At 32.0% G+C, this 115,343-nt stretch carries 111 protein-coding genes and 2 pseudogenes (1 of these 113 only partly in view); 71 read left to right on the top strand and 42 right to left on the bottom strand.

Annotated features, from left to right (window positions below):
• The 15 genes from HMPREF3134_RS09920 to HMPREF3134_RS09850 form a co-directional block, all read left to right on the top strand.
• On the top strand, positions 1–289 hold the 3' portion of the coding sequence (locus HMPREF3134_RS09920; RefSeq protein ID WP_070442581.1) for an SRPBCC family protein. The gene continues 191 nt to the left of window position 1, outside the view; only the last 289 of its 480 coding nucleotides appear in the window; its start codon lies beyond the left edge, outside the window; it ends in the stop codon at positions 287–289.
• 59 nt (positions 290–348) lie between these two features.
• The gene (locus HMPREF3134_RS09915; RefSeq protein WP_011274973.1) at positions 349–531 is read left to right on the top strand and encodes a hypothetical protein; all 183 of its coding nucleotides are present in this window, start codon (positions 349–351) and stop codon (positions 529–531) included.
• Between the two features lie 141 nt (positions 532–672).
• Positions 673–1,494: a formate/nitrite transporter family protein gene (locus tag HMPREF3134_RS09910; RefSeq protein ID WP_070442578.1), complete on the top strand. Its 822-nt coding sequence runs from the start codon at positions 673–675 to the stop codon at positions 1,492–1,494.
• A gap of 192 nt (positions 1,495–1,686) precedes the next feature.
• Complete coding sequence (locus tag HMPREF3134_RS09905; protein ID WP_053025044.1) at positions 1,687–2,403, top strand: sirohydrochlorin chelatase; 717 nt, start codon at positions 1,687–1,689, stop codon at positions 2,401–2,403.
• A 235-nt stretch (positions 2,404–2,638) separates the two neighbouring features.
• Positions 2,639–5,050, top strand: a complete 2,412-nt coding sequence (gene nirB, locus HMPREF3134_RS09900; protein WP_053020462.1) for a nitrite reductase large subunit NirB — start codon at positions 2,639–2,641, stop codon at positions 5,048–5,050.
• A 3-nt stretch (positions 5,051–5,053) separates the two neighbouring features.
• On the top strand, positions 5,054–5,368 hold the full coding sequence (nirD, locus tag HMPREF3134_RS09895; RefSeq protein ID WP_070442574.1) for a nitrite reductase small subunit NirD: 315 nt from the start codon (positions 5,054–5,056) through the stop codon (positions 5,366–5,368).
• Complete coding sequence (cobA, locus tag HMPREF3134_RS09890; RefSeq protein ID WP_070442571.1) at positions 5,359–6,303, top strand: uroporphyrinogen-III C-methyltransferase; 945 nt, start codon at positions 5,359–5,361, stop codon at positions 6,301–6,303. The genes nirD and cobA overlap by 10 nt, the downstream gene beginning before the upstream one ends.
• 206 nt (positions 6,304–6,509) lie before the next feature.
• On the top strand, positions 6,510–10,193 hold the full coding sequence (locus HMPREF3134_RS09885; protein WP_070442568.1) for a nitrate reductase subunit alpha: 3,684 nt from the start codon (positions 6,510–6,512) through the stop codon (positions 10,191–10,193).
• Positions 10,183–11,736: a nitrate reductase subunit beta gene (narH, locus tag HMPREF3134_RS09880; protein WP_070442565.1), complete on the top strand. Its 1,554-nt coding sequence runs from the start codon at positions 10,183–10,185 to the stop codon at positions 11,734–11,736. Before HMPREF3134_RS09885 ends, narH begins: the two co-directional genes overlap by 11 nt.
• Complete coding sequence (narJ, locus tag HMPREF3134_RS09875; protein ID WP_070442562.1) at positions 11,729–12,304, top strand: nitrate reductase molybdenum cofactor assembly chaperone; 576 nt, start codon at positions 11,729–11,731, stop codon at positions 12,302–12,304. The genes narH and narJ overlap by 8 nt, the downstream gene beginning before the upstream one ends.
• Positions 12,297–12,980, top strand: a complete 684-nt coding sequence (gene narI / locus HMPREF3134_RS09870) for a respiratory nitrate reductase subunit gamma (RefSeq protein WP_011274982.1) — start codon at positions 12,297–12,299, stop codon at positions 12,978–12,980. Before narJ ends, narI begins: the two co-directional genes overlap by 8 nt.
• Positions 12,981–13,000: 20 nt before the next feature.
• On the top strand, positions 13,001–13,450 hold the full coding sequence (nreA, locus tag HMPREF3134_RS09865) for a nitrate respiration regulation accessory nitrate sensor NreA (protein WP_053025039.1): 450 nt from the start codon (positions 13,001–13,003) through the stop codon (positions 13,448–13,450).
• Between the two features lie 9 nt (positions 13,451–13,459).
• Positions 13,460–14,494 (top strand): nitrate respiration regulation sensor histidine kinase NreB, encoded by a 1,035-nt coding sequence (nreB, locus tag HMPREF3134_RS09860; protein WP_037535780.1) that lies wholly within the window; start codon positions 13,460–13,462, stop codon positions 14,492–14,494.
• Between the two features lie 21 nt (positions 14,495–14,515).
• Positions 14,516–15,169 (top strand): nitrate respiration regulation response regulator NreC, encoded by a 654-nt coding sequence (gene nreC, locus HMPREF3134_RS09855; RefSeq protein ID WP_011274985.1) that lies wholly within the window; start codon positions 14,516–14,518, stop codon positions 15,167–15,169.
• Positions 15,170–15,398: 229 nt separating this feature from the next.
• Positions 15,399–16,556 (top strand): nitrate/nitrite transporter, encoded by a 1,158-nt coding sequence (locus tag HMPREF3134_RS09850; RefSeq protein ID WP_070442559.1) that lies wholly within the window; start codon positions 15,399–15,401, stop codon positions 16,554–16,556.
• A gap of 79 nt (positions 16,557–16,635) precedes the next feature.
• Here HMPREF3134_RS09850 and HMPREF3134_RS09845 read toward each other — a convergent pair whose 3' ends face one another.
• A complete protein-coding gene (locus HMPREF3134_RS09845; RefSeq protein WP_011274987.1) occupies positions 16,636–17,052 on the bottom strand; it encodes an Hsp20/alpha crystallin family protein in 417 nt (138 codons plus the stop codon).
• A gap of 220 nt (positions 17,053–17,272) precedes the next feature.
• Positions 17,273–17,716: a MarR family winged helix-turn-helix transcriptional regulator gene (locus HMPREF3134_RS09840; RefSeq protein WP_037550047.1), complete on the bottom strand. Its 444-nt coding sequence runs from the start codon at positions 17,714–17,716 to the stop codon at positions 17,273–17,275.
• A gap of 280 nt (positions 17,717–17,996) precedes the next feature.
• Between HMPREF3134_RS09840 and HMPREF3134_RS09835 the strand changes: the two genes are divergently transcribed.
• Both HMPREF3134_RS09835 and HMPREF3134_RS09830 read left to right on the top strand, forming a co-directional pair.
• Positions 17,997–18,356, top strand: coding sequence for a DUF3139 domain-containing protein (locus tag HMPREF3134_RS09835; RefSeq protein ID WP_070442556.1), 360 nt, complete (start codon positions 17,997–17,999; stop codon positions 18,354–18,356).
• 207 nt (positions 18,357–18,563) lie between these two features.
• On the top strand, positions 18,564–19,841 hold the full coding sequence (locus HMPREF3134_RS09830; protein WP_053022232.1) for a cation:dicarboxylate symporter family transporter: 1,278 nt from the start codon (positions 18,564–18,566) through the stop codon (positions 19,839–19,841).
• A gap of 148 nt (positions 19,842–19,989) precedes the next feature.
• On the opposite strand, the gene HMPREF3134_RS09825 is transcribed toward HMPREF3134_RS09830, so the two are convergent.
• The 4 genes from HMPREF3134_RS09825 to HMPREF3134_RS09810 all read right to left on the bottom strand — a co-directional run bounded on the left by HMPREF3134_RS09825 (position 19,990) and on the right by HMPREF3134_RS09810 (position 24,512).
• A complete protein-coding gene (locus HMPREF3134_RS09825) occupies positions 19,990–20,340 on the bottom strand; it encodes a DUF4889 domain-containing protein (RefSeq protein ID WP_053025034.1) in 351 nt (116 codons plus the stop codon).
• Between the two features lie 203 nt (positions 20,341–20,543).
• Complete coding sequence (locus tag HMPREF3134_RS09820; RefSeq protein WP_370591707.1) at positions 20,544–20,975, bottom strand: pyridoxamine 5'-phosphate oxidase family protein; 432 nt, start codon at positions 20,973–20,975, stop codon at positions 20,544–20,546.
• A gap of 56 nt (positions 20,976–21,031) precedes the next feature.
• Positions 21,032–23,137 carry an AraC family transcriptional regulator Rsp gene (gene rsp, locus HMPREF3134_RS09815; RefSeq protein WP_070442553.1) on the bottom strand — a complete coding sequence of 702 codons (2,106 nt, stop codon included), beginning with the start codon at positions 23,135–23,137 and terminating at the stop codon, positions 21,032–21,034.
• Between the two features lie 1,000 nt (positions 23,138–24,137).
• On the bottom strand, positions 24,138–24,512 hold the full coding sequence (locus tag HMPREF3134_RS09810) for a YbgA family protein (RefSeq protein WP_037550035.1): 375 nt from the start codon (positions 24,510–24,512) through the stop codon (positions 24,138–24,140).
• Between the two features lie 180 nt (positions 24,513–24,692).
• Here HMPREF3134_RS09810 and HMPREF3134_RS09805 point away from each other — a divergent pair, with 180 nt between their 5' ends.
• Entirely contained in the window at positions 24,693–26,135 is a 1,443-nt protein-coding gene (locus tag HMPREF3134_RS09805; RefSeq protein ID WP_053021456.1) for a sucrose-specific PTS transporter subunit IIBC, read from the top strand.
• A gap of 302 nt (positions 26,136–26,437) precedes the next feature.
• On the opposite strand, the gene HMPREF3134_RS09800 is transcribed toward HMPREF3134_RS09805, so the two are convergent.
• Positions 26,438–27,379, bottom strand: coding sequence for a magnesium transporter CorA family protein (locus HMPREF3134_RS09800; RefSeq protein ID WP_070442550.1), 942 nt, complete (start codon positions 27,377–27,379; stop codon positions 26,438–26,440).
• A 31-nt stretch (positions 27,380–27,410) separates the two neighbouring features.
• Positions 27,411–28,025, bottom strand: a complete 615-nt coding sequence (locus tag HMPREF3134_RS09795; RefSeq protein WP_070442547.1) for a TetR/AcrR family transcriptional regulator — start codon at positions 28,023–28,025, stop codon at positions 27,411–27,413.
• Between the two features lie 556 nt (positions 28,026–28,581).
• Between HMPREF3134_RS09795 and HMPREF3134_RS12095 the strand changes: the two are divergent.
• The 6 genes and pseudogenes from HMPREF3134_RS12095 to HMPREF3134_RS09760 form a co-directional block, all read left to right on the top strand.
• Positions 28,582–29,211: pseudogene (locus HMPREF3134_RS12095) on the top strand (MATE family efflux transporter); the annotation flags it as partial.
• Between the two features lie 244 nt (positions 29,212–29,455).
• A complete protein-coding gene (locus tag HMPREF3134_RS09780; protein WP_070442544.1) occupies positions 29,456–30,703 on the top strand; it encodes a copper resistance CopC/CopD family protein in 1,248 nt (415 codons plus the stop codon).
• Positions 30,704–30,716: 13 nt separating this feature from the next.
• On the top strand, positions 30,717–31,328 hold the full coding sequence (locus HMPREF3134_RS09775) for a YcnI family protein (RefSeq protein WP_070442541.1): 612 nt from the start codon (positions 30,717–30,719) through the stop codon (positions 31,326–31,328).
• 204 nt (positions 31,329–31,532) lie between these two features.
• Positions 31,533–31,949 (top strand): DUF2871 domain-containing protein, encoded by a 417-nt coding sequence (locus HMPREF3134_RS09770; protein ID WP_011275005.1) that lies wholly within the window; start codon positions 31,533–31,535, stop codon positions 31,947–31,949.
• Between the two features lie 196 nt (positions 31,950–32,145).
• A complete protein-coding gene (locus tag HMPREF3134_RS09765; protein ID WP_070442538.1) occupies positions 32,146–33,177 on the top strand; it encodes an NAD(P)/FAD-dependent oxidoreductase in 1,032 nt (343 codons plus the stop codon).
• Between the two features lie 25 nt (positions 33,178–33,202).
• The gene (locus HMPREF3134_RS09760) at positions 33,203–33,604 is read left to right on the top strand and encodes a GNAT family N-acetyltransferase (protein ID WP_037549998.1); all 402 of its coding nucleotides are present in this window, start codon (positions 33,203–33,205) and stop codon (positions 33,602–33,604) included.
• A gap of 106 nt (positions 33,605–33,710) precedes the next feature.
• On the opposite strand, the gene HMPREF3134_RS09755 is transcribed toward HMPREF3134_RS09760, so the two are convergent.
• On the bottom strand, positions 33,711–34,706 hold the full coding sequence (locus HMPREF3134_RS09755; protein WP_053021444.1) for an acrylyl-CoA reductase family protein: 996 nt from the start codon (positions 34,704–34,706) through the stop codon (positions 33,711–33,713).
• A gap of 346 nt (positions 34,707–35,052) precedes the next feature.
• Between HMPREF3134_RS09755 and efeO the strand changes: the two genes are divergently transcribed.
• Genes efeO through HMPREF3134_RS09740 form a run of 3 tightly spaced genes read left to right on the top strand, consistent with a single transcriptional unit; the run spans position 35,053 to position 38,865 of the window.
• Positions 35,053–35,916, top strand: a complete 864-nt coding sequence (gene efeO / locus HMPREF3134_RS09750) for an iron uptake system protein EfeO (RefSeq protein ID WP_070442535.1) — start codon at positions 35,053–35,055, stop codon at positions 35,914–35,916.
• Positions 35,913–37,139 carry an iron uptake transporter deferrochelatase/peroxidase subunit gene (efeB, locus tag HMPREF3134_RS09745; RefSeq protein ID WP_070442532.1) on the top strand — a complete coding sequence of 409 codons (1,227 nt, stop codon included), beginning with the start codon at positions 35,913–35,915 and terminating at the stop codon, positions 37,137–37,139. Before efeO ends, efeB begins: the two co-directional genes overlap by 4 nt.
• Positions 37,120–38,865 (top strand): FTR1 family protein, encoded by a 1,746-nt coding sequence (locus HMPREF3134_RS09740; RefSeq protein ID WP_070442529.1) that lies wholly within the window; start codon positions 37,120–37,122, stop codon positions 38,863–38,865. Before efeB ends, HMPREF3134_RS09740 begins: the two co-directional genes overlap by 20 nt.
• Positions 38,866–38,933: 68 nt before the next feature.
• On the opposite strand, the gene tatC is transcribed toward HMPREF3134_RS09740, so the two are convergent.
• Positions 38,934–39,680 carry a twin-arginine translocase subunit TatC gene (gene tatC / locus HMPREF3134_RS09735; protein WP_053022222.1) on the bottom strand — a complete coding sequence of 249 codons (747 nt, stop codon included), beginning with the start codon at positions 39,678–39,680 and terminating at the stop codon, positions 38,934–38,936.
• On the bottom strand, positions 39,631–39,861 hold the full coding sequence (locus HMPREF3134_RS09730; protein WP_370444502.1) for a twin-arginine translocase TatA/TatE family subunit: 231 nt from the start codon (positions 39,859–39,861) through the stop codon (positions 39,631–39,633). Before HMPREF3134_RS09730 ends, tatC begins: the two co-directional genes overlap by 50 nt.
• A 163-nt stretch (positions 39,862–40,024) precedes the next feature.
• On the opposite strand from HMPREF3134_RS09730, the gene HMPREF3134_RS09725 reads away from it, so the two are divergent.
• Positions 40,025–40,540: a GNAT family N-acetyltransferase gene (locus HMPREF3134_RS09725; RefSeq protein WP_070442526.1), complete on the top strand. Its 516-nt coding sequence runs from the start codon at positions 40,025–40,027 to the stop codon at positions 40,538–40,540.
• Between the two features lie 179 nt (positions 40,541–40,719).
• Here the strand turns inward: HMPREF3134_RS09725 and HMPREF3134_RS09720 are convergent, their stop codons facing one another.
• On the bottom strand, positions 40,720–42,408 hold the full coding sequence (locus HMPREF3134_RS09720; RefSeq protein ID WP_070442643.1) for a CDP-glycerol glycerophosphotransferase family protein: 1,689 nt from the start codon (positions 42,406–42,408) through the stop codon (positions 40,720–40,722).
• A 377-nt stretch (positions 42,409–42,785) separates the two neighbouring features.
• Between HMPREF3134_RS09720 and HMPREF3134_RS09715 the strand changes: the two genes are divergently transcribed.
• Positions 42,786–44,387: an L-lactate permease gene (locus HMPREF3134_RS09715; RefSeq protein WP_053021429.1), complete on the top strand. Its 1,602-nt coding sequence runs from the start codon at positions 42,786–42,788 to the stop codon at positions 44,385–44,387.
• Between the two features lie 129 nt (positions 44,388–44,516).
• On the opposite strand, the gene HMPREF3134_RS09710 is transcribed toward HMPREF3134_RS09715, so the two are convergent.
• Positions 44,517–45,668 carry a glycosyltransferase family 4 protein gene (locus tag HMPREF3134_RS09710; protein ID WP_053021425.1) on the bottom strand — a complete coding sequence of 384 codons (1,152 nt, stop codon included), beginning with the start codon at positions 45,666–45,668 and terminating at the stop codon, positions 44,517–44,519.
• Between the two features lie 312 nt (positions 45,669–45,980).
• Between HMPREF3134_RS09710 and mqo the strand changes: the two genes are divergently transcribed.
• Positions 45,981–47,459, top strand: a complete 1,479-nt coding sequence (gene mqo / locus HMPREF3134_RS09705; RefSeq protein ID WP_037535826.1) for a malate dehydrogenase (quinone) — start codon at positions 45,981–45,983, stop codon at positions 47,457–47,459.
• Between the two features lie 87 nt (positions 47,460–47,546).
• Here the strand turns inward: mqo and HMPREF3134_RS09700 are convergent, their stop codons facing one another.
• The 4 genes from HMPREF3134_RS09700 to HMPREF3134_RS09685 all read right to left on the bottom strand — a co-directional run bounded on the left by HMPREF3134_RS09700 (position 47,547) and on the right by HMPREF3134_RS09685 (position 50,597).
• Positions 47,547–47,999, bottom strand: a complete 453-nt coding sequence (locus HMPREF3134_RS09700) for a DUF3021 domain-containing protein (RefSeq protein ID WP_053021421.1) — start codon at positions 47,997–47,999, stop codon at positions 47,547–47,549.
• On the bottom strand, positions 47,996–48,436 hold the full coding sequence (locus HMPREF3134_RS09695) for a LytTR family DNA-binding domain-containing protein (protein WP_053022218.1): 441 nt from the start codon (positions 48,434–48,436) through the stop codon (positions 47,996–47,998). The genes HMPREF3134_RS09700 and HMPREF3134_RS09695 overlap by 4 nt, the downstream gene beginning before the upstream one ends.
• 123 nt (positions 48,437–48,559) lie before the next feature.
• Positions 48,560–49,930 (bottom strand): sensor histidine kinase, encoded by a 1,371-nt coding sequence (locus HMPREF3134_RS09690; protein ID WP_070442523.1) that lies wholly within the window; start codon positions 49,928–49,930, stop codon positions 48,560–48,562.
• Positions 49,923–50,597 carry a response regulator transcription factor gene (locus HMPREF3134_RS09685; RefSeq protein WP_070442520.1) on the bottom strand — a complete coding sequence of 225 codons (675 nt, stop codon included), beginning with the start codon at positions 50,595–50,597 and terminating at the stop codon, positions 49,923–49,925. The genes HMPREF3134_RS09690 and HMPREF3134_RS09685 overlap by 8 nt, the downstream gene beginning before the upstream one ends.
• A gap of 135 nt (positions 50,598–50,732) precedes the next feature.
• On the opposite strand from HMPREF3134_RS09685, the gene HMPREF3134_RS09680 reads away from it, so the two are divergent.
• Both HMPREF3134_RS09680 and HMPREF3134_RS09675 read left to right on the top strand, forming a co-directional pair.
• Positions 50,733–51,788 carry an ABC transporter permease gene (locus HMPREF3134_RS09680; RefSeq protein WP_070442517.1) on the top strand — a complete coding sequence of 352 codons (1,056 nt, stop codon included), beginning with the start codon at positions 50,733–50,735 and terminating at the stop codon, positions 51,786–51,788.
• Positions 51,788–52,453, top strand: coding sequence for an ABC transporter ATP-binding protein (locus HMPREF3134_RS09675; RefSeq protein ID WP_053023281.1), 666 nt, complete (start codon positions 51,788–51,790; stop codon positions 52,451–52,453). Before HMPREF3134_RS09680 ends, HMPREF3134_RS09675 begins: the two co-directional genes overlap by 1 nt.
• Positions 52,454–52,572: 119 nt before the next feature.
• Here the strand turns inward: HMPREF3134_RS09675 and HMPREF3134_RS09670 are convergent, their stop codons facing one another.
• Positions 52,573–53,529: a YdcF family protein gene (locus tag HMPREF3134_RS09670; protein ID WP_053023282.1), complete on the bottom strand. Its 957-nt coding sequence runs from the start codon at positions 53,527–53,529 to the stop codon at positions 52,573–52,575.
• A gap of 162 nt (positions 53,530–53,691) precedes the next feature.
• Between HMPREF3134_RS09670 and HMPREF3134_RS09665 the strand changes: the two genes are divergently transcribed.
• From HMPREF3134_RS09665 to HMPREF3134_RS09655, 3 genes are all read left to right on the top strand, one after another.
• Entirely contained in the window at positions 53,692–54,150 is a 459-nt protein-coding gene (locus tag HMPREF3134_RS09665; protein ID WP_053023283.1) for a MarR family transcriptional regulator TcaR, read from the top strand.
• A gap of 111 nt (positions 54,151–54,261) precedes the next feature.
• Positions 54,262–55,626 carry a membrane-associated protein TcaA gene (locus HMPREF3134_RS09660; protein WP_070442514.1) on the top strand — a complete coding sequence of 455 codons (1,365 nt, stop codon included), beginning with the start codon at positions 54,262–54,264 and terminating at the stop codon, positions 55,624–55,626.
• A gap of 259 nt (positions 55,627–55,885) precedes the next feature.
• The gene (locus tag HMPREF3134_RS09655; RefSeq protein WP_053025208.1) at positions 55,886–57,094 is read left to right on the top strand and encodes a putative multidrug effflux MFS transporter TcaB; all 1,209 of its coding nucleotides are present in this window, start codon (positions 55,886–55,888) and stop codon (positions 57,092–57,094) included.
• Between the two features lie 113 nt (positions 57,095–57,207).
• Here HMPREF3134_RS09655 and HMPREF3134_RS09650 read toward each other — a convergent pair whose 3' ends face one another.
• A complete protein-coding gene (locus HMPREF3134_RS09650; RefSeq protein WP_070442511.1) occupies positions 57,208–57,759 on the bottom strand; it encodes a TetR/AcrR family transcriptional regulator in 552 nt (183 codons plus the stop codon).
• 128 nt (positions 57,760–57,887) lie between these two features.
• Between HMPREF3134_RS09650 and HMPREF3134_RS09645 the strand changes: the two genes are divergently transcribed.
• Together HMPREF3134_RS09645 and HMPREF3134_RS09640 are read left to right on the top strand one after the other, a co-directional pair.
• Positions 57,888–58,535, top strand: coding sequence for an HlyD family secretion protein (locus HMPREF3134_RS09645; protein WP_011275030.1), 648 nt, complete (start codon positions 57,888–57,890; stop codon positions 58,533–58,535).
• Positions 58,536–58,547: 12 nt separating this feature from the next.
• Positions 58,548–60,602: a DHA2 family efflux MFS transporter permease subunit gene (locus HMPREF3134_RS09640; protein ID WP_070442507.1), complete on the top strand. Its 2,055-nt coding sequence runs from the start codon at positions 58,548–58,550 to the stop codon at positions 60,600–60,602.
• A 123-nt stretch (positions 60,603–60,725) separates the two neighbouring features.
• Here HMPREF3134_RS09640 and HMPREF3134_RS09635 read toward each other — a convergent pair whose 3' ends face one another.
• Positions 60,726–61,373, bottom strand: a complete 648-nt coding sequence (locus HMPREF3134_RS09635) for a hypothetical protein (RefSeq protein ID WP_070442505.1) — start codon at positions 61,371–61,373, stop codon at positions 60,726–60,728.
• A 195-nt stretch (positions 61,374–61,568) separates the two neighbouring features.
• Here HMPREF3134_RS09635 and HMPREF3134_RS09630 point away from each other — a divergent pair, with 195 nt between their 5' ends.
• Positions 61,569–62,468: an alpha/beta hydrolase fold domain-containing protein gene (locus HMPREF3134_RS09630; RefSeq protein WP_070442502.1), complete on the top strand. Its 900-nt coding sequence runs from the start codon at positions 61,569–61,571 to the stop codon at positions 62,466–62,468.
• A gap of 184 nt (positions 62,469–62,652) precedes the next feature.
• Here the strand turns inward: HMPREF3134_RS09630 and HMPREF3134_RS09625 are convergent, their stop codons facing one another.
• Complete coding sequence (locus HMPREF3134_RS09625; protein WP_070442499.1) at positions 62,653–63,048, bottom strand: hypothetical protein; 396 nt, start codon at positions 63,046–63,048, stop codon at positions 62,653–62,655.
• A gap of 2 nt (positions 63,049–63,050) precedes the next feature.
• Positions 63,051–63,527, bottom strand: coding sequence for a thioesterase family protein (locus tag HMPREF3134_RS09620; protein ID WP_070442495.1), 477 nt, complete (start codon positions 63,525–63,527; stop codon positions 63,051–63,053).
• A 120-nt stretch (positions 63,528–63,647) separates the two neighbouring features.
• Here HMPREF3134_RS09620 and corA point away from each other — a divergent pair, with 120 nt between their 5' ends.
• Positions 63,648–64,595 (top strand): magnesium/cobalt transporter CorA, encoded by a 948-nt coding sequence (gene corA / locus HMPREF3134_RS09615; protein ID WP_070442493.1) that lies wholly within the window; start codon positions 63,648–63,650, stop codon positions 64,593–64,595.
• A gap of 44 nt (positions 64,596–64,639) precedes the next feature.
• A complete protein-coding gene (gene fni, locus HMPREF3134_RS09610) occupies positions 64,640–65,689 on the top strand; it encodes a type 2 isopentenyl-diphosphate Delta-isomerase (protein ID WP_037549931.1) in 1,050 nt (349 codons plus the stop codon).
• A gap of 108 nt (positions 65,690–65,797) precedes the next feature.
• On the opposite strand, the gene gltS is transcribed toward fni, so the two are convergent.
• On the bottom strand, positions 65,798–67,009 hold the full coding sequence (gene gltS, locus HMPREF3134_RS09605; protein WP_070442490.1) for a sodium/glutamate symporter: 1,212 nt from the start codon (positions 67,007–67,009) through the stop codon (positions 65,798–65,800).
• A 287-nt stretch (positions 67,010–67,296) separates the two neighbouring features.
• A complete protein-coding gene (locus tag HMPREF3134_RS09600) occupies positions 67,297–67,905 on the bottom strand; it encodes a DNA-3-methyladenine glycosylase (RefSeq protein WP_053021407.1) in 609 nt (202 codons plus the stop codon).
• 213 nt (positions 67,906–68,118) lie between these two features.
• Between HMPREF3134_RS09600 and HMPREF3134_RS09595 the strand changes: the two genes are divergently transcribed.
• The 4 genes from HMPREF3134_RS09595 (at position 68,119) to HMPREF3134_RS09580 (ending at position 70,628) form a co-directional block, all read left to right on the top strand.
• The gene (locus tag HMPREF3134_RS09595; protein WP_037535858.1) at positions 68,119–68,316 is read left to right on the top strand and encodes a helix-turn-helix transcriptional regulator; all 198 of its coding nucleotides are present in this window, start codon (positions 68,119–68,121) and stop codon (positions 68,314–68,316) included.
• Positions 68,309–69,058, top strand: coding sequence for a hypothetical protein (locus HMPREF3134_RS09590; protein WP_053021406.1), 750 nt, complete (start codon positions 68,309–68,311; stop codon positions 69,056–69,058). Before HMPREF3134_RS09595 ends, HMPREF3134_RS09590 begins: the two co-directional genes overlap by 8 nt.
• 202 nt (positions 69,059–69,260) lie before the next feature.
• A complete protein-coding gene (locus HMPREF3134_RS09585; RefSeq protein ID WP_011275042.1) occupies positions 69,261–69,587 on the top strand; it encodes a YnfA family protein in 327 nt (108 codons plus the stop codon).
• 30 nt (positions 69,588–69,617) lie between these two features.
• A complete protein-coding gene (locus HMPREF3134_RS09580) occupies positions 69,618–70,628 on the top strand; it encodes an aldose epimerase family protein (RefSeq protein ID WP_070442487.1) in 1,011 nt (336 codons plus the stop codon).
• A 70-nt stretch (positions 70,629–70,698) separates the two neighbouring features.
• Here HMPREF3134_RS09580 and HMPREF3134_RS09575 read toward each other — a convergent pair whose 3' ends face one another.
• Positions 70,699–71,352, bottom strand: coding sequence for an MOSC domain-containing protein (locus HMPREF3134_RS09575; RefSeq protein WP_053021404.1), 654 nt, complete (start codon positions 71,350–71,352; stop codon positions 70,699–70,701).
• Between the two features lie 159 nt (positions 71,353–71,511).
• On the opposite strand from HMPREF3134_RS09575, the gene HMPREF3134_RS09570 reads away from it, so the two are divergent.
• On the top strand, positions 71,512–72,213 hold the full coding sequence (locus HMPREF3134_RS09570; protein WP_053021403.1) for a ribose 5-phosphate isomerase A: 702 nt from the start codon (positions 71,512–71,514) through the stop codon (positions 72,211–72,213).
• An 88-nt stretch (positions 72,214–72,301) separates the two neighbouring features.
• Here the strand turns inward: HMPREF3134_RS09570 and HMPREF3134_RS09565 are convergent, their stop codons facing one another.
• Positions 72,302–73,393, bottom strand: a complete 1,092-nt coding sequence (locus HMPREF3134_RS09565) for a peptidoglycan release complex CPBP-like subunit SdpC (protein WP_070442484.1) — start codon at positions 73,391–73,393, stop codon at positions 72,302–72,304.
• A 255-nt stretch (positions 73,394–73,648) separates the two neighbouring features.
• Between HMPREF3134_RS09565 and hutG the strand changes: the two genes are divergently transcribed.
• The 8 genes and pseudogenes from hutG (at position 73,649) to HMPREF3134_RS09530 (ending at position 80,830) form a co-directional block, all read left to right on the top strand.
• A complete protein-coding gene (hutG, locus tag HMPREF3134_RS09560; RefSeq protein ID WP_037535874.1) occupies positions 73,649–74,584 on the top strand; it encodes a formimidoylglutamase in 936 nt (311 codons plus the stop codon).
• Between the two features lie 189 nt (positions 74,585–74,773).
• Positions 74,774–75,019: a SulP family inorganic anion transporter gene (locus tag HMPREF3134_RS12685; RefSeq protein ID WP_306341814.1), complete on the top strand. Its 246-nt coding sequence runs from the start codon at positions 74,774–74,776 to the stop codon at positions 75,017–75,019.
• Positions 75,020–75,060: 41 nt separating this feature from the next.
• Complete coding sequence (locus HMPREF3134_RS09555) at positions 75,061–75,930, top strand: SulP family inorganic anion transporter (protein ID WP_306341815.1); 870 nt, start codon at positions 75,061–75,063, stop codon at positions 75,928–75,930.
• Positions 75,927–77,063: an amidohydrolase gene (locus HMPREF3134_RS09550; RefSeq protein WP_053025224.1), complete on the top strand. Its 1,137-nt coding sequence runs from the start codon at positions 75,927–75,929 to the stop codon at positions 77,061–77,063. The genes HMPREF3134_RS09555 and HMPREF3134_RS09550 overlap by 4 nt, the downstream gene beginning before the upstream one ends.
• Positions 77,064–77,182: 119 nt before the next feature.
• A pseudogene (locus tag HMPREF3134_RS09545) lies at positions 77,183–78,063 on the top strand (SDR family oxidoreductase).
• 77 nt (positions 78,064–78,140) lie between these two features.
• Entirely contained in the window at positions 78,141–78,752 is a 612-nt protein-coding gene (locus HMPREF3134_RS09540; RefSeq protein WP_070442481.1) for a flavin reductase family protein, read from the top strand.
• 119 nt (positions 78,753–78,871) lie between these two features.
• Positions 78,872–80,167 carry a Na+/H+ antiporter NhaC family protein gene (locus HMPREF3134_RS09535; protein ID WP_053021397.1) on the top strand — a complete coding sequence of 432 codons (1,296 nt, stop codon included), beginning with the start codon at positions 78,872–78,874 and terminating at the stop codon, positions 80,165–80,167.
• Between the two features lie 144 nt (positions 80,168–80,311).
• Entirely contained in the window at positions 80,312–80,830 is a 519-nt protein-coding gene (locus HMPREF3134_RS09530) for an SRPBCC family protein (protein ID WP_053021518.1), read from the top strand.
• Positions 80,831–81,019: 189 nt separating this feature from the next.
• On the opposite strand, the gene HMPREF3134_RS09525 is transcribed toward HMPREF3134_RS09530, so the two are convergent.
• Positions 81,020–81,781, bottom strand: coding sequence for a MurR/RpiR family transcriptional regulator (locus tag HMPREF3134_RS09525; protein WP_070442478.1), 762 nt, complete (start codon positions 81,779–81,781; stop codon positions 81,020–81,022).
• 189 nt (positions 81,782–81,970) lie between these two features.
• On the opposite strand from HMPREF3134_RS09525, the gene HMPREF3134_RS09520 reads away from it, so the two are divergent.
• Positions 81,971–83,572 carry an alpha-glucoside-specific PTS transporter subunit IIBC gene (locus tag HMPREF3134_RS09520; protein ID WP_053025227.1) on the top strand — a complete coding sequence of 534 codons (1,602 nt, stop codon included), beginning with the start codon at positions 81,971–81,973 and terminating at the stop codon, positions 83,570–83,572.
• A gap of 458 nt (positions 83,573–84,030) precedes the next feature.
• Here the strand turns inward: HMPREF3134_RS09520 and HMPREF3134_RS09515 are convergent, their stop codons facing one another.
• A complete protein-coding gene (locus HMPREF3134_RS09515; protein ID WP_037549894.1) occupies positions 84,031–84,561 on the bottom strand; it encodes a hypothetical protein in 531 nt (176 codons plus the stop codon).
• Positions 84,562–84,873: 312 nt separating this feature from the next.
• Here HMPREF3134_RS09515 and HMPREF3134_RS09510 point away from each other — a divergent pair, with 312 nt between their 5' ends.
• Both HMPREF3134_RS09510 and HMPREF3134_RS09505 read left to right on the top strand, forming a co-directional pair.
• The gene (locus HMPREF3134_RS09510; protein ID WP_053025228.1) at positions 84,874–85,518 is read left to right on the top strand and encodes an HAD family hydrolase; all 645 of its coding nucleotides are present in this window, start codon (positions 84,874–84,876) and stop codon (positions 85,516–85,518) included.
• Between the two features lie 4 nt (positions 85,519–85,522).
• Entirely contained in the window at positions 85,523–85,714 is a 192-nt protein-coding gene (locus tag HMPREF3134_RS09505) for a membrane protein (protein WP_037549892.1), read from the top strand.
• Positions 85,715–85,818: 104 nt separating this feature from the next.
• On the opposite strand, the gene HMPREF3134_RS09500 is transcribed toward HMPREF3134_RS09505, so the two are convergent.
• Together HMPREF3134_RS09500 and HMPREF3134_RS09495 are read right to left on the bottom strand one after the other, a co-directional pair.
• Positions 85,819–86,010: a hypothetical protein gene (locus HMPREF3134_RS09500; RefSeq protein ID WP_011275061.1), complete on the bottom strand. Its 192-nt coding sequence runs from the start codon at positions 86,008–86,010 to the stop codon at positions 85,819–85,821.
• Positions 86,010–86,360, bottom strand: a complete 351-nt coding sequence (locus HMPREF3134_RS09495) for a hypothetical protein (protein WP_053022200.1) — start codon at positions 86,358–86,360, stop codon at positions 86,010–86,012. The genes HMPREF3134_RS09500 and HMPREF3134_RS09495 overlap by 1 nt, the downstream gene beginning before the upstream one ends.
• A gap of 422 nt (positions 86,361–86,782) precedes the next feature.
• On the opposite strand from HMPREF3134_RS09495, the gene HMPREF3134_RS09490 reads away from it, so the two are divergent.
• Entirely contained in the window at positions 86,783–88,171 is a 1,389-nt protein-coding gene (locus HMPREF3134_RS09490; protein ID WP_037549890.1) for an amino acid permease, read from the top strand.
• Positions 88,172–88,405: 234 nt separating this feature from the next.
• On the opposite strand, the gene HMPREF3134_RS09485 is transcribed toward HMPREF3134_RS09490, so the two are convergent.
• The 6 genes from HMPREF3134_RS09485 to HMPREF3134_RS09460 all read right to left on the bottom strand — a co-directional run bounded on the left by HMPREF3134_RS09485 (position 88,406) and on the right by HMPREF3134_RS09460 (position 93,995).
• On the bottom strand, positions 88,406–89,278 hold the full coding sequence (locus HMPREF3134_RS09485) for a MurR/RpiR family transcriptional regulator (RefSeq protein WP_037535899.1): 873 nt from the start codon (positions 89,276–89,278) through the stop codon (positions 88,406–88,408).
• Positions 89,279–90,712 carry a PTS transporter subunit EIIC gene (locus HMPREF3134_RS09480; protein WP_070442475.1) on the bottom strand — a complete coding sequence of 478 codons (1,434 nt, stop codon included), beginning with the start codon at positions 90,710–90,712 and terminating at the stop codon, positions 89,279–89,281.
• A gap of 12 nt (positions 90,713–90,724) precedes the next feature.
• Positions 90,725–91,612 carry an N-acetylmuramic acid 6-phosphate etherase gene (gene murQ, locus HMPREF3134_RS09475; RefSeq protein ID WP_070442472.1) on the bottom strand — a complete coding sequence of 296 codons (888 nt, stop codon included), beginning with the start codon at positions 91,610–91,612 and terminating at the stop codon, positions 90,725–90,727.
• On the bottom strand, positions 91,612–92,664 hold the full coding sequence (locus tag HMPREF3134_RS09470) for a MupG family TIM beta-alpha barrel fold protein (RefSeq protein WP_070442469.1): 1,053 nt from the start codon (positions 92,662–92,664) through the stop codon (positions 91,612–91,614). The genes murQ and HMPREF3134_RS09470 overlap by 1 nt, the downstream gene beginning before the upstream one ends.
• Positions 92,665–92,876: 212 nt before the next feature.
• Positions 92,877–93,227 (bottom strand): hypothetical protein, encoded by a 351-nt coding sequence (locus tag HMPREF3134_RS09465; RefSeq protein WP_037558633.1) that lies wholly within the window; start codon positions 93,225–93,227, stop codon positions 92,877–92,879.
• Between the two features lie 69 nt (positions 93,228–93,296).
• Positions 93,297–93,995 (bottom strand): helix-turn-helix transcriptional regulator, encoded by a 699-nt coding sequence (locus HMPREF3134_RS09460; protein ID WP_174165711.1) that lies wholly within the window; start codon positions 93,993–93,995, stop codon positions 93,297–93,299.
• 387 nt (positions 93,996–94,382) lie between these two features.
• Between HMPREF3134_RS09460 and HMPREF3134_RS09455 the strand changes: the two genes are divergently transcribed.
• The 7 genes from HMPREF3134_RS09455 (at position 94,383) to HMPREF3134_RS09425 (ending at position 102,513) form a co-directional block, all read left to right on the top strand.
• The gene (locus HMPREF3134_RS09455; RefSeq protein ID WP_370591711.1) at positions 94,383–95,174 is read left to right on the top strand and encodes an inositol monophosphatase family protein; all 792 of its coding nucleotides are present in this window, start codon (positions 94,383–94,385) and stop codon (positions 95,172–95,174) included.
• A 110-nt stretch (positions 95,175–95,284) separates the two neighbouring features.
• Positions 95,285–96,232 (top strand): LCP family glycopolymer transferase, encoded by a 948-nt coding sequence (locus HMPREF3134_RS09450; protein WP_053025502.1) that lies wholly within the window; start codon positions 95,285–95,287, stop codon positions 96,230–96,232.
• 328 nt (positions 96,233–96,560) lie between these two features.
• Positions 96,561–99,515 (top strand): formate dehydrogenase subunit alpha, encoded by a 2,955-nt coding sequence (gene fdhF / locus HMPREF3134_RS09445; RefSeq protein ID WP_070442466.1) that lies wholly within the window; start codon positions 96,561–96,563, stop codon positions 99,513–99,515.
• Entirely contained in the window at positions 99,515–99,988 is a 474-nt protein-coding gene (locus HMPREF3134_RS09440; protein ID WP_037535920.1) for a helical membrane plugin domain-containing protein, read from the top strand. Before fdhF ends, HMPREF3134_RS09440 begins: the two co-directional genes overlap by 1 nt.
• Before the next feature lie 280 nt (positions 99,989–100,268).
• The gene (locus HMPREF3134_RS09435; RefSeq protein WP_037549895.1) at positions 100,269–100,487 is read left to right on the top strand and encodes a hypothetical protein; all 219 of its coding nucleotides are present in this window, start codon (positions 100,269–100,271) and stop codon (positions 100,485–100,487) included.
• A gap of 25 nt (positions 100,488–100,512) precedes the next feature.
• Positions 100,513–101,292, top strand: coding sequence for an N-acetylglucosaminidase (locus tag HMPREF3134_RS09430; protein ID WP_070442464.1), 780 nt, complete (start codon positions 100,513–100,515; stop codon positions 101,290–101,292).
• Positions 101,293–101,388: 96 nt separating this feature from the next.
• Positions 101,389–102,513: an FAD-dependent monooxygenase gene (locus HMPREF3134_RS09425; protein ID WP_070442461.1), complete on the top strand. Its 1,125-nt coding sequence runs from the start codon at positions 101,389–101,391 to the stop codon at positions 102,511–102,513.
• A gap of 94 nt (positions 102,514–102,607) precedes the next feature.
• On the opposite strand, the gene HMPREF3134_RS09420 is transcribed toward HMPREF3134_RS09425, so the two are convergent.
• From HMPREF3134_RS09420 to HMPREF3134_RS09400, 5 genes are all read right to left on the bottom strand, one after another.
• Complete coding sequence (locus tag HMPREF3134_RS09420) at positions 102,608–103,564, bottom strand: 2-hydroxyacid dehydrogenase family protein (RefSeq protein WP_070442458.1); 957 nt, start codon at positions 103,562–103,564, stop codon at positions 102,608–102,610.
• A gap of 81 nt (positions 103,565–103,645) precedes the next feature.
• Positions 103,646–103,957, bottom strand: a complete 312-nt coding sequence (locus HMPREF3134_RS09415; RefSeq protein ID WP_037549867.1) for a DMT family transporter — start codon at positions 103,955–103,957, stop codon at positions 103,646–103,648.
• Between the two features lies 1 nt (position 103,958).
• Positions 103,959–104,288 (bottom strand): DMT family transporter, encoded by a 330-nt coding sequence (locus HMPREF3134_RS09410; protein ID WP_037549865.1) that lies wholly within the window; start codon positions 104,286–104,288, stop codon positions 103,959–103,961.
• A gap of 455 nt (positions 104,289–104,743) precedes the next feature.
• Positions 104,744–105,391: a CHAP domain-containing protein gene (locus HMPREF3134_RS09405; protein ID WP_070442455.1), complete on the bottom strand. Its 648-nt coding sequence runs from the start codon at positions 105,389–105,391 to the stop codon at positions 104,744–104,746.
• A 318-nt stretch (positions 105,392–105,709) separates the two neighbouring features.
• Complete coding sequence (locus HMPREF3134_RS09400; protein ID WP_053025492.1) at positions 105,710–106,138, bottom strand: DUF4870 domain-containing protein; 429 nt, start codon at positions 106,136–106,138, stop codon at positions 105,710–105,712.
• Between the two features lie 410 nt (positions 106,139–106,548).
• Between HMPREF3134_RS09400 and HMPREF3134_RS09395 the strand changes: the two genes are divergently transcribed.
• Both HMPREF3134_RS09395 and nhaC read left to right on the top strand, forming a co-directional pair.
• Positions 106,549–107,619, top strand: a complete 1,071-nt coding sequence (locus HMPREF3134_RS09395) for an NAD/NADP-dependent octopine/nopaline dehydrogenase family protein (RefSeq protein WP_053025490.1) — start codon at positions 106,549–106,551, stop codon at positions 107,617–107,619.
• A 112-nt stretch (positions 107,620–107,731) separates the two neighbouring features.
• A complete protein-coding gene (gene nhaC / locus HMPREF3134_RS09390; RefSeq protein ID WP_070442452.1) occupies positions 107,732–109,138 on the top strand; it encodes a Na+/H+ antiporter NhaC in 1,407 nt (468 codons plus the stop codon).
• A 368-nt stretch (positions 109,139–109,506) separates the two neighbouring features.
• Here the strand turns inward: nhaC and HMPREF3134_RS09385 are convergent, their stop codons facing one another.
• Positions 109,507–110,265: a CHAP domain-containing protein gene (locus HMPREF3134_RS09385; RefSeq protein ID WP_070442449.1), complete on the bottom strand. Its 759-nt coding sequence runs from the start codon at positions 110,263–110,265 to the stop codon at positions 109,507–109,509.
• An 802-nt stretch (positions 110,266–111,067) separates the two neighbouring features.
• Between HMPREF3134_RS09385 and HMPREF3134_RS09380 the strand changes: the two genes are divergently transcribed.
• From HMPREF3134_RS09380 to HMPREF3134_RS09360, 5 genes are all read left to right on the top strand, one after another.
• The gene (locus HMPREF3134_RS09380; protein WP_240556358.1) at positions 111,068–111,799 is read left to right on the top strand and encodes a helix-turn-helix transcriptional regulator; all 732 of its coding nucleotides are present in this window, start codon (positions 111,068–111,070) and stop codon (positions 111,797–111,799) included.
• A 258-nt stretch (positions 111,800–112,057) separates the two neighbouring features.
• Entirely contained in the window at positions 112,058–112,804 is a 747-nt protein-coding gene (locus HMPREF3134_RS09375) for a transcriptional regulator, SarA/Rot family (protein WP_240556360.1), read from the top strand.
• Between the two features lie 20 nt (positions 112,805–112,824).
• Positions 112,825–113,148, top strand: a complete 324-nt coding sequence (locus HMPREF3134_RS09370; RefSeq protein WP_037549846.1) for a PH domain-containing protein — start codon at positions 112,825–112,827, stop codon at positions 113,146–113,148.
• Positions 113,149–113,634: 486 nt separating this feature from the next.
• Positions 113,635–113,979 (top strand): transcriptional regulator, SarA/Rot family, encoded by a 345-nt coding sequence (locus tag HMPREF3134_RS09365; protein WP_037549844.1) that lies wholly within the window; start codon positions 113,635–113,637, stop codon positions 113,977–113,979.
• A gap of 160 nt (positions 113,980–114,139) precedes the next feature.
• Positions 114,140–115,282 (top strand): acyl-CoA dehydrogenase family protein, encoded by a 1,143-nt coding sequence (locus HMPREF3134_RS09360; RefSeq protein ID WP_176744140.1) that lies wholly within the window; start codon positions 114,140–114,142, stop codon positions 115,280–115,282.
• Positions 115,283–115,343 lie beyond the last annotated feature (61 nt).

Below are 115,343 nucleotides of genomic sequence, written 5' to 3'. Positions count from 1 at the left end.
AGAACAAACAAGTTACACATTGACTGAATATAAAAAGGTGGATAAACCTAATCATATTGAATACTTAGATTTCTTTGCTACATCTCAAGGTGAGAAAGATACATCATTACCTGGGATGCAAATTTTGATTGATTTCACTTCAGAATCAGCGCAAAGCACGCTTGTAACGTCAACTTCAATCTTTCCAACAAAAGATGCGGCGCAACAAGCACTTGATATGGGTGTAGAAGCGGGAATGAATTCTACATTGGATCAACTAGAATCACTCTTGGAACAAAAAAAGTCATAGGTATGTCAAAAAATTCAACTATATTTAAGTTATAATGTAGTTGAAATGAGGTTGATGATATGAAAGAAAGATATTTAAAAGTACTAGCTTTATTTTCAGTTAGTACATTAATACCAACAGTACTACTCAATTCAAAGGCAATTGATAATAGTGCAATTAAATATGTTTTAAGAACAGCGCTAGGCTATGGCATTTTTGCTACAGGTTTACGCTATTTATCAAGACTTAAAGCACATAAATAGTGAATTACTAAGTGAGGTAGAATCGTGTCTACATGATACGATTTTACCTCACTTTTTTACCTAAAAAATTTAAGCTATTCATGTTTTTTTAAAAAATATATAATTGAAACATAACCTTAAAGGATGCAGGGGGGCATACATATGTTGAAGAACAATAAAACGGTTGAGGACACCCATGCAACGCGTGATATTGTAGAAGCTGCTGTTGGGCAGGTACAGACGAAAGAAATTATGTCTACAAAAACGCCTGGTAGATATGCATTGAAAACAATCGTGTCAGGTTTTTTATTAGCAATCGTAACGGTATTTATGTTGGCAATTAAAACGCAATTTGCAGCCACTAATGAAGGTTTAGTTAATTTGCTAGGTGCGATTGCATTTAGTTTAGCTTTAGTATTAATTGTGTTGACGAACTCAGAATTACTAACTAGTAATTTCATGTATTTAACGGTCGGCTGGTATTATAGAGCCATTACTATTAATAAGATGTTGTTCATTTTCTTATTCTGTTTTATAGGGAATATTATTGGCGGATTCATATTATTCTTCTTAATGAAAGGGACGCATATTATGACGCCAGAAATGATTGCCAGCTTAAGTAAGACAGTACATATGAAAACGGTAGAATCAACTTGGTTAAATATTTTAGTTAAAGCGATCTTCTGTAATTTCTTTATTAATATTGGTATATACGTGTCTATGTTATTTAAAGAAGGACTGGCAAGAGCATTCTTTATTGCCGTAGGTGTTGTTGTGTTTGTATTCATGGGTTATGAACATGTTGTCTTCAATGCTGGTTTATACGCAGGTATGGTGTTCTATAATTTAGATGCACTATCATGGTTAGGTGTTATTAAAAATATTGTGTTTGCTTTAATTGGTAACTATATCGGTGGTGGTATATTTATTGGTTTAGTATATGCGTATTTAAATGGTTCACGTGATAGTATAAAAGCTAAGTAATCAATAATAGGGTTGTGTTATCACTAAGTTAAATGAGTAAATAGCACAACCTTTTTTATTGAATTAATTCAACCACATTATTGAAAAAAGTTGACTAAATTATGATTAAAACATATCATTTTAATCAACATTAAAGCATTTTATGACCAAATTTTAAAAGCACTAAAGTCTTATATAAAGGGGATGAAGCGATTGGTTGCGAATATATTAGTGGCACACGGCATGAGAAAAGGTGATCAAAATAAAGCATTGGGAGAATTCTTAGATCGTTTATTAAGTGATGAAACGTATGAATATGAATTAGCGTTTATTGAAAGTGAAGAAAAGAGTATTGAAAATACGATTGGTCGTTTAATAAAGCAAGGTGAAACTCAATTTAAAGTTGTACCTCTTTTGATCTTTTCGGCAATGCATTATATCGTCGATGTTCCTGAAATTTTATCAAATATCAAAAAAGATCATCCTGAAATAAGTTACGAAATTAGTGAACCGCTTGGTACGCATGACTATATGGTAGATTTAGTTGAAAAACGTATTCAAGATGTTGAAATTTCTACCTCCTCTAATTATGCGATTGTATTAATCGCACATGGTAGTTTCTCATATACGAAAGCACATGATGAGTTAAAGGAATTTAGTGAAAAAATGAATCAACCTGTACCTATCTTTTGTCGTACGCTATATGGTGACATTACTTTTAGAAATGACTTGGATCAACTTTCGAATGAGTATGATGAACTTATTGTAGTGCCAATGTTTTTATATGATGGGCGACTAGTAAACAAAGTAAAACGACTCATTTCAGAAATGGATATACAGGGTACGCTTCATATTACACCATCTATTAATTTCGATAATATATTGAAGGAAATTATTAGTGAACGTTTAAAGCAATTAACATTTAATTAGGATTTATAAGCTGAGGCACTATGTTGTCTCAGTTTTTTATTGTAATTGGACAAGTTATTAAACGTATTAGGGAATTCCCCGATTTTTAATTAATTTGTGAAAATCATCACATTTGAAGTAGGATCTGTTATAGAATAGCAGTGAAGAAACAAATGTTGAATATCAAACATTTTAAAAAACAAAAAATTGCAAATGGAAAATAAGTAAATTTAAAGTGATAAAAGGGGCATATTTTATGACTAAACAAAAATTAGTGATGATTGGAAACGGTATGGCGGGATTAAGAACGATAGAAGAAATTCTAGAGCGTTCAGATTCACAATTTGACATTACAATTATTGGGAAAGAACCTTATCCAAACTATAACAGAATAATGTTATCAAATATATTACAGAAGAAAATGACTGTAGAAGAAACAATAATGAATCCATATGAATGGTATGAAGAAAATAACATTCAGCTCATCGTCAACGACCCGGTAGAGACGGTTGATCGTTCAGCACAAACAGTAACAACATCAAAAGGTGTTGAAGTGAACTATGATATTTGTATATTTGCAACAGGCTCTAGTGCTTTCGTATTACCGATACCTGGATCAGATTTACCAAGTGTTATAGGTTGGAGAACAATAGAAGATACTGAACGCATGATTGAAATCGCTAAAACGAAAAAGAAAGCTGTCGTTATTGGTGGCGGATTATTAGGACTTGAATGTGCACGTGGTTTAATGGATCAAGGTATGGAAGTAACTGTATTACACTTAGCAGAATGGCTTATGGAAATGCAGTTAGACCGTAAAGCTGGCGGCATGCTTAAAGCGGATTTAGAACGTCAAGGTATGAATATCGAGTTACAAGCGAACTCTAAAGAAATTATTGGTAAAGATGATGTAGAAGCGATTAAATTGGCGGATGGAAGAATAATCGAAACAGATTTAGTGGTCATGGCAGTCGGTATCCGTCCATTTACTCAAGTAGCACGTGATGCAGGTCTAGAAGTAAATAGAGGTATCGTTGTTAATGATTATTTACAAACATCAGACCCTAATATTTATGCTGTTGGCGAATGTTCAGAGCATGACGGCAAAGTATATGGTTTAGTCGCACCGCTCTATGAACAAGGTAAAGTGTTAGCTGACTACCTAACTGGAAAAGAAACAGAAGGGTACAAAGGTTCTACAACTTTCACTTCATTAAAAGTGTCTGGTTGTGATTTATATAGTGCGGGACAAATTGTTGAAAATGAAAATGTCCATGGTATTGAAATTTTCAACAGTGTCGATAATATTTATAAAAAAGTCTATTTGAGTGATGGTCAAGTTGTCGGAGCAGTATTATATGGTGATACAGATGATGGCTCAAGATTCTATAATATGATGAAAAAACATGAATCTTTAGAAGACTATACATTAGTATCATTATTGTACAAAGGTGGAGAAGAAGCGGTAACTTCTATCGCTGATATGCCAGACGATGAAACTATTTGTGGCTGTAACGGTGTAGATAAAGGTACGATTGTTAATGCGATTACGACTAAAGGATTAACATCAGTGGAAGAAGTAACGAAAGCAACTAAAGCGGGTAATTCATGTGGTAAATGTAAAGGACAAATTGGCGAGTTATTACAATGCACATTAGGTGATGACTTTGTAGCAGCGAAACCTACCGGAATTTGTGCTTGTACTGATTTAACACGTGATCAAATTGTTACGCAAATAAGAGCTAAAGGTCTAAAAACATCTAAAGAAGTACGTCACGTACTAGACTTTAAAGATAAAAATGGCTGTCCAAAATGTCGTCCAGCAATAAACTACTATTTAAACATGGTATACCCACATGACCATCAAGATGAAAAAGAATCACGCTTCGCAAACGAACGTTATCATGCAAATATTCAAAATGATGGTACATTCTCTGTTATTCCACAAATGCGTGGAGGCGTAACAGATGCTGACCAATTAATAAGATTAGGTGAAGTTGCAAAAAAATACAATGTTCCATTAGTTAAAGTAACAGGTTCTCAACGTGTAGGTTTATATGGATTGAAGAAAGAAGAATTACCTAAAGTATGGGAAGATTTAGGTATGCGTTCAGCTTCAGCATATGGTAAGAAAACACGTTCAGTTAAAAGTTGTGTAGGTAAAGAATTCTGTCGATTCGGTACTCAATACACTACACGCTTAGGTATTCGTTTAGAAAAAACATTCGAATACATTGACACACCACATAAATTCAAAATGGGTGTGTCTGGTTGCCCACGTAGTTGCGTTGAATCAGGAGTTAAAGATTTCGGTGTTATCTCAGTAGAAAACGGTTATCAAATTTACATCGGTGGTAACGGAGGTACAGATGTTACAGTTGGTAAATTATTAACTACCGTTGAAACTGAAGATGAAGTTATTCAATTATGTGGTGCGTTAATGCAGTATTATCGTGAAACTGGCATATATGCAGAAAGAACTGCACCATGGTTAAATCGTTTAGGCTTTGAAAATGTTAAAGAAGTACTACTGGATCCTGAACGTCAAAAAGAATTATTCGATAGAATTATGGATGCTAAAAAAGCGATTGATGGACATGGCGAACCTTGGGAAGCAATCGTTGAAGATAAAGAAGCTCGAAAAATCTTTGAAGTTGAGAGGGTGTAACATATGAAATCTATGGAAAAAGTAAAAGTAACTACAATAGAAGAATTAACACCATTGATTGGGAAAAAAGTGATTGTTGATGGTAAGGAAATTGGCATTTTTTTAACTGAAAGTGGAGACATTCATGCGATTAATAACATTTGTCCTCACAAACAAGGGCCATTATCAGAAGGAACAGTAAGTGGCGACTACGTTTATTGTCCTCTACATGATCAAAAGGTTGATTTGAGAAGTGGTGAGGTACAAGAACCTGATACTGGATGTGTTGAAACATATCCAGTTGAAGTCATCGATGGAGACGTTTATGTATGTCTGTAGATGAAAAATCAAAGGTTTACTTGATAGGTGCTGGACCTGGTAATCCTAATCTTTTAACGAAAAAAGCAGAACGATGTATTAAGAAAGCTGAAGTTATTCTATATGATCGTTTAGTAAACCCACTCATACTTCAATATGCACCCGCTGATGCGGAATTCATTGATGTAGGTAAAAAGCCTTACGCTAAACACATACAACAAGACGAAATTAATTTAAAAATCGTTGAAGCGGCTAAAAAGTATCAAACAGTCATTCGTCTCAAAGGTGGCGATCCAGCAATATTCGGTCGTGTTACTGAAGAAGTCAATACTTTAAAAGACTATGGAATCGAATATGAAATTGTTCCTGGTGTAACTTCGGCAAGTGCCGCTGTTGCAACAATGGATTTAGGATTAACAATGAGATCAGTAGCACCTAGTGTGACCTTTTCAACAGGTCATTTCAAAGATTCAATCAATCAAGAAACAGATATACGTAATTTGATTAATGGTGGGACATTAGCCATCTATATGGGGATAAAGCGATTGGGCCGTATCATTGAGCAAATCACAGCTTATACTTCAGAAAACTATTCGATAGCAATTGTATTTAATGCTACGTGTTATAACCAAAGCGTCATCATTGGTAAATTAAGCACCATTGAGCATCAATTACAACAACATGAACTTGAAGGTGAACCAGGAATTTGTATTTTAGGTGCTATTGTTGACCATATTGATAAAGATAAAGTGTTGAAACAAGAGCATGAAAGAAATTTAGATGATTTATTATATGTTATAAAAGGTTCGAAAGAAGATGCTTTATTAAAAGCTGAAGAATTATCTGAAACAGGATATCGTTGTTTAGTGCAAGTTGATGAAAGTTACCATCCATCACAACAACAATTATATACACAAATAATCAATAACAATAAAATTAAATATATTAATTTATAAGTCATCCTTGCAGGAGTGGTATAACGAATTCTTAGAACGTTATGTACCACTACCTGCTTTTTTGTTTTTTAGGGATTCCCCCATGCGAATTAGGACATTCCCTAATACCTAATGAATGTGAAAAATTGTACAATCATTATAAATTCAAAAGTAAAACGGCAAATCGGAATAAGTTAATACCTTTAACGGTAGGAGGATTCATATAGATGGGAAAATTTGGATTAAACTTTTTCAAACCAACTGAGACATTTAATGGTAATTGGTCAGTTCTTGAGAGCAAAAGTAGAGAATGGGAAAAAATGTACCGTGAAAGATGGAGTCACGATAAGGTAGTTAGAACAACACATGGTGTTAACTGTACAGGGTCATGTTCATGGAAAGTATTTGTTAAAAACGGCGTAATCACTTGGGAAAATCAACAAATCGATTATCCAAGTTGTGGGCCTGATATGCCAGAATTTGAACCTCGTGGATGTCCGCGTGGTGCGTCATTCTCTTGGTATGAATATAGTCCGCTTCGTGTGAAATATCCATACATTAGAGGGAAATTATTAGATTTATGGAATACAGCGTTAGAAGAAAATAATGGAAATCGTATTGCAGCGTGGGCATCTATTGTTGAAGACGAAGAGAAAGCAAAAGCGTATAAACAAGCACGTGGTAAAGGTGGACATGTTCGAGCTAACTGGAAAGATGTAACAGATATTATTGCTGCACAAATTCTTTATACAATTAAAAAGGATGGTCCAGATAGAATCGCAGGATTTACACCAATTCCTGCCATGTCAATGATAAGTTATGCTGCAGGGGCAAGATTTATCAACTTACTCGGTGGAGAAATGTTAAGTTTTTATGATTGGTATGCTGATTTACCGCCTGCGTCACCACAAATTTGGGGTGAACAAACTGACGTACCTGAATCAAGTGATTGGTACAATGCTTCATATATTATTATGTGGGGTTCAAACGTACCACTTACACGTACACCTGATGCTCACTTTATGACTGAAGTGAGATATAAAGGAACTAAAGTTGTTTCAGTAGCACCTGACTATGCAGAAAATGTTAAATTCGCGGATAACTGGTTAGCGCCTAATCCAGGTACTGATGCAGCGGTAGCACAAGCAATGACACATGTTATTTTACAGGAATACTATCAAGATAATCCTAGTGAAATGTTCATTAACTATTCAAAACAATATTCAGATATGCCTTTCGTGATTATGTTAGACGAAGATGACAATGGCTATAAAGCAGGACGATTCTTACGTGCAAGTGATTTAGGTATGGAAAGTGAAAATAGCGAATGGAAACCAGTCATTCACGATATGAATAGTCTTCAGTTTGTAGTACCTAATGGCACAATGGGTCAACGCTGGGAAGAAGGCAAGAAGTGGAACTTAAAATTAGAAAATGAAGATGGTTCTAAGATTGATCCAGCGATGTCAATGGCAGACGACACTTACGAACTAAAAACAATTCAATTCCCTTACTTTGATAGTCAAGGTGACGGTATTTTTGAAAGACCAATAGCAGCTAGAAAAGTAACATTAGCTGATGGAAAAGAAGTGTATGTAGCGACAGTATATGACTTAATGACAAGTCAATATGGCATTAAACGATTTAATCATGAATTAGAAGCAACTTCATACAATGATGCTGAATCAAAATATACACCTGCATGGCAACAACGAGTAACTGGTATTAAACCAGAATTAGTAACACAAGTAGCTAGAGAATTTGCGCAAAATGCCATCGATACAAAAGGACGCTCAATGATAATCATGGGTGCTGGTATTAACCACTGGTTCAATTCAGATACGATTTATCGAGCGATTTTAAATCTTGTTCTTTTATGTGGCTGTCAAGGTGTTAACGGTGGTGGATGGGCTCACTATGTTGGACAAGAAAAATGTAGACCAATAGAAGGTTGGAATACGGTAGCCTTTGCCAAAGACTGGCAAGGACCACCACGTCTGCAAAATGGTACAAGTTGGTTCTATTTTGCGACTGATCAATGGAAATATGAGGAATCTAATGTTGATAAATTAAAATCTCCATTAGCTAATAATATTAAACATCAACACCCAGCTGACTATAACGTCACAGCTGCTAGATTAGGTTGGTTGCCGTCATACCCTCAATTCAATAAGAATAGTTTGTTATTCGGAGAAGAGGCAAAAGATGCCGGCGATGACTCTAATGAAGCGATATTAAATAGAGCAATCGAATCAGTTAAAAATAGAGAAACTCAATTTGCGATAGAAGATCCTGATTTAAGAAAGAACCACCCGAAAACATTATTCGTATGGCGTTCAAATTTAATTTCAAGTTCTGCCAAAGGACAAGAGTACTTTATGAAACATTTATTAGGTACACGTTCAGGACTAATGGCTGAACCTAACGAAGAAGACAAACCAGAAGAAATTCAATGGCGTGAAGATACAGAAGGTAAATTAGACTTATTAGTGTCACTAGATTTCAGAATGACTGCGACACCATTGTACTCAGATATCGTATTACCAGCTGCAACATGGTATGAAAAACACGATCTGTCATCAACAGATATGCATCCATTCATTCATCCATTTAATCCAGCGATCGATCCGTTATGGGAATCACGTTCAGACTGGGATATTTATAAAACATTAAGTAAAGCTGTTTCAGAAATGGCGAAAGATTACTTGCCAGGAACATTTAAAGATGTTGTAACGACACCACTTGGCCATGATTCTAAACAGGAATTAGGTTCAGAATACGGTATTGTTAAAGATTGGTCTAAAGGAGAAGTTGAAGCCATTCCAGGTAAAACAATGCCAAACTTCGCAGTTGTAGATAGAGATTACACTAAAATTTACGATAAATATGTGACTTTAGGTCCATTACTTGAAAAAGGAAAAGTTGGTGCACATGGCGTAAGCTTCAGCGTGAAAGATGAATATGAAGAACTTAAAAGTATGATAGGTACTTGGAACGATGAGAACCCTGAATCAGTCAGAAATAATCGTCCACGTATCGATACTGCTAGAAAAGTAGCAGATGCAATCTTAAATGTATCATCAGCTACTAACGGCAAATTATCACAAAAATCATACGAAGATTTAGAAAATCAAACAGGTATGGAATTAAAAGACATTTCAAAAGAACGTGCATCTGAAAAGATTTCATTTTTAAACATTACTTCACAACCACGCGAAGTGATACCGACAGCTGTGTTCCCTGGTTCAAACAAAAATGGACGTAGATATTCTCCATTCACAACTAATGTAGAACGACTCGTACCATTTAGAACATTAACAGGTAGACAAAGTTATTACATCGATCACGAAGTATTCCAACAATTCGGCGAAAGTTTACCAGTATACAAACCAACATTACCACCAATGGTATTTGGTACTAGAGATAAACAAGTTAAAGGTGGACAAGATGCATTAGTATTACGTTATTTAACACCTCATGGTAAATGGAATATACACTCAACATATCAAGATAATGAACGTATGTTGACATTATTTAGAGGTGGTCCAGTCGTTTGGTTATCTAATGAGGATGCTGATGAGCATGGCATCAATGACAACGATTGGTTAGAAGTTTATAACAGAAATGGTGTTGTAACTGCAAGAGCAGTCACATCACACCGTATGCCAAGAGGAACAATGTTTATGTATCATGCACAAGATAAACACATTGAAACACCAGGATCAGAAATTACAGATACTCGTGGCGGTTCACATAATGCACCAACAAGAATTCATTTGAAACCTACCCAACTTGTAGGTGGTTACGCACAAATTAGTTATCACTTTAACTATTATGGACCAATAGGAAATCAACGAGACGTATATGTAGCAGTGAGAAAGATGAAGGAGGTAAATTGGCTTGAAGATTAAAGCGCAAATTGCAATGGTGTTAAATTTAGATAAATGCATAGGTTGCCACACTTGCAGCGTAACATGTAAGAACACTTGGACTAACCGTCCAGGTGCAGAATACATGTGGTTCAACAACGTAGAAACTAAACCAGGTGTAGGATATCCTAAACGATGGGAAGACCAAGAACATTATAAAGGTGGATGGGTCTTAAATAAAAAAGGAAAATTAGAACTTAAATCTGGTAGTCGTTGGACAAAAATGGCGTTAGGTAAAATCTTTTACAACCCAGATATGCCTCTTATTAAAGATTATTATGAACCATGGACATACAATTACGAACATTTAACTACTGCTAAAGAAGGTAAGCATTCTCCTGTTGCTAAAGCGCACTCACTTATCTCAGGTGAGAAACTTAATCTTGAGTGGGGGCCTAACTGGGAAGATGACTTAGCCGGTGCACATATTACTGGTCCAGAAGATCCAAATATTCAAAAAATTGAAGAAGACATTAAATTCCAATTTGATGAAACATTTATGATGTATTTACCTCGTCTATGTGAACATTGTTTAAATCCTAGTTGTGTAGCTTCATGTCCATCTGGTGCAATGTATAAACGTGATGAAGATGGTATTGTTTTAGTTGACCAAGATGCATGTCGTGGTTGGCGCTACTGTATGACTGGTTGCCCTTATAAAAAAGTTTACTTCAACTGGAAAACAAACAAAGCTGAGAAATGTACATTCTGTTTCCCAAGAATTGAAGCTGGATTACCAACTGTTTGTTCTGAAACATGTACAGGTAGAATGAGATATTTAGGTGTATTATTATATGATGCCGATAGAGTTCATGAAGCAGCTTCAGCTGAAAATGAAAAAGATTTATATGAAAAGCAATTAGATATTTTCTTAAATCCATTTGATGAAGAAGTGATTGAACAAGCTGAAAAAGATGGCATTAGCTATGAATGGATTGAAGCAGCTCAAAATTCACCAGTGTATAAACTGGCAATTGAATATAAATTAGCATTTCCTTTACATCCAGAATTTAGAACAATGCCTATGGTTTGGTACTGCCCACCATTAAGTCCTATCATGAGTTATTTTGAAGGTAAAAATGCAGGACAAAACCCAGATATGATTTTCCCAGCTATTGAAGAAATGCGTTTACCAATAGAATACTTAGCTAATTTATTTACTGCCGGTGATGTTCAACCTGTTAAGGAATCTTTACAAAAAATGGCTATGATGAGAAGTTACATGCGCTCACAAGTTACAGGTAAAGAGTTTGATACTTCTAAATTAGAAAGACTTGGATTATCAGAAATTCAAACTAAAGATATGTATCGTTTATTAGGGTTAGCAAAATATGAAGATCGCTTTGTTGTACCAACATCTCATAAAGAAACATATTTAGATACGTATCATGCGCAAGGTAGCCAAGGGTATGGTGGCGAATACTTTGGAGACAATTGTGAAGGCTGTGGTGTTCCAGTAGGTTCAGAAAAAACAGGACAAGAAATTTATAATGAGAATTTCTATGGAGGGATTTTCCGTGATTAATTTACAACAATTTCATAATTATCAAGAAAGTTTTGGTTATATCGCTCAGCAGCTTAATTTTCCGGAGAAATTAACGTTTCATCCAAAAACATTTGAAGAAACGATTGAGCCCTCTCATCCTGGTTATGATGATTTAGTAAAATACAGAGAGATTATGCATCAATTCACATTGTCAGAAATTAAAGCAATATATACAGATACCTTTGATTTTAATAAGAAATCACCGCTTTATATGACTTACAACAAATTTGACACTCAAAAAGAAAGAGGCCAAATGTTGGCTAAACTTAAAGTGTTATATGAAATGTTTGGGTTGAAAATGGTAGATAACGAGTTATCAGATTATCTACCATTGATGCTCCAATTCTTACACGTAGCATCATGGCAAAATGATTTACGAGCAGAAGGTAATATTGAACTAGTTATTATGATTATTGAAGACGGTACGTATGAAATGGCAAATCATTTAGCTCAAGATAACAATCCTTATGCTTATGTGATACGTGCTTTAAGAAATACATTAAAAGCTTGTCTAGAAATTCCAAATGAGGTGACATCTCATGCTTAATCAATTTTTATGGATTATATTTCCATATTTGTGTGTAGCCATTTTCATTGTTGGACACATCGCTCGTTATAAATATGATCAATTCTCATGGACTGCTAAATCGAGTGAATTTTTAGAGAAAAAACAATTAAAATGGGGTAGCTTATTATTCCATTTGGGCATCATCCCGGTGTTTTTTGGTCACGTCGTAGGTCTCGCTATACCAGCTAAATGGATTGATGGATTAGGTGTAAGCGAAGAAATGTATCATTTTGGTGCTGTATACATCGGTAGTATCTTTGGTATAATGACGTTTATTGGTATGTTACTATTAACAGCACGACGAATTACTATTAAAAATGTTAGAAAGCTAAGTTCAGCTTCTGATATATTTGTAAATTTCTTATTAATATTAATTATTTTCATGGGTTGTTATTCAACATTAGTTACGAATGCGATGGTAAGTGATTTTGATTATCGTCAAACGATATCTATATGGTTTAGACACTTATTTACATTTTCACCAGATGCGAGTCTGATGACGAGTGTTCCTTTATCTTTTAAAATTCACATCTTACTTGGGTTTACAATTTTAGCTTGTTGGCCATTCACTCGCTTAGTGCATGTTTGGAGTGTACCGCTATCGTATACTAATCGTAGATATATTGTTTATCGTAAACATAAAACACGTTCATGAGTATGAGAGGAGATTCAAATGTGATTACGAATCCAGTATTTGAAAAACAGGATTTCCAACAACAATTGAATAATCTAAGGGTCAGTGAAGGGTATGATTTTGCAGGGGTTGCACTTTATGAGCATCATATGACTTCAGCACCGATTAAATGGCATTATGTCTCAGGTAACTTGAATGATCGCTATAAAATGATTATCTTGCGTAAAGGGCGAGGTCTAGCCGGTATGGTTATGAAGACTGGAAAACGCATGATCATTGCCGACGTAGTAGCAAGTTTATCACCAGAAGATAAGATTAAATATCCAATCTTAATTGCCGAAAATCTAACTGCAATGGTAGCTATCCCATTGTGTTACAAAAATCAGGTGTATGGTGTATTACTCTTAGGTCAGAGAGATGGCAAGCCTCTTCCTGATTATGAAACTTTGGATATTAGTGGCAAGCTTTGGACATTTTCAGAAGAAATGTAGGTGTTTAAAATGTTGGATGTTGATAATCTTGATTTAGAGAACTTACTAAAAAAATATTACGAAAAGACGAATGAAAAAATCGTATTTGTAAATAATGATGGTAAGGTTATCGCGATGAATGACGCAGCACAAGAGATAATTTCAAAGGATAATAATTATAGTGCGATGACCAATGCGATATGTAATCGCTGTGAAGGTTACTCTAACGAATTTGCATTACAAAGTTGCATTAACTGTTATCTTGATACGACAAAGCCTAATGATATGAACTTCCAAGTATTCATGAAGACGGTAGATAATAAAATTCAACCATTTACTGCTTCGTATCAATGTATTGATGATGAGGCACAAATCTACGCTTTTACATTACAAGATATATCTCCACAAATAGAGCGACAAGAAAAGATGTATCAACGTCAGATGTTACGTAAAACTATTGCTGCACAAGAAAATGAAAGAAAACGTATATCTAGAGAATTACATGACAGTGTTGTTCAAGAGATGTTAAATGTAGATGTTGAATTGAGATTATTGAAATATCAACAAGATATGGCTCAACTCATAGAAAAATCTGAACACATCGAAATGTTAATGTCTAATTTAATTAATGATATTCGCAATCTATCAGTAGAATTAAGACCTTCATCACTTGATGATTTAGGATTAGAAGCGGCTTTTAAATCCTATTTCAAACAATTAGAGCATAATTATGGATTAAACGTTGTCTATCAATCTAATATTCAAAATATACGTTTCGATAGTGAAATTGAAACGGTTGTTTATCGCGTTGTTCAAGAAGCGATATTTAATGCATTAAAGTATGCAGGTGTTTATGAAGTGGAAGTGACGATTCAACAAACGGAAGCAGGCCTTATCGCTGAAATTATTGATCGAGGTAAAGGCTTTGATCCTAATTTAAAACCGCAAGGCACGGGATTAGGACTATATGGTATGAATGAAAGGGCAGAACTTGTTAAAGGTACAGTGAATATTGAAACACATATTGGTAAAGGTACAATTATTACATTGGATGTGCCAGTCTAAAATATGTTAGGGGAATATAAAGTGAAAATTGTAATTGCAGACGATCATGCAGTCGTTAGAACAGGATTTTCAATGATATTAAACTTTCAAGAGGATATGGAAGTGGTTGCAACTGCTGCTGATGGGGGAGAAGCTTATCAAAAGGTGATGGAGCATAAGCCAGACGTCTTAATTATGGACTTAAGTATGCCACCTGGTGAATCAGGCTTAATTGCAACTAGTAAAATATCAGAAAGTTTTCCAGAAACTAAAATATTAATACTTACGATGTATGATGATGAAGAATATCTATTCCACGTTCTTCGTAATGGTGCTAAAGGATATATATTAAAGAATGCACCTGATGAACAATTATTACTAGCCGTGCGAACAGTTTATAAAGGCGAAACATATGTAGATATGAAATTAACAACGTCATTAGTGAATGAATTTGTAAATCATAAACATTCTGATGATGTATCTACTAACGATCCATTTAAGATATTGTCTAAGCGTGAACTAGAAATACTACCTTTAATTGCAAAGGGGTATGGTAATAAAGATATTGCTGAAAAGTTATTCGTGTCGGTCAAAACGGTCGAAGCGCATAAAACACATATAATGACTAAACTCGATTTAAAATCTAAACCTGAGTTAGTTGAATATGCATTAAAAAAGAAATTATTAGATTTTTAAATGATGAAAATGATACTGAGACAATTCAGCAATGTCTCAGTTTTTTTGTGCATTTAACAATGAAAATATAGGGGGATTCCCAGGCAGTATAAGGGAATATCCTTATGTTCATTTTTTCACAATTACACTAAAATTTAATTGTAATCAGTAATGTGATTGTATTATAAATTTTTGACCTCTTTTATATAACAATTACTGATATAGAAAATTAAATGATGAAGGTGAAAAAATGTATAAGACAAAAGGTGGCTTTCAACTTACATTACAAACGTTAAGTCTTGTAGTAGGTTTCATGGCATGGAGTATTATTTCTCCGTTAATGCCATATATCTCTCAAGATATTAAAGTTAATCCTGGGCAGTTGTCAATTATACTGGCAATTCCAGTAATATTAGGTTCGATTTTACGTGTACCATTCGGTTATTTAACGAATGTTATTGGTGCGAAATGGGTATTCTTTTGTAGTTTTGTCGTTTTATTATTTCCTATCTTCTTTTTAGGACAAGCACAAACGCCAGGAATGCTAATGTTATCAGGATTCTTTTTAGGTGTTGGAGGTGCGATATTCTCTGTAGGTGTTACATCGATACCTAAATATTTTTCAAAAGATAAAGTAGGGCTTGCGAATGGAATTTATGGTATGGGTAACATTGGTACGGCAGTATCATCATTCTTAGCACCACCAATTGCAGATATTATAGGTTGGCAAACAACAGTAAGAAGTTACTTAATTATTATTGCTATTTTTGCAATTTTAATGTTTATTTTTGGCGATAAAAATGAACCGAAAGTGAAAGTTCCTTTAGCATCTCAGTTTAAAAAATTATCATCGAATTATAAGCTATATTACTTAAGTCTTTGGTATTTTATTACGTTTGGTGCATTTGTAGCATTTGGATTATTCTTACCTAACTACTTAGTAAATAACTTTGGAATTGATAAAGTCGATGCAGGTATTCGTTCAGGTGTATTCATTGCTTTAGCAACTTTCTTAAGACCAATTGGCGGTATACTTGGAGACAAATTTAATGCTGTGAAAGTACTAATGATCGATTTTATTATTATGATTATAGGTGCTGTTATTTTAGGAATTTCAAGTCATATTGCTTTATTTACTATCGGTTGTTTAACTATCAGTATCTGTGCTGGTTCAGGTAATGGTTTAATATTTAAACTTGTACCATCTTACTTCGCAAAAGAATCTGGTGCAGCTAATGGTATTGTTTCTATGATGGGTGGTTTAGGAGGATTCTTCCCACCTTTAGTAATTACTTATGTAACAGGATTAACAGGTTCAAGTCATTTAGCATTTATTCTTTTAGCAATATTTGGTACCTTAGCATTTATTACTATGGGACACTTATATAAAAAAGAATATGCAAAATAATTTTATACATTAAAAAAGAGCAATACAAAGCTAAAGAAAGTTTTGTATTGCTCTTTAACATTTTATTTTGTATATCTATTTATTCTACTGTAATTGTTGTTGATTGATCTTGTGCACTAACTTCTTTAGGTAAAATAACAACTAGAATCCCGTCTTCGTAGCTTGCTTTAATTTGTGACTTATCAATATCGTTAAATTCAAAATGTCTAACTAATTCACCACTTGCACGTTCACTTAATTGAACGCTACCTGTTTGTTCAGATACATGCTTTTGAACTTTAATTGTTAATGCCGCATGTTCAAATTTAAGTTCAATTTCAGACTTATTGACACCAGGTAGTTCAGCTTCTAATACGTATTGATTAGTTTGATTATAAATATTTGTCGGGAAACTTTTTGATGAAAATTGATTAAAAACTTGTTCACCTAAATCACGAAATACATCTTTTGGATTATTCTTGAAAATGGATTGTTCAAAAAACTCTCTATTATTCATACTAATGTCTCTCCTTTATTTAAGCGTGCATACCAAAATTGTAAAATGATACTTTTCAAGTACATTATAGTAATAGAGAGGATTAACGTAAAGCGAAAGGAATTATAAAAGAATAAGGCGCAGATAAAGTGCGGAATAGTAAATCCATGGCAAAAGTCTCAATATGTATAAAGCCTAGTAATTGTGAAATAAAGTATTTCGCTTTTGCCAGGATTAAATATTAGTGAGTAGTATAATCGAAGTTATTTGAAATAACATGTTTTAAGCTGTTAACAAGATTATCTTTTTCGTCTTGTGAAATATCAAAGTCCTCAAAAACTTGGTCAGAGATAGCTTCCAATGTAGGTTTAATATTAATACCGCTTTCAGTCAGTGTGATTTGAAGGTTTCTTTCATCTTCTTTTTCACGCATACGTTGTACGTAGCCTTTTTTCTCTAATTTCTTTAAGAGAGGTGTTAGTGTTCCAGAATCTAAAAATACGCGACGACCAAGTGATTTAATATTTATCTTTTCTTCATTTTCGATGGCCATGATGACCATAAAGCTTGTATATGTTAAATCATGCTTTTTTAAATAGTAAGTATATTTTTTTATGACTTCTTTAGAAGTAACATATAATAAAAAACATAATTGATTACTTAAATAACTATCTTTAATATACATACAATTCCCCCCTTAACTTATTTAAAGATATTATGAACTAAAAGTAATGTCAATGCTGTTGCCATAGTATTTCATGGACTTTTATAGGGTTTTGAACTATATTTGAAAGTACGTCTACATGTTTAATGTAAGTGTCGATTTATTTTGAATTAGAGATAAATTGTTAGGACATTTTGTTACAGAAATACTGAAATACTTTAAAATTTTCTAACTATCATTCATAATAATTTAGATAGTAACTAGAGATGATGAGACTAGGTTGTGTACAAAGGAGTTCAAAATGAGTAAAAAACAAAAATGGATTAGAGTTTGTATTATTTTGGCGATTTCATTAGTAGTGGCAATTGCTTTCTTTTTTGCTATGAAAACGTATCAAGGTCATAGAAATATTAAAATGGTAGATAGTTATATAGAGCAAAAACATTTAAGTGATGATATTAAATCTGAAAAAACACAATATAGTGCAAAAAAAGGGGTTTATTACAAAGAAGTCGTTTTTAAAGATGAACCTCATATGACATATGTCATTCAACCTATAGGAACACGCAAAGGTATCTTTGCTGAAGGCTTTGATACTGAAACTAAAAAAAGTATTAAAGATGCAAAACATAATTATTTTAACCAAAATTTCAAACCTTAATTTCGCATTAAATGAGGATTAATATTTTACAAGTCATGAAAAATAAGGAGAATAGAATTCGTAATGATTTCTGTTCTCCTTTTTATAGTATTTTTAATTATTTTAGCTTGATTGAATAGTATATATATAGTTAGCTTTAAAAATATTATATCTCATTTCATAATTATCTGATATAATTAAACGATGTCAGATGAAGGGGGTTTCAACATGGCTCTGTTCAAGAGGAAAATTAGTTTACCGATGCAGGTTATCATCGCATTGGTGCTAGGTGTAGTTGTAGGTTTATTATTATTTGGACAAGATAACGTAGCAAATTATATAAAACCGTTCGGTGATGTTTTCTTAAATTTAATTAAAATGATCATCATACCAATTGTATTCTGTGCATTAGCATTATCTATATCTAACTTAGGGGACTCAAAGAAGATAGGTAGCTATGGATGGAAAGCAATTCTTTACTTTGAAATTATAACAACAATCGCCATTGGTTTAGGACTAATCATTGGTAACTTATTCAAACCAGGTGCTGGTTTAGATCCAGATAAATTACCAAAAGGCGATATTTCTAAATATCAATCATCTGCATCCGCAGCAGAACAATCTACATATGGCAATCACTTTATTGATACCATTGTAAATATTGTACCAACAAACATATTTGAAGCATTAACTAAAGGCGAATTATTACCAATCATCTTCTTCGCAGTATTCTTCGGTTTAGGATTGGCTGCAATAGGAGAAAAAGCAGATCCTGTGAAAGGCTTTTTAAATGGAACGCTTGAAGCAGTATTCTGGATGATTAATAAAATTTTAAAATTAGCACCAATAGGTGTATTTGCATTTATTTGTACAACAGTAATGACTTTTGGAGCATCTGCTTTAATTCCATTATTAAAATTAGTATTAGTAGTAGTGTTCGCGATGGTGTTCTTCATTATCGTTGTTCTAGGAATTGTAGCAAGAATCTGTGGTATTAGTATCTTCTCAATCATTAAAATTTTGAAAGATGAGTTATTACTAGCATTCTCTACTTCAAGTTCAGAAGCAGTATTACCAGTAATGATGAATAAAATGGAAAAATTCGGAGCGCCAAGAGATGTCACATCCTTTGTTATTCCAATAGGTTACTCATTCAACCTTGATGGATCAGCGCTATACCAATCAATTGCAGCATTATTTGTTGCACAAATGTATGGCATTCATTTATCTATATCGGAACAAATTATCTTAATGGTGACATTAATGGTTGCCTCTAAAGGTATGGCTGGAGTACCAGGCGTTTCAATCGTAGTATTATTAACAACATTAGGAGCTATGGGCTTACCAGCACAAGGACTTGCGTTAATTATCGGTGTAGACCGTTTATTAGATATGGTTCGTACATGTGTTAACGTAATAGGTAATGCACTATCAGCTGTTGTTATCTCTAAATGGGAAAAGGTTTATGACAAAGAACAAGGTAAAAAATACTTAGAATCAATTTAAAAAAGAAATCTGACATTTTTAGTATCGAGCGCATAGGCTCGATACTTTTTTATTGCTTAAAATTATAAAGATTAGTGTATAAATACTTTATGATATTTAAAAAACTGCCAACGAAGATTTCTCTTCATTGACAGTGATTTATTGTAATTTACATACCTTTCATATCATGCATTTCATGAATTTTCATCATTAAACCATGTGGTACGTCATCGTGATCTACTTTAGATACTCTTGAAAATTTATCTGATCCTTTTTCTTTGACTAAAAAAACGAAGTCGCCTTTCTTAACATTAGCATTGCTAGAAGGCAATTCAACATTTTTTTCAATTTTTTCAGTCTGTTCATTTACCATCTTATCAATTGTATGGTCGTTTTTCATATAGCCATAATACGTTTCTTTTTGACCACCTGTCATCATCATGACAACAAGAACGATGCATACAATTAACATGATAGCAATAAGTGCAATACCGATGCCTAAACCCTTTTTATTCTTCATTTTATAGACTCCTTTAAAAAGTTCTATCTCTTTTATACATAAAATACTATTAAATTGCAATAAAATAATAATCTGTATTAAATTGAATTATAATTTAATGACATAAACTACATCAAAGGTGTTAACCAATTAATCAAAAAAAGAGAGTTCAGAACTTGATTAACTCAGTCCTAAACTCTTTATTATAAACAGTTATTTAAATTCTATACAGTAATCGTTACAGGTGTATCGATGTCATCATCATTCATTAACTTGATGGTTTTAGGTACGACTTTGAGCACACATAGATTTGGATCTTCTTTTGAATTAAAGAATGTTTTATCTTGCGTTTCCCATAGCCAGTCAATTACTTTTTGATCTTCAACAATTTCTATATTTGCTTCAATTTCAACAAAGCTATTATTTGTTGTTTCATTGTAACCTAATAAAATATATGCATGAGGATTATTTTTAATTTCTTCAACTTTAGTGCTCTCATTACTTGTCTTCGTATATAAAGTTAATTCATCATTATAAAATACCATATAACGACTATTTGGTTGATTATTATATGCTGTTGATAAGACGCCGACTTTTGAAGTATCTAAGACTTTTTCAATTGATTGAATCACTTGTTGTTTATCCAAAGTTATCATCTCCTTACACTAATTTTAGCCTAAATAATGTTTTTTAAACTTACATCAAAGGTATACTAAGAAGGTTTAATACAAATATATTTCACTTCATCATGTTTTAGCGTTATTTGAAATGCGGCATAATCATTTTCTTGAATCAATAGTTCAGTCTTTGGATGATTACATCTATCTAATTGTTGAATGATATCTTTTTCAATGTAAACATCACGCTTATATTGTGGAATTAAATGTTGTATTGAGCCATGTTCATTATTTAATGTATTTACAATAAATAGGGTGTTTTCTTTAAAGTCATTTTCAAAGATATAGTGTTGTTGGCTATCAGATAAATAACGGTCATTGATTTTATTGAAAAGTATCACATGATAATTCCCATCTTTATAACACATTAAATAATTATTTGATATTTGAAATGACTCATTACTAAATGTAGAAACAAATCGATATAAATGCATGATAGGTAATAAACTACCATGATTATTAAAGAGTGAGATATACATTGGATCTGTTTCTATTAATTTATAGCACACGCCACCACCGTGTCTCATTAACTGATATAGATGACATACGAGATCTGACAATTGAAGTGATTGTGTACCATTATTAGTGTATTTGAAACATTTTAATGATAGGTTGCTATAAATAAACTGAGTTGAAGGTATATTAGATCCCTCTATAAAACGCAAATAATTTTCAAAGTGCGTCGATGAGTGAGTAAAGCCACGTTGTATATCAATAAGCACATTCTTGGTATCAATATTTTCAATATCAACAAAGTAAAAATCAAAGTTCATACGATGCATAATATCATATGTTTCTTGTAATGAACCCAGTTGTTTTAACAAACCATCAACCATTAAACTAAATTTGATAGCACGGTTTTTATTCTTGAGTTTAAGGTGTGCAAGGTGGATATCATGAATGGATATTGTTTCAGTATCAAATACAAGCATAAATTTCACTAATTTTTTATTCCATTTATAATCTCTATTATTTTGTAAGAATATCATGATTAGTTGGTATATCATTTTAAATTCTTGATTATTTTTAATAGTGACAGCTAATCTAATATTTTTTTCAAATAATTTCTCAAAGCAACGATTTAATAAATTTAAATTTGTGTGACGACCTACCATGTCACTCACATCATTAATTAAAATTGCTGGTCTAGGTAAATAGGATAAATCAATATCAAAATAATCATTAAACACAAATTGAAATAATTCATTTATGTTTTGAAAATCTATAAAAGCCGTTGAAAATTGCGTCTGATCTTTAGGATCGTAATTAGCAATATGAATTTGTGTGGTTTCCGTGGTCAAATGATTCGTAAACTCAAATTGTGAAATTAAATTTAAAAAAGATTGACTAACTGAACTTCTTATTAAAATAGAGGGCAGAGGTTCTAATTGATTTAGCATCGTACGAAATTGCTTAGGGCTCGCTTCCAAATGTTTTTTAAATTGATTAGTAAAATTGGTGTGACTACTAAAACCTGATAATTCGGAAATCGTTGTTATAGAGTGATTCGTTGTCATTAGTAATTGTACAGAGTGATTAACTTTTAGACTGGTATAATAATCTTTAAAATTTACATTTAATATGCGAGCAAACAAATTAGAACAATATGATTCTGAAATAAGTGCATGTTGTGCAATATCTAACAAAGATAGATTAGATGTAATGTTATTGTTAATAAACATGACAATATTAGACAGTAACTGATTATCAATAGACATAGTCGGTACATATAATGTTGTGTTTCTAACTACGGCTTCTTTATATAACGTTCTTATAATTTTAGATACTGTTTCACTATCTTGTTCTTCATTATTTGCAAAGTTAGAAAGACATTGCAAAATTTGAGATTTAATAAAATGATTCGACTGCAATAAATAACGGTCAAAGAAACAATTAAAGAAATCATTATCTTCTATATAGAAGTAAGCTATTGGAATTTTTAACTCAATTAAATCTTTAGCATGATTGATATTAAATAAATCACCTTGATTGACTATAGTAATATGGTTTTGAATATCATTCTTTTCACCATTAATAGTAATCGTTAATTCATTTGTTAAAGAGAAATATATAATAATATAATTTATATTACGCGATGGGGCAGTTGTTAAATGTTCATGTAATAGAATAGAATTACTCATGTATGTTGTTCTCCTAGCTTTTATATTTATTGGCTAAATATTACTGTTCAATTGAATTGTGAATAATAAAAGCTATTATAAAATAAAAGTAAGAAAAAATTAATAACTAAAAATAAAAAAAATTTTGCGATTATTTTGTGAAAGCGATAAAAATTTTCTCAAAGAAGCAACTTAAATGAAAAATTGAAAATATAGTGTGACTGATTTGGAAAATTTTAATAGCGTGGTACAACTTAATTTGATGCATAATAAATATAGATTTCGAAACAGAATTGATTAAACATCATTTTCATTAATTTAATTGATGATTCGAAATCTTACATTCATTAGTTCTGTATCAACATCATGAAAAAGCAACATAAAATATTTCCACAATAATAAAAGCTATAATTAAATCATTGAGTTCAAATTCTGCCAACATATTAAAGTTAATGATACAAGTATCAACAACATATTAAAATGATTAAATTCTATATCAATGTTTAGACAAGACAACAAGAATTTTCCATCTTACACAAGTAAAGTAAATTATTTTGTGCGTGATATAGAAATTCAACTCATCTTCATCATGAATTAAACAACTAGAGAGTGAGAATTAATAAATTAAATAATAGTCAGACACCACACCTAAGATTTGCCATTCAACTTAGAATAAGAATATGTATGCGTATTATTAACAGTGGTATTAGCAGTAGCAAGCTAATGTATATTACTAAGGAACCTAACTCCCCCAATTACTAAATCACTGATGTATAAGTAACAGTTTTAATATCTACCATCCTTTAATATACTGATTTTATTATAGGGGTAACATCAAGAATAATATTTTACAGAAAAACAGAATTAATTTTAAAAAAGTTGGGACAACGCATACGTTGTCTCAACTTTTTTTAAAATTTAGCGAATAACAGTAGCATTTTTATTATTATAAGTACTTAATTCAAACATAGTAGGTGCTACTTATTTCCGTGCCAATAAAATTTTCATACTTTAAGTATTCTCATTGGAAATTAAGCAGGGTACTTTTTTGAAGGTAATATACTTCATATTTGTCGGCTAAGTATTTTATAAAAATCAGCAATTCTTTACTTTGAACTTTATCTTGTTTGAAATCAGTTTTTAATTGAGCTGATTTGTTTTTTTCAATTTCATTAGCTTTGTGTTTAAAGTATCCCCACATATGATCGTATGCATTGATTATTGAACCATTGGATGGAGTCGTTTGGAATGCTTCATTGATAGCGAGTTGAACTTCATTTAAAGTTGGAGATTGCTTAAGTAATTCACGAATATAATTATAATGCTGTTGACTATGGTACAAGACATTATACTTTTCTTCTCTCCATAACTTTTCAATATAGCCACGTTCTTTCATCAAATACCGCCTCGCTCACTTATTTTATAAGTTTTAATATGTTTTTCCCAGAAACTTAGATTACAAATCTAAAATATGAATAATTGGTGAAGATAAAAAAGGTTATTGCGTTATTTTTTGGAACCGGTTACAATAAAATTAATGAATAGAACCGGTTCCATTCAATAGGAGGGAAATTTAATGAACTATAAAAAGTCGGCTGAAGAAATTCTTGAAGCTATAGGTGGGGAAGATAATTTAGATGCGATGGCCCATTGCGCCACAAGATTGAGACTCGTACTTAATGATGAAAGTAAAGTAGATGAGGACACTTTATCGAAGATGGATGTTGTTAAAGGTACATTTTCAACTGGCGGTCAATATCAAATCATTATTGGTTCAGGTACAGTCAATAAAGTATTTAATGAACTTGAAAAAATAACAGGGAAAGAGGCTTCTACAACAGCGGATGTTAAAGATAAATCTGCTCGAAACATGAATCCATTACAACGATTCGTTAAAATGCTATCAGATATATTTGTTCCTATTATTCCAGCCATTGTTGCTGGTGGGTTATTAATGGGAATTAATAATATTCTAACTGCACCAGATCTCTTTTATGATAATAAGTCTTTAATAGATGTTCATAGTCAGTTTGCTGGATTAGCAGATATGATTAACATCTTTGCAAATGCACCATTTACGTTATTACCAATATTAATTGGATTTAGTGCTGCGAAACGATTTGGAGGTAATCCATTCTTAGGTGCAGCTTTAGGAATGATTTTAGTACATCCATCATTAATGAGCGCATACGATTTTCCTAAGGCTGTAGAAGCGGGTAAAGCAATTCCACATTGGGACTTATTTGGTTTACATATTAATCAAGTGGGTTATCAAGGACAGGTGTTACCAATGTTGGTGGCAGCATATATTTTAGCAACTATTGAAAAGTGGTTACGTAAGGTTATACCAACTGTATTAGATAATTTATTAACACCATTATTATCTATTTTAGTTACGGCATTTCTAACATTTTTATTTGTAGGACCATTAACAAGACAGCTTGGTTATTGGTTATCAGACGGATTAACATGGTTATATGAATTTGGTGGTGCAATTGGTGGGTTTATCTTCGGTTTATTCTATGCGCCAATTGTTATAACAGGTATGCACCATAGCTTTATCGCTGTTGAAACAACATTAATCGCTGATCAAGCAAAAACGGGAGGTTCATTTATCTTCCCAATTGCAACAATGTCTAACGTAGCACAAGGTGGTGCAGCATTAGCAGCATTTATCATTATTAAAAATAACAAAAAATTAAAAGGTGTTGCATCTGCAGCTGGTGTATCAGCGCTATTAGGTATTACAGAACCAGCAATGTTTGGTGTAAATCTTAAATTAAGATATCCATTTATAGGTGCAATCATTGGATCGGCTATTGGATCAGCTTATATCTCATTCTTTAAAGTTAAAGCCATCGCTTTAGGTACAGCTGGCCTACCAGGCTTTATTTCTATTAATCCAGTACATGCTGGGTGGTTGCATTACTTTATTGGCATGCTCATTGCTTTTATTGTCTCTGTAGCTATTACTTTAGTCTTATCTCGACGCAAAGCTTATCAAGCAGCAGCTGAATAAACAAAAATAAGGGGTGGAACAGAAATAATATTTTCCAAAATTCATTTCGTTTTATCCCCAGCTTGCTTAGCTTGTAGAATTTCTTAATGAAATTCTCTTTGCTGGGGCCCCGCACCCCAACTTGCTTAGCTTGTAGAATTTCTTTAGGAAATTCTCTTTGTTGGGGGTCCCGCCCCTCGGCAAGGTTGACTAAAATAAAAAAGTTTGTTAAAAGTGCATTTTTAAATCAGTCAACAACTGCCAATATATATTTTTAGCCTGAGTCATTGATTATGCCCCAGGCTTTTTTGTATCTATTATAATTATAATTTTTGTTTTCTCCATAAGAAGATACTTATTATAGTCACGAGAATGAGTGAAATTCCTACGATGAAGAGCCATGATGAATAACTTTTCTCATCGAGTGGAAGCGGAACGTTCATACCGAAGAAACTAAACACAAGTGTTGGTAATGTGAGTAATACTGTAAATAATGTAAGTGTCTTCATAATATTATTCATTTCATTAGATAACAATGAGGAATACGAAGTCGTAATACTCTCTAAAATGCCAGTATATAATTCTGTCGTTTCAATCGCTTGGTTATTTTCAATCACTAAATCTTCTAATAAATCTTCATCTTCTTCAAAGCGTTTTATGGCAGGTAAACGGAATAGTTTTTTAATAATTGTATCATTCCCTTTTAAAGCAGCTAGAAAGTATACCAAACTTTTTTCAACTTCCATTAATTTGTATAGCTGTTTATTGGTAATATTATTTTTTAGTTCACGTTCAATGCGGATTCGTGATTTATTTAAAAGTCTTAAATTTCTGTTGTAGTGGTTTGAAATAGTTAATAAAATATCTAGCGCAAAGCGACTATGAAAATTTAAATTAACATCATCTTGTCGTGCATAATTCTCTAAGAATTCATTTTCAGCATCACAGATTGTCAAAATAAGTCCTTTTCCGATAACAATTCCTAATGGGATTGTAACGAAAGATAAGACGCGACGGTGCGTAGAACTTACAATAGGTAAGTCGATAATGATAAGGGAATAGCCTGTATCGTCATCATATTCAATACGTGCGCTTTCATCAGCATCTAATGGATCTCGAATAAAATCCTCGGGCAAATTATATGTTTCAATTAATTGTTCAATTTCTTCTCTTTCAGGTTCTACAACATTAATCCATGATGCAGAGTGATCTAGAGTTGTTTCAACGATGTCATTGTTAGTTGAATGTTTATATGCAGTTAGCATGGTTAATGATTCCTTTCATATTCATTTAGTCTCAGTTGGATTGGGTACGTTCATAATGATTTTGAATCATAATACGTAATTGACCGTTATAAATAATATTAAAAATATACTTTGTTAAATCATTTACAGAAATACGACTATCGTCTTGTACCCAATATTTGATGATTGAAATAGTAGCACCTGAAACATAACTATGAAAATACATTTCAGGTATACCATCTATCTCATGGTCAATACTAATATATTTTTGCATATTTTCTTTCATTAAGGAATGAATTTTTTCTTCAAGTCTACTTTTACGTTCTAATTGAAGAATCGTATGGTAAAAGTCCATATTATCGGAGATATGTTGTAATACTTTGGTCAAAATATTATTAATAAAATCATCAGCTGTATTTTCTGGTGTACTAGTGTCGAGTTGATTAAATTGAGTTGATGGCCAAATTTGTGAAATGCATTCATCTTCCATATCAGTTAATAACATGTATTTATCTTCATAATGTAAATAAAATGTACCACGATTAATATCTGCTTGATTTGAAATATCTTGAACAGTGATTTTGTCGAGGTCTTTCTTTTTTAAAAGGTCTGTAAATGCACGTTTAATAGCTGATTTTGTCTTTCTTATTCTCCTGTCTTCCTTCATTAAATATCGACCTCCTAATAGTAAATAGACAAAAATTTACAATCTGTTCAATAATGTAAGGTATTTGAATAATTGATTATTGTTTATTTTTGACTATCTCATTATAATTTACAAGGTATTAAATATTCAACACATTGTTCAATAAATTTTAGGAGGTTAGATTTCATGAATATTTTTAAAAGCAAACTATTATGGCTTGCACCTATTGCAGCGATATTATTATTAGTTATATTCTCTTTGGCTTTTTATCCAGCGTTTAATCCAAAACCAAAAAAATACCAATAGCCGTTGTAAACAATGATAAAGGTGTAGACATTCAAGGTAATAAAGTAAATATCGGGAAAAAATTGAAGATAAATTAATGGATAGTGATTCTGATACTGTTAAGTGGGTTAAAGTTGATAAAGAATCAGATATTAAAAAAGGTCTTAAAGATGAAAAATACTATGGGGTAGCTATTTTTAACAAAGACTTTTCAAAAAATGCAATGAGTAAAACGCAAAAAGTAGTAATGGATAGTAAAAAAGCAGAAATGAAGGAAAAAGTTGAATCTGGTGAAATTCCAGCCTTCTTGATGGTAGTTCTAATGGGAGTAACTGGTTTAGTCGTTAATTTATTCTTAGCAACATATGGTAACTATGCGATAGCAAGTTACGGCATCTCATTTAGACTTGTTCAATTCCCAGAACTAATCATAATGGGACTTTCAGAAGGTGTTGTACCTCTAATTGCATATAATTTCGTATCTAATAAAACAAAAATGAAAGATACCATTAAAGTGGTCATCGTGTCTATTGCTGTTATATTTACAGTTTGCATGACTGTCGTTCTTGTAGCCGGACATTCAATTGTTCAATTATTTAGTACTGATCCTCAAATTGTTATTCTAGCTACATTTATTTTAAAAGTGACTATGACATCATTACTTCTAAATGGCATTGGATTTTTATTTACTGGCATGCTGCAAGCTACTGGACAGGGTCGTGGGGCTATAATAATGGCAATCGCACAAGGAATAGTTATTATTCCAGTTTTATTTGTCTTAAATAGCTTATTTGTCTTAAGTGGTGTCATTTGGTCATTATTAATAGCTGAAACAGTATGTGCATTTTTAGCTATGTTTATTGTGTATTCATTAAGAAATCGATTAACAGTTGATAAAGCAACTTTAATTGAAGCGGAATAACATAGGATAGTGGCTTTAGCCCGAAAAACTACTGGCTAAATGAATTGAAACCGTCAATAGTACTAACAATAAGTTATTTATAATCTATAATTTTATAAATTGGGTAAGCGAGGGGATGAAATGATATCGATTTCAGTCTCGCTTTTATTTTTGGATAAAAAGTGGCAAATTAGAATAATTATTGTTAAATAGCACGCATTATTTTATCATAAGTAAATGAGCAAAATTTTATGGGAGGACGTCAATGGTGAATTTACAGCGAAGTTCTAAAGTAGCTTTGGCATTGATAATGATGTTTTTATTATTGTTAATTCCGATACTTCATAATGTCGCATCTGCGCATGCAACTTTGGAAAAAACTACACCACCACAAAATGGGGTTATATCGAAAGCGCCTGATACGATAGAGTTAACATTTAATGAACCCGTTAACGCTGAATACTCAGGCATCACAATATATAATGATAAAGGTAATAAAGTAGGGGATATAGATCCTACAACAACCGGACATTCTAAGACACTTACATTTCCTACTGATAAAGTTCAACAAGGGACACAGAAATTAGAATGGCATACAGTATCTGCTGACGGTCATGAGATTAGTGATCGTTTTGAGTTCTCAGTAGGTAAGAAGACAGCTAACGGAGTTGATACATCTCCAGCATTTTACGAAACACCTAATTTCTGGTTTGGATTATTCAGATACATAGCTGAAGGTGCAACGATTATTCTTGTAGGTCTATATTGGTTAAATGGTATTGCACGACGTAATAACCTATCTACATTCGATGTATTTCCTAGACATGTTGCAGTGTCTTTAATAATGATGATGGCATACTTGATGTCACTTGTACTTTATTTGATGACATTGTCTTCGGATGTATTAGATGCAATATTATCCCTTGAGCCTAGTGCAATAACACAATTCCCTTACATATTAAGTGCCATTGCTTTAATTGTTTTAAGTGGTTTATTCGTCTTAAGAAACATGGAGAAATCATGGTACTGGATTGTATCTATTGCAATGATTCTAGCTATAAGTATGTCAGGACATGCATGGTCACAAAGCGTACCATTATGGTCTATCATACTAAGAACACTACATTTAATAGGTACTAGTTTATGGTTAGGTGCATTAAGCTATTTATTGATTTCAGTATTTACACGTAAAAAAGATGCCGTAGATTTATTGCGAGAAATATTATTTAAAGTTAATGCTGCTGCGGTAGCAATAATCATTATTTCAGGTGTATTAATGTCTATTGATCAAACGAAGATTTTGTCAATTTGGACAAATATGCAAACTTGGACGGTATTCTTATTATTTAAAGTTTTTGGTACTTTAATAATGATGTTATTGGGATTATTGCAAACAACACGTGCACTCAATAAACGTAATAGAGTAAATAAATCTTCATTAATTATAGAAGTTTTAATTGGTATATTACTTATTTTAGTCGGAGTAATTATGAGCCAAATCAGTATTCCATAGAAGGAGAAAAAAGATGATAAAAAAATTATTAGCTACAAGTTTCATACTCTTTTTTACATTAGGTTTCTTTAAAGTAGCAGATGCGCATGTTACTTTAAACCCAAAAGCAGTTGACCCAGAATCTTATGAAAAAGTAGATGTTAGAGTTCCTGTAGAACAAAAAGATCATACTGAAAAAGTAGAATTAGAAGTTCCAAAAGAAGTTCAAGTTGTTAATATACAACCAGTAGAGGGCTATAAGTATAAATTAGATAAAGATAAAAAAGGTAACATTACTAAAATTATTTGGACTGCTAAAGGTAAAGGTATTGGGCCAGATGAATTTATGGATTTTCCAATTGTTGTAGCCAGCCCTAAAGATGAAGGCAAGTATGCATTTAAAGCAATTCAAACCTATGATAACGATGATAAAGTTAAATGGACTGGAAAAGAAAATAGTGAACACCCAGCGCCTACGTTAGAAGTTAAAAAGAATGCTAATGCAGTAGATGTAAAAGATGAAAAATCAAAAGATACTGCTAGTGAACAAACTTCTTCAAGCGGTTCAATTGCTTTATGGATCGTGTCAATCATCGCAATTATATTATCATTAGTCGCATTATTTAAACATTCAAGAAATAAATAATATTACGAGTGAGGCTAGGACCAAGTCTCTTTGTAAATAGGCATAACTTATTTAACTGAGTTGAATTGTATATTAAGTTTGACTCAGTTAAAGTACCTCACTCTCATAATTCTATTTATTAACAAGTGACTCAATATTACAAATATTGTCACTGTAAAGTTGATGATAATAAATTATAATAATAATGTGAGGGAGGCATTGTTTATGCGACGATTACTATATGCATTTTTGGTCTATATGATCTTGGGACTTTTCAGCGGATTCTATTATAGAGAATTGACAAAAGCACATCATTTTACGGGTGATACACAATTATCTATTGTACATACGCATACACTTATTTTAGGTATGTTTATGTTTTTAATACTGATACCATTAGAAAAAGTATTTAAATTAAGTAGTTACTATTTATTTAACTGGTTCTTCATCGTTTATAACATTAGTGTTATAGCAACCATTGGTATGATGGTAACGAAAGGAACGTTCCAAGTATTAGGAAAAAGTTTTTCTCCAGAAGCATTTGCTGGATTTGCAGGTATTGGTCATACAGGAATGCTAGCAGGATTATTATTGTTATTTTTCTTAATTCGACAAGCAGCACTCAAAGAACCAAGAGATTAATTGATTTGAAGTGAGACTTTTCATTTTTAATAGCACAATCGTGTTATTGATGAAAAGTCTTTTTTTAGCTAATAAAAGTAGAATTGCAATTAAAATATGATTTTCTTCAATAATATATGCACATATAGTATAATTAAGGCAAAACAATGATAATAATTATCATTCGAAACGGGACATAATCTTGGGAGGATTTACAATGCAAGATGTAACTATTATTGGTGGTGGACCTGCTGGATTATTTGCGAGTTTCTATGCTGGTTTACGAGGAATGTCTGTGCGAATCATTGACGTACAAGATAAATTAGGTGGAAAGATGCAAATCTATCCAGAAAAGATTATTTGGGATATTGGTGGTGTAGCGCCTAAACCTTGCAATGAAATCATTAAAGATATGATTAACCAAGGCTTACATTTTAACCCTAAAGTTAATTTGAACGAACGTGTAACAGATATACGCAAAATAGAAGAAAGACACTTTGAAGTAGAAACAGATAGCGGAAAAATTTATGACTCAAAAGCTGTAATATTTGCTGTCGGCGGAGGGATTATTAATCCTAAGCCTCTTCAAATTAAAGATGCAGAGCGTTATCGTTTAACAAATTTACATTATGTTGTGCAATCTTTCTCAAAATTTAAGGGAAAAGATATTCTAATTTCTGGTGGGGGTAACACTGCTTTAGATTGGGCAAGAGATTTAGCTAATATTGCAAATTCGATTACACTTGTTTATAGAAAATCAGACATTAAAGGCTATGAAGCAATGATAAGTGTACTTAAAGCGTTAAATGTGAACCTGTTGCCTAAAACACAAATTAAAGAGTTAATAGGTGACAATAAATGTAAATGTATTAAAGAAGTAAAACTTGAAAATATTGAGACTGGAGAAGTTACGACACAAGCGTTTGATGATGTTATTGTTAGTCATGGTTTTGATCATGAGAATCCACTACTTAAAGACTGTACATCTAAACTTGATTTATACGATGAATATCGTGTTAAAGGCTTTGGCAACACGTCAACAAATATTCCTGGCATCTTTGCTTGTGGGGATATCGTACATCATGATGCTAAAGTACACCTCATTGCTAGCGCGTTTAGTGATGCTGGAAATGCAGCAAACTTAGCTAAAACTTACATTGACCCTGATGCATACAAAGAAGGATATGTTTCAAGTCACAATGATGTATTCAAAGAATCAAATAAAAAAGTTATTAATCAATATTTATGAGATTATATTAAGGGGATAGAAAATAATGATTAGATATTCTAATGAGCCACCAGAGGCTCAAGCGTATTGTGACTTAAGAGTTAAAGCAGGAATGAGCCCTAAATCAGAAACTGCAGCTCGAAACGGTTTACCAAATGGCTGTTTCAATATTACGATTTATGAAAATCAACAATTGATTGGAATGGGCAGAGTTATAGGTGATGGTGGAACGACATTTCAAATTGTAGATATAGCCGTTGATCCAGATTATCAAGGACAAGGCTATGGTAGGCTTATTTTGAAAAAAATAATGGCATATATTAATTCCGTAGCTGAAAAGGGAACTTATGTTAGTTTGATAGCAGACTATCCAGCTGACAAACTATACGAAAAATTTGGATTCAAGACTACTGAGCCAAAATCAGGTGGCATGTATATCGTGTTTTAATTAAAAAAACCACTAGGACAAATCGAAATCATAGAAAAACATGTTTTTATATTGTTTCATTCTATGATATTGAGACTGGATTGTCCTAGTGTTTTTTTCGATTTAACTATGCATCAAAATCAATAATAATACGACCGAAATTATCGTGGTTTAAAACAGTTGAGATCGCATCTGGTAATTCTGAAAATGAAATGACTTTTTTAATATCATGAAGTTTGTCAGATTTTAAGTCAGTTGCTAAACGTCTCCAAACACGTTCACGTAATTTCATTGGTGTGAATACAGAATCTATACCAACTAGACTTACGCCTCTTAAAATAAATGGATAGACAGTTGTATCAAAAGAAACACCACCTGTTAAGCCAATTAGTGCGACACCACCATTATTATCTATACGATTAGTGACAAAAGGTGTTCCATTTCCTCCAATAGGGTCAATGGCAGCTTGCCAAGTTCTTGAACCTAATGGCTTTTCATCATTATCTGTAATACGATCAATAATTTCATTCGCCCCTAAAGCTTCTAGTTTGTCACCCGCATGTTTGTTTCCTGTACTAGCAACTACTTTATATCCTAAATTAGAAAGCATAAGCACTGCCAATGCGCCTACACCACCAGATGCGCCACGTACAAGTACTTTGCCGCCCTCCAGTGTCATGAAACCAGCTTTTTCCAATTTTTCAATAGCTAAACCGGCAGTATAGCCTGCTGTACCATAAATCATAGCTTCTTCTAAAGTCATATTATCAGGCAATTTAACTACCCAATCGGAATTTACACGTGCGTATTCACTAAATCCTCCATAATGACTTACACCCATATCATAGCTTGTTACAATGACTTCTTCACCTTCATTAATTGTTGGATCTTCTGATTCAACAACGGTACCAGCTAAATCTATACCAGGAACCATAGGATAAGATTTAAGGATTTGATTATTATCCGTTGTAGCTAATGCGTCTTTATAATTAATACCTGAATAATGAACTTTGATTAAGACTTCACCTTCAGGTAAATCATCAGTTGTTAACTGAGTAAAGTCACTATTAACGCTTCCATCGTTGTTTTTATCCACTAAAAAAGCTTTAAATTGATTACTCATATTATGTGACTCCTTTATATATTGTATTAGTGCTTATTTTATACCCTTAATAAACCAATTGTATGCTTTAAAGCCTTATAAATATAAGGTAAATTAAAAGTCTCTTGGCTTCAAAAAATAAAAAAATTTTTATTTAAAAATGTATTTGAATTGTTATTGACACTTTATTGGGCTAAACCTATAATAAATTTGATAATGATTATCAATTGAAAAAATAAAAGTGTTTATATGAATATAAAAGACGACATAACAACGATATTAAGTTGGTGTTAAATATGATGTATACATAATTACACGATTCATCTTCAAATGATAATCTTCTAAACTATATTGAGGTGAATACATAATGAAAAAATTACCAACTATTTTATTAGCATCTTCTTTATTTTTAGCGGCTTGTGGCAACAATAGTCATAGTGACGATAATAGTAATAAAGATAAGCAATCGCAGAGTAGTAAAGGGGATAACAAAGTAGCTTTACAAAAAGCAACTAAAGAATATGAGAAGTATACAGATGGTCAACTTGATAAATTTTTGGATGGAACTGAAAAATTTGTTGCAGCTATAAAAGCAGATGATATGGATAAAGCGAAAGAATTATATCCTAAAGTACGTATGTATTATGAAAGATCAGAACCTGTTGCGGAAGCTTTTGGTGATTTAGATCCTAAGATTGATGCTCGTTTAGCAGATATGAAAGAAGAGAAAAAAGAAGATCAATGGACAGGTTATCATAAGATTGAGAAATCACTTTATCAAGATAATAAAATAGATGAAACAACTAAAAAAGATGCTGATCAATTATTAAAAGATGCTAAAGAATTAGATGCGAAAGCAGATACTTTAGATATTACTCCTAAATTAATGTTACAAGGATCAGTTGATTTATTAAATGAAGTTTCAACTTCAAAAATTACAGGTGAAGAAGAGATTTACTCACATACAGACTTATACGATTTTAAAGCTAATATCGAAGGTGCACAAAAAATCTACGAATTGTTTAAACCTGAGTTAAATAAAAAAGATAAAAAATTAAGTGCTGATATTCAAAAGAACTTTGATAAAGTTAACCAACTATTAGACAAGTATAAAGACGGTGACGGCTTCAAAGATTATAGTGCAGTTACTAAAGAAGATAGAAAAGCTCTATCAGATGCTGTAAATTCACTTGGTGAACCACTAAGTAAAATGGCTGTGGTTACAGAATGAGTAAAGTAGATCATAATCAAAGTGACCAAGTATCTCGTCGCTCTTTTCTAAAAATGTTAGGAATAGGTGGCGCTGGTGTGGTTATCGGTGCTAGTGGCGCAGGCAGTATTTTTTCATTTAAATCGATGTTCGATACACCTGAGAATGAAGATAAAGATGCATTTGAATTTTATGGACGTGTACAAGCAGGTATTACAACACCGACACAAAAAAATTGTAACTTCGTTGCATTAGAGTTAAAGACTAAAGATAAACAAGCGATTAAAGACATGTTTAAGAAGTGGACGCAAATGTCAGTCAATATGACTGATGGTGCACCTGCTGAAAAAGATAGTCAAAATGTATTATTACCCCCTGTTGATACTGGAGAATCAATTGGATTAGGTGCTAGTAAATTAACATTGACATACGGTATTAGTAAATCATTTTTGAAAAAGATTGGTATGTCATCAAAAATCCCATCTGGATTTAAAGATTTACCACATTTTCCTAATGACCAATTAGATGATGAATACAGTGATGGAGATATCATGATTCAAGCGTGTTCAAATGATCCACAAGTAACATTCCATGCGATTCACAACTTAATTCGATCATTTAGAGATGTTGTTAAAATGAAATGGTCACAAAATGGTTTTGTCTCTGGCAAACTAGAAGAAACGCCTAGAAATTTAATGGCATTTAAAGATGGTACAGTTAATCCTCGCAAAAATAACGAGCTTAAAAAGTATGTCTTCATTGACGACGGTTGGGCTAAAAATGGAACGTATTGCATTATTCGACGCATTCAAATTCATATAGAAACATGGGACCGTACATCATTAGAAGAGCAAGAAGCTACTTTCGGACGTAAACGAGCATCCGGAGCACCATTAACCGGTAAAAAAGAATTCGACAATATAGATTTAGACGCTAAAGATAGTAGTGGTCAATATGTTATCGATCCAAATGCGCATGCGCGTCTAGCACATGAAGTGAAAACATCAATCAAACGACGTGCATATAATTATAATGATGGAACAAATGCCAAAACGGGGGCGTTGGAAACAGGATTAATGTTTATTTGTTTCCAAAAATCAACTCAACAATTTATCGATATTCAAAACAATTTAGGACACAGTGATAAGTTAAATGAATATATTACGCATCGAGGTTCTGCATCCTTCCTTGTGTTACCAGGTGTAAAAAAGGGAGGCTATATCGGTGAAACCTTATTTAACTAAATTAGTCGTTGCGCTAGTCCTTATTCTCACGGTTATTAGAATTGTCTCAGCACATCAAGTAAATGCTGCAGATGATAGCAAAATAAGTGATGTGTATGTAGCGATAACTGATGCAAAATCAACTATAGAAGATAAAGATAAAAGTAATAAAGAAAAACAAAGTGCACTTGCTGATATTAAAGAAAAAGTAAAATCTTTACATATTAAAGATAACAAAGAAGGTAAAGACGTAAAGTCAAAACTTGAAGCGGTAGATAAAGCCTCTTCAATGAATGCTAAAGCTGATAAATTATCACAATTAACTAAATCATTAATCGCTTATGAAGATGCAGTTTCTACCAAAGATATCAGTGGTGAAATTAAAACATTGAAGCAACAAGTTGCTGCAAAAGATGATCCTATTAAAAAAGCAATCAAAAGTAAAAATGAGTCAGAGCTACAATCTATTAACAATAGTTTAAATCAAATTTGGACGACTCATGAAACAGCCATAAGAAATTATGATGAAGGTGAATATGGACAAATTGAAGTGAACTTAATGCAACTACGTGTTGCTATCCAAAAAGAACCTTTAGATACTAAGAAAGTTGACAATGCCTGGACAACCTTCAAATCAAGTATTGATACGGTCGATCAAAAACAATCCAGCTCGGATAATGATAAATATAAAGTAACGCAACTAAATGATGAGTTAAATAAAGCGATTAAAGGGATAGAAGATAATAATTTAGATCAAACTGATGCGGCATTATCTAAATTTGTTCAAATTTGGCCATATGTTGAAGGGAAAATTCAAACAAAAAACGGTTCATTATATACTACAATTGAAGATAAAATACCGTATTATCAAAGTATTCTAGACCAGAGTAACAAAGATCGCGTTAAAGACGGATTAAAAGACATTAACAATGATATCAAAGACACTGTTGGTCAAGACGGTTATACATTTGTAGATGTTATGATTATCTTTTTACGTGAAGGTTTAGAGGTATTGTTGGTCATTATGACATTAACTACAATGACACGTAATGTTAAAGATAATAAAGGTACAGCTAGTGTTATCGGTGGTTCAATATTAGGCTTAATACTAAGTATTACGTTAGCAGTTGTATTCATACAAACGCTAGGCAATAATGGATTACTACGAGAGGGAATGGAAGCAACACTAGGAATAATTGCAGTGGTTCTAATGTATATCGTTGGTATTTGGATGCATAGACGATCAAGTGCAAAACGTTGGAATGATATGATTCAAAATATGTATCAAAACGCTATTAGTAACGGTAATCTAGTATTGTTAGGTACAATTGGATTGATTTCTGTTTTACGTGAAGGTGTAGAAGTGATTATTTTCTACATGGGTATGATAGGCAGTATTACAACAATGGACTTCGTCATTGGTATTGCTTTAGCGATTGTAATTTTAATTATCTTCGCATTATTATTTAGATTTATAGTGAAACTTATTCCAATTTATTACATCTTTAGAGTACTTTCAATTTTAATTTTTATTATGGCATTCAAAATGCTTGGTGTAAGTGTTCAAAAACTACAATTGTTAGGCACACTTCCACAACATGGTATTGAAGGTTTACCTACAATTGGTTTTATAGGATTTTATCCTAATATTGAGTCAATAGTAGCTCAATTAATATATATAGTGTTCATTGTGTTCTTCATTTTAAAAAATCGCCAAAACAAACAAAAGAATACTAATCCAAACTAATTATCATGAATAGTAAAATAAAACCTCGAGACTTGTGAGGATAACAAGTACTCGAGGTTTATTAGTTATTATGATCGTTGTGAAATTCTTGCGATAAACATACTGAATTCAAATAAAATAATCAAAGGCAATGTTAATAATAAATTCAAAGTAATATCTGGTGGGGCAATAATACTCGCCACTACAAAACAACCAAAATAAATATACTTACGATAGTGTTTTAGTTCATTAACATTGATTAAGTCAAATTTAGCTAGACCCATAAATAATGTTGGGAGTTGAAAAAGAACACCAAAAATTAGCAACCATCGTATTAACTCATGCAAATAGGCTTTAAAACCAATAACAGGCTCAATACTTAAAACTTCAGATAATGTTAAAGAGAAATTTATAATTAATGGAAATCCTATAAAAAACGCAAATGCTACTCCAATTATAAATAACAGTGCACACCATAAGCTATATTTAATAATAAATCCCCGTTCATTAACATGGAGGCCAGGTGCAATAAAAGCCCATAATTGGTAAAACATAATAGGTATAATTAAACACAACGCTACAAAGAAGATAATCATAATGTAAATCTGAATCATTTCAGTAAATGAAAATGCATGTAGTGTTACATGTGCACGTTTAATATAGTGTATAAATGGTTTCATCCACCAATGTGATGATACATATACGATTATCGTTGCAACAATAAAAGCGATGAACACTTTGACGAGACGCGATCGTAGTTCATCAAAGTGTCCTAGAAGTGTATTACTATTTAATGTGTTCTCGTTGTTGTTTTGACTCTTTACTGGGAGTATCATGACTTTCATCTGTATCTATATTTTCTGCTGCAGATTTAAATTCTTTCAAAGTACTACCAATTGCTCGACCAAATTGTGGTAATTTTTTAGGTCCAAAAATAATTAATGCAATTATGCTAATAACGACTAAACTTGTCGGTCCTGTAATTCCTAATACAAACATATTGATAACCTCACTCATTATTGTTAATAATATCATCTATACTTTATACTTATTGATAAATATTATCAATAGAAATTTGCTCTGTTCATAAATAAAACGAATTTAATGCATAGGGCATGTAAATAGGGAATAAGTTACAAAAAAAAATGGATAATGAGCGGTATTTTAGGAGGTAGGAATGATGAGTGAATATATAACAATGATTGAAAATATGGATGTGAGTGATTTACGACAAATTTCTGAGACAACGTTTTATGACACGTTTGAAGGAGAATATTCAGATGATGATTTTAATCAATTTTTCAAAGAAACCTATAATGAAAAAGTGTTGTTAAATGAATTAAATAATCCTAATTCATTTCATTATTTTTACAAGGTGAATGATCAAATTGCAGGGTATTTAAAACTTAATGTCGGTAATGCTCAAACTGAGCCTAAAGGTGAAGATTATTTGGAGATTCAAAGAATTTATTTCTACAAGACTTATCAAGGTGGAGGAAGAGGACAAAAGTTTATTCAATTGGCTCTTGATAAAGCGAAAGAACTAAATAAAAATAAAGTTTGGTTAGGTGTATGGGAACATAATCAACAAGCATTATCATTCTATAGGAAACACGGCTTTGAAGTCACTGGACAGCATGAATTTATAACAGGTGAAGTAGTCGATATAGATTTAATAATGGAAAGAGAAGTTTAGCTATAGAACGAATAAAGCTTGGTCTAATAAAATAGGGGAGTTGGGGTTCGGGGCCCCATCCCTTGGTAAGGTTGACTAGAATTAAAAAAGCTTGTTACAAGTGCGCTTTTAATTTAGTCAACTACTGCCAATATATATGTAGCCTGAGGCATTGAATTATGTCCCAGGCTATATATTGTTCATTTATTATTGATAATATCTCGCATAAGTTGAGTTAGTCTTTTTAGTGAGGTGTTATTACGGTTCACGAGTTGATGATTTGAAATATCAGTTAATGTATGATGGATTAAGTTATTGTGTAATAAATCTTCATCTGTATACCAAACTTTAGATAAACTTTCCATAACATCATCATAAACACCACGCTCTTGCTGATATGATGAATGATTTGGTGTATAGAGACATATTTTTTTGCCAATAGTTAAAGCATCAAAGATAATTGAAGAATAATCAGTAATTACGACATCAGATATTAATAATAAATCTTGGGTTTCAATATGATTTGGTGCTTCAATTGCACCTTCTGGAAGTGTCATGTCATCCTCTATGTGACCTTTAAAAATGACGTGATATTCTTCTAATAATTCTGGTGAAATCGACATCAATTCAGTTGAATCTTTTGTCGCATGCCATGTTGGTGCATACAATAAAATTGGCTTTGTTCGATCAACATTTAATGCATCTTTAATTTTCTTCTGATGATTTTTATCATTCTGATAATGTAGTAAATAGCTAATTCTTGGATAACCATAAGGTATCATTTGAGTATGTTGAGTAGGGAAGGCTGTTTCAAATAATCCCTCAGCTGATTCAGAATCTGTTAAAAGATAATCTTGTTTGAGCCATTTATTATACTTTCGTGCTTTGTAATTATAAATATTTTTATTTTGATCTGGTTCTTTACTATCTAAGAATAATTTTTTAATTGGGGTTCCATGCCACAATTGAATAACAGTACCATTTGGTTTGAATTCATCAGGAATATAACTTTCAATGACTACAATTTTTGCTGTTTCAATAAGTTCTTTATTATTTTCAGCATCAGTAGGTAAAAAGTATGGTCCACGTCTATCGTTAGTAATGAAATAAGCTTCCGTGGTAGGATTTCTCTTCACAAAATAATTAAATAAATACTTAGAATTGCCTCTATAACCATAATCAAAACCTAAAAAAACAACATGGTTTTTTACTTTTGAAGAATCTTTATCATATACATAGCTTAGATTACGATGTTTTTTTAATGCATGATTTTGCATTTTGTTATATAGCCATTTTGGTAATTTAAACTTAGTTGTAACAAGCCAACTATCCACAAATCGCATTTCTTCTTCTTTACCAGGATATTTGAATTTACTGTAAGGTATAGAGTGACCATGAATGTATGCCAATTTGTTCAAATCAAAATGATTTATTTTTTTAATATCAAAAGTATCTAATGATGCCCAGAAAGCATGGCTAGTTCGACATTCATTGATGAAATTAAAAACGACGTGATTGTCTATATCAATTTCGTCTTTTAAAACAGAAATGACGGCTAAATCCATAATAGATTTAATGTTATACTTAGATAAATGTAATAAAGCACGTTCAATATTGAAAATAATATTAGGATAGTGGTTAATATTTTTCATCCATGATAAAAATGTTAATGTATCTTCACCAAAATAACGACAGTCATTTAAATATAAACCATTTAAAGTATAATCTACTGCTATTGAATTATGTGTTAAGTCTATAGCTTCCAACATATCATGATTGATTTTAATATCATTTGAATAAGGAATGAAATGTGAAAAACCAGCTGATTTGGCTTTGTTTAATTGTAATGCAAGATGGCGCATGTTAGAAATATTTATTTGTTTAATCATCATACATTGTCCTTTAACTCTTAAATTTCTTAAATATATTTTACCATGTGACTAAAAAAAATTCATATTTACAAAAATTACATCATTATATAATTGAAATGTTTGGAAATTTTCGTTGAAAAATAGTGGGATTTTATTTTGTTGAAAATTTAACAAAAATTTTATAAAAAGTACTATATAGTATTGTCATTTAAGTAGAAAGATGGTATATTTTTATTGTGAAAAAGTTCACAAGATATAAATTTGTGAAATCTAGCATTATTAACTTGTCGACAAACTAATAAACAATATAACAATTAGAAGTATAGTCAAACTTCAATTGTCAATATCGCTAGAGTGATCATTAATACAAACTAAAGGAAAGAAGAGTCAGAATTATGTTAGTTCAAACATTTAATCCATTTGATAATTTGGTATTATCTAGTTTAATAGCCGCAGTACCTATTATTCTATTCTTATTATGCTTAACCGTTTTTAAAATGAAAGGTATCTATGCAGCTATCACAACGTTAGTTGTTACATTACTTATTGCTATCCCGTTCTTCAAATTACCACTTGGCATTGCAACAGGTGGTGTTGTAGAAGGATTCTATCAAGGTATTATTCCGATTGGTTATATTGTCATGATGGCAGTATTACTTTATAAAATCACTCAAGAATCTGGTCAATTTAATACGATTCAAGACAGTATTACAAGTATTTCACAAGACCAACGTATACAATTATTACTCATTGGTTTCTCATTTAATGCATTTTTAGAAGGTGCAGCTGGTTTTGGTGTACCGATTGCAATTTGTGCGTTATTACTTGCTCAATTAGGTTTTAGACCTTTACAAGCTGCAATGTTATGTTTAGTAGCAAATGCTGCTTCAGGTGCTTTTGGTGCTATAGGAATTCCAGTAGGTGTTGTAGATACACTACACTTACCAGGTGCCGTTCACGCAATGGGTGTATCTCAAACATCTACATTAACATTAGCAATTATTAACTTCTTTATACCATTTTTACTTATCTTTATCATTGATGGTTTAAAAGGTGTAAAAGAAACATTACCTGCTATCTTAGTTGTATCTGTTACGTATACAGTATTACAAGGTTTACTAACAGTATTTAACGGACCTGAATTAGCTGATATTATCCCACCATTAGTAACTATGGGAGCTTTAGCTTTATTCTCTAGAAAATTCCAACCAAAACATATTTTCAGAGTACAAAAAGATGTGGAACCTGAACCGGTGAAACATCACAATGCAAAAGAAATTATCTATGCATGGAGTCCATTTGTTATATTAACAGTTGTAGTTATGATTTGGAGCGCACCATTCTTTAAGAACTTATTCTTACCAAATGGTAAATTATCTTCATTAGTGCTTAACTTTAATTTACCAGGTACTTTCAGTGAAGTCGCTCATAAACCAATTATGTTAAGTTTCAATTTTATTGGTCAAACTGGTACTGCGATTTTAATTACAATTATTATTACAATATTAATGGCTAAGAAAGTAAGTTTCGGAGATGCAGGACGTTTATTCGGTGTAACTTTTAAAGAACTATGGTTACCAGTTTTAACAATTTGTTTCATCTTAGCAATCTCAAAAATCACTACATATGGTGGTTTAAGTGCAGCAATGGGTCAAGGTATTGCTAAAGCTGGAAACGTGTTCCCAGTGTTATCACCAATCTTAGGTTGGATAGGCGTATTTATGACAGGATCAGTTGTTAATAACAACTCATTATTCGCACCAATTCAAGCTTCAGTTGCACAACAAATTGGAACAAGTGGTTCATTACTAGTAGCTTCAAATACAGTGGGTGGTGTAGCAGCGAAATTAATTTCACCTCAATCAATAGCAATTGCGACTGCTGCTGTTAAAGAAGTAGGTAAAGAATCAGAATTACTTAAAATGACATTACGTTACAGTGTTGGATTACTAATCTTCATCTGTATTTGGACATTTATCTTATCTCTAATTCTGTAATTAATATACAATATTATTCTAAGACATAATTATTTCAAAAATTGCCCGTAAATGAATTGTAAAAATTCGTTTACGGGCTTTTTCAATATTCATAGCAGTCCCCATAAATAAACATAATTATAAGTAGAATTAAACGTTATTAATTGCGGTCATAAATTTTTCATAAACCGTGTTAGGCGTATATTGTTTCAAAGTAACATGTCCTTCATTGATCATCTGACTAGCTTCATCGACGTGATTCATAGCGATGTCTATATATTTTGCTAATGAACCTGCATCACCATAATTGGCTAAATAGCCATTGGAATTATGATTAATAATGCTAGCAGGTCCAAGTATATTTTTAAAGCTGATAACAATATTATCTTGAGCCATAGCTTCTAATAAAACCATACCAAAGCCTTCATTTCTCGACGGAACCACAGTAATTTTACTGTTAGATAATTTGGTATTAAGTTGTTGAGTTGCAGGATAGATAGTAATTAAATCATTTAATTGATGCTGATCAATCAATTGTTGCAAATGTCCACGCTCTTGACCATCACCGTATATTTCTACTTTAAAATTCAATCGCTTAAGGTCATTTTGAATACGGCGAACACTTTCTATTAAAATATCAAACCCTTTTTCAAATTCTAATCTACCCGCACTAATAATGATATTTTCTTTCTTAGTAGCATATTTTACTGGATTGATGATATTTGGAATTGTATAAACAGGTGTGTCGATTTGTTGCTCGTAATTCAATTGATCTTGTTGAGTTAGCGTTGTGACTAAATCTATGTTGCGATAGGCAGTGAGTATATCTTGTTGATAATTTTCCGGATGAGCATGTAGGTTCATATGTTCCATTCCCACAGTTATGACATCGTTTGAATGATACTTTGAAATTAAAATATTAAAGCTCGCTCTAGTACCTACGAGTACATCTGTATCTACTTTTTTAATTGCTTTAATCATTTTATGTTCTACATATTTGGAAAATTGATTTAACCCGGGTTCAAACTGATTTATTTCTTTTGGTTTCAATAGTGAAGTATATTTATTTAAACGATTCATCATTATTGCTTTAGTGTTCTGAGGTTTTAAACGGTAGTCTACTAATGTCTTTATTTTTATTTTGTCATTTATTTCAAAGTAAGGCTCGTCTTGAGCTCGAAACACAGAAATAATTTCTATGTGATGTCCTTTGTCGGCAAGTGTATTAGCTAATTCAGAAACTGCTTTAACTGTTCCACCTAATGCATAAATATTATGCATGAAAAATGTGAATGATTTCATAGTTACACCTCAAATAATTCATAATAGAAAATTATAGCATTTCTGAGATGTGTCTAATAGTAATAGCCAATGCTAACTAAGATATTAGATGTCTATCCTTTATTCTAGATAAAAGATGAAAACTTTATGTTAACACTTTTTTCATAGAACGATTATGTATATAATTAAACTAGTTATTAAAAAAGTCGATTTACGTTCTGCGTAAAGTTAATATTAAAAATTTTAATAAATAAAGAAAGCGTTTTAATTTATTAAGCCAAGATCAATTTCCTATCGACTAAAGATGTGAAAAAAAAGGGGGACTGTATTGTTATGAGTTCAGAACATAGCAAAACAGATGTCATCTTAATAGGTGGCGGTATAATGAGCGCAACACTCGGTACGTTATTAAAAGAATTATCTCCAGACAAAGAAATTAAAATATTTGAAAAATTAGAACAATCTGGTGAAGAAAGTTCAAATGTTTGGAATAATGCTGGCACAGGTCATTCTGCACTTTGTGAATTGAATTATACTAAAGAAGGCAAAGAAGGCTCTGTTGATATTACAAAAGCAATTAAAATCAATGAACAATTCCAAGTATCTAAGCAATTTTGGGCACATTTAGTAAGAACTGGACAATTAGAAAATCCATCTAACTTCATTCAATCAGTGCCACATATGAGTTTCGTAAAAGGTATCTTCAATGTAAAATTCCTTAAAAACAGAGTAGCAGCATTAAAAGAAAATATACTATTTGAAAAAATGGATATTACTGAAGATCGTGAAAAAATTAAAGAATGGGTACCTTTAATGGTTGAAGGAAGAACATCACATGTTCCAATTGCATTATCTCGTGATGAAAGTGGGACAGATGTAAACTTTGGTGCATTAACAAAAAAACTCATCTCTAATTTAAAAGAAAGAAATGTAGAAGTCTCTTATAAACAAGAAGTTGAAAATATTGAGAAACTGGATAATGGAAACTGGAAAGTGACTGTTAAAGATCTTAATTCTGGACAAAGTCATACGTATGAATCAGAATTTGTATTTATTGGGGCCGGCGGTGCAAGTTTACCGTTACTCCAAAAAACAGGTATCAAGCAATCAAAACATATCGGTGGTTTCCCAGTAAGTGGTCTGTTCTTACGTTGTACTAATAAAGACGTTATCGAAAAACATCATGCTAAAGTTTACGGTAAGGCAAGTGTAGGTGCACCACCAATGTCGGTACCTCATTTAGATACACGGTTTGTAAATGGGGAACGTGCTTTATTATTTGGTCCATTTGCAGGCTTTTCACCTAAATTCTTAAAAACAGGTTCAAATTTAGACTTAATACGTTCAGTTAAACCTAATAATTTATTAACAATGCTATCAGCAGGTGTTAAAGAAATAGATTTAACTAAATATCTCGTATCACAACTTATGTTAAAACATGAAGATCGTATGAATGATTTACGTGTATTTGTGCCTAATGCAAAAGACGAAGATTGGGAAGTTATTGTTGCAGGTCAACGTGTACAAGTGATTAAAGATACTGAAGATAGTAAAGGTAACTTACAGTTTGGTACTGAGGTAATTACATCTGATGATGGTTCTCTTGCAGCATTATTAGGTGCTTCACCTGGTGCATCAACTGCAGTAGATATTATGTTAGATTTATTACAACGTTGTTATGGTAATGAATTTAAAAATTGGATTCCAAAAATTAAAGAAATGGTACCTTCTTTCGGACTTAAATTAACAGAGCATGAGGACGTCTATCGCGCTGTTAATAAAGAAATTCAAAAATATTTAAATGTAAAATAAGTATCATTTCAATATAAAATAACATTAAGCTCCTTATAAAGTTTGCACTTTAAGTGTTTACTTTATAAGGAGCTTTTCCATTAGTAATTATTTTTTATTTAATTGGTTATTGATTTCAGAAACATATTTTCTACTTTTTAAAAACTCTATAATCCAAATAGTGATGTAGATAATGATGAAATAGAATGTAAAAATAAATATATTTGAAACACTTATCGAAAACCATCCGGATAAAATACCAATTGGTAATAATCCAATATAACTCAATATAAAATGCATTAATGTGCTACGTGTGATACTCCAATCTGTGTGCGTAAAGAAAAAGTTTGCTAAGTAAAATAATGCACCAATTAAAAGCCACAAACAAATGGCGATGAGCATTACTAATGGTTCAGACAAGTGTGAATAATATAACTTACCTAGTGTTGTAACTGGTGAAATTGGATAATATTCACCTCCAGCATTGATATAACTAAAAATGATAGAAAGTGCTAAACCTATCACTAAAGAAATACTAACAAATTGATATAATTTTCTCATAATGAAAGTCTCTCCTTTATGGATTTTAAATATCTTCTAGAGGAGTAGGTATAATCAATATGTTGCAAATAAATTCTAATCAAACCATTAGGTTCTAATTGCAATTTTTTAATCTTATTAATATTTACAATTTCAGATTTAGAAATTCGAATAAATGAAGTAGGAAGTTTTTCTTCAAGTTCATATAATCGTTCTTTCAATTTAAATTGTTCGCCGTCTCTAATTGCAATGACTTGATTTTTATGTGTACGAAAACTAGTGATGGTTTGAATTTCTATAATATGGATCATGTCATCTTGTTTGCCATAGAGTTGCTTTAAACTATTCAAATCTTCAATATTTGTAATAACTTGTTGTACTTCATCATCAAATTCAGGTGCGTGAATCGCGATATACTTCTCATCTTCTTCGGGTGATATATGTAACCGTAGTTTCATTTGACTAATGCCTCCTCAACGTCATTTAACCACAAATGTATAGAAAATTTTTAGAACAATATTAAATGGTAGATATATTGAAGTAAGTGGTTAGCTTTGTAAAATAATATCTAACTAAATTGATTAGTTAGTTTCAGGCAATGTCACTGTAAACGTCGTTCCGTCACGTTCATTACTAGTTACTGATATTTGTCCACGATGTAAATGAATGATAGATTGAGTAATTGCTAATCCTAATCCATTGCTATTATCCTCAGCATTACGTTTATAAAAACGATCGAATAGATGAGGTTGCACTGATTCTGGAATGGTATGCCCTTCATTTTTAACGGTAAAATAAATAATTCCTTCGTTAATAAATAATTTCACATCAATCATGCTATTGGGATTAGAATACTTAATTGCATTTTGAATGAGATTAGAACATGCTTGATGTAATAAACGATTATTTCCTCGGAAATGAACCGTATCTATATCAGACATCAACATTAATTGTTTGTTATCTATCCCATATTGTTCATGACGAATGATGTCAGTTATTAATTCTTTAAAGTGAACATTATCTTCAAATTTTAGATGAGTAGCGTTATCTAGTTCGGATAATAATAATAATTCTTTTGTCAAATTACTTAAATGCGTAACCTCTTCATGAATTTCATGAATAATCTGATCACGCTCTCCTTGATTTACATTGCTTTGTAACGTACTAAGTAGACGATGAATGTGTGTTAATGGCGTCTTGATTTCATGTGAAACATTTTGAACAAAGTGTTGTCGCATATCATCTACTTGTTTTAAAGATTGTCGCATCGCTTCAAATCGATATTGTAACGTACCAATTTCGTCATGACGACTTTGATAGATTGGTGAATTAAAATCACCATGCATTAAACGTTCAGTTGCTTGCTTCAATATTTTTATAGGTTTAATAATTGAATATGTAGATGCAATAACGAGCGTGATAGATATACTTAATAAGCATATTAAAAGAACAGCAAGAAAAGTGCGAAACTCACTAAATGTTTCACCTATATCAGGACGCATGAATACGGCAAGCTTTTGATTATTTTGATTAAAAGGGATACCCACAGTATTATCCGTTTCATTATCAAAAAAGCCAGTTATAAATAGTTCGAAAGGTTTATTTTTAATACCATGGTAGGCTTTACCTTTTAGTACTTGGTTAATAGCTGAATCTGAAATAGTGTCTTTTCGGAATGGTTCACCAAAAAATGTTTTATGATGTGAGTGATCTACAATCATAATTTGATAGTTCATATCTCCTAAATGTTTAAAATATGATTGAGTGTCAGATTGATTTGAAGATGTATGAAATGCTCTTGCCTCTTCTAAAGTACGCATAATTTTTGCGTCATTATGTGCTTTTAAATTGAAATGATAGTACACGTTTGCAAAAAGAAAACTGACTAAAGCACTAAAAAGAATGACTGTAATCGTGTAAATCGCAATACGTGTATAAAGCGTCTTAAACATGTGTAATCACCCTGTATCCTTGTCCACGAACTGTTTGTATCTCAATTGTGGCTTTTAATTGATTTAATCGATGACGTAATCGCTTAATGTGAACGTCTATAGTTCTTTCATCTCCCTCATAATCGAATCCCCAAATTCGCTCAATTAGTGTGTCTCTTGTAAAAATATGTTTTGGTTTACCACACAATAAAAATAATAATTGAAACTCTTTTGTAGGCAAATTGACATTTTTAGAGTCGACAGATAATTCCATATACTCTTGAATTAAAGTAACATTTCCTAACTTTATAATGTCTTGAGAATTAATTTGGTAACGTCTTAACACAGCTTGTATTCTAAATAACAATTCTTTTACTTCAAAAGGCTTGGTAACGTAATCGTCTGTCCCACTTACAAATGCACGTTCTTTATCACTCAGAGCATCTCTTGCCGTCAACATTATGACAGGTAAATCATAATCATTTTTAAGCAATTGACATAATTCAAATCCATCCATGCCAGTCATCATAATATCAACAACTGCAATGTCGACTTTATTATTTGCAAGGTATGCGATGGCACTTTCACCACTTGCGTGAGTGACGGTTTGAATTTGAGCTGCTTCGAGATGTTGAGATACATAATGTAATATCTTATAGTCGTCATCTACTATTAAACACTTCACCATCAGTTTTACTCCTTTATTATTCATAAAATGATTATATGAATAACTATATCAGAAAACAATTCTTCTTAAAGTTCATATTCAGTTCACAATGTGTCATTAAACTATGTATTGAAATAGCAGTGGGAGGTACTAAATATGAATTTAGCATGGAAAGAAATAAAATTTTACAGATTTCGTTATACATTAATCATGTTAATTATATTTCTATTAGGAAGCATGGTGTTATTTATTAGTGGATTAGCTCAAGGCTTAGCACGAGAAAATATATCATATTTAAATAATATGCCAGCTGAACATTATATAGTCGAAGATAATAAGGAACCGAAGTTAGAAAGTTCCCAGTTGAACCAATCACAACAAAACAAAATAGAGAATATCATTCATGAAAATGCAACTCAAATGGGGACGCAAACACTTAAAATAAACCAACAAGATCAAGATGTCATCACGCTAAATACGCCTAAACATCTTACGCCAAAACTTGTAAGTGGTAATTTTCCAAAAAAACAGAATGAAATAGCTATTAGTGAGAAACTGACTGGAAATGACTTGAAAGTTGGAGATACTGTAACTTTTAAAGGACATAATCAAGACTATAAAATTAGCGGCATAATGAATGAGTCAATGTACGCACATAGTTCAATGATATTAATGAATAAAGAAGCGTTTAAGTCATTAAATAAACAAGTATCAACATTTTATCCGGTTGATAAAATCAACAAAGATGAAAAACAATCACTTAAACAAATTAAAGGCATCAAGGTTGTAAATGAAAAGACATTAACTGATAACATTGCTAGTTATCAAGCAGAACAAATGCCACTTAATTTAATGATTATTAGTCTATTCGTGATTACAGCAATCGTTTTAAGTGCGTTCTTCTATGTAATGACGATTCAAAAAATACCTCAAATAGGCATTCTTAAAGCCATAGGTATTAAAACGAAACATTTATTAACTGCACTTTTACTACAAATTATTTTAACGACAATGTTAGGTGTTATTTTAGCATTTTCTCTCATACTTATATTAAATGCCTTTATGCCTGTAACTATGCCATTTTATTTAAGTTATAGTCAGGTGTTATTAATGATAGTCGTATTTCTAATTGTAGGGTTAATCGGTGCATTATTATCCTTTATAAAAGTTCTAAAAGTAGATCCTATAGAAGCAATTGGAGGTATGGAATAATGGCATTACAACTCAAACACATTACTAAGACATTTGGCAATGGAGATGCACAAACAGAAGTATTAAAGAATATTAATTTTAATGTGAATCAAGGTGAATTCATCATACTAAGTGGCGCATCTGGATCAGGTAAATCTACACTTCTTAATATTTTAGGTGGATTACTAAGTCCGTCGAGTGGAGATGTTTTGTATAATGGTGAGCATTTATTGTCAAATGAAGTAGATAAAACAAGTCTAAGACTAAATGATATAGGTTTTATTTTTCAATCATCTCATTTAGTTCCTTATCTAACAGTTAGAGAACAATTAATGATTGTAGCTAAAGAAGCGGGTATAAAGCGTAAAGAGGCTAAAGATAAAGCACAAAGACTATTAAATGAGATAGGTCTGAGTCATCGTTTAGATGTTTATCCGCATTTGTTATCCGGAGGAGAGAAACAACGCGTCGCTATAATGAGAGCTTTTATGAATGAACCTAAAATCATATTAGCAGATGAGCCAACTGCCAGTTTAGATGCAGATAGAGCGACATCTGTTGTGCAAATGATTAAAGCACATGTTCAAACTAAAAATATGATTGGTATTATGATTACGCATGATAAAAGATTATTTGAATATGCGGATAGAGTGATTGAAATTGAAGATGGTAAAATCGAGTTATAAAAAATAAGCTTAGAAAGTTTAATTAGTTGTGTCATTTAAATCACACAATAATCAAACTTCTCTCAGCTATAATCATTTTGCGGGAGTGGAACAAAACATACTGTTCCACTCCCGATTTTTTAAAATAGAATGAAAAGAGAAGCAAAAAATAAAACTGCAAAGTAAATGGTCAATAGTAATTTATATTGATACATTAGTGCTAAGAAATCTCTCACTAATGCGACATCAAAAAAATGATAAGGAGTGTGACTTCCTATACCATCAACTTTCATTCGGTTCGTATGCGCCAATTTCATTCCTCGTAAGATATGAAATTGGCTCGTAACACAAAGTATATTGGGGCTATTTGAGTATAGATTGTGTATGCCTTTTTTTGAATAATAGAAGTTTTCAAACGTATTTGTAGATTGAGATTCCATAATAATACTAGATTGGTGAACCCCATGTTGTATTAAATAACGCTGCATCGCTAATGCTTCAGATATGGGTTCATCTGGCCCCTGACCACCACTAACAATTATTTTACATTTGTCAGTTTGATGTTGATATACACTAAGTGCACGATTTAATCTTTCGGCTAACATTGGTGTAACTTTTTCTGTGAAAATTCCAGCTCCTAATACCATAATTAAGTCGTACTGCTTATGAGTTGAGATACGACCTAAAGCTGATGACCAAGACATGTAAAGCAATAATGCATAACAAGTACTTATCGCAATCATAGTTAGCCACAAGAAAACACCATTAATTATAGGAATAGGCATAGTGCTAAGATATGCAAGAATCGATGTAAAAAGTACTCCTAGTATGAGAAGTTTCGTCATTTTATTTAAAAAAGTTTGACCTTTTTGTAAGGAGAAAAGATGGTTGTGCTTCACTAGTAAACCACCCATAGTAATCATCATGATTATTATTAGTGTAGTAGGGAGTGTCATTGTTAATAGATTCAAAACAGTAATTAACATACATAATATAATAGTTGTAATAAACACTCTTAAATTCAGAAGCCATTTCACGTTGAATAATACACCTAGTACAATCAATAACACAACGAGAGCTAAGATAATTGCAATCATAAGGAATACCTCTAATTTCTTTATATATATAAATGTAATCGAACAACTTACCAATTAGCAACTATTAATAAAGTAATGAGGTTTTCAAGAGAATTGTTTATTGATATTATTTAACAGAGTATGTAAAACGCTATTGATTACTATTTAACAAGGAGTAAAGTAATGAGCATAATTTCAAGAAACCACATCGAATTTATGAAGCAATTCATTGATGATACTAATACTTTAACTGCAAAGTTATTAAAAGATCAGCAAAGCAAGTATGGTATTTCAATGGAGCAATCCAATGTTCTAAGATTGCTAAGCCATCATCAAGTATTATCAATTACTGAAATAATTGAAAAACAAGGTGTTAATAAAGCAGCAGTAAGTCGACGTATCAAGAAACTAATCGATAGTGGCTTCGTAGCATTACAAAAGCCAAATAACAATATTGATCAACGACTAAAATATGTTGCTCTAACGGAAAAAGGTAGAAAATATACTGAAGAAAACAATAAAATAGTTAGCGATATGGTTAGTGATATGGTAGCTGATTTATCAAGTAAAGATATTGAGAAAGCTTTAAGTGTATTATATATAATAGATGAGAGAGTAAAAAAATTTAATTCAAAAGTTTAAATTAGTATGAAGGTCTAGAATGATTATTATATAATAGAAATCATATTCTTAATTTGAAATTAAAATATCAATCGATAAATATATTCTAGTAGAGGGGAAGTTGGTGACTAAATGAGTACATGTCCGAAATGTGGACAGAAAATTGATAGTAACTTAAACAAATGTCCTAATTGTGGAAATAAATTAGACAATAAAGACAATCAAATAAACTCCCCTCAAATCAACACATCTAATATTAGGATAAGAAAGTTTATTCCTTGGGCTATCTTTGCGTTCATCATTGTTTTACTAATTATTGTGTTTGTATTGGTTAGAAATTACAATTCACCTAATGCGCAAACAAAGATTTTAGTTAATGCAATTGATAATAATGATTCACAAAAAGTAGCGACGCTATTAAGCTCTAAAAATTCTCATATAGATTCTGATGAGGCAAGTGTATATATAGACTATATTAGAAGTGAAGTTGGAATGAAGAAGTTTGCGCGCGATATTAAATCTACAGTAGAAACACTCAATAAAAGTGATTCAAAAGAGGCAATTAATTTAAAAACGCGTGCAGGTAATAACTACTTACGTGTAAGTAAAAATGGTACACGATTATTAATATTCGATAATATGAGTTACACTGCTCCTACAAAGAAGGCAATTGTGAAACCTAAATTGGATACGAAATATGAATTTAAAGATGGTGGAAAAAAGAAAACAGTTATTGCTGATGCGAATAAGACGACTTCACTAGGTACTTATATCCCAGGTATATATTCTGTTGATGCTAAAAAAGAAACAGAATATGGTGAGTTTAGTGGTCAACTTAAATTTGACTTTAGATATGGAAAGAGTAACACAGTTGAAGTAAATGAAAATTTCAACGAAGCGTTATTAACAGTCAAATTAAAAGGAAAAAGTGATTTAGACAAAGGCTCATTAAAAGTTGAAATAAATGATAAACAAATGAAATATAGCAGTTCTAGAGAATATGGACCTTATCCTCAAACGAAAGATGTTACAGTTTCTGCACTAGGTAAGGCAAAAGGGAAAACATTCCATGCAGAGACAAAAACAATCAAAGCAAGAGATTTAGGCAATATTAATAGTGCTACATTAGAGTTTGATGATGAAGAGATTAGTGATTATATCGAGGAAAAAGAAGCGGAAGAAAATAGTTTGAAAACAAAGCTAAGTAATTTCTTTAGTAATTATTCTTTCACTTTGAATTCAGCTATTTCACAAAATGATTTCAGTTTAGTGAGTACATTTTTAAAAGATAAATCGAGTATCTATAAGTCTATAAAAAACAATTTAAACCAATCAGTTGCTTTTATTAATCCACAAGTTGTAAGTGCTAGTCAAAAAGGCAACACGATTAATACTAAAGTGCAACATTTAAATAGCAATGGGCAGTATGAAACCACTAATTATGAATTAAGAGAAGATAGTGATACGGGTAATATTCAATTAGTTGATTCAAAATAAATGAATGAGTAGCGATCGAAATTGTATCTTTAACATTCATTCTAAATAAGTATTTGTAGACTGAACTGAGAAGGTGATTAAATGAAGCTTTTCTCAGTTCTAGTCATTTATAAGAGAATGAACGAAACACAAACTTAAAATTTCAGTAAGTGGTTTAAAAATTCGAAAGCTAGAGTAATATTGAAGCATGTTTTATTCCAACTTATTAAATTTTAATCAATACATAAAAATATGAAACCTAAAAAGGTGGGATAATATAATGGATATAGAGCAAAAGCAAAAGAAAAATTCACCGTTATTTATTATTATATTGGGTGCTTTAACTGCTATAGGTGCTTTATCTATAGATATGTTTTTGCCAGGGCTACCAGAATTAAAAAATGATTTTAATACGACTACTGCTAATGCACAACTAACTTTATCTTTATTTATGATAGGTTTAGGGTTAGGTAATCTGATTGTAGGTCCAATATCCGATAGTATTGGGCGAAAGAAACCACTAGTTATATCAATGATTATATTTGCTTTAGCAAGTTTAGGTATTGTCTTCGTTGAAAATATTTGGATTATGGTATTTCTTAGATTTATTCAAGGGTTTACTGGAGGCGCTGGAGCTGTTATATCAAGAGCGATTGCTAGTGACATGTATCGTGGAAATGAACTGACTAAATTTTTAGCACTGCTCATGCTAGTTAATGGAGTAGCACCTGTGATTGCGCCAGCTTTAGGGGGCTTAATTTTGAGTTTTGCTGTTTGGCGAATGGTTTTTGTCATTTTAACGCTATTTGGTGTATTAATGGTGTTAGGTTCATTGTTTAAAGTTCCTGAATCTTTATCGGTAGAAAATCGTGATAGCAGTGGAGTGAATGTGATTTTTAGTAACTTTAAAAGTCTACTCACAACACCACGATTTGTCTTACCAATGCTCATTCAAGGCGTTACATTCATCATGTTATTTAGTTACATTTCTGCATCACCATTTTTAGTTCAAAAAATATATGGTGTTTCGCCATTACACTTTAGTTGGATGTTTGCAGGAGTGGGAATCACACTTATTATTGCGAGTCAGATTGCTGGAAAATTAGTAGACTATTTTCACCCACAAGTGCTACTACGTGCATTTACAATTATCCAAATCTTTGGCGTTGTGATTGTGTCATTAACATTAATAAATCATTGGCATTTTGCGTTATTAGTTATAGGTTTTATCGTTTTAGTGGCGCCAGTTACAGGCGTCGCGACATTAGGATTTTCAATTGCAATGGAAGAACGTACAACCGGAAGCGGAAGCGCATCAAGTTTATTGGGATTATTACAATCTTTATTAGGCGGCCTTGTGACACCACTTGTTAATCTAAAAGGTGAATATAACAGTATGCCTTATATCATTATTATTAGTCTCACAGCAATTTTACTTATCATTTTACAATTATTAAATATTAAAGTATTTAAACATGACAAATTATAAAAGAAATTAAATTAATTACTATGCTACGATGAAACAATTAAATACAGTATCAAAGTGAAGAAGCCATTAATCGAGTTAACTCAATTAATGGCTTCTTCATTGGCTAAATACAACTATCTTTGAACTTTTAAAGTATTAGCTAGTAATGCACTTGCTACTTCATCCGGGCTTTCTTGACACCCTAATCTTAACCAATTTAAAATGACACCTATTTGACCACTCATTGTATAAGTTATAAAAAAAGGCACGTTTTGAATGGCTGTATTATTTTCTCCTAAAATTCTCGTGTAATACTGTTTCGTAATATCAATATATTCCATAACTAATTCTTTATTTGGATGGGAAATAAAAATAGCGTGGTAAAACGCTTTTTTTCTATAGATATATTTTAGAATAATATGGAAGAATTTATAAACTTTTTCAGGATTTTTTTTAATATTATCAAAATTAAAAGAGAATGTGTTGAGTAAGTGTTCGTATTTATTCAAATGATAATTTTGGATTTTTGATAGCAAGTCAAACTTATCTTGAAAGTGATCATAGAAAGTTGACCGATTGACATTACTATTTGCACAAATCATCTTTATAGATATATTTTCGAAGGGATAAATTTCTAATAAATCAATTAAACTTTTTATAATTTTATATTTAGCGTTTTGCTTCATTTTGTCACCTGATTTATTTTGTACTTCATTTAGCCGACAATTTACTAATAATTGTTGGTGTTAATTTTATTTATATGTCTTTATAATATTAAAAGTGATTTTGAAAAGCAAATAGGAGGAAATGTTCAATGAAGAAAATGGTGTTAATTAATATCATCACAATCGTTGTTCTAGTTGTAGTTGGTATTGTAGGTTTCTACTTATATCATAATGCTACAAGCTTTGTAACAACTGATAATGCCAAAGTTGATGGAGAACAAATTCAAATCTCTAGCCCAACTTCAGGTCAAATTAAATCTCTTGATGTAAAACAAGGGGACAAAGTTAAAAAAGGTGACAAAGTAGCAGAAGTGAGTGGTCAAAGCCAAAGCGGTGAGTCACAAACAATGGATATCAAAATGCCACAAAACGGAACTATCGTTAAAACAAGTGGTATGGAAGGTTCAGTTGCACAAGCAGGTTCACCAATTGCTTATGCTTACAATTTAGATGATTTATATATTACAGCAAATATTGACGAAAAAGATGTTAGCAGTGTAGAAAAAGGCGACAAAGTTGACGTAACAATCGACGGTGAAGATTCTGACGTTGACGGTAAAGTTGAAGAAGTAGGCCAAGCAACTGCAGCTAGCTTCTCATTAATGCCATCATCTAACACTGATGGTAACTACACTAAAGTATCTCAAGTAGTACCAGTTAAAATTTCTTTAGATTCTGCACCATCTAAAAATGTTGTTCCTGGAATGAACGCTGAAGTAAAAATTCATAAAGACTAAGGAGGTCATAGAATGACAACGACCTTCATTGTTGGATATATTGTTTTAGCGGTCATTTTAGTTGGTTTAGTTAACGTTCTTGTGTTGAAATCACGTAAGAAGCGTAAGAACCAAGCTAAGGGACAACACGTAAATGAAGAATCTAAAAGTCAAAGTAATCCATCTAAATTTAAAATCAGTGACTTAGACCGAGATAAAGCGTCGAATCGCACGCAAGATTCTCAAAGAGACGATGATAAACAGCGTCACACGAACTCTGAAGATAGACACATTGAAAATGATAAACGAAAAAATCATTTCGAGAATGAACAAGATCAGCAAGATCATGCATCAGAGCAAATACATCCTGAGCAAAAGCAAGCATCACATTCCTTACATTATGCTGATGATGCTACTGAGGATGACAAAAAAGATGATGATGTAAACAATCAACATCTACCTAAGGATTCAATTTATGAACCGATTAATCCTGATTCTCAAGAAGGACGTGTAAACGAACGTATTAAGAAACAAAAAGAAGATTTTGTTTTTGGAAAAGGGATTACAAGAAATAAAATTTTAGCAGCAATGTTGTTTGGTATGTTTATAGCCATCTTAAACCAAACGTTATTAAACGTTGCATTGCCTAAGATTAATACAGAATTCAATATTTCTGCGTCAACTGGACAATGGTTGATGACAGGATTCATGTTAGTAAATGGTATTTTAATTCCAATAAGTGCATTCTTATTTAATAAATACTCTTATCGTAAGTTATTTATTATTGCACTTTTATTATTCACTATTGGTTCACTAGTCTGTGCACTTTCTAATAACTTCCCTATGATGATGGGTGGACGTGTACTACAAGCCATTGGTGCTGGTGTGTTAATGCCATTAGGTTCTAACGTAATCGTTACAATCTTCCCACCAGAAAAACGTGGCGTTGCAATGGGAACGATGGGTATAGCAATGATATTGGCGCCAGCTATTGGACCAACTTTATCAGGTTACATCGTTCAAAATTATCATTGGAACGTTATGTTCTATGGTATGTTCTTCCTAGGAATTGCTGCAATGATATTCGGTTATTTCTGGTTCAGATTATATCAAAGAACAACAAATCCAAGAGCCGACTATCAAGGTATCGTCTATAGTACGATTGGATTTGGTGCACTATTATACGGATTCAGTGAAGCCGGTAATAAAGGTTGGGGTTCAGCTGAAATCGTAACGATGTTCATAATTGGTGCGATATTCATTGCTGCATTCGTCATTCGTGAATTAAAAATGAGAGCGCCAATGTTAAATCTTGAAGTGTTGAAATCATCAACATTTACATTAACAACTATCATTAACATGGTTGTTATGATGAGTTTATTCGGTGGTATGATTTTATTACCAATCTACTTACAAAATTTACGTGGCTTCTCAGCACTTGATTCAGGACTGTTATTACTTCCTGGTTCATTAGTTATGGGTATATTAGGACCAATTACTGGTAAGCTACTTGATACAATTGGTTTAAAACCTTTAGCATTGTTTGGTATAGCTGTAATGGCTTACGGAACATGGGAACTTACTAAATTAAATATGGATACATCATATCTTCATATAATGAGTATTTATGTGATTCGATCATTCGGTATGGCGTTTGTAATGATGCCACTTATGACAGCGGCCATTAACGCACTGCCACCAAGACTTATTTCTCATGGTAATGCATTCCTAAACACGATGAGACAATTAGCTGGTTCAATTGGTACTGCGATTCTTGTTACTGTTATGACGACGCAAACAACAAATCATGTTGGTGCGTTTACAGATGAATTAGATAAAACAAATCCTGTGATCCAAGACCATGTCCGTCAAATGGCGGCACAATATGGTGGTCAATCTGAAGCAGTACAAGCTATCTTAAAATACGTAAATCAGCTTGCATATATCGAAGGCATTAACGATGCATTCTGGATTGCGACTGGATTAGCAGTCTTAGCATTTATTTTAAGTTTATTCTTAAAAGGTAAAAAAGGCGCTGATGCAGAACATGAAAGAATGATGAATGCAGAAAGTAATAAATTTAAATAAAATGATGTTGGGGGACATTATTTTTAAAGTATCGGTACACTTCTTTAAGTGTGATCGATACTTTTTTTATTAGAAAAAAGCCATTGTGACTAAATGATTGCGTCTACAATGGCAAAAAATATATTATTTGATTTTAGGATGGTTCATTTTTCGATTTCTGAAAAAGAAACTAACAATTAATAAAGCTAGACTACATACTAATAAAATAAGCGCATTATGAATAGCATCCGCTTCACTAATAATTTGATTAGCAGAAACATTTAACGAGAAACTTTGTAGTTTATCAGCAATTCGTTGACCAATTACTTGTATTGCATATCCGAAATACAGTGACATGATCAATAATATTGAAATCACAATAAAATTTAAAATCTTTAATAAAGTTCGATTGAAGATAATAGTCAAAATAGTGATAACTAAACTTACAATTGTTAAAATGAAAAATATATTAAAAACCAATACGAGACGATTGGCCACATCTTCAAGATTAGCTAATTGGCTTAAATTAATATTAAGTGTACCTATTTGTGTAACCGTATACTGAAAATCTTTAATCTGACCGTAACTAATGGGTTGATTAGCAAATGCTAAATTAAAGATAGGTTGTTTGTACATACTATAACCCGTAATAGCTACTAATATGAAAATTATGATTTGGATAATTAAACTCACCCAAGATCTTCTTTTTCGGTTGTTACGATTAGAACGAAGATAGTTGTGATTATCAATAGGAGATTTATTATCATATTGTGTTGTTTTTCTTTCTGACACTTTTCTAACTCCTTTTCTATAATTCATTTGTTTTCTAAGATTGACTAATTTATACTGAATTTAATATGCAATTAACAATATTATATTAAATATTTAATCATGATTTTTTTGAACATAGTTTTCATTATATCGCTTTTTGTGCTAAATGTAATGACGTTTAAGTAATTTATTATTAATTAAGGTAGGTAGAATTTTATGAGATCACATATGGTTAATCGAATCATCAATCGATACTTACTGCACAATCGTTCAATAATGTTTGATAATGATTCAGATTTCGATAAGTTCATGGATAAAAGAAAAGATATTAATCAAGCGAAGCATAAGCAACCTTCAAGTTTAAATGTTAAATCTAATTTAGATAAGTTGTCACACGATGATATGCAAGTATTTAGATTTAATTTTCGTCATGAAACAAAAAAGAAAATTCTCTATATTCATGGTGGTTATAATACGTTGCAACCCTCACCATTTCATTGGAGGTTTATGGATAAACTTGCACTTAGTACGCTTTATGAAGTTGTGTTGCCAATTTATCCTAAAGCACCAGAACACCACTTTCAAGACACATTTAAAGCAATCGATGGGATATATCAATCTTTATTAGAAGAAGTGGATGTCAAGCATATCGTTATTATGGGGGATGGTACTGGGGGCGCATTAGCACTAAGTTACGTTCAACAACTTGTGGCTAATAATCAACCATTACCTAATAAAGTTTATCTACTTTCACCAATGTTGGATGCAACATTGACTAATCCTGAAATAACTAAGGATTTAAGCAATAAAGACCGTTTCGTCAATAGGGATGGTTTACAACGTATATTCAATGTATGGACGCAAGGAGAAGCACTAGCTAATCCATTAATATCACCAATTTATGGACAACTACCCGATTTACCACCTATCGTTTTATTCGGTGGTGGCAGAGAAATTTATCATCCAGATATGAAGCGTTTTGTATATAATTTGGAGGATAAGGGACAACCAGTTCAATTCTTTGAGTATCCGAAAATGTTCCACGATTTCCCTTTATTCCCTATACGTGAGTCACACAAAGTAATTAAACAAATTACTAAGACGATTGATGCTTAATTAACATCAAACAAAACATAGTTTGATATAAAAAAGTACTCTAATTCTACTTAGCAGATATGACGTAGGTAATTGAACTGAGAAGGGCATTTAATTGTTCCTTCTCAGTTCTTTTTGTTGAAGATGAGTTCTCGTCTTCTGTCACTTCAAATCATGAAATATGAATAACTTCATTGTTCAAAATTTAAATTAAATTTTGAACTTTAGTTATAACCGTTTGTTGACCTAAGTTATGATAATAATTGTCTATGCCTTGTGCCAAATCTATTTGAGATACATCTTGTTGATTTAACAAATTCACTAAATTCGATGATAAGTTCGCAAATTGACTTGCATAGTCATTTAATAAATGTTTCAAAATTTCCTCATTTTCCTCTGATGCAACGATATTTTGTAATGCTTCAATAGCTTGTTTCTGTCCTTGATAATAACTAATATTAAATGCTCTTTTAAGCAATTCCTGACTGGGACCATTCATAAATAATTGTTTAGTAATATTGAGTTCTATTAAGTTTACTTTAAGCTCATCATTTAAATCATATAATAATTCTAAAAGTTGATTGCGGAATTGTGATACCATTTTTAGTTCTCCTTTTTAGGTATTCCTATTTGATGACCTAATTGTTTAGGCCATTCAATAGTACCTTGTTGACTATAATAATTAGCAATGTTTTGATGATAATCACTTGGAAAAGGAGCAGACTTATGTTTGTTACTGTCAATTCCCATCATGATAACTTCGTTAGTTGCAGCTAGTTCATCTTCATCTGTATAAAGCATTAAAAAGAAATGCACACGTTTATAATCATAATCATAAATATAAACTTCGATTCGGTAAGCTGAATTGAGTGATAACTCTGCTAGGTACGTCGTATGTTCTTCTAAAGTGAACATTGTGTATTGAAGTACCTCACGTTCCTTTAAAGAAAGTCCGTGCGTGTAGTTAAATTCATTTACAGATTCACTAAACACTTTATTATATTCTGAGTCATGCATGTGGTTGTTATAATCAATTTGATTTGTTTCTACCACTTTATTAATAATTACAGGATTACTCATTACTAAAGACCTCGCTCATATATTGATAGTTCTATTTTACTAAATAAAAATAACACATACACATGATTTAATTCATGGTAGAATGAAAGACGTATGGTTATGTAGGAGGTAAACGTAACAATGACTATGACAATTCGATATCAAACTAAAAATCAATCGCTCACTCAAGTTGATAGTGTGAAGGAGATTCCTGAAACAGCAACAATTGTATGGTTTGATTTTGAAAATGCAACACAAGCAGAGAATGATTATTTAATAAGTCAATTTGAATTTAACTATTTAGAGTTAGAAGACGCCATTACAGGTGTGCCACGTGTAAAATATAAATCCTATGAATCATATCAATATTTAGTATTTCACAGTATGTACAAAGATGATTTTTCTCCAATTTCTTTAAATGTATTTTTAAATGAGAAAGTACTTGTTACATATCACCACAAACATTTTGAATCGTTAAATGAAGTGGCTAAAATGAATGCACAACATCATGATTCAGACTTGGATTGTGCAGATATAGTGATACATATTTTAGATATGATGGTTGATAAATATTTTGAATTCGTATATACAATTGAGGATAAAACATATAACTTTGAAGATGCACATGTAGATGATACTCAAAGTAAAAAAATAATGGATAATGTTTTTCAAATTAAATCTGATTTAATCAAAATTAAAAGGGTATTATTCCCTATGCAAGAATTAGTTAATACAATTAAAACTGAAGGTAATTTGATTGTAGATAGTAAGCATTCGATGTATATTCAACATATCGATGACCATCTTATAAAGCAAAATAATATCATAAGAACATCACAGGAGATGGCTAATGAAATAAGAGAGAACTTCGAATCTTATTCATCATTTCGAATGAATAGTATCATGCAAGTATTAACATTGGTTTCAGTCATTTTCTCACCTTTGACATTTATTGCAGGTGTCTATGGCATGAATTTCGAATATATGCCAGAACTTAAATGGCAATATAGCTATCCAATTTGTATGATCGTCATGTTAATTATAGCTATTGCATTGATTATCTTTTTCAAAAGAAAAAAATGGTTCTAATATATTATGAAACTTTATTAATTTAAGCAAAGGTAGGTACAAAGATGAGTGACTTTCAAAGAGAACAGAGGAAAAATGAACATGTTGAAATAGCAATGGCTCAAAGTGATGCACCTCAATCAGACTTTGATCGAGTGAGATTCGTGCATCATTCAATCCCTAGCATAAATGTAGATGAAGTAGACTTAACAAGTCAAATAACAGATTTTGATATGACATATCCTATTTATATCAATGCGATGACAGGCGGCAGTGAATGGACAAAACAAATTAATGAGAAACTTGCAGTTGTCGCTAGAGAAACTGGATTAGCAATGGCTGTAGGCTCTACACATGCCGCTTTGAGAAATCCTAAAATGGCGGAATCATTCAGTATTGCACGTCAAACCAATCCAGAAGGTATAATTTTTAGTAATGTTGGTGCCGATGTTCCTGTAGATAAAGCCGTAGAAGCGGTTAGTTTATTAGATGCACAGGCTTTACAAATTCATGTGAACGCACCACAAGAACTTGTGATGCCTGAAGGAAATCGTGAATTCTCGACTTGGTTAGATAATGTAGCAGCTATTGTTCAACGTGTTGATGTTCCAGTTATTATTAAAGAAGTTGGCTTCGGCATGAGCAAAGAACTATATAAAGATTTAATTGATGTTGGTGTTACATACGTTGATGTAAGTGGTAAAGGTGGAACAAACTTTGTCACAATTGAAAATGAGCGTCGTTCAAATAAAGATATGGACTATCTTGCAAATTGGGGACAGTCAACTGTAGAGTCATTGCTTGAAAGTTCAGCTTATCAAGATTCACTTAATGTCTTTGCTAGTGGTGGTGTACGTACACCTCTAGATGTTGTTAAGAGTCTAGCATTAGGGGCTAAAGCTGTAGGTATGTCTCGACCATTCTTAAATCAAGTTGAAAATGGGGGCATCACGACAACGATTGAGTATGTTGAGTCATTTATTGAACATACGAAATCAATTATGACAATGTTAAATGCAAGAGATATTAGTGAATTAAAACAAAGTAAGTTCGTTTTCGATCATAAGTTAATGTCATGGATTGAACAACGCGGTTTAGACATTCATAGAGGATAATATTGAATAGGTCATTCAACCATAATTCGCATTAATAAATTATACAAAGAAAGCAAGTTGAGAGTTTGGACTCCCAACTTGCTTTTTTATAATGCATAATATAAAACTTTAGTTTCCAAAAATATTAATAAAGCCCATAACGATAGGTACACCTGCTAAGTCAATTAAGAAAGCTCCAACTATAGGAACGACAAGATATGATTTTGGTGAACTACCATATTTTTTAGTAATTACATCTAAATTTGCCATCGCATTTGGTGTAGCCCTTAACCCATGACCTATAAACCCACCAGCCATAACAGCAGCATCATAGTCTTTACCAAGCACTCTAAATAGTATAAAGAATGCAAATAATGATATAAATAAGACTTGAACTAAAACGATAGCGATAAGAGGTAATGCAAGTGAATATACTTGAGTAAGTTGAATACTCATCAGTGCTAGTGATAAGAATAAGCCTAGAGCTACATCACCAATTTGATCAATCAGTTTTAAATCGATGAGTTGTATGTTCGCATATTCCGATACATTTCGAATTGCAACTGCTACAAACATTGAGCCTACATACATAGGTAAACTTTGACCAGTTAAATTAGAAAATTGATCACCTATCCATGTACCTAATGACATGCACAGTGCAATAATTGTTAATTGTAGAAAAAATACTTGTGTAGGTTGATATTTACGATGTAGCACTTCATTAGATTCTACTTTACTATAATCTTTAAACGAATCATCGCTGTTTTCAGGTTTTAGGTTATAGCGTTTAATGAGTGCCTTTACTAATGGTCCACCAATTAATCCACCAAATACTAAGCCTAAAGTTGCTGCTGCAAGTGCAGCAGTAATAGCTGAATCAATATTAAAACTTTCTTCAAGCGTTTTACCATAAGCCGCTGCATTCCCATGTCCACCTTCCATTGACATTGAACCAGCTGTTAAACCTAACAATGGTTTAATATGTAATACTTTAGCTAATGAGATACCAATGAAATTTTGACATATTGCCAGAAATGCACAGCATACAAAGTAAAGTATTAAAACTTTCCCACCAATTTTAAATAATTTAAAAGATGCACCTAATCCAATAGTAGTGAAGAATACCATCATGAAGAAATCTTGAATAAAGCTAGCATCTAATTTAATTTGAATAATATTTAAGGTATCTAAGACTGCAACTAGAATTGCAAATAGTAATCCTCCTATAACGGGAGGTGGTATACAAATTCTTTGTAAAAATGAAACGTGATTGACGATGAATTCACCTAGTAAAAATAAAAGACAGGCAAGACATAGTGTTGTGACCGCATCTATTTCCATTTATATAGCCCCCTTTATAAACGAGTTAAAAAATTTTAAATAGCACTTCTTGTAAGCGCTATAAATCCCCATATATAACATTATACATATAAAAATTATAGATTTCTAGGATAGGTATAATGGTTTTTATATAATACGAAATTTTAATAATTTTATAAAAAGATAAAAATCTAATTGGAATATTAATTTGTAATATCTATGAAAATAGATTTGTTGATATTAAACAATTTAGAAATAGTCATAAAGGCCCATTCTAAGGATTAAAATTTCTAGAATGTCTTTTTTCTTTATTTCCAAGTTTCATCTGGGTTTAGGCAGTCTGATTTACGTATATGTGAAACAAATGGATTACCTTTAACTGTGTATCGTAGCGGTTTATTAGTCCAGTCGCCTTTATTCGGTATTCCAATTCTAGCACTTTCAACAATATCCCTAGGGTATTTACGGTGTTTAGTATCAATGGATAAGCGACAATCATTTAATGTGGCACCATCAATTGCTCTAGGTATATTAAACGCTTTTGTCCATTTTCCGGGTCCATTTGTTAATTCATATCCTGACTTATTACGATTATGTTTCATCATTTCTATGCCATCTAAAGGTTCAATAGCTCGAATCAGTACTCCTTCAGGGACACCTTCGTTTTGAGTTACGAAATTCACTAATAGATGTGTGTGCATCACATGTCCGTAAATGGTGCCGCCTCTTTTATAAAGTGAAGTCACTTTAGGCGTTTGCTTACCTCCAAATCCATGAGCTGCTCGATCTGTAAAACCTAAATAAGCTTCTGTTTCAACAATATAGCCACTATACGTTTGAAATTCGTCTTCATACATGACTTTGACACCTAATAACGCTTTAGCGGTTTCAGTCGTTGGTCTTGATACAAAATCCACATGAACACCTTCTTCCTCTTGAAAATTTAATAACTGATAATTAAAGCTGAAGCTTAGACTGGTATAACACAATTAAAATATACTATGATTGCAATTATAATTGAAATTAACCAAGAATTTAAAGACTTAAATATAAGTGTCATATATATTTGACGATATTGGCATTATATCGTTATGATGAATAATATGGGATGTTGAAAGAAGTGTGGAGATATGAATAAAGTCAAAGTTTATCGTGGTGCAAAGAAGATTTCGCAATTAGAACTTGCACGATCAGTTGGAGTATCACGTCAAACCATTAACATGATAGAGAATGATAAGTATAATCCGTCATTAAAATTATGTATTAATATAGCTAAGACGCTAGGTGTTACTTTGAATGATTTATTCTGGGAGGTAGAGAATGACTAAAAATGATGAAGCTTTGCAAGTAGAAAAAATTACATTGCAAGCTAAACTTGGCATTTTAAGTTTAAATTTCTTATGTGCTATCATTGCTTTTGCAATGTTTAACGACTTGCAACGGCAATTTCTTTCACCATTTTTTATCGGTAGTTTATTACTTTTAATTGTTATTGTTTGTAAATTAACAATTCATTCAGAAACAGTTGATGATATTCATATTTATGTACATGACTTTAGCGATAAATCAAAACTAAATCGTCATTCTAAATTAAAAAGAATTGTTTATCTTATTCTGTGGATAGTTTATTTGGTTCTCATCGCTAACATAGTAACACCGAACATTAATCATACAAGTAACTATGAATGGGTGTTTGAACCGAGTTGGCTTATTTTAGGAGTAGGTGTAGTTGTTGCATTATGTATGTTTGATGATAAGCGAATTAAATATACAGAAATGGATACACCTACCATAGAGAATTGTGGTGCGTCACCTAAAGGTGTAATAAATTTAATCCCAAATTATAGATATGCAGATGAACAACAGAAATTAGTCATATTAAAAGTACATGCGACTAATTTTATTTGGATAACAATCGGATTAACTATTATGTGTATCATTGATATATTCATCGAATTAATCATGCAACAAATGCCATTGGTTGCTTTTATTACAACCATATTCATTGTCGTTGAATTATTGATTCTCAAACTTAAAAACAAACAAATTCGCAGCACACTTCATGAATAAAAGTGTTACGCAAACGCTGTCTATTAAAAATTTTAATAGATAGCGTTTTCATTTTTTAATTTATATAAAATCTATGGAATATTAATAAAAAAAGTGTAACAATATGTATGTGAAAAAGTCAGTGCTTAAAATTTAAATAGATAAAGGTATCATTGCATTGATACAATGAGGATAACTTTATTACAAGTTGGAGGTCATTTCAATGCTCTATTCAATCTTTATCTTTTTATTAGCAGGTCTCTGTGAAATTGGTGGTGGCTATCTAATTTGGTTGTGGTTAAGGGAAGGACAATCAAGTTGGTTGGGATTTATAGGTGGCGTTATATTAATGATGTATGGTGTCATTGCAACGTTCCAGTCGTTTCCAACTTTCGGTCGTGTTTATGCTGCTTATGGTGGCGTGTTTATTGTAATGAGTTTAATTTGGGCATATATTGTCGATAAACAAGCACCTGATAAGTACGATTTAATTGGAGCATGCATCTGTATTATTGGTGTATGCGTTATGATATTACCGAGCAGAACCTGATTAAGCGTGTTTAAGAGGGAGACGTAAGTAATGATAGTTGAAGTAGAAAAGCAAAGACATGGTATTGACTTAATTAAAATTGACAACGATGAAACCAATATTGTGTTCACAAATTTCGGTGCACGCATCGTATCATGGAAGTACCATGATAACAACGTTGTATTAGGAAATAGAGTTGAAGCGGATGAGTTTTATCCATCAAATCCGTATCATTTTGGTGCTACTATCGGTCGTTATGCTGGACGTATTGGAAATGCCAAATTTCATTTGAACGATGAGGAATATCAATTAGAAGCTAATAATAATGTACATCACCTTCATGGTGGTAGTAATGGTTTAGATAAAAGACTTTTTAATTACGACATTCAAGATAATATCACGAATATTAAGGTTACTTTTACAGTTCAACTAAAGTCAATGGAAGATGGGTATCCAGGGGATATGACTATTAAAGTGATACATACTTATGACGTCGAACACCGTTGGACAGTAGAATATGAAGCACAGACAAATCAAGATACATTATTTAATCCAACTAATCATGTTTATTTTAATTTGAATAGAGACAATAATGTTATATATAATCATAAAATTAAGAGTGAGCAATTAAATATGTATCCAATTGATCGAAACAACCTTATTGAGAATACTAATTCAATTGATTTGTTAGCTATCTTTAAAACAAATAGTATATCTTTTAGTGATATTTTTAATTCTGATAATGAACTACTTAAAGAGCAAATTGGTTCTAGAAATGGATTAGATCACCCTTTTGATGTTGGAAATCAACAATTCTTCATTGAAAATGATGAGTTTCAATTAGATGTTACATCATCTATGCCGAACGTTGTCATTTATACATTTAATGATACGAAAGATTGGGATAGTGATTTTAATATTTATAAAGCACACTCAGGTATATCTCTAGAAACACAATTTTTACCTAATGATATTAATTTGTATGGTAATAAAGCAAACTCTATTTTAAAACCTAACGAGCATTTTTATTCTAAAACAACTTATCATATATCAGAAAAATAAAATTAAAAAAGCATCAAAGCGGGTACATCGTCATTATGATTTACCCGCTTTATCCTATGCTAAATAGAATTTATTTCATTGCATTATCATATAACTTTTGTAATTTAGCTAAACGCATTTCAGATAAATATGGATTTTGTAGCGCATACTTCAGTCGAGATAAATTTTTACGATCATTATAGTAAATATCATTAAGCTCTTGTACAGAAAGTCGAGTTGCTTCATCTGCCAACTGAATTAATTCTAAATCATCATCTTGAGCTACATATCCTTCTTGTAACACTCGAAAATAGAAGCCTGTTTTTCCACTAGTAGACATTCTTTTAACTAAGTCTTTTATACCGTACTTTGTTTGAATTTTCCAACAAGGTTCTCTTATTTCAGATACCTCTAAAATTGCTTCACCTAAACGATATTGATTTCCAAAGAACACGTCTGATTCATCTAAATTTTCCAAAGTTAAATTTTCACCAAACATTGCGTAATCAGGAAGCGTATTTAAATCATTTCTATACATTTGATAATGAGATTTGCTAAAACAGCATACTGCTTTATGTGGACCACCATGGTCTTTATATGCCTGTTCATCTTCAACAAATCCAGTTCTTGATAACCACATTGTTTCAGAAATAGGAGATTTATTCAAAGCAGACAACATTTCTCTCTTTTGACCGTAATCTAATTGTTTAATTTGTCCTACTGAAATTGCACATACTGAAATCATATTTATGCCCCCTTAGTTAAGGTGTTAAGAAAAATTATATTATATTAATAATTAAAACATAAGACAAATGATAAAATAATTTCCAATATTGAACTAGGTATTTGTATGATCGTCATGTAAAATAATGAGTGAGTATATTTGAAAAGGGGTCACAGTTAAATGAAAGATTCTAAAGAACTTAAAATCATGACAGTAGATGATGCTGTAGCTCAAATTGAAGATGATATGGTGCTAGGAATTGGAACGGGTAGTACCATTGAATTGCTTATTCCAAAGCTCGCTGAAAGAATTCACAAAGAACAATTAAATATTACTGGCGTGTGTACTTCTAATAAAAGTGCATTTATTGCAAAAAAACTAGATATTAATGTTGTTGATATCAATGATGTTGGTCATGTTGATTTAGCAATTGATGGTGCTGATGAAGTGGATGCTAATCTCAATTTAATTAAAGGCGGTGGTGGAGCGCTATTTCGCGAAAAAGTAATAGATGAAATGGCTCATCGTTTTGTAGTTTTAGTAGATGAAAGCAAGCTCGTAAATTACTTAGGTGAAAGTTTCAAACTGCCAGTAGAGGTAGATAAGTTCAATTGGTTCCATATCGCTAAAAAAATTGAAGCTTATGATGATGTTATTACCGAACGTCGAATGAGTGATGATGTTCCATTTATAACGGATAATGGCAATTACATTTTAGATTGTCAGTTAAATAAACAGATTGACCCATATCAATTTCATGAGTATTTAATTCATCTAACAGGTGTCATAGAAACTGGATATTTTTTAAATATAACTGATCAAGTTATAGTAGGTACACAAAATGGCGTTAAATTCATAAAAAAATCTAACTTAAATAAATAAAAATAAGCCAGAAAATGAACTTAGAAAAATTCATTTTCTGGCTATTTGTATGTGCACTTAGCCTTCAAAAGAAGGCGTAATATAAGCTTTACTTCTCAGTTTTATGACTAGATGTATCACTCATTTGATCTATTTCATCCTTAGCATCATCAACTACAGATGAACGTCTATCTTCTTTATAAGATGTGTTGTCTTTAAGTTTTTCATTTGAAGAATCAGTTTGATTCTCAGACTGTGATTTATGTTCAACATGATCTTCATTAAGTTGACTCTCAGTGAAGCTGTCTTTTTTATCGTTAAGTTCATGATCTTCAGACTTTGTTTTATTTGAAGTAGATGTATCGTCATCATTCATATGGTCTAAATAATTATTAGGTTCAACATCATCAAGTGAACGATTAGTTGTTTTATAAACAATAAATCTAATAATTAAACTTAAAATGATAAAGACAATGCCCACTAACGTCGTACTTAATGCGATAACTTTCATTGAGAATAGGTCGCCAGTTTCTTCACTAAATAAAAATACTTGTGCAAATGACATTGTTGCATGGAATACGAGAGCGATATATATCGTACGTCCTTTAGTTGCACGTATGAGTTCACCAATAATAATTGAGAACATGAAAGTATAAAGGAAATGGTATCCCGCATATTCCATTCCATATGTCGTATTAGCAGCCCATATAGAATAAATTAAACCGACAATGATTGAAGCGAAAAATGTATTAACTTTATTTTCTACAATATTTTGTAAATAAGAACGGAATCCAAACTCCGCAAAAAATGCCATTAAAATATGACCAATAATAATTGTAGGAACTGATACAGATAAATCAGTTGCTTGTAATAAAATAAAACTATCGGCAAATGTGTTAAAACTAAACATGCCAATCATGAAAATAACTAGCGGTAAAATCAATGCTAGTAATATACGTTCAATGACTCTAATATCAACTGAAAATTTTAATCCAGCTAATTGAGTACGTTTATCTTTAAATGCAATAATACAAACAATTGCTGCGATAAACGGTGCAAGATCAGTAATATCAAATACAAAACGTTTAATACCTACTGATGCTTGAAAATCTCGTAGGATTAATGATAGCGCCATCGTGACAACGAAGAATACGAAGATAGTTAACGCCCATTGAAATCCTGATATACGATTCGTCTTCATTTATGTAACCTCCATTAGGGTAACCGTAAAAACTTTTTCTTTAATATTATACATATTACAAGGCCATAAATAAATTGTCCATTTTAAATATCATTAAAATGTAATAGTCTTGAATTATTTTTATATGATTGAAAACAATTTTTAATGTCTTAAATTAATTTGAAAAGGGTAATCATAAATATAAACAAATGGTAATGATAAATCTCGTTATGATGTAAGATAATGCTATAGAGTAAATAAATAGGGGGCAATATAATGTATACACAGGGTAATCCAAAACTATGGACTGGTCGTTTGGATAGTGAAACAGATCCTAAACAGTTTAGACATTTTCAAACAGTAAAGTTCGCTAATTTGGAAAATATGGAAAACGTAAGTGATAAGACAGGTGTTGGTCTCTTAGGATATGCCGTTGATAAAGGTGTTGAAAATAATAAAGGTAGAATCGGATCAAGAAAGGGACCAGATATCATAAAACATGAATTCGCGAAACTTCCAGATTTAAGTGAGTGCGAAATGTTGATTGATTACGGTAATGTTGAACATACAAGTAATCATCTTAGAGAAACGCAACAAGAGATGGCACAATTGTCTGCTAAAGTTATTAAGCAACATAAACAGGCTTTTTTAATTGGAGGTGGTCATGATATTGCATATGCACAATATTTGGCTACTAGAGAAGTCTATTCAGATGCTTCAATTGGAATTATCAATATTGATGCTCATTTTGACACACGTCCTGATGAGCCACCTACATCCGGCACTATGTTCCGAGAAATTTTAGATAATGATGAAAATGTCGATTATCTAGTTTTAGGCTTGGCTCAAGGTGGTAATACACGTGCGTTATATGATTATGCAAAAGATAATAATATTATTTATGTGTATGCGGACGAACTTTTACATCAAGTGTCACCGACCATTAAAGATAAAATAGAAAGATTTATTCATGACCATGATACGATTATGTTTACCATATGTATGGATGTTATTGATAGTGCGTTTGCGCCTGGTGTAAGTTCACCTAGTGTATTAGGATTATATCCTCATTCCGTATTTGAAATAAGTAAGCGTGTAATATTAAGCGATAAGGTATCATCAATTAGTATTGCAGAAACTAACCCAGACTATGATGTTGATAATCGTACGTCAAAGTTAGCGGCGAATTTAATTCACCATTTCCTAGTTTAAAAAGTAGAATTAAATTGTCGTATATGACTCTGAAATTAGAAGATAACGATAACCTTTAAAATTAAATTCAAACATGAATGAGTAGAACGTTGAATTCGCGTTGAATTCTGTTCTACTTTTTTAATTACTTTTAATTGATAGAAAAGTTTGACAATTATGTTACGATATAAATAATTAGGGAGGTAATGGATGGTGATGAAGCGGTTAAGTTATAAGCAGCAATGGCTTGGAGATATTTCGCAAAATATAATGGCAGGTATCTTAATGGGTTTAGCACTACTCCCTGTAGCTATAGCCTTCTCGTTTATTGTTCATATCAGTACTACGATAGGGTTAATGAGTTGTGGATTAATGATGTTATTCATTAGCTTTCTTGGAGAACGAATAAGTATGGTGTCTGGACCAAGTAGTGGTATTTCGATAGTAGGTGCGTAGGTGCACCACTAGTAGAACAATACAATATTCATTACTTAATTATGGCCACGTTTATAATGGGCATCATTCTAATTATTTTTGACATGTGTCACATAGATAAGATCCTTAATCATATTCCAGATACTGTTGTTATTGGATTTATGAATGTATTGGGCATTCTATTACTTACAACGCAAATAAAATATATTTTTGGTATAACTACTGCGACTTATTTATCTTCAACATTTATTCGATTTATGCCAGCTCCGCTTATAGCTATAAGCGTCGTGACTTTAGCAAGTTATTTTCTTAAACCGAATGTTCAATTAGTCCACGATTTAGCAGAAATTCGACTTACCTTTCCTAAAATTTCTGTTTATACAGAACTTTTAAACATACATGCATTAAGTATTATTACTTTATATGCATTAACCATGTCTATTATTTGCGTAGTACAAACAAATCTTACAAATGAAATGATGGATGTAATTACACAAAGTCACTCCAATAAAGACCGAGAAGTTATTGGTCAAGGGTTAGCTAATTTGTTTGTCGGGTTATTAGGTGGATATGGTTTAAGCGCCTTAGTAGGTCAATCAAAATTTAATTTTAAAATGGGTGCTACTACGCGATTAGCCACATTCGTTACAGGATTATTTCTTCTCTCATGCGTCGTTATTTTAGGTACGATTGTAGGTTTTATTCCTATGGCAGTATTGGCTTCGGTATTAATTACAATATCAATGAATACATTTGATAGACGTATGTTTAAACATTTAAAAGAAGCACCTATAAAGCATAGTATCGTAATGTTCATAACGATTATTTTAATATTAATGTCACACAATTTAGTTATAGGTGTCGTTATAGGCACACTTATTTATTATGTCGTTCACTTTATTTTTACAAAGAAAGGAAGACCATCGCTATGACAACTTACAATGATTTTGTTAAATGGAGACGAACATTTCACAAATTTCCTGAAGTATCTCAGAAAGAATATGAAACAACTAAGCGATTAAAACGTATATTACAAACTTATGATATAAAAATAATAGATTATCCTTTAGAAACAGGGCTTATAGCTGAAATAGGACATGGTGAACCTTGTATTGCTGTTCGTACAGACATAGATGCTTTACCAATTACAGAGCAAGTTGAACATGAATTCACCTCAACAAATGAAGGTGTGATGCATGCGTGTGGTCATGATATTCATATGGCAAGTATTCTAGCTATTGCTACAAATTTAAAAGAACAAGAAGATAAACTTAAAGGTCGCGTGAAATTTATATTTCAACCTGCAGAAGAAACGGGATATGGTGCCAAAGCGATTGCAGAGACAGATGTATTAGACGATGTTAAAGCGATATTAGGTTTCCATAATTATCCAACTTTAAATATTGGAGAATTTGCAATTAAATCTGGACCAATTACTTCGGCAGTAGACCGTTTTGAATTTAAAATTCACGGTAAAGGTGCACATGCTGCTAAGCCAGAACAAGGTAATGATCCAGTCATGGTACTTGGTCAATTAATAACAAGTTTACAAACGATTGTAAGTCGAAATATATCAGCTTTTGATAGTGCTGTAGTAACTATTGGAGAAGTATCGTCTGGGAATACATGGAATGTGATTGCTGACCAAGCATATGTCCAAGGTACAGTGCGATCATTTAAGCCAGAGGTTCAAAATTATATAGAACAACGATTTAAAGAAATTGCTAAAGGATTAGAGACATTGTTCAATGTCGATATAGAAGTTATATATACTAAGCTGCCAGGAACAGTTTTTAATGATGAATACTTAACTGACCAAGCTAAGAAAGCTGCTCAAAAAGTAGGTTATCAAATCATAGAATTAGAGACACCCTATACTATTGGCGAAGATTTTTCTGGTTTACTAGCTAACCATCCAGGGGTATTTGCGTTTATTGGTTCTAATAGTAAATACGATTTACATCATCCAAAGTTTGATCCAGATGAGCGTATACTTGAGAAAGTTCCTGAGTACTTTATAACGTTGATTTATCAATTGCTTGACGACACAGCATTTAATGAATAATCAATGTTTCATTTAAGAGTTTGATTTGTGTAGCTATATTACAATTTTTGAAATGTGATTTAAAAAGCATGATGAACGGGTAAACAGACACTAAACATGTTTTAGGAGATGAGTAAATAATGGGTGCACAAGATCCAAGAACAAAATTTAAAACATCTGATTATGAAAAACAAGAACAAGAACTACCTGGACTTCAATCTGAACTAACACCACAACCTGACTGTGGTGAAACATCGTATGAAGGTCATAACCGATTGTTAGATTATAAAATGCTTGTAACAGGGGGAGACTCAGCAATAGGACGTGCAGCAGCGATTGCATATGCCAAAGAAGGGGCAGACGTTGCAATTAACTATCTTCCAAGTGAAGAACAAGATGCTCAAGAAGTTAAAGCTGTCATTGAAAAAGCAGGACGTAAAGCTATATTAATACCTGGAGATATTCGTGATGAACAATTTAACTATGATTTAGTTGAACAAGCGTATAAAGAATTAGGTGGTTTAGACAATGTGACATTAGTAGCAGGCTATCAACAGTATCACGATAAATTAGAAGAGTTCGATACACAATCTTTTAAAGAAACGTTTGAAACAAACGTATATCCAGTATTCTGGACAGTTCAAAAAGCATTGGATTATTTACAACCTGGTGCGTCAATCACTACAACATCATCCGTTCAAGGTTATAATCCAAATCCATTGATTCATGATTATGCAGCATCAAAAGCAGCGATTATTTCATTAACAAAAAGTTTCTCTGAGCAATTAGGGGAGCAGGGTATTCGCGTTAATTGTGTAGCACCTGGTCCATTTTGGTCTCCACTTCAAATAACAGGTGGTCAACCACAATCAGCGATTCCTCAATTTGGTCAAGATACGCCATTAGGTAGAGCCGGTCAACCTGTAGAGCTTTCAGGCACATATGTATTACTTGCTTCAGAGGATTCAAGTTATACGACTGGTCAAGTTTTTGGCTCACAGGTGGCATCCAAATCAATTAAATATCTCAAAGTATAAATCCAACGCAAGGGTTTCAATAAAGACTCTTGCGTTTTTGTATTGAAAGGAGTGGATTACAGTGAAACACATTGATCCTAATCAACTATCAGATATCCAAAATTATAAACTATTAAATGGTTCAATCATACCAAGGCCAATAACATTTGTTACATCTTCTGATATCGAAGGACATGTAAATGCTGCGCCATTTAGTTTTTTTAATATAGTTAATAATGCGCCACCTATGATTGCTATTTCGGCACAGAGAGCAGGAGGAAAGCGTAAAGATACGGCAATTAATATAGAAAACGTCCAATCATTTGTTGTGCATGTTACAGATGAAGATAATGTTGAGGAAATTAATAAGACCGCTGCATCTATCAATCCTAAAGATAATGAACTTGATTTAACAGAACTCAATACCATCTCATCTGATGTGATTGATATTCCAGCTATAAAAGAAGCTAAAATTAGATTTGAATGTCAACTTGAACAAATGATTTTATTAGGCTCTGAAGATGATGGTGCTGATTTAATTATTGGAAAAATTGTTAAGTACCACATACAAGATGATGTGTATTTTGGTGATAGTAAAATTGATGCGAAACAATTAAAACCAGTAGCCCGTTTAGCAGGTAATGATTACGCTAAATTAGGTGAGCAATTTACAATTGAGCGTCCAACTAATTGATGATTAAGACATTATCTATAGCTTTAATATGTAATTTTCATAAAACTTTATTGACGTTATGACAGTAATCTTGTAACTTTAATAATAAAATTATTTTTAAAAAGGAAAGTAGGTTTAGTATGGAGGAACAAAGAAAGGGCAATGCATGGGCGTTACTTCCATTAGTATTATTTATTGCATTGTTTTTAGGTGTAGGTACCATTACAGGTGATTTCACTAATATGCCTTTAAATGTAGCTATCATGATTACTGTTATTGTTGCTTTAATAATGAATAGGAAAGAAACATTTGCTAACAAAGTTGAAGTGTTTACAAAAGGAGCAGGTCATTCCAATATCATTTTAATGGTATTTATATTTATATTGGCTGGTGCTTTCTCAACTACCACTGAAAAAATGGGTGGTGTTGAATCAACAGTAAATTTAGGTTTATCATTGATACCTCAAAATTTAATCATCGTTGGATTATTTGTAATTTGTATGTTTGTGTCAATTTCAATGGGTACCTCTGTAGGTACAGTTGCTGCATTAGCACCTGTTGGATTTGGATTTGCACAGGCAACTGATATTCCAGCAGCGTTAGCAATGGGTACTGTTGTAGGTGGTGCTATGTTTGGCGATAATTTATCGATGATTTCAGATACTACCATAGCTGCTGTTCGAACTCAAAAAACAAGAATGAAAGATAAATTTAAAGTGAATTTTTGGATTGTACTACCTGGAGCAATATTAACAATTATTGTCTTATTCTTCCTTACTAACGGTATCTCAATAGATCACTCTAAAAGCTATGACTATAATTTAATTAAGGTAATCCCTTATGTACTAGTATTAGTATTAGCACTCGTAGGGGTAAATGTAATCATTGTGTTAATCGGTGGTACGTTATTATCTGGTACTATTGGCTTATTTGATGGTTCTTTTGGTTGGAAAGGATTACTAAATGCAGTATCACAGGGTATTATAGGTATGGAAGATATTGCAATCATAGCAGTGTTAATTGGTGGTTTAGTTGGAATTATTCAGCATAATGGTGGAATTGAATGGTTATTAAATTTTGTTCGTTCTAAAGTTACAACTAAACGTGGTGCTGAATTTGGTATTGCTGGTTTAGTGAGCGCAGCTGACATTGCAACAGCTAATAATACAATTTCAATTATTATGTCAGGTCCATTAGCAAAAAATATTGCAGATGAATATGGTGTTGATCCACGTAAATCTGCAAGTTTATTAGATATATTTGCAGGGTGCTTTCAAGGCTTTTTACCTTATAGCCCACAAGTGATAGCTGCAGCTGGCGTTGCAAGTATATCACCATTTAGTGTAATGCCTTACTGCATTTATTCATTTTTATTAGGGATATGCGGTATTATAGCTATTATATTAAGATACCCTCGTGTTAAAGCTAAATCTTAAAGTAAAGACAAATAACAATAATAGACTTATAATTAGCATGTTTAATAAGAAAAATTAAAATAATAAAACATTTTAATAGTTCAAAGTTTGGAACTGTATTGAAATGCGTTAAAATAGATATAAGAGTGAAAGTAGGTGAAACAAGTGGCAAAGTATAATGTTGAGAATGAACATGTTGAAATTCATATCGAACGTTTATTAAAATACTCACCAGAATTAGTATATCAAGCTTGGACGGATGCTGACTTATTAAAACAGTGGTTTATGACATCTCAACGTACGAATAAGTCAATTGATGTAGATATGACTGAAGGTGGCTCATATCGCATAGTTGATTCACGTAATGGACGACAAAATATTATTCAAGGTACGTATCAAGAACTCGTTGACAATGAGTATATAAAAATGACAATTGGTATGCCTGAATTAAGTAATCAAGAGGATGTCATTGAAGTTGAATTTGAAGAGCGTGAAAACGGTGGCACACAAATGTTTTTCTTTTATCAGTCATTAGTTGAACGTGAACGACGCTTAACAACATTAGAATATAAACAAAAGAAAAAGGAATATCACGATTCTACTGTTCACGGTTTAGAATTGATGTTTGATAAAATGCATCAAATACTTGAACAATATGTAGAAGACAATAATCTATTAAAATAAAAACTTAGGACTTTGCGTGAATTCACGTAGCAGTCTAAACTGAGAAAATTTGATATCAATATTACCAAATATCTAGTCATTCTTACTAGGGTGGATACCCCAACAAGGACAGTTTACAAAGACAATCTCCTTGTTGGGGTTTTGATGTGTTAATAATTAATCAGTACCGCTATTTAGTTGTGATAAAGATTAACTGAGTTCACCTTTCTCTTTACGTTCATTATATTTTCTGATTAATGTTTCAAAGAAGATATGATAACTAATAAAACTTGAATAGTCTGTATCATCGTATAAATAGAAAGTATTACTTGATACATAAACATTATAGCTCGCTTTTTGGGCTAATGAATTATCTTTCATTGTTGTAACTGAAATAAAATATTTTTGGCGTAATTGAAGTAGATTTGTAACGTCTGTGAGTTGGTGACTCTCACCAGATAGAGAAATAATAAAGAATAAATCTTCATCAATAGAACGATTCAGTACCATTTTCAACTCATGAACGTCATGTAACACGATAATATTTTTATGCATCGTTAATAATATTCGCTGAGCTTCGTCCGCAACATTTTTCTGTGCACGACCAGTACCATATAAGTAGACGGTAGACGCCTGGTTAAGTTTATCGGTAATCAAATTATAATCAATACGAGCTAAATAGCTAAATGTTGTCTCTATTTCTTGTTTAAAAGCATCCATTGAATCTTTAGGTAGTTGACTTAAATGTTCACTTTCAAATTTTAAATAGGATTTAAAGTCACTATAACCATCAAATCCTAACTTTCGTGTAAATCTATGAATGGTAGCGTTAGATGCATGAGTGTATTGTGAAAGTTCGTGTATCTTCAAAGTTTTACATTGATTTACGTGCGTGTTTACAAAGTGTGCAATTTGTAGGTCATTATCATTTAACTTGTCAAAATTGGCATTTACTTTTTCATCTAGTAGCACAAAGACACCTCTTATTCTTCCTGAAAATATTTTCATGTATAGAAAACATAAACTGATTATACAAAATTATTTCAAAATCGGTCAATGTCATTGTATAAGTGTAAGCGTTTACTATAATAGATATTAAGAAAACGCTTTTATATGTACGATATATTTAAGTACTACATAGAAAGATTTGGGGGTTAAATTATGAACGCTATTAAACGTTTTGGGAGTGCAATGATTGTTCCTGTATTAATGTTTGCATTCTTTGGGATAGTATTAGGTTTTGCAACATTATTTAAAAATCCTACCATCATGGGTGGATTAGCAAATGATCATACATTTTGGTTTAAATTTTGGTCTGTAATTGAATCAGGTGGTTGGGTTATCTTCAATCATATGGAAATCGTATTTGTGGTTGGATTGCCTTTATCTCTAGCTAAGAAGGCCCCTGGTCATGCGGCTTTAGCTGCATTAATGGGCTATTTAATGTTTAATACCTTTATCAACGCTATTTTAACGCAATGGCCACATACATTTGGTGCTAATTTAGAAAAAGGTGTAGAAAATGTAACTGGATTAAAAGCGATTGCTGGTATTGAAACTTTAGATACTAATATTTTAGGTGGTATCATTATTTCTGCCATTGTGACATGGATACATAATCGTTTCTATAGTAAAAAATTACCAGAGATGTTAGGTGTATTCCAAGGTCTAACATTTGTTGTAACCATTTCATTCTTCGTTATGTTGCCAATAGCTGCAATTACTTGTGTTGTTTGGCCAACAATACAAAATGGTATTGAATCAATGCAACATTTCATTATCGCATCAGGCTACATCGGTGTTTGGTTGTATCATTTCTTAGAACGTGTGTTAATACCGACTGGTTTACATCACTTCATCTATGCACCAATTGAAGTAGGTCCGGTTGTTGCAAAAGACGGACTTAAAGCAGAGTGGTTTAGACATTTAAATGAATTTGCTGAAAGCAGTAAACCGTTAAAAGAACAATTCCATTACGGTTTCATGTTACAAGGTAACGGTAAAGTGTTTGGTGCTATCGGTATCGCATTAGCAATGTATTCTACAACACCTAAAGCCAATCGTAAAAAAGTTGCTGCGTTATTAGTACCAGCTACATTAACTGCGGTAGTTGTTGGTATTACTGAACCTTTAGAATTTACATTCTTATTTATCGCACCTTACTTATTTGTTATACATGCATTATTAGCAGCGACAATGGATACAATTATGTATGGTTTCGGTGTTGTTGGTAACATGGGCGGTGGATTACTTGATTTCATCGCGACGAACTGGATTCCTTTAGGACAAAATCATTGGCTAACTTATGTAGCTCAAGTTGTTATAGGATTGATATTCTCAGGTATCTATTTCGTTGTATTCAGATACTTAATCTTGAAATTTGATATTCCATTACCAGGACGTCGAGCTGAAGAAGAAGTTAAATTATTCTCTAAAAAAGATTATAAAGAGAAAAAAAGCGATGGAAGTACTGACAATTCTGGATTCCAACCTAGCAATGAATATGAAGCGAAAGCACATTATTATTTAGAAGGTTTAGGCGGAAAAGAAAATATTAAAGACGTTACTAATTGTACAACACGTTTACGTTTAACAGTTAATGATGAAACAAAAGTTGAAGATAGTGGATATTTCACTCATGAACAAATGTCGCACGGATTAGTTAAAAGCGGTAAAAATGTACAAGTCGTTGTTGGAATGACTGTACCCCAAGTACGTGAAGCATTTGAACATTTAGTTTATGATGATAATGATAAAAAATAATTAATCAATATAGCCAGTAAGTGAATTAGTATTTATTCACCTACTGGCTTTTTCATATACAATGCTTAATATACTTAGTAATTTGTCCAACTTAGCTTTATACTGATCACAAAACCAGAAACTTTTGTTGAGTGTGATATTGCTTGAACAGAATTAAAAAACAAAGAGGCTGGGACAAAATAAAATGTCTCAGCCTACTTTATTATTTTGTCAGTAGCTGACTGATTTGAAAATGCGCTTGAATCAAGCTTTTTTCAAACCTAGTCATCCTTGCCTGGTAGGCGGGGCCCCAGCAAAGAGAATTTCCTAAAGAAATTCTACAAGCTAAGCAAGCTGGGGATACAACGAAATAAATTTTGAGAAAATATTATTTCTGTCCTATTCCCTCTGTTCTGTAAACTAGTGTAAATTAACTATATAACTTAAAATATTTTTTAATAAAAATCTCACGAATTTTACTAAGATATATTTGCTTTATGCATCGCACGTGTTTTATAAGATGCTGAAAGAATATCAATATTTCTACATGCAATAGTTTGTAGTAATTTACTAAACGTTTCAGGTGCACAACATACGCTTGCACAGTTGTTATTTAAAGTATATTTAATTTCATAATTATTTGAGAAATAAGTCATAATATCAATGACTTTATCTTTTATGAATGCATCTTGGAGGCCATCAATTGCTAAGTCGAAACGTTTAGAAGCTTGATATGTTTGTTCAGTATCTAATAGCGTATTTAATCGTTTAGGAGATAAAATCTGATAAATTGAAAATTGGTAAAAACTTAAAAAACTAATGAAATATGGAAGTTGTTGCTTCGGTAAGCTAACTTCTAAAACTGGTATATCGTCGTGTTTGATTATTGAATATTGAAATGAATCGCAAAATTTAACGTCTTTACAGACTTTGATTAAATGTTTTCGAATTGATCTAGATTTTAAACCTACAATGTTGATAATGTAAGTTTCAAATTTGTCTAACAACATGCAATGACCTCCTATATTTATTTAACGTATGTAAAAAGCATTTAGCTTTAAAGTTCTCTAATAAAGCACACCGTTCTTTTATACACACTGATTGTATCACTCTTTTTTGATATTATCACTAGGACTTTTGAATGAACTTCGGTTTAATTATTTTTGTAATATAAACGTAACGATAATTAACATGAAATAAATATGAAAATGTTGATTGTTTATTAGTTAAAATGTGTTTGGTAATTTCATTAGTGAAGTGTGAAAATCAAATATTCATATGATAAAATTAGCAGTGATTGTAGTTATTAAAGGAGCAAACTTATGTATAAAGCTGTAGTATTTGATTTCGACGGTACAATTATAGATACAGAAAAACACCTATACGACATTATTAACAAACATCTTGCCTTTCATGGTGTGAAGCCTGTTTCCCTGGAGTTTTATCGAAGCCATATAGGAGGACACGCTCAAGGGTTACATGACTATATTGAGCAACAGATTGGTTTAGAAAAGAAACAAAAAATATATGATGAGCATTATGATACGAGCCATGAACTCGACATTATTGATACAGTTTCTTCATTAATGAAATATTTGAAACAACGACACATACCTATGGCGATTGCAACAAGTAGTTATAGAGAAGAAATTATGCCTACAATAAATGCGTTGGGTATCAATGAGTATGTCGATGTTATTGTTGGTAGAGAAGATGTTGGAGCGGTTAAACCTGATCCAGAACTTTATCTAACAGCTGTTCAACGTTTAAATTATTCACCAGCCCATTGCTTAGCCATAGAGGATTCAGCTAATGGAGCAACAGGTGCTATGAATGCTGGATTGGATGTAATAATTAATACTAACGAGATGACAGAAGAACAAGATTTTTCGACTATAAATTTTGTAGGTAAAGATTTAAGCTTTGAGGAAATTAAAAATCATTTCTTTGAGCTAAAGAAGGAGTAAACATATGTCGTGGCAAGTTATCCTATTCTTTTTAGCAGGTCCTATTATAATCGGCATAGGAAATTTAGTATTAGGTCCAATATTTAGTAAAAATATACCATTTAAAGTTCAAATGCGTTCTTTCTTAGTTGGAACAATGATTTATTTACTTTTAGCTACAATCGGTTACTACTTATTATTACAAGGAAGAATATAGATTACGCAATATAGTTAAAAAAAGAGATAGAAATGGGTAGAAACATCATTTAAAGTTCCTACCCATTTCCATCTCTTTTTTTAATGCCTGAAAATCATATGAGTTTAGTTAATAAATAATTTTAGTATGATTGTAACAACTAATAATACGATGAGGATTAAATCAATACCTACCATAATTGTAAAACGGGTTGATTTCTGTCCTTGCGATTTAGCTTGTTGCATCGCTTTGTAATTTGGTACTAAACTAAGAATAAGTAAGACAATTATTAATATAATTCCTATTGTGACAGACATTAATTTGTACCTCCATTTCGTTTGTCAATCCATTCCCAAATAAAACCGGCTGCTAGGCCAATGATAAGCCCTGCAATAATTCCAATTTCAAGTGTAAAAAAGATTCCACCTATAATTAAGCAAACAATTAAAGAGATGGGTAACGTAATGCCAAATTTAAGTTTGCGTTCATCTGAATTGAAAATTGTAAATATAGCTAAATATAATAAGAAAAATGTTAGAGTTGCGATAATCGTTCTTATTATTAGTGGATTAACTGTATCATGCTTGGCACTGAAATAATTTAATAGGAAGAAGACAATGCCAAATATTATAGAAATTTTAACGCTCTTTTTTAATAATGACTGCATTCATTAATTCTCCTTTTACCTAACAGTAAAAATCTATCAAAAGTATATCACACTCTAAATCGATTTTTTACGAAATATTAAGCAATACATTTCTATCGAACTGATTATATGCAATAGTATAAAATGATTTCTATTTGCAAAAGTGAAATGTTTCAATAAAAAACATTGTAAAAAGTAACTCGTTTTTATTAATGAAAACGTTGTAAAATCAATGTTTTTTAAAATTTGAAAAGAGTAATTATAACAGTAATGGAAGCGATTTCAAAAAATTGTAAGATTTATGTTTTAATTTTGTCAAATTATAGTATAATGACTTCATTAAGGTAAAGAAACTTTTAAGGGAAAAGAAGGAAAGCAAAAGAGGGTTTTCTGAAAGACAAAAGTATTCGAACCTTAGATTTAATAGAGATGGGGTTATTTTAATGGATAACAATGAATTACATAGGGGGCTAAGTGCACGTCAGATTAGAATGATCGCACTTGGCGGTACTATCGGTGTTGGTTTATTTATGGGAGCAACTAGTACAATTAAATGGACTGGTCCATCAGTTATTTTTGCGTACTTAATTGCAGGTATCTTTTTATTCTTAATCATGAGAGCAATGGGAGAAATGATTTATTTAAATCCAACTACTGGATCTTTCGCAACATTTGCAAGTGATTACATTCACCCTGCTGCAGGTTATATGACAGCATGGAGTAATATATTCCAATGGATTGTAGTAGGTATGAGTGAAGTTATTGCAGTCGGTGAATATATGAACTATTGGTTCCCGAACTTACCTCAATGGATTCCTGGTGTGGTTGCAGTACTATTATTACTAGCAGCTAACTTGACTTCAGTAAAAGCATTCGGTGAATTTGAATTCTGGTTTGCAATGATTAAGGTTGTAACGATTGTATTAATGATCATTGCAGGTTTTGGTTTAATATTCTTCGGTATTGGTAATGGTGGCCATGCGATTGGTATCTCTAATTTATGGTCTCATGGTGGATTTATGCCAAATGGATTTGTAGGTTTCTTCTTTGCATTATCAATTGTTATTGGTTCTTACCAAGGTGTAGAATTAATTGGTATTACTGCTGGTGAAACTAAAGATCCACAGAAAAATATCAAAAGTGCGGTAAATGGTGTTATCTGGCGTATTTTGATTTTCTACATTGGAGCGATTTTCGTAATTGTTTCTATCTATCCTTGGAACCAATTAGGTGAAATAGGAAGCCCATTCGTAGCTACATTTGCAAAAATTGGTATCACATTTGCAGCAGGATTAATTAACTTCGTTGTATTAACAGCAGCATTATCTGGATGTAACTCAGGTATCTTTAGTGCAAGTCGTATGATTTTTACATTAGCACAAAAAGGTCAAATGCCTAAAATCTTTACAAGAGTAATGAAAAATGGTGTACCATTCTACCCAGTATTAGCCATTGCTTTAGGTATCTTAGTTGGTGCATTATTAAACGTTATTCTTCCTTTATTCATTAAGGGTGCAGATAGTATTTTCGTATATGTTTATAGTGCATCTATTTTACCGGGTATGATTCCTTGGTTTATGATTTTAATTAGTCATATTCGATTCAGAAAATTACATCCTGAAAAAGTTGAAGGACATCCATTTAAGATGCCTGGCGGTACATTTGCAAGTGCAATTACGATTTTATTCTTATTAGTCGTATTAGTAGGAATGTTATTTAACAAAGAAACAGTTATTTCTGTAGTGATTGGTATTATCTTCTTAGCTGCGGTAACTGTATACTACTTCGTTCGCGGACATCATAAAAATGATGGATTCCGAAAAGTTAAATAGAATACTAAATAAATCATATTATAAATCATCAACACATTATTCAAACTAAACTAAGGCACAAAGTACTTTGATTCATGTTTAAAAGAGGTTGAGACAATAACGTTGTCTCAACCTCTTTTTGTGATAGTTATTACTTAATAACAGATTAACTGTGAATAACTTAGGTTAAAAGAAGAATAATAAACCTTGTTCATATTCATTACCTTCTATATGTCTTGATTTTTAATAGGAATCTTAATGTTTAAATTCTACATTAGATAGGTATTTTCGATAATTATCAAGAGCCATTTTAGATTGTGTGATGAAGTCTAATGACGATTCATAGTTCAGTGCGATATAACGATAGAAAAGAACATCAATGGTAAACATTTGAGCAAATAAAGAAGTTGTCGCACCCATACGTAATTCATTTTCGTCTGAATGTCCATATGTCAGAACAATGTCAGAATGCTGAGCTACGTGATTATGCTCTGAACTTGAAATTGTAATAATTGGGATATTATAATCCGACACAACTTTCACCATTGCACGAAGTTCACTTTGATCGCCATTATTAGTTATAAATACAACGCAATCTTCTTTATCATGCGTAGACAACATGGTTGTGAATAAATGAGTTTCTTGAACGAGTTGGACATTGAGCCCAATTCGAGATAATTTTTGATATAAATCTGTCGCACAGACATATGACGCACCATAACCAAAGATAAAGATGTTATTTGCACGTTTAAAATGTTGGCATATGTTATCAATCGTTGTGTTATCTGCAAACGTAGAACTTTTTTGAAGTGCTTCTTCTGCACGATGATAAAGTTTCTTTTTTAAAGTATCTACCGATTCATTGTTAAGCAATTCTATCTTATAAGGTGTTTGTTGTTTTGGAAATAACATCGCAAGTTGTGATCTAACTTCATGAAAACTTTGATTGATCAATTTTTGGCTATATCGATTTAACGTTGAAACACTCATTTCAAGTTCTTTAGCAATCTCTTGATTCGACATGCTAATAACTTTATGTGGTGAGTTTAATATAAATCGTGATAATTTCTTTTCATTTTTAGAAAATGAAGCATAATTTTCGTCGATTAAATATAAAATGTTTGTCATCTAATCACCTAGTTTGTTTAAGTTTCTCATTTCTTTAGTCGTACCGAAGAAGTATGTGAAAATAAAGCCAGCTAGGTACGCAGATAATAATCCTATGATGTAACCTAAATATTTTTGATGGGCAATTAACGGTAATAATGAAATGCCACTAGGTCCGATAGCAGTGGCACCTATATGACCAATGCCACCTATAACTGCACCACCGATGCCACCACCAATACATGCTGTGATGAATGGACGACCTAACGGTAAGGTAACACCGTAAATAAGCGGTTCTCCAATTCCTAAGAATCCGACTGGTAACGCACCTTTAATTGCATTTCTTAAAGTAGTATTGTTTTTACATCTTACCCAAAGTGCTAATGCAGCCCCAACTTGGCCAGCACCAGCCATAGCAGCAATAGGTAACAAATATGTTGCACCTGACTGATTTATTAATTCAATGTGTATTGGGGTAAAAATATGATGCAATCCTAACATAACCAGTGGTAAGAAAAATGCACCTATAATAAATCCGCTAAATATGCCACCTACACCAATAACCCAATTCACTACGCCTACTAATCCATCAGAAATAAATCCAGCTATAGGCATAAAGAAGAATATGGTTAGTAATCCTATGATAAGTAATGAAATTGTTGGTGTCACTATAATATCTATAGCATTGGGAACTATTTTATGTATTTTTTTCTCAATTATACTTAATAACCATACCGCTAAGATCACTCCTATAATGCCACCTTGTCCAGCTATTAAGGGTTCACCAGTAAATACATTTTTAATTGGATTATCTTCAGTAATACCTGTTAATAAAGTCGTACCCCCAATAACACCACCTAAACCTGGTGTTGCACCGAATACTTTTGCTGCATTAAAACCAGTGAAAATAGCTAAATAGGCTAACATGCCATCTTTGATGACATTTAATACGGCCACAAGTTGTTTTACCCAATCAGCTGAAATGGTACCAGCAGTTATAAAGTTATTCAATACAGCTGCAATACCACCAATAAGTCCTGCTCCTATAAATGCGGGTATGAGAGGTATGAAAATATTAGCAATTGACTTTAAAATTGTATTCATTTTACTTTGTTTACGTTTTTGTTGGAATTCACGTTTATATTGTTTTGCTTGATTTTTAATATTTGACGTGTTGCTACGATGGGGGATATCTTCACCTAATTGAACACCACTTAGCTTTACCATTTCTGCGGATACTTTATTTACCGTTCCAGGTCCGACTACAATTTGAAGTCGCTCATCTTGTACGACTCCGAGCACGCCTTCTATGTTTTTAAGTTTAGGATAATCAACTTGTGTCTCATCGTTAATTTTGAGGCGCACACGTGTCATACAATGGATAATGTTGTCCACATTATCAATGCCACCAACCGCATCTAAGATGTGATGGGCCAATTGTTGTTCCTTATTCATATCATTGCCTCCTTAAGATTGAATTGCTTTTTTTACAATGCCATTATTATTTACGAGTCTTGATTGAGCATCGCTTTTAGTTGTGTTACATAAATTCATAACGATTGCAATTTTAATATCATTGTCGGCTTTTATATAGAGTTCTTGAGCTTCTTTAAAAGTTAAGCCACAAATCTCTTCGATAATATGTATGGAACGTTGTTCAAGTTTGTAATTTGTCGCTTTTAAATCGACCATCAAGTTATCATAAACTTTACCAACACCAATCATAGTCATTGTTGATATCATATTAAGCACAAGCTTTTGAGCGGTACCTGACTTTAAGCGTGTAGACCCTGCTAATACTTCTGGACCAACATTGACTTCAAGTGCATGGGAAGCGACAGTACTAATGTCACTATTCGTATTGCAAGAGAGGGCAACAGTCAGTGCACTTATTTCATTCGCATATGTTAATGCTCCTTTAACATAAGGTGTGCGACCACTTGCCGAAATACCAATAACGACATCTTTTTCATTTAAATGGATTGTTTTCAAATCAGTTATTCCCATTTCGTAGTTATCTTCAGCACCTTCAATCGCTTCAGTCATAGCTTGCTGCCCTCCAGCAATTAAGCCAATTACTTCATTAGGATGCGTATTGAAAGTTGGAACACATTCAGCTGCATCTAATACACCTAAACGACCACTTGTACCAGCTCCTATATATATTAGACGTCCACCATCTCGAAAACGCGTAATTGTTTGTTCGATTACTCTGTTTAACTGGGGTAAAATAGGTTCAATTGCTTTAGCTACTAGTTGATCTTCTTTATTCATTGTTTTTAAAGCATCTAAAATCGACATTTCATCTAAATGCATTGTTTGTGTGTTTCTGCTTTCAGTAGTTAAATGTTCCATTAGCGTTTCTCCTTTTCAGTAATAAATTCAAATGTGTCACCAGGTTGTATTAAATCAATAACGACTTTATCTTCATCACATATCGTTGCTACATGATTAATCGCCTTATTATTAGACAATTCTGTTTTAATCACTTGTAGCTCACCTTCGTAACGTTGATTAAGTGAATTATCAACCGTGACGTCTCCCTTATAGCGATAATGATTGAAGTTATTGGTTGGAGGAATATTTACTTTAGTTAATCTAGAATACTTGGAGCGTATTACATTCTCAGGTGCATCCAAACGAGATGTATGTTGTTTGAAAATGAGTTGTTCATATGATTTGTCAAAATAAGATAGACGAAGTTTGAAATGACGGTGATAAATCATCTGCTGTAATGCAACTGCTTCTGCATAGTTGATTGCAGTATCACCAATAAGAATATAATCCAAGTTATATTTTAATAGTGAATGTGAAGATTGAAGTAATGTCATGTGTCTATGTTGTTCAATGGTAGGAAGTCCTTTATACAATGGACCTCTCAATGTAGTTCCAGGAATAAAAGCCATAATTGAGGCATGCTCATCATATTTTCTAATGAGGTTATTTCGTTCTTCAAAAAGGTTTAAAGCTAAACCTGTATCAGGTCTGGGATAATAGTTATGACAAAAATAGACTTTAGGTAATGATTTTTGATTATAAAGTGTATCCAAAATTTCAGTAGTGATAGTACTGGCATTTAGACAACACTGTAAATTATGATGAAACAAATCTGCAATTAAATCATAATTAAAATGATCATCAATTCTAATAACAAAGTTTCCATTAGAAAATTGATCGAAAAAACGATAAACATTCTGATTCAGTAATGATGGATTTATATCAATAATGTAGGTTACCGATTCATCTTTTAGCAATTGGCATAATTCTCCCAAATATGTCAATTTAGTTTGATCGTTTTCCTCAGGTATTTGTAGTGATGTGAAAATAACGTCGTAACCGAGAACAACCATATTTAATATGTATGATTTGTTTAATGGTTGACCTAAATAGACTGAGAAACCTAGCATATGAATCCTCCTAATTACTGTAATCACTTACAATTATAGCGTTTCACGTTTTCTATTACAATTTACATATATATTATATAATTTTTATAATTAATTGCTTAAGCGACTTGGGTAATTAGTTGAATTGAAGGAGATAGTTGAAGCGTTTATTATGCTATTAAAAAAATTAAGGATTAGATATTGAAATTGCAAATGTGATATACGAGGTTCACTTACTTATATTCATTTAACAAATAAACTAATGTTTGATGCAATTGGTCTTGACGTTGTTGTAAATCAACTAATATCGTCCCTTGATGGAATTCGTGTAGTGGTTTTAATGATAGATCATTTAATAATTTATAATAGAATTGATCTGATTGCATCGAGAATTTAGACTTGGAGTCATTAGTACTGTTTTGAAGGGTTAACGGTAAACTGTCAGTAAAATTTTTAATGGATGTGTTATACGCTTCTATTTCTCTATTTAAAAATCGATTGTCCATTAAATAGTAATACCTTATTTTTTCAACGTGAGTGAGTAAAATTATGAGTTGTTGACGCATTATTGTGGATTGAAGCATATTCAATGCAACTCCTTGAAGATATTAAATTGTAGAAGAGGTATGAATGAGGAGAACCAATCGAGAAAATTATTCAGTCGTCTCGATTGGATTTAAAAATTGGGTATAATTATCGATAGATATGTCATAAGTTTTAATGGTCTTTTCAAAGGAATAAGAAATGTCATAAATATCAAGTACTGGTAATTCTCTTGTTCTTCCTAAACCGATTTCATAAATAATTGATAGCCACTCGCCATTACGACATAGTAAACCAATGAATATGACATTCTCGGCAATAGTGTCTTGATTATCAATAAAATCAATCAACATAACATTTCGTTCAGAACTATAAATTAAAATGTCTGCAAATAGATGGGGTAATGTTATTTGTTCTGTATCTTCAAACTTAATTAAGTTAGTCATTTGGTTTAGTGATTTACGAACACGAGTATTAGGAATATTGATAATCTGATTAATGATAGATTGAATCTCATTGGTGTATGGTAATGTTGAATAGGATTGGCTTTCTATTAAGGTAAGATATAGAGATAATAGCTGCTGTTCAGTAAAATTTAATTTTATTTTATCTTCAGATTTTTGAATCTGATATCCACCATTTTTGCCTTTATGAGCATATATTTGGACACCTTGATTTTCTAAATCGACAATGTCACGACTAATTGTACGAACAGAAACATTTAAGTGTTGCGCCAATTCAGATGCATTCATTGTATGACCTTGTTGTATTAATGAAATAATTTGATTCTGGCGATCTAATTTCTTCAACATAAACACCACCTATAACCATTACATATTACATTAATTATAACATAACACTGCGTATGAAGACATTTTCAGTACTTTAGTAGATTATGCGTGTAAAAGTAAACATTTTTTATTGGGAAAACGCTTACAAAATTAAATGTTTTATGCTATTATAATATTTGTAACAGGGGAGAACGAATTCAAACAAAGGGGTAGAAGCTATATAACAGATAGCTTGTTGTGAATCGTTCAAGTTACATCGAAACATCTTCAATATTTATTACTTACTTTCCTTTCTATTTGTCGGCTAGCAGATGACTAGCCGATTTTTTGTGTCTTCATTTAAAAATTCCTATGACAAATATGAGCAGTAAGATACAATAAAGTGAAATAGATAGTTGAGGTGAAATCATGCAAAACAAACTTCATAATATAGATGCGCATATCATGGATTGGTTAAAACATCTCGATGATGTTATTCCCAATTTGATAACAGATATGATTACTGACACTAAAATAAATCGATTTGATTTAGTTACAAATGTAGATAAACAACTTCAAAATAAATTTGAAGCGTATTTAGCTGAACACTTTCCAAGTCACCAATTATTAGGTGAAGAAAAAGATAATAGCATGATTCGGCCATATGAAGGGCATTTATGGATTATGGATCCAATTGACGGTACAGCTAATTTAGTAAAACAGCAAGAAGACTATTGTATTATCATCGCATATTTTGTTGATGGCGAACCTAAACTTTCTTATATATATGATTATCCTCACGATAAATTATATAAAGCAATAGCGGGTGAAGGTGCATTTGTTAATGGGCAACAATTGGTGGCACCTAATGACTTAAAATTGCAAGACGCTATTATCTCTTTTGGGACTCAATATATAAATGATGATACAAGCAAAGCATTATACGATGCTTCGTTCAGTGTGAGAAATATTGGTTCATGTGGTTTAGATTCAGTAAGAGTGATTAAAGGACAATTTGGTGCTCACATTAATACAAACCCAAAGCCATGGGACATTGCAGCGCAATTTTTATTTGCGAAAGAATTAAATTTGAAAATGACTCAATTAAATGGCGAACCGTTAGACTTTGCTAAGAGTGGCCCATTCATTATTAGTAATCACGGATGTTACAAAGATATACTAGCTATTATTAATCGAAATGGCGGGTATCATATTTAATAATATTGATAGCTGTTTTATGAAAAGTTACTTCTTAAGTCGTATAGAAAGTTAATCATTTTAATATATAATAATTATATTAATTCATAAAACAGAATAGGAGTGGTAGGATGCGTAGAACGCATAGACGAATGAGCCTGCCCGTTAAAATAATTACATGGTTTATAGGAATATTAGTTGTTTTAGCAATAGTTGCGTCAATTTTTGTAGTAGCTAGTATTTTTATTACAAGTGGTAAGATTCATAATCCTTTAAACAGACAATATTCAGAATTGAGATCGAAAAATGTAAGTTTGTCAAATGGTGATCCATTTACTATTGCATTATTTGGTGTAGACTCAAATGCTCAACGTAAAAGTGAGAATGACGGTGAAAGAAGTGACACAATTATGCTTCTTTCTATTAACCCTAAGAAACAAAATACAGAAATTGTAAGTGTACCTCGTGATACACAAGCTGAAATTGTAGGTAAAGGCACGACTGAGAAGATTAATCATGCATATGCTTATGGTGGACCAACGATGGCTGTTAAATCATTAGAAAAATTAATGAATGTTCCTATTGATCATTATGCGACAGTTGATATGGATGGGTTACATGATATGATTGATGCTTTGGGCGGTGTGAATGTTACTAGTAATGATACTTTCACCACTAAAGGAACTAAATTTGTAAAAGGTCAATTAACTCATGTGGATGGAGATACTGCAATGGCCTTCATGCGTAGTCGTAAAGAGGAAGGTGCTGGAGGAGATTTTGGTCGTCAAGAACGACAACAACTTATCCTTCAAGCAATGGCTAATAAGATGACAAGTACTTCGGCGCTCACGCATTTTCCATCATTAATTAATCAGATCCAGAAAAATGTTAAAACCGATTTAACATTGAGTGACATGAATGATATTAGAAAGAATTATAAAAATGCTAATACAACTGTAAACCGACATCAATTAGAAGGTCAGGGTGGTATTCAAGACGATGGATTGTGGTATTTCATACCTAATGACGATTCAAAGCAAAGTGCCACAGAAATATTGAATAATAATTTACAAAATTAAATTTTTAATGCAATAGACGTTTTTACTTTAGCTGTTATTACTAGGATTTTTATAGAGATAGGACAATGAGAGAGAAATCATTTCAGTCCTATCTCTATTTTTATTTTTTTAAATTGTATCTGCATTAAAGTTAGTTTTTTTTTACATTTGAAACACATGTATATTTAATTCTTTTAAAATTGCAAAAATTTATGAAACGCTTAACATTTAATGAAATAAGTAATACAATTAATGTAATTCTATGTTCAATATATGTGGGGTATTGAAATGGAATAGTTAAGTAGCCAAAGTCATTTTACGGAAAATTTATATAGGTGGGGTGGAAAGTATGCAAGAACATTTAATCGTCACGCTTGATGGCACAGATTATCTTGTAGAACCTGGAACAAGTTTACTCGAGTTTATAAAATCTCGTGATACTTTCGTACCTTCAATTTGTTATAACGAATCAATGGGACCAATTCAAACATGTGATACATGTATGGTTGAAATTGATGGCAAAATTGAACGTGCGTGTAGTACTGTTGTAGATCGACCCATGACAGTTAATACTCAGAATAATGATGTTAAAGCTAGCCAAAAGGAAGCTTTAGATCGCATTTTAGAAAAACATATGCTGTATTGTACAGTATGTGATTACAATAACGGTGATTGTGAAATACATAACGCTATGGACGCATGGGGATTAGAAGAACAATCATACGAATACAAAACGAAACCATATGAAAAAGACTATGGTCCATTCTATCGATATGACCCAGACCAATGTATTCTTTGTGGTCGTTGTGTAGAAGCGTGTCAGGATATCGAAGTAAATGAAACAATTTCAATTGATTGGAATCGTGAGCATCCTAGAGTTATCTGGGATAATGATGTTCCTATTAATGAATCATCATGTGTATCGTGTGGACAATGTGCAACTGTATGTCCTTGTAATGCCATGATGGAAGTGAATATGGAAGGTAATGCTGGTTACATGACAGATACTGAACCAGGTTCACTTGCTGCAATGATAGATTTAACTAAAAAGGCTGAACCAGGTGATGGATTACTATTTGCAGTTTCTGATTCAGAAGCGGAAATGCGTAAAGAACGCATTAAGAAAACGAAAACAGTTTGTACATATTGTGGTGTAGGTTGTTCATTTGATGTATGGACTAAAGACAGAGAAGTGCTAAAAGTTCAACCATCACATGATTCTCCAGCAAACAAAATTGCTACATGTGTTAAAGGTAAATTCTCTTGGGGTCACATTAACTCAGACCAACGTTTAACGAAACCTCTAGTTAGAAAAGATGGAGAATTCCATGAAGTTGAATGGGATGAAGCTTTAGATGTTATTGAAACTAACTTTAAGCGAATCAAAAATGAATATGGTGGCGATCATTTAGCATTTATCGCATCTTCTAAAGGTACTAATGAAGAATCATATTTAATGCAAAAACTTTCACGACAAGTCTTTGGATCTAACAACGTTGATAACTGTTCAAGATATTGCCAAGCACCAGCAACGAAAGGTCTATTTAGAACTGTTGGTCACGGTGGTGACTCTGGTTCAATTGAAGACCTTGAGAGAGCTGCTATGACTGTTCTAATCGGTACAAATACAGCTGAAGCGCATCCAGTTATTGCATCTAGAATGAAACGTGCACAAAAGTTATTCGGACAAAAGATGCATGTATTCGATATTAGAAAACATGAAATGGCTGAGCGTGCAGATGCATTCTATCAACCTAAGCCAGGAACTGATTTAGTTTGGTTAGGTGCAGCTACTAAATATATCATTGACAACGATTTACACGATAAAGCTTTCTTGAATGATTGGGTCGATAATTATGAAGATTACTATAAATCATTAGAATTGTTCACTATGGATTTTGCAGAAGAAACAACAGGTATTCCTAAAGAACAAATCATTAGCTTTGCAGAAGAAGCTGCAAAAGCTGAATCAATGTCAATTTGTTGGGCAATGGGTGTTACACAACAAGACATCGGTAGTGATACAAGTACAGCTATCTCAAACTTATTGCTCGTGACAGGTAACTATAGAAAACCAGGGTCAGGTGCTTATCCATTACGTGGTCACAATAATGTACAAGGCGCAAGTGATATGGGAAGCATGCCAGATCAATTCCCAGGTTATCAAAAAGTAGCTGATGATGAAGTGAGAGCAAAATTTGAAAAAGAATATGGTGTAGAATTAAATCCAACACCTGGACGCGATAATCACCAAATGATGGAAGGTATCCATAATGGAGATATTCAGTCATTATACTTATACGGTGAAGATACAGGTATTGTTGATTCTAATATTAATTTTGTTCAATCTGCATTGGAAAAAGTAGACTTCTTAGTTGTTCAAGATGAGTTCCTAACTTTCACAGCAACATATGCAGATGTCGTCTTACCAGCTAGTCCATCATTAGAAAAAGATGGTACATTCACGAATACAGAACGCCGAATTCAACGTATTAATAAAGCATTACAACCGCTAGGCGATTCTAAACCAGACTGGGAAATCTTCCAATTAATAGCACAACGCATGGGCGCAGATTGGAATTACAAACATCCAAGTGAAATCATGGATGAAATTGCACGATTAACACCATCATATTCAGGTGTAAATTATGAACGATTACAAGGTTTCAATAGTCTTCAATGGCCTGTAGCACCAGATGGTACAGACCAGCCAACATTATATATGGATGGCTTTAACTTTGAAAATGGTCGTGCTAAGTTATTCCCATTAACATTTGACAATTTCTTTAAAGAAGATGAAGTTTATGACCTGCATGTAAATAACGGTCGTTTACTAGAGCATTTCCATGAAGGTAATATGACTTATCAAACTGAAATGATTAAGTATAAAGTGCCAAATGCATTTGTAGAAATTTCTCCAGAGCTAGCTAAAGATCGTGATATTCATGAAGGCGCAGAATTACGATTGATTTCAGAAACAGGTGAAGCAACATTAATTGCAACTGTAACTGATCGAGTTAAAGACAGAGAAATTTATATTCCTTTAAATAATGATGCAATGTCAAATGGTGATTTAGGTGCTATCAATAAATTAACTAATAGTGATGTAGATAAATATACAGATACGCCATCTTATAAACGAACTAGTTGTCGCATGGAAGTATTGACTCGTAAAGGTAAATCACCATTAAACCCAACAAACTTCCGTGTCGATAAAAAACGTAACCCGCAATATAGTGTCCAAGTACAGAAAAAATGGGAACGTCCTGACTATGTTTTCCCAGGAAATGTGGTGGATAAATAATGGCTGAAAGAATAACTAAAATTAAACGTTTAGAGAAATCAGAAGAACAAATTAAAATCGAGAGTATCAATGAAGTAACAGATGCTATTGCAGAAAATAAAGATAGTATTTTAAAAGCAATACGTTTAGTAAAAGCATTAGATGAAGCTAAAATTCTTGATTTAATGAACGGTGGCATTAGAGGACGTCAAGTCATAATCAATAAATTTATGACAGAACTTAACAAAGATTTATATGCGGGTCTAATTACAAATTTAGCACCAATGGTCTTTATGTTAGGTGAGCTTAATGTTCAAGAGTTAAGCCAATTCTTAAATAAATTAAATAAAGGATTGCACGTTGCAAATCAAGCAAATCCTAATGCTAAAACAAGTATTCGTAGTCTAATGGGCGTACTCAAAGACGATGATATGAATCGTAGCTTAACTTATATGCTCAATTTGCTTAAAGGGATGTCTAGAGAAGATAAATAATACATTAATGTATAAAAAGATTGGTACAAATTAAATAATCAAAGGCTACAAAGTAAATATGCAGTAGATGACTGAATTGAGAAGGCACTTATACTAAACTTACTTAGTTCAAGTCATCCTTAGGGGTGGGATAATGAATTCAAATCGAATTCTGTCTCGCTCCTTTCTTTCATTATTTAATAAGATTTATAAGTACTTTCTACATAAATTATGGTAAGGTGTAGTATATATTATTACTAAAGAAGGGGTGAGAACAATTCATCCAAACGCGATTAAAATTATGACAGTTATTTCTAATGTCTTTATTGTTTTAGGAATTATTTTTTTAATTATGATGCAAATGGTGTTAGCGATTTCAATGTTCGCTGTGTCATTAGCAATTAGTTTAGTTATATTTAACGTGCTTTTTCGAGATCGAACTGGCATGAAGATAGTCATCAACATATCATTTGCTATAGTCTTAATTGTTATTATAAGTACTTATTTTTATTTATCTTAAATAGCTATAAAGGATTGTCATCTACATGAAGCAATTAAATCATTTACGTTTACCATTCTTACTGTTGCTTATTATTATCATTGTCTTCATAGTATTATTAATAATTAATCACTCAGAACTGTTGGACAATGATCGCAACTATAGCTTTCAAGAAGCAATTCAGAAACAAACAGATTCGAGTGTATTGAATACAGTAGACAGAGATGGTGAGTTTGTAAATGCAAATAGCCGAGAAATAGAGAGGGCAATGCGCATTACTCGAGACGATAATAAGTTAAAATACATGGATATTTCACAACAAGTTCCTATGTCAAAACAAGAAGTCAAAAAGATGTTAAAAGGAAATGGTATTCTTGAAAATCAAGCTGATGCTTTTATAGAGGCTCAAGACAAATATCAAGTCAATATTATTTATTTAATAAGCCATGCACGTGTGGAGACTGCTAATGGTAACTCTAAACTTGCCAGTGGTATTAAAGAAGGTAACAATCGTTATTACAACTTTTTTGGAGTCGGTGCTTTCGATGAAAATGCTATTCATACAGGTAAGAGTTACGCTAAGGAAGCATCATGGACTTCACCACGAAAAGCGATACTTGGTGGAGCTAAATTTATTAGAACGAATTATTTTGATAATGATCAAATTACGCTGTATCAAATGAGGTGGAATCCTAAAAGTCCAGGCCAACATCAGTATGCAAGCGATATTTTATGGGCAGATAAAATCGCAAAGTATATGCAAGCATATTATGACCAATTTGGTATAAAAAAAGATGATGTACGTAAGAACTTCTATGCCTTCTAAACTGATTGGATAATAGAGTGATATACAATATAAGTTGCAACTGCAACATACTGTTAAGATAAAATTTAGGTGAATTTAATATTGAGGTGTAAATAAATGAAAATTGCAATAATAGGTGCAGGTATAGGTGGTTTAACCGCTGGCGCACTTCTTTCAGAAAAAGGACATGACGTTTCTATATTTGAAAGACAATCAAATATAAGTGAAGTTGGTGCAGGTATAGGAATTGGTGATAATGTTATCAAGAAATTAGGTAAACATGACCTAGCTAAAGGAATTAAAAATGCTGGCCAGAACTTATCTGCAATGAATGTACTAGATGATAAAGGAAATATTTTGTCTGCAGTAAAATTAAAAGAGGCTACGTTGAATGTAACATTAGCGCGACAAACTTTGATTGAATTGATACAATCTTATGTTAATCCTCAATGCATTTATACAGACCATGATGTTATTAAGGTTGAAAACGTTGAACAACATACGATGGTTCACTTTTCAAATCATGCAAGTCAAAGTTTTGATTTATGTATAGGTGCGGACGGGCTTCATTCTGTTGTCAGACAAGCTATTCATCCGAATGCGAAGATACTTTATCAAGGGTATACGTGTTTTCGTGGCTTAGTGGATGATGCTGATCTACATAACATTGATATTGCTAGTGAATATTGGGGTAAACGAGGTCGAGTAGGGATAGTGCCACTTATTAACAACCAAGCTTATTGGTTTATCACAATTAATGCGTCTGAAAAAGATCCCAAATATCAATCGTTTGAAAAACCACATCTACAAGCATATTTTAATAATTATCCTGAACCAGTACGACAAATTTTAGATAAGCAAAGTGAAACAGGTATTCTGAAGCATGATTTATATGATATGAAACCACTCAAATCATTTGTAAATCAACATATTCTATTGTTAGGGGATGCAGCGCATGCAACGACGCCTAATATGGGTCAAGGTGCTGGACAAGCTATGGAAGATGCGATTGTACTAGTTAATTGTTTAGAAGAATATGATTTAGAAAAAGCATTAAAACGTTATGATAAATTAAGAGTTAAACATACTGCAAAAGTTATCAAACGCTCAAGAAAAATTGGTAAAATAGCGCAAAAAGATAAAACGTTTGCTATTTCATTACGTAATAGTGTTATGAAACGAACACCTAAACGTTTGTTAAGTGGACAAACTAAATTCCTGTATAAAGCGAAGCATAAATAAAATAAGACGGATACTGAAGACTAATTAAGCATATAAGTTAATGATTAATATGCTTCGTAGTCTCTTTCAGTTTCCGTCTTTTTTACATTATAAATTATTTATTAACTATAAACTGTGGAGTTTCACCATTTAACTTTTTAATCGTATCATTTGCGACGATTTTAGACATCATATCTCTTGCTTCATATGTTGCGTTACCAATATGAGGTGTGATAACTACATTATCTAGTGATTTCAAACCTTCTGTAATTTCAGGTTCAAATTCATATACATCTAATGCAGCACCTTCAATTTCTTTGTCTTCTAAAGCTTTTACTAAAGCTTCTTCATTAACTATTGGACCGCGACCTGCATTAATTAAATAGGCTGTGGATTTCATCAGTTTAAATTGTTCGGTATCAATCATGTGATGTAAATCAGGATTATAAGCAGCATTGATTGTGATGAAGTCAGCATTTTCAAGTAAGGTATTTAGATCTACATATTTTGCACCAATTTCACGTTCTTTTTCTTTCTTTTGGTGAGGACCAGTATATAAGATATCCATATCAAAAGCTTTAGCACGCTTAGCTACTGCACTACCAATTTCACCTAAACCGATTATGCCAATCGTTTTGCCAGACACTTCACGACCTCTAAAGAATAAAGGTGCCCATCCATCAAAACCTTGTGTTCGAGATAATTTATCTCCTTCAACTATGCGACGCGCAACTGCTAAAACGAGTCCGAAAGTTAATTCAGCAGTTGAGGCTGTTGATGCTTTAGGTGTATTTGTTACATCAATATCTTTTTCACGTGCATATTTAACATCCACATTATTAAAGCCAGCACCATAGTTTGCAATGATTTTAAGGTTACTTGCACTATCAATCACTTCCTGATCAACATTCGTAGATAGAATGCTTATAAGCGCAGAAGCATCTTTGACACCTTCCATTAGTGTTTCTTTATCAATAATGCCTTCACCTTCATACATTTCTACTTCAAAGTGTTCTTTAAGTAAATTTAATCCTACTTCTGGAATTGCACCTGCTATATAAACTTTTACCATTAAACTCACTCCTTATCAATAATCTCTCTTTAAGTATAATAAAAGGAGAAAACGTATACAAATGTAATTCATACAATTTTATTAAATCATTTTAAGGCCGATTACAGAGAAGAGTATCAAGAAAATAAAAATGATACGGCTAAAATGTGTTGATTCTTTGTAAAATAACATTCCTACAATAGCTCCTCCAGCTGTGCCAATACCAGTCCATATAGCATATGCTGTTCCCATTGGAATTGTTGTCATAGCTAATTTTAATACACTAAAACTAAAAATAAACGTAATTGCCATTAAAACAATATAAAATTTTTGTTTTGAGCGTGCATATTGGTTTAACCATATGACACCAAGTACCTCTAATAATCCTGCAATGAGTAAATATAGCCATGACATATTACATTCCTCCCTTAGGTGAGTCATACGTTGACAGTTTAAGTCCAATAATGCCAACTAATAACAGAAGCAGTAATACAACTTTCATTTTTGTAAAAGGTTCTCCAAAGAAAAGCATATCTGCAATAACTGTACCAGCAGCTCCTATTCCCACAAATACTGCATAAACTGTACCGACTGGAAGTTGTTTAGAGGCGGAAATCATCAAGTAGAAGCTTAGTGCAATAAAAACTAATGTAAATAACCAAGTTGCAAAATTATGGGCATTATTTAATCCAATTACCCAAATAACTTCAATAATGCCAGCTAAGATGACTTTAAGCCATTGCATACCTTCACACTCCTTATAAAATAAAGACTAATATGCTTATTCTCTCAAAGCGTTACTTTTTATTCAATTTGTAAAACTTAAAAAGGACTTCGGATTGGGACAGAAATAATATTTTCTCAAAATTTATTTCGTTGTATCCCCAACTTGCTTAGCTTGTAGAATTTCTTTAGGAAATTCTCTTTGCTGGGGCCCCGCCTACCAGTCAAGGATGACTAGGTTTGAAAAAAGCTTGATTCAAGCGCATTTTCAAATCAGTCATCTACTGACAAAATGATAAAGTAGGCTGAGACATTTTATATTGTCCCAGCCTCTAGTCCTACATGAATGATTAGAATTGAGAAAGCTTGATTTAAAGCGACTTTTCAACCATTTAGCTACTGTGAATTTACAATGCAGCTCTATAGTATAATGTTATCCTATATTTATGATTAGCATCATTTAAGCTTTATTTAAAATTATGATAAATGGATGTAGTTATAAGAACTAGCTTGGCTAGCTGAAATTGTACGTGTATCTTTGACATATGGTCCACCAGAATAATTCATTTCAGAAACAGTTACTGAACCATCGCTACCAACACTTTCTACATACGCAACATGTCCATAAGAACCTTCAGATGTTTGAAGAATTGAACCTTTTTCTGGAGTATTATTTACAGTGTACCCTGCTGCTGATGCTACACTCGCCCAGTTATTAGCATTTCCCCAAGTACTACCGATTTTACCACCAACTCTGTCATATACATACCAAGTACATTGGCCGGCTGTGTATAAATTACCTGATGTAGAAGATGTAGTTTGAGTTGAAGAAGACGTAGTTGTAGAAGAACTACTAGATGACGAACTTCCATCTGATGTTGTTGAAGTTGTAGTGCTTTGATTATAGTTGAAAGATTGTTGTTTAAATTGAGGCTGTTGATAACCTTGTCCTTGTTGATGACTAAATTGCATATTTTGACCATGTGGACTTTGTTGTCCGAATTGATTATGTTGTGGTGTTGAATTGTGAATATATTCTGCAGCATCTGCATGGTTAGCATTTAATCCTAATGCTGATACACCAATGCCTGCTGTTAAAGTTGAAATTGTAATAATTTTTTTCATAGTAAAAAGTCCTCCCAAAATTTGTATTCAACAATAGGTTGAAAATAGCGATATGTTGAATAGACTTTGAATTTGTATTTTTTTGTCGCTCCCAACGACATGTCATACTTTATCAGATTCTATTAGCACTGTGTGCAATGTTACGATTTCGTAAATGAAATACAAAAACCTTGAACAACTCCGTAATAAAGAGTAGTTCAAGGTTACGTACTGTAATATAGCTTGAATTATGCATGTATACTACATCAATCTTATATTTAGTTAGTGTTAACAAATGATTATTGTTACAACCCTTTGTAATATTAGATGCTGTACAACTTATTTGAAGAAACGAATTGATAAAGGCACTACATACTCTTTTCCACCAAAATATTTAACGCATGCAACGATATGAAAAACTACATATAGGATAGTAAGTATAATTAATAGTAATGAAAGAACAAATAATAATATTGTAGCGATAATGATCGCTGCTTCATTATTAACTATATATATGAAAAATACAGGTACCATACATATACCAACAACAAAGTTCCAAATTAAATAAGAAATAAGCATGTTGAAGTAATTCTTTCCAGCTTTATCAACTAATCGTGATTCATTACGCTTGATAGCCCAAATAATAATTGGACCTATTACAGAAGTGAAGAACCCCAATAGGAAAATTAACATAGACATTAATCGGGCATCATCTTCATTATCTCTCTTTACCATAGAGTCTTGTGATTGATCATAATAATCCGACATAATAATACTCCTCTCAATTAAAAAGTTATGTTTCATAATTAATATAACAAAGTTACTTAAAAAAGATTAGTTAATTTTAAAATTAATATAAATAATTGAGTTGTGTTTAATTTTTGAAAAATAGGATATAGTTTAGCGTTGTATAAAAATTGATTACTAATGATATTAGTAAAACTCATTATTAGGATTTGGCATTAGCTGACTGAATAGAAATAATGTTGATTTAAGATATATTTTTATTCTAGCCAACTTTGCCCGGGAGCGGGACTTAAATATGATCATTTTAATAAATGGTTGTATTTGAGGATATGAAGAAATCTATTTACATTTATTAGATTTCTAACCTGCTCCCTTAATTTTTTAAATGAAAAGCAGAGACGCTGATTTGATTAAGAAAGGAAGTTATAACTATGAAAATAGCGGTAGTAGGATCAGGTAACGGTGCAGTTACAGCGGCAGTAGATATGGTAAATCAAGGACATGATGTGAAATTATATTGTCGAAATTCATCCATTAAAAAATTTAATAACGCATTAGAAAAGGGTGGATTTGATTTTAATAATGAAGGTACAGAATCATTTGTACCATTTACAGACATAAGTGATGACATTGAATATGTATTGAAAGATGCTGAGATAATTCAAGTTATCATTCCATCATCATATATTGAATACTATGCGGAAATTATGGCTGAGCATGTAACAAGTGATCAACTTATTTTCTTCAATATTGCAGCTGCCATGGCGTCAATTCGATTTATTAACGTACTTGAAGATAAACATATTGAGGTAGAGCCGAAGTTTGCTGAAGCTAATACACTTACTTACGGTACGCGCGTTGACTTTGAAAATGCACGCGTAGACTTATCATTGAATGTACGTAAAGTATTCTTTTCTACATATAATAAGAAGGAACTTAGTGACAGCTTTGAAAAAGTAAGTCAAATATATCCGTATCTTGTTAAAGAAGAAAATCTATGGAAGACAAATTTAGAAAACGGAAACCCAGAGGTTCATCCTGGTCCAACGTTATTAAATGTAGGAAGAATTGATTATGCTGATTCATTTGCCCTCTATAAAGAAGGTATTACGAAGCACACAGTAAGATTATTACATGCAATTGAATTGGAACGTTTAACACTAGGGCGTAAATTAGGATTTGAACTTTTAACAGCCAAAGAAGCACGTATTCAAAGAGGCTATTTAGAACGTAAAGACGAAGATGAACCATTAAATCGTTTATTTAATACAAGTCCTGTGTTTTCTCAAATACCAGGGCCTAATTCAGTACAAAATCGTTATTTAACTGAAGATATTGCATATGGACTAGTACTATGGTCAAGTTTAGGGCGTGCAATTGATGTTGAAACGCCTAATATAGATGCTGTTATCATGATTGCATCAACAATTTTAGAACGTGACTTTTTCGATGAAGGTCTAAAAGTAGAAGAACTTGGTTTAGAAAAACTTGGTTTAGAATAATTAACAAATTTAGATTACTAAAAATGAATCTTTAATTAACATTCTATTTATGATTAAATGCACATCTAACTATGAAAAGAGGTAATTAACTAAAAGGAAAAGAGGAATGTGTATGAAAAGACAGCCATCATTTTTGGAAGCAATATCTACAATTATCGTTATGGTTATTGTCGTGACAATAGGCTTTATAAAATTTAATATTCCCATTCAGGTACTGTTACTCATATCATCTGCATATGCAGCTTTGATAGCTTGGCGAGTAGGCTTAAAATGGAAAGATTTAGAAGAGGGAATTACACGAAGATTAACGACGGCTATGCCTGCAATATTTATTATACTAGCTGTAGGTATAATAGTTGGAAGTTGGATGTATTCTGGAACTGTTCCAGCTTTAATATACTACGGTCTAAAGTTTTTAAATCCACATTACTTTTTAGTTTCTGCCTTTTTAATATCAGCTATTAGTAGTTTAGCTACTGGGACAGCCTGGGGATCAGCTTCAACAGCTGGTATTGCGTTGATATCAATTGCGCATCAGTTGAATATCGATATGGGTATGACAGCAGGTGCTATTATTGCAGGTGCGGTCTTTGGTGATAAAATGTCACCATTATCAGATACAACTAACTTAGCTGCTTTAGTAACTAAGGTAAATATCTTTTCTCATATCAGATCAATGATGTGGACAACGATACCTGCTTCAATTATTGGACTAATAGTTTGGTTCTTTGCAGGGTTAACTTCAAAAGGGTCAGTGAATACGAAACAAATTAATAAGTTACTGAATGAACTTGATGGTATCTATAATATAAATATTTGGGTGTGGGTGCCGTTATTAGTCATAATCATATGTTTAGTTTGTAACGTATCTACTGTACCATCTATGTTAGCATCAAGTTTAAGTGCAGTTATTATTGGAACATTAAATAATCATTTTAATATAGTTGATGGTTTTAAAGCTATGTTTAATGGATTTACACCTGCGATGACTGGACATTCCAATCTTTCTACCAATGCAACATCGCTATTAGAACAAGGTGGAATGATGAGTATGACAGAAATACTAGTGACAATATTTTGTGGGTATGCATTTGCAGGTATTGTTGAAGTATCGGGATGTTTAGATGTCATGTTAAAAACGGTTTCTAAAGGTATACATTCAGTAGGAACGCTTATATTAATAACAGTCATTTGCTGTTTAATGTTAGTATTTGCAGCTGGTGTAGCATCTATAGTAATTATTATGGTGGGTGTCTTAATGAAAGACATGTTTGTTAGTAGGAATTTAGATAAATCAAATTTATCAAGAACTTTAGAAGATTCAAGTACGATGGTGTTGCCGTTAATACCATGGGGAACTTCAGGCATATACTACACACAACAACTGGGAGTATCAGTAGATCAATTCTTTATTTGGACAGTTCCATGCTACTTGTGTGCAGTATTAGCAATTATTTACGGCTTTACTGGAATTGGTATTAGAAAATTAGATAACAAAAGTTATGTAAAAAATTCGTGAAAATATGTTTAATCATTTGTGAAAAGGATGTATTTAAGTATGTTAAAACGTTACATAGATATTTTTGTAGCGAGAATTGGATCCATGAACGATGGACAAACGAATTTATTATCAACAATTATGTAGTAATAGATATAACAAATCAAGAAAGAATGAATTTGTTCGAAATAGATTAAGATTGGAAAGTATTGATTATTACTTTCCAATCTTTTTTGTTTTTAATTATACGGCAGGATGATATTTATATCTCATAATAAGATTTTTAAACTAGTGGAGATGCATGTTGTTTAATGTATATATCTTTGAGTCTGAAAGTAAGCGCAAAAAAGCGATCCAAAAATGGATCGCTTTTATACTTATTAATAAAATTAGTGAATGTAGTTATATGAAGCAGCTTGGCTAGCTGAAATAGTACGTGAAGTAACAACACCAGCACCATGACCATAGTTCATTTCTGATACTGTAACTGAACCGTCACTACCAACACTTTCAACGAATGCTACGTGACCATATGCACCTTGTGAAGTTTGTAAAATAGCACCAGCTGATGGTGAATTGTTTACTGTGTAACCTGAAGCAGCTGCAGCGCTTGCCCAGTTATTAGCATTTCCCCAAGTTGAACCGATTTTACCGCCAACTCTATCAAATACATAATATGTACATTGACCAGCAGTATATAAGTTACTACCTGAACTTGAAGTTCTTGAAATTGAAACGCCAGTTGATTGTGATGATGGAGCAGTAGTTGTAGTTACTTTAATGTTACGATCTGAAGTTGAGTAACTAGCACCTAAACCACCAGTTTGTTGATTATTTGCACTATATGATTGAGTGTTATTGCTGTAGTTGCTGTAGTTGTTGTAGTTATTATAGTTATTGTAATTATATGAATAGTTGTTGTATGAATAATTAGATTGACTAGAGTGATTTACTTGATTTGGGCTCCAGTTACCTTTCCAAGTGTAATGATAGTTACCTTGTTGGTCGATAGTGTAAGAGTAGCTGTATGAAGTTGGATCATTTGGGTTATATCCTTGTTCTGCTGCATGTGCCTCATGACCATGTCCAGCGATAGCGATAGTTGCAACTCCTGCAGTAGCGATTGTAGCTGTAGCGATTTTTTTCATTGTAAAATTTCCTCCTGAGAATTAAATTAATATTTTATATTTAATAGTCATTTGATGACCCTTGAGTCCAGTTTTTAATAAGTTTCTTAACGACAAGACATACTTTATCAGAAAAAAATCATTTTGTGTGCGTTGTTATCATTTTGTAATTTTTTGCTAATAAATAGTGTTGAGTTAAATACAATAAGTAATTTTTTGTAATATTAAAAAACGTTGTCATAACAGTGTTTAAAAAAATATATGAAAAAGATACTCATTTTCTTGTAACATTTTTGTAAAGTAACAGCAAAAATTAATTTGATATAAAATTAATAGAATTCATTATTTTTGTATTGTTTTAAAATTATATATATACAAAAGATCTATTAATTAAATTGTATTATTACTCTGAAATGCTATAAAAGAAGCTCTTATTAGGGATTATTCATAAAAACATTATAAAAAATATACAAAAACATTTATATAAGATAATAAAATGATATAATTGGTTAAAAGTTTGCTACTGCTAATACCGAAATAAAACATACAATTATATATGAAGATAGGCATTCAAAAAAGCGTTTAATTAGAAAATCGTTATTAATGCAGCAATAGTTATTAGCGTTATGGGGGATAATTTATTATTTCTGTTTATGTCATATCTTTATATATTATAAAGTGAAAGGACGTTCGTATGATTGATAACTTTTCGGTAAAGCTTTTAAAAAATATAAAGATAAGTAGTCAAAAGGAATCAAATATTAAATTAATCTATTGGCTAAAGGGGTCAGGGAGAGTAATTTTAAATTTAAAGAAATTTCAAATGAAAGAGAGAGATTTATTATTTGTAATGTTAAATGATATTTACTCGATTGAGAATGAGGATGGAGCAATTATCGCTAGTATTGAAATAGCATTCAAAGATTATTTGAAATATGCTGATGATTATATTAAGTCTAATGGATATAAATTTCCTTCTATTGAAAGAAAACAATTAGAACCCTTTATTTTAAATTTACTTGATTTTGAAAGTAGTAAGTCAGATAAATTACAAATAAAAGATAAGCTGGTAAAACACTTATGTGTAGAATTAGGATACTTGCAGAGAAATCAACGCACTCATTACAAACTAGATAATGCCTTAGTTGACAAAGTACATAAGTATATTATTAAACATCACAGTAATAAGATAAGTCGCCAAGATATGGCTAATGCACTCAATATGTCAGCCAAGGAACTTAGTAAAGTCATCAAGTATCACACGCCTTATCATAATATTACACAATATATTAATGATGTTAGATTAAAATTATGTTTGATAGACATTTTAAAAAGTAATCATTTAATACAAGATATTGCATATAAGCATGGATTCAATCATTTTCCACATTTCATTGCTTTATTTAATAAAAAATACGGCACCACACCTGGTCAAATCAGAACTAAGAATCAATCGCATCAATATCAATCATTTAATCAATCAGAAATACCATTAGATGAAGAAACACAATTATTAATTGCTGAAGCAAAAGATAATTACAGTTCAACTGAATAATAATAGATATAAGTCAAACATGATGATTGAGTACAAGTAAACACGACCTTTCAATTGATAAATAATAAAGATAATGTTGTTTATTTAAGAAATCAAGTCAATGTCTATCTTTAATAGATTGGATAAATATAGAGTTATATATTCAATAGTTTCAAATGCAGTTTTAAAATATGGGGCTATGATTAGACAATTTGTTATCAAATTAGCATGGAAACTCTTAACCGTCCAATCCTGAAATAGTGTTATGAGGTGATAGCTATGATGAATAAAAATAAGCTAGAAACATTATTATTTTATCTTGTTTTTATGAAAGCGGTAGGTGAGGTGCTAAAGTATAGTTACCAATTAAAATTTGAGCAATTAAAAACATTGTATGAAATCATTAAATATTTTCATGTTCATCATCAAGGCGTTTATATAGATGAGTTAATCACTTATCAAACCATTTCAAAAAGACAATTACGACATCATTTAGAGCATTTATATCATTTAGGATGGATCACTAAATTGCGTGATGATAATGACCAAAGACGTATATTATTTCTCCCATCCAATAGCTGTCAAGATAAACTGAACATTATGTTTATGGAAGTTAGTGAAATGATAAAAGGGAAAAATTTTGACTATTTAGTAGAAACAACAGCCCACTATAATAAATTAGGGCAGGTTATAACCATTTTTGACGCACTTTACAAAGTTCGAAATATAGCAAAGGAGTCTAATTTGAGTTTGGATGAATTGTTTTTATTAGGTAAGTTACTATCTAGTCGACAAGTTATTTCATTAAAAGAAATTCAGGCAATGTCATATCGATATTTAATATGTATGAACGTGGTTATTAATGATCTTTATCAAAAAGGATATTTAGAAAAGTATCGTAATTCAATAGATGAACGTATTGTAAATGTAAAATTTATTGAATCACGAGCATATGAAACAAATAAATTATTTATTAGATGTTACAATAAGTTCCAAGAGGAAATGAAGTACAATAAAATATCATAATATGTAAGGAGAATGAATTCATGATTCTAGATAATGTGAATCCCAACGATTTGTTTCCAACAGAGTCAAAAGGCCCTTCAGTATTAGGTGTCATTGAGTATAATGTTCAAGGCCAAAGTGAATTTGAAGGAGCATTTATTGCCACTTCTGAAAGATTAATTATGAATGTAGATATGAATGGTCAATTCTATTATAGAAATATCCCATATAATGAAATAGAAGAAATACATTTTAATGGCACAGGTATTTTGTTTACTTTTAATATTGGAAAAGTACCAATGAAACAAATCAAAACTAAAGACGTTAAAGCATTCGTTGATTATGTGGAGTCTAAAATTAAATAATCAAAAAGTTGAATAAAACCTAAAATACGCTACTATGATTCTAAAGGAAGCAACGCTTGTTATAGTTATATTATTATTACAATTAGCTGAGGCTAAAAACATGTGAGTCTGTAACATAAATAATATAATGTTGCTATTTTGCAAATTTGCAGTAGTTGACTGAGATGAGAAGACACTTAAATCATACTTTCCTCAGTTCTGGTCATTCTTGTAGGGTTGGGACGACGAATTTTTATAAAGAATTCTGTCTCAGTCCTCTTTTTTATCTCCAAATGAATACCTATAGTGACTAATTGATTATATATAATTTAATTGATGCAACTTGTTATTGATAATTAATATCATTTGGATTTCATAAAAATATTGAAATATTATACATAAATGTTATAAAATAATTTTTATAGCATAAGAAATGTTTGGTAAGTAATAAATAGTAGACATGAACCTTGTAGCAACAAGACGTACATCAGAGGAGTGGTTTAGAATATGGGACAAATTAAAGACATCAATGATTTAGTTAACGCAACATTTCAAGTTAAAAAGTTCTTCAAAGATACTAAAAAGAAATATAATTTAAATTATGAAGAGGTTTATATTTTAAATTATATTGCGAGAAGTAAAACGAATGAAATAACTTCAAAGGAAATTGCAACGTATTCAGAGTTTAAACCTTATTACTTAACTAAAGCATTACAGAAGTTAAAAGATTTACAGTTACTTTCAAAAAAACGTAGCATACAAGATGAAAGAATAGTTATTGTTTATGTAACAGATGAACAACGAGACAAAATTAATAAACTGATTGCTGAATTAGAGAAGTACATTAAGTAATCAACGTTTATTCATAAAAGACTTAAGTTTTGAGAGATTTAATCTCATTGACTTAAGTCTTTTTGTGTTTATAATCCCTTAAGTGGTTAACTTTCAATTTGTAATGTCGAGTGATAAACTAGGTTTAAATAATAATGACAATGAACAGGTGATATAATTGATCGATTCAGTTCTGATTAATACAGATATTCAAAAGAAATGGATAAAAAAATTTCAATCAATAGAAGAGACGTTTAAAGCAAGAGCAACAGGGAATGATAAACAATCTAGGTTCCCTTATGAGAATATTGAATGGCTAGTTAAAGAAGGTTATAGCTTACTAACGCTACCTGTAGAATATGGTGGAGAAGGTGCCACTATTGAAGATATGGTTGTTTTGCAAACATATTTAGGTGCTATTGACGGTGCAACAGCATTATCTATTGGTTGGCATTTAAGTGTTATAGGTCAAATATATGAACAAACGATGTGGAAGCAGGACATGCTTAATCGCTTTGCAAAAGATATCGAAAATGGAGCTCTTGTTAATCGAGCGGTAAGTGAAGCGGATACAGGGAGCCCAACTCGCGGAGGCAGACCTGCGACACATGCAGTAAAACAAGGTGACGGTTACTTATTAAATGGTGTTAAAACGTATACATCAATGAGTAAAGCATTGACCCATTATATTGTAGCTGCATATGTAGATGATTTACAGGAAGTAGGTTTCTTCTTAGTACCAAGAGAATTTGATGGTGTAGAAATTGCAGATAATTGGAATATGGTAGGTATGAGAGCTACAGAAAGTCACGATTTAGTATTGAATGATGTATGGATACCTAAAGACTTTTTCGTAGAGTCAAAAAGAAAGCCACAACCGAATGGCTGGATATTACATATTCCAAGTACATATTTAGGAATTGCACAGGCGGCAAGAAATTATGCCATAGACTTTGCGACGAGTTATGGTCCAAATAGTATAGAAGGAACTATTAGTCATTTACCAACTGTACAACAAAACATTGGGAAAATGGAGTCTTTACTATTATCAGCACGTCACTTTTTATGGAGTACCGCAAAAGGATATAATTATTCAGAAAATCAATCACACTTATGGAATGAAACATCTGCTAGTAAAGTGCTAGTGATGAACCAAGGGTTAGAAGTTGTTGATTTAGCGATGAGAATTGTTGGTGCAAAAAGTCTGGAAATGGATCGTCCGTTACAACGCTATTATCGAGATATGAGAGCTGGATTACACAATCCACCAATGGAAGATGCAGCATACACTAATATAGCGAAATCTTTATGTAATTTATTTTAAGAGTATAATAACTATAGATTTTAGGGAGTGGGACAGAAATAATATTTTCTCAAAATTTATT

This window comes from Staphylococcus sp. HMSC14D10, from assembly GCF_001808125.1.
In the GTDB taxonomy this organism is placed as follows: domain Bacteria; phylum Bacillota; class Bacilli; order Staphylococcales; family Staphylococcaceae; genus Staphylococcus; species Staphylococcus haemolyticus.
This window is presented reverse-complemented; position numbering and strand designations above follow the sequence as displayed.

What these genes read in the sequence shown, in the direction of transcription:
- HMPREF3134_RS09915 (WP_011274973.1), top strand. Translation starts at nt 349, where the DNA reads ATGAAAGAAAGATATTTAAAAGTACTAGCTTTATTTTCAGTTAGTACA.
- HMPREF3134_RS09910 (WP_070442578.1), top strand. Translation starts at nt 673, where the DNA reads ATGTTGAAGAACAATAAAACGGTTGAGGACACCCATGCAACGCGTGAT.
- nirB (WP_053020462.1), top strand. Translation starts at nt 2,639, where the DNA reads ATGACTAAACAAAAATTAGTGATGATTGGAAACGGTATGGCGGGATTA.
- nirD (WP_070442574.1), top strand. Translation starts at nt 5,054, where the DNA reads ATGAAATCTATGGAAAAAGTAAAAGTAACTACAATAGAAGAATTAACA.
- cobA (WP_070442571.1), top strand. Translation starts at nt 5,359, where the DNA reads ATGTCTGTAGATGAAAAATCAAAGGTTTACTTGATAGGTGCTGGACCT.
- HMPREF3134_RS09885 (WP_070442568.1), top strand. Translation starts at nt 6,510, where the DNA reads ATGGGAAAATTTGGATTAAACTTTTTCAAACCAACTGAGACATTTAAT.
- narI (WP_011274982.1), top strand. Translation starts at nt 12,297, where the DNA reads ATGCTTAATCAATTTTTATGGATTATATTTCCATATTTGTGTGTAGCC.
- nreB (WP_037535780.1), top strand. Translation starts at nt 13,460, where the DNA reads ATGTTGGATGTTGATAATCTTGATTTAGAGAACTTACTAAAAAAATAT.
- HMPREF3134_RS09850 (WP_070442559.1), top strand. Translation starts at nt 15,399, where the DNA reads ATGTATAAGACAAAAGGTGGCTTTCAACTTACATTACAAACGTTAAGT.
- HMPREF3134_RS09845 (WP_011274987.1), bottom strand. Translation starts at nt 17,052, where the DNA reads ATGAATAATAGAGAGTTTTTTGAACAATCCATTTTCAAGAATAATCCA.
- HMPREF3134_RS09840 (WP_037550047.1), bottom strand. Translation starts at nt 17,716, where the DNA reads ATGTATATTAAAGATAGTTATTTAAGTAATCAATTATGTTTTTTATTA.
- HMPREF3134_RS09835 (WP_070442556.1), top strand. Translation starts at nt 17,997, where the DNA reads ATGAGTAAAAAACAAAAATGGATTAGAGTTTGTATTATTTTGGCGATT.
- HMPREF3134_RS09830 (WP_053022232.1), top strand. Translation starts at nt 18,564, where the DNA reads ATGGCTCTGTTCAAGAGGAAAATTAGTTTACCGATGCAGGTTATCATC.
- HMPREF3134_RS09825 (WP_053025034.1), bottom strand. Translation starts at nt 20,340, where the DNA reads ATGAAGAATAAAAAGGGTTTAGGCATCGGTATTGCACTTATTGCTATC.
- HMPREF3134_RS09820 (WP_370591707.1), bottom strand. Translation starts at nt 20,975, where the DNA reads ATGATAACTTTGGATAAACAACAAGTGATTCAATCAATTGAAAAAGTC.
- rsp (WP_070442553.1), bottom strand. Translation starts at nt 23,137, where the DNA reads ATGAGTAATTCTATTCTATTACATGAACATTTAACAACTGCCCCATCG.
- HMPREF3134_RS09810 (WP_037550035.1), bottom strand. Translation starts at nt 24,512, where the DNA reads ATGAAAGAACGTGGCTATATTGAAAAGTTATGGAGAGAAGAAAAGTAT.
- HMPREF3134_RS09805 (WP_053021456.1), top strand. Translation starts at nt 24,693, where the DNA reads ATGAACTATAAAAAGTCGGCTGAAGAAATTCTTGAAGCTATAGGTGGG.
- HMPREF3134_RS09800 (WP_070442550.1), bottom strand. Translation starts at nt 27,379, where the DNA reads ATGCTAACTGCATATAAACATTCAACTAACAATGACATCGTTGAAACA.
- HMPREF3134_RS09795 (WP_070442547.1), bottom strand. Translation starts at nt 28,025, where the DNA reads ATGAAGGAAGACAGGAGAATAAGAAAGACAAAATCAGCTATTAAACGT.
- HMPREF3134_RS09780 (WP_070442544.1), top strand. Translation starts at nt 29,456, where the DNA reads ATGGTGAATTTACAGCGAAGTTCTAAAGTAGCTTTGGCATTGATAATG.
- HMPREF3134_RS09775 (WP_070442541.1), top strand. Translation starts at nt 30,717, where the DNA reads ATGATAAAAAAATTATTAGCTACAAGTTTCATACTCTTTTTTACATTA.
- HMPREF3134_RS09770 (WP_011275005.1), top strand. Translation starts at nt 31,533, where the DNA reads ATGCGACGATTACTATATGCATTTTTGGTCTATATGATCTTGGGACTT.
- HMPREF3134_RS09765 (WP_070442538.1), top strand. Translation starts at nt 32,146, where the DNA reads ATGCAAGATGTAACTATTATTGGTGGTGGACCTGCTGGATTATTTGCG.
- HMPREF3134_RS09760 (WP_037549998.1), top strand. Translation starts at nt 33,203, where the DNA reads ATGATTAGATATTCTAATGAGCCACCAGAGGCTCAAGCGTATTGTGAC.
- HMPREF3134_RS09755 (WP_053021444.1), bottom strand. Translation starts at nt 34,706, where the DNA reads ATGAGTAATCAATTTAAAGCTTTTTTAGTGGATAAAAACAACGATGGA.
- efeO (WP_070442535.1), top strand. Translation starts at nt 35,053, where the DNA reads ATGAAAAAATTACCAACTATTTTATTAGCATCTTCTTTATTTTTAGCG.
- efeB (WP_070442532.1), top strand. Translation starts at nt 35,913, where the DNA reads ATGAGTAAAGTAGATCATAATCAAAGTGACCAAGTATCTCGTCGCTCT.
- tatC (WP_053022222.1), bottom strand. Translation starts at nt 39,680, where the DNA reads ATGATACTCCCAGTAAAGAGTCAAAACAACAACGAGAACACATTAAAT.
- HMPREF3134_RS09730 (WP_370444502.1), bottom strand. Translation starts at nt 39,861, where the DNA reads ATGAGTGAGGTTATCAATATGTTTGTATTAGGAATTACAGGACCGACA.
- HMPREF3134_RS09725 (WP_070442526.1), top strand. Translation starts at nt 40,025, where the DNA reads ATGAGTGAATATATAACAATGATTGAAAATATGGATGTGAGTGATTTA.
- HMPREF3134_RS09720 (WP_070442643.1), bottom strand. Translation starts at nt 42,408, where the DNA reads ATGATTAAACAAATAAATATTTCTAACATGCGCCATCTTGCATTACAA.
- HMPREF3134_RS09715 (WP_053021429.1), top strand. Translation starts at nt 42,786, where the DNA reads ATGTTAGTTCAAACATTTAATCCATTTGATAATTTGGTATTATCTAGT.
- HMPREF3134_RS09710 (WP_053021425.1), bottom strand. Translation starts at nt 45,668, where the DNA reads ATGAAATCATTCACATTTTTCATGCATAATATTTATGCATTAGGTGGA.
- mqo (WP_037535826.1), top strand. Translation starts at nt 45,981, where the DNA reads ATGAGTTCAGAACATAGCAAAACAGATGTCATCTTAATAGGTGGCGGT.
- HMPREF3134_RS09700 (WP_053021421.1), bottom strand. Translation starts at nt 47,999, where the DNA reads ATGAGAAAATTATATCAATTTGTTAGTATTTCTTTAGTGATAGGTTTA.
- HMPREF3134_RS09695 (WP_053022218.1), bottom strand. Translation starts at nt 48,436, where the DNA reads ATGAAACTACGGTTACATATATCACCCGAAGAAGATGAGAAGTATATC.
- HMPREF3134_RS09690 (WP_070442523.1), bottom strand. Translation starts at nt 49,930, where the DNA reads ATGTTTAAGACGCTTTATACACGTATTGCGATTTACACGATTACAGTC.
- HMPREF3134_RS09685 (WP_070442520.1), bottom strand. Translation starts at nt 50,597, where the DNA reads ATGGTGAAGTGTTTAATAGTAGATGACGACTATAAGATATTACATTAT.
- HMPREF3134_RS09680 (WP_070442517.1), top strand. Translation starts at nt 50,733, where the DNA reads ATGAATTTAGCATGGAAAGAAATAAAATTTTACAGATTTCGTTATACA.
- HMPREF3134_RS09675 (WP_053023281.1), top strand. Translation starts at nt 51,788, where the DNA reads ATGGCATTACAACTCAAACACATTACTAAGACATTTGGCAATGGAGAT.
- HMPREF3134_RS09670 (WP_053023282.1), bottom strand. Translation starts at nt 53,529, where the DNA reads ATGATTGCAATTATCTTAGCTCTCGTTGTGTTATTGATTGTACTAGGT.
- HMPREF3134_RS09665 (WP_053023283.1), top strand. Translation starts at nt 53,692, where the DNA reads ATGAGCATAATTTCAAGAAACCACATCGAATTTATGAAGCAATTCATT.
- HMPREF3134_RS09660 (WP_070442514.1), top strand. Translation starts at nt 54,262, where the DNA reads ATGAGTACATGTCCGAAATGTGGACAGAAAATTGATAGTAACTTAAAC.
- HMPREF3134_RS09655 (WP_053025208.1), top strand. Translation starts at nt 55,886, where the DNA reads ATGGATATAGAGCAAAAGCAAAAGAAAAATTCACCGTTATTTATTATT.
- HMPREF3134_RS09650 (WP_070442511.1), bottom strand. Translation starts at nt 57,759, where the DNA reads ATGAAGCAAAACGCTAAATATAAAATTATAAAAAGTTTAATTGATTTA.
- HMPREF3134_RS09645 (WP_011275030.1), top strand. Translation starts at nt 57,888, where the DNA reads ATGAAGAAAATGGTGTTAATTAATATCATCACAATCGTTGTTCTAGTT.
- HMPREF3134_RS09640 (WP_070442507.1), top strand. Translation starts at nt 58,548, where the DNA reads ATGACAACGACCTTCATTGTTGGATATATTGTTTTAGCGGTCATTTTA.
- HMPREF3134_RS09630 (WP_070442502.1), top strand. Translation starts at nt 61,569, where the DNA reads ATGAGATCACATATGGTTAATCGAATCATCAATCGATACTTACTGCAC.
- HMPREF3134_RS09625 (WP_070442499.1), bottom strand. Translation starts at nt 63,048, where the DNA reads ATGGTATCACAATTCCGCAATCAACTTTTAGAATTATTATATGATTTA.
- HMPREF3134_RS09620 (WP_070442495.1), bottom strand. Translation starts at nt 63,527, where the DNA reads ATGAGTAATCCTGTAATTATTAATAAAGTGGTAGAAACAAATCAAATT.
- corA (WP_070442493.1), top strand. Translation starts at nt 63,648, where the DNA reads ATGACTATGACAATTCGATATCAAACTAAAAATCAATCGCTCACTCAA.
- fni (WP_037549931.1), top strand. Translation starts at nt 64,640, where the DNA reads ATGAGTGACTTTCAAAGAGAACAGAGGAAAAATGAACATGTTGAAATA.
- gltS (WP_070442490.1), bottom strand. Translation starts at nt 67,009, where the DNA reads ATGGAAATAGATGCGGTCACAACACTATGTCTTGCCTGTCTTTTATTT.
- HMPREF3134_RS09595 (WP_037535858.1), top strand. Translation starts at nt 68,119, where the DNA reads ATGAATAAAGTCAAAGTTTATCGTGGTGCAAAGAAGATTTCGCAATTA.
- HMPREF3134_RS09590 (WP_053021406.1), top strand. Translation starts at nt 68,309, where the DNA reads ATGACTAAAAATGATGAAGCTTTGCAAGTAGAAAAAATTACATTGCAA.
- HMPREF3134_RS09585 (WP_011275042.1), top strand. Translation starts at nt 69,261, where the DNA reads ATGCTCTATTCAATCTTTATCTTTTTATTAGCAGGTCTCTGTGAAATT.
- HMPREF3134_RS09580 (WP_070442487.1), top strand. Translation starts at nt 69,618, where the DNA reads ATGATAGTTGAAGTAGAAAAGCAAAGACATGGTATTGACTTAATTAAA.
- HMPREF3134_RS09575 (WP_053021404.1), bottom strand. Translation starts at nt 71,352, where the DNA reads ATGATTTCAGTATGTGCAATTTCAGTAGGACAAATTAAACAATTAGAT.
- HMPREF3134_RS09570 (WP_053021403.1), top strand. Translation starts at nt 71,512, where the DNA reads ATGAAAGATTCTAAAGAACTTAAAATCATGACAGTAGATGATGCTGTA.
- HMPREF3134_RS09565 (WP_070442484.1), bottom strand. Translation starts at nt 73,393, where the DNA reads ATGAAGACGAATCGTATATCAGGATTTCAATGGGCGTTAACTATCTTC.
- hutG (WP_037535874.1), top strand. Translation starts at nt 73,649, where the DNA reads ATGTATACACAGGGTAATCCAAAACTATGGACTGGTCGTTTGGATAGT.
- HMPREF3134_RS12685 (WP_306341814.1), top strand. Translation starts at nt 74,774, where the DNA reads ATGGTGATGAAGCGGTTAAGTTATAAGCAGCAATGGCTTGGAGATATT.
- HMPREF3134_RS09555 (WP_306341815.1), top strand. Translation starts at nt 75,061, where the DNA reads ATGGCCACGTTTATAATGGGCATCATTCTAATTATTTTTGACATGTGT.
- HMPREF3134_RS09550 (WP_053025224.1), top strand. Translation starts at nt 75,927, where the DNA reads ATGACAACTTACAATGATTTTGTTAAATGGAGACGAACATTTCACAAA.
- HMPREF3134_RS09535 (WP_053021397.1), top strand. Translation starts at nt 78,872, where the DNA reads ATGGAGGAACAAAGAAAGGGCAATGCATGGGCGTTACTTCCATTAGTA.
- HMPREF3134_RS09520 (WP_053025227.1), top strand. Translation starts at nt 81,971, where the DNA reads ATGAACGCTATTAAACGTTTTGGGAGTGCAATGATTGTTCCTGTATTA.
- HMPREF3134_RS09515 (WP_037549894.1), bottom strand. Translation starts at nt 84,561, where the DNA reads ATGTTGTTAGACAAATTTGAAACTTACATTATCAACATTGTAGGTTTA.
- HMPREF3134_RS09510 (WP_053025228.1), top strand. Translation starts at nt 84,874, where the DNA reads ATGTATAAAGCTGTAGTATTTGATTTCGACGGTACAATTATAGATACA.
- HMPREF3134_RS09505 (WP_037549892.1), top strand. Translation starts at nt 85,523, where the DNA reads ATGTCGTGGCAAGTTATCCTATTCTTTTTAGCAGGTCCTATTATAATC.
- HMPREF3134_RS09500 (WP_011275061.1), bottom strand. Translation starts at nt 86,010, where the DNA reads ATGTCTGTCACAATAGGAATTATATTAATAATTGTCTTACTTATTCTT.
- HMPREF3134_RS09495 (WP_053022200.1), bottom strand. Translation starts at nt 86,360, where the DNA reads ATGCAGTCATTATTAAAAAAGAGCGTTAAAATTTCTATAATATTTGGC.
- HMPREF3134_RS09490 (WP_037549890.1), top strand. Translation starts at nt 86,783, where the DNA reads ATGGATAACAATGAATTACATAGGGGGCTAAGTGCACGTCAGATTAGA.
- HMPREF3134_RS09485 (WP_037535899.1), bottom strand. Translation starts at nt 89,278, where the DNA reads ATGACAAACATTTTATATTTAATCGACGAAAATTATGCTTCATTTTCT.
- HMPREF3134_RS09480 (WP_070442475.1), bottom strand. Translation starts at nt 90,712, where the DNA reads ATGAATAAGGAACAACAATTGGCCCATCACATCTTAGATGCGGTTGGT.
- murQ (WP_070442472.1), bottom strand. Translation starts at nt 91,612, where the DNA reads ATGGAACATTTAACTACTGAAAGCAGAAACACACAAACAATGCATTTA.
- HMPREF3134_RS09470 (WP_070442469.1), bottom strand. Translation starts at nt 92,664, where the DNA reads ATGCTAGGTTTCTCAGTCTATTTAGGTCAACCATTAAACAAATCATAC.
- HMPREF3134_RS09465 (WP_037558633.1), bottom strand. Translation starts at nt 93,227, where the DNA reads ATGCTTCAATCCACAATAATGCGTCAACAACTCATAATTTTACTCACT.
- HMPREF3134_RS09450 (WP_053025502.1), top strand. Translation starts at nt 95,285, where the DNA reads ATGCGTAGAACGCATAGACGAATGAGCCTGCCCGTTAAAATAATTACA.
- fdhF (WP_070442466.1), top strand. Translation starts at nt 96,561, where the DNA reads ATGCAAGAACATTTAATCGTCACGCTTGATGGCACAGATTATCTTGTA.
- HMPREF3134_RS09440 (WP_037535920.1), top strand. Translation starts at nt 99,515, where the DNA reads ATGGCTGAAAGAATAACTAAAATTAAACGTTTAGAGAAATCAGAAGAA.
- HMPREF3134_RS09435 (WP_037549895.1), top strand. Translation starts at nt 100,269, where the DNA reads ATGACAGTTATTTCTAATGTCTTTATTGTTTTAGGAATTATTTTTTTA.
- HMPREF3134_RS09430 (WP_070442464.1), top strand. Translation starts at nt 100,513, where the DNA reads ATGAAGCAATTAAATCATTTACGTTTACCATTCTTACTGTTGCTTATT.
- HMPREF3134_RS09425 (WP_070442461.1), top strand. Translation starts at nt 101,389, where the DNA reads ATGAAAATTGCAATAATAGGTGCAGGTATAGGTGGTTTAACCGCTGGC.
- HMPREF3134_RS09420 (WP_070442458.1), bottom strand. Translation starts at nt 103,564, where the DNA reads ATGGTAAAAGTTTATATAGCAGGTGCAATTCCAGAAGTAGGATTAAAT.
- HMPREF3134_RS09415 (WP_037549867.1), bottom strand. Translation starts at nt 103,957, where the DNA reads ATGTCATGGCTATATTTACTCATTGCAGGATTATTAGAGGTACTTGGT.
- HMPREF3134_RS09410 (WP_037549865.1), bottom strand. Translation starts at nt 104,288, where the DNA reads ATGCAATGGCTTAAAGTCATCTTAGCTGGCATTATTGAAGTTATTTGG.
- HMPREF3134_RS09405 (WP_070442455.1), bottom strand. Translation starts at nt 105,391, where the DNA reads ATGAAAAAAATTATTACAATTTCAACTTTAACAGCAGGCATTGGTGTA.
- HMPREF3134_RS09400 (WP_053025492.1), bottom strand. Translation starts at nt 106,138, where the DNA reads ATGTCGGATTATTATGATCAATCACAAGACTCTATGGTAAAGAGAGAT.
- HMPREF3134_RS09395 (WP_053025490.1), top strand. Translation starts at nt 106,549, where the DNA reads ATGAAAATAGCGGTAGTAGGATCAGGTAACGGTGCAGTTACAGCGGCA.
- nhaC (WP_070442452.1), top strand. Translation starts at nt 107,732, where the DNA reads ATGAAAAGACAGCCATCATTTTTGGAAGCAATATCTACAATTATCGTT.
- HMPREF3134_RS09385 (WP_070442449.1), bottom strand. Translation starts at nt 110,265, where the DNA reads ATGAAAAAAATCGCTACAGCTACAATCGCTACTGCAGGAGTTGCAACT.
- HMPREF3134_RS09380 (WP_240556358.1), top strand. Translation starts at nt 111,068, where the DNA reads ATGAAAGAGAGAGATTTATTATTTGTAATGTTAAATGATATTTACTCG.
- HMPREF3134_RS09375 (WP_240556360.1), top strand. Translation starts at nt 112,058, where the DNA reads ATGATGAATAAAAATAAGCTAGAAACATTATTATTTTATCTTGTTTTT.
- HMPREF3134_RS09370 (WP_037549846.1), top strand. Translation starts at nt 112,825, where the DNA reads ATGATTCTAGATAATGTGAATCCCAACGATTTGTTTCCAACAGAGTCA.
- HMPREF3134_RS09365 (WP_037549844.1), top strand. Translation starts at nt 113,635, where the DNA reads ATGGGACAAATTAAAGACATCAATGATTTAGTTAACGCAACATTTCAA.